This is a genomic window from Pseudomonas sp. EA_15y_Pfl1_P101, from assembly GCF_963970835.1.
In the GTDB taxonomy this organism is placed as follows: Bacteria; Pseudomonadota; Gammaproteobacteria; order Pseudomonadales; family Pseudomonadaceae; genus Aquipseudomonas; species Aquipseudomonas tritici.
Window position 1 is genome coordinate 115,344 of record NZ_CAXAPA010000004.1, and the last position, 115,343, is coordinate 230,686.

The following is a 115,343-nucleotide window of genomic DNA, read 5'->3' on the forward strand; positions in this document are numbered from 1 at the left end:
CGCGTCGGGCACCTTGGGCTCGTCGTCGAACACATCCAGCGCGGCGCCGCCGATGCGGCGTTGCTCCAGGGCGGCGACCAGGTCGGCGGTGACCACCACGCTGCCACGGCCGATGTTGACCAGATAGCCATTCGGCCCCAGGGCGTCCAAGGCAAAGCGATCGATCAGGTGGCGGGTGCTGGCGCCACCGGGCGTGGCCAGGATCAGGAAGTCCGAGGTGCGCGCCAGTTCCACGGCGGTGGCGCAGTAGGTGTAGTCCACGTCGTCGCGCGGTTGGCGGTTGTGATAACTCACCTCCATGCCGAATCCCAGGGCGGCACGCTTGGCGATCTCCAGGCCCACCGCACCGAGTCCGAGAATGCCCAGCTGCTTGCCGCCCAGCGACGGGCGCATCACTTTCGGCCATTCACTGCGGCGCACGGCGGCGTCGGTCTGCGGGATACCGCGCACCAGCGACAGCAGCAACGCGATGGCGTGATCGGCCACCGACGGCGCATTCACTCCGGCGCCATTGGTCACGACAATTCCGCGATTGCTGGCGGCCTGCAGGTCGACATGCTCATAGCCGGCGCCGATCACGCAGATGATTTCCAGCAGCGCCAGGGCGGCGATTTCCTCGGCGTACAAACCCAGCGGGCCACGAGTCAGTACGGCGTTGATCTGGCTGCCGTGGGCTTTGATGGCTTCGGCGCGTTCGGCAGGTGTCGGCGCCAGGATCACGTGAAAGTCATTGCTCTCGATGATGGGCAGGTAGTCGTTGATGGTTTCTACCAGGACCAGAACGGTGGCGGTCATCGGAAGGCTCTTGCTGAAGGGTTTGAGGGCATGAGTATGCAGTATTTGCGTTGTCAGAAGCGGACCTCAGCCGCTCTCGTGCGCTTCACAAACGCCCCAGCCAACGTCGCGTTGTGATGCTCGATAATCGCCTCTGCCTTCAGTGCCGCAGTGTCCATGCAGGTATGGCCGTCTTCCGGCAGCACCACCGAAAAGCCCAGTTCCACCGCTACCCGACAGGTGGTGTCGATGCAGAACTGGGTTTTCATGCCCACGATCACCAATTGACTGACCTGCGCCGCCCTCAGTTGCTGCTGCAAGTCTGTGCCCAGGAAGCAACTGGGGCGGGTTTTGTTGAACACCAGATCGCCGGACTCGTCGACATCCAGGCCATGCCATAGCTGCCAGGGCGCGCTGCCGGCTTCAATCGGCGAGCCTGTCGGACCAGTGTGGCGGGCGACGAAGATCGGGGCACCTACAGGGCGGGCACGCTGAATCAGTTGGTTGATGGTGGCGAGTACACGTTCGCGCTCGAAGGGCTTTTCCGGACCGTCGTATAAGCCAGTTTGCATATCGATGATCAGCAGGGCGTCAGTCATGGTGTTGCTCCTTGCAATGGCCAGGTGGCGGAGCAATAAAAAGGCCCCGTCCATTGCTGGCGGGGCCTTGGGTTGAATCTGTGAGGTGTTTAGCGTGAACACCCACCGCAACCGCACGACCCGCCTGAGGCGGTCGTGGTGGTGGTGCGGGTGAGGTTCAGCTGAATACGGTTCATGGCTGGATCATGCTGAGAGCGGCGCCTAGTTGTCAACGAATGTATTTGAGTTGCGCGCGGCGCGTCGATGTACCACGCCACCGTTCCTCAGCTAAGTCTTTGCTTATTCAACAGAATCCCGGACAATCCGGCCCCTTCTATGGTCGGGGCGCTGCCTGTCAGGTTTTCTGACTCGTCCCGGCCGTGTAAAAGCGGAGATCCGATCGGATGAATGATCAGGCCAGTAGCGTCGACCAACGCTATGAGACGACACCTGCAACCCTCACACGCTGGAGCCGCCAGGACACCACCTGGATGCTGGGCCTGTTCGGCACCGCCATTGGCGCCGGCACGCTGTTCTTGCCGATCAACGCGGGCCTGGGAGGCTTCTGGCCACTGGTGATCCTCGCGGTACTGGCCTTCCCGATGACATTCTTCGCCCACCGTGGCCTGACTCGTTTCGTGCTGTCCGGCCGAGAAGGCTCCGACATCACCGACGTCGTCGAAGAGCACTTCGGCATCAAGGCCGGTGCGCTGATCACCTTGCTTTACTTCTTTGCGATCTTCCCGATCCTGCTGATCTACAGCGTGGCGCTGACCAACACCGTCGCCAGCTTCATGGAACACCAACTGCACATTATGCCGCCACCACGGGCGATTCTGTCGTTGGTGCTGATCCTCGGTCTGCTGGCCGTGGTGCGTTGCGGCGAGCAAGTGATCGTCAAGGCCATGAGCCTGATGGTGTATCCGTTCATCGTCGCGTTGCTGTTCCTGGCGGTGTACCTGGTTCCGCATTGGAATGGCGGCATCCTCAGCACCGCCAGCGTAGTCCCAGCCCCGTCGGCACTGCTCAATACGCTGTGGCTGGCGATCCCGGTGATGGTGTTCTCGTTCAACCATTCGCCGATCATCTCGGCCTTTGCGGTTGACCAGAAGCGCCAGTACGGTGTCCATGCCGATGAGCGCAGTTCGCAGATCCTGTCCCGCGCGCACCTGTTAATGGTCGGGATGGTGCTGTTCTTCGTGTTCAGCTGCGTGCTGACCCTGTCGCCGGCGCAGTTGGCCGAAGCGAAAGCGCAGAACCTGTCGATCCTGTCCTACCTGGCCAACCACTTCGATAACCCGACCATCGCGTTCGCAGCCCCCCTGATCGCGTTCGTGGCGATTGCCAAGTCGTTCCTGGGCCACTACATCGGAGCCAGCGAAGGCCTCAAGGGGCTGGTGCTGAAAACGGGTCGCCGCCCGGGTGCCAAGAGCCTGGACCGCATGACTGCCGCTTTCATGCTGGTGGTGTGCTGGATGGTTGCCACGCTTAACCCAAGTATCCTCCGCATGATCGAGACGCTGGGCGGGCCGATCATCGCGTCGATCCTGTTCCTGATGCCGATGTACGCCATTCGTAAGGTTCCGGCCATGGCCAAGTACCGTGGGCAGGCGTCGAATGTGTTTGTCACCGCCGTAGGCCTGGTGGCGATTACTGCGTTGGTGTATTCGTTTATTGCTTGAGTCTGATGCGGTCTAGCTGACTGCACGGCACTAAAAATGTGAGAGTGGGCTTGCTCGCGAATGCAGTGGATCGGTGAATAAATCACTGACTGACACACCGCATTCGCGAGCAAGCCCACATTTGTTTTGGGGTGTCGCTAATACTGTATTGCAGGCATAAAAAAACGCCGCGTACCTTGCGATACGCGGCGCTTCTTCACATCAACATATTAGGCTTGAATCACCGGGATGTTGGCGCTTGCTGCGATCTTGCGAAACTCAGCGATCTGGTCGAAGTTCAGGTAGCGGTAGACGTCACTGGCCATGGTGTCCAGTTTCGCCGCGTAGCCCATGTACTCTTCGACGCTCGGCAGACGACCCAGGGTAGACGCCACTGCTGCCAGCTCGGCCGAAGCCAGGTAGACGTTAGCGCCATCACCCAGACGGTTCGGGAAGTTACGGGTCGATGTCGACACAACGGTCGAATTCGGCTCTACACGTGCCTGGTTACCCATGCACAGCGAGCAGCCCGGCATTTCCATGCGCGCGCCAGCCTTGCCGTAGATGCCGTAGTAGCCTTCTTCGGTCAGTTGGTGAGCGTCCATCTTGGTCGGCGGCGACAGCCACAGACGGGTTGGCAGCTGGCCCTTGACCTGCTCCAGCAGCTTGCCGGCAGCGCGGAAGTGACCGATGTTGGTCATGCACGAGCCGATGAACACTTCGTCGATCTTCTCGCCGGCAACGCTCGACAGCAGACGGGCATCGTCCGGGTCGTTCGGTGCGCAGAGGATCGGCTCGTTGATGTCGGCCAGGTCGATCTCGATGACTTCGGCGTATTGCGCGTCGGCATCGGCTTCCATCAGCTCCGGGTTGGCAACCCAGGCTTCCATCGCTTGGGCGCGACGTTCCAGGGTACGCGGGTCACCGTAGCCTTCACCGATCATCCAGCGCAGCAGGGTGATGTTGGAGTTCAGGTACTCGGTGATCGACTCTTTCGACAGCTTGATGGTGCAACCGGCAGCCGAGCGTTCGGCCGAGGCGTCGGACAGCTCGAAAGCTTGTTCCAGCGTCAGGTCGTTCAGGCCTTCGATTTCCAGGATGCGGCCGGAGAACGCGTTCTTCTTGCCTTTCTTCTCTACAGTCAGCAGACCCGATTGGATCGCGTAGTAAGGAATGGCATGAACCAGGTCACGCAGGGTGATGCCAGGTTTCATTTTGCCTTTGAAGCGCACCAGGATCGATTCCGGCATGTCCAGTGGCATTACGCCAGTGGCTGCGGCAAACGCGACCAGGCCAGAACCGGCCGGGAACGAGATGCCCATCGGGAAACGGGTGTGGGAGTCACCACCGGTACCGACGGTGTCCGGCAGCAGCATGCGGTTCAGCCAGCTGTGGATGATGCCGTCGCCTGGACGCAGCGATACACCGCCACGGGTCATGATGAAGTCAGGCAGGGTGTGGTGGGTGGTCACGTCGATCGGCTTTGGATAGGCCGCGGTATGGCAGAACGACTGCATTACCAGATCGGTCGAGAAGCCCAGGCACGCCAGGTCTTTCAGTTCGTCGCGGGTCATCGGACCGGTGGTGTCTTGGGAACCCACGGTGGTCATCTTCGGTTCGCAGTAGGTGCCAGGACGAATGCCTTTGCCTTCTGGCAGACCGCACGCCTTGCCGACCATTTTCTGTGCCAGGGTGAAGCCTTTGCCGGTGTCGACAGGCGCTTCAGGCAGCTTGAACAGGTCGGTAGGGCCCAGGCCCAGTTCTGCGCGCGCCTTGTCGGTCAAGCCACGACCGATGATCAGCGGGATACGGCCGCCGGCGCGGACTTCGTCCAACAGCACCGGGGTCTTCATTTCGAAGGTGGTGATGACTTCGTCGGTGCCGTGTTTGCAGACTTTGCCAGCATGCGGGTACAGGTCGATCACGTCGCCCATGTTCATGTTGGTAACGTCGAATTCGATTGGCAGTGCGCCAGCATCTTCCATGGTGTTATAGAAGATGGGAGCGATCTTGCTGCCGAAGCAGAAGCCGCCAGCGCGCTTGTTCGGCACGTAAGGAACGTCGTCACCGAAGAACCACAGTACGGAGTTGGTCGCGGATTTACGCGAGGAACCGGTACCAACCACATCACCGACGTAGGCGATCGGGAAGCCTTGGCCGCGCATCTCTTCGATCTGCTTCATCGGGCCGGTCTTGCCTTGCTCGTCCGGCACGATGCCTTCACGCGCCATTTTCAGCATGGCCAGGGCGTGCAGCGGGATGTCAGGACGGGACCAGGCATCTGGCGCAGGGGACAGGTCGTCGGTGTTGGTTTCGCCGGTGACCTTGAACACGCGCAGGCTGATCTTGTCGGCCAGGGTAGGGCGGTTGCTGAACCACTCGCCATCAGCCCAGGACTGGATCACGGCTTTGGCGTGCTCGTTGCCGTTCTTGGCTTTTTCGGCCACGTCGTGGAACGCATCGAACATCAGCAGGGTGTGCTTGAGTTGGGCCGCGGCGACAGGTGCCAGTTCGGCGTCGTCCAGCAGCTCAACCAGGGTCACGATGTTGTAGCCGCCTTGCATGGTGCCAAGCAGTTCAACGGCGCGTTTCTTGTCGATCAGGGGGGAAGTGGCTTCGCCCTTGGCCAGGGCAGACAGGAAACCGGCCTTGACGTAGGCAGCTTCGTCAACGCCTGGTGGAATGCGGTTGGTGATCAGGTCAACGAGGAATTCTTCTTCGCCAGCCGGAGGATTTTTCAGCAGCTCAACCAGGCCTGCGGTTTGTTCGGCGTTAAGCGGCTGGGGAACAATACCCAGGGCTGCACGCTCTTCGATATGTTTGCGGTAGGCTTCAAGCACAGTTATTACCCTCATCAGTGGTCCCACGGGACGCTCATCCAGCAATGAACGGCACGCATGCGCTCGGGGGCTTTTTGGGCCACAAAGCCAGCGCTGCCGGCATTTCTCACAGAAGCTGCTTTCAAAGTTTTACGCCTGCAGAACGGAGCTGATGAGGGTTGGCGAGGGCGTTGACCTACCGAGTCATTCACCATCGCCAACACCGTTCTGAAGGAACGACTGTGCTCGTGACGCTTTGAAAACAGCTTCCAGCGGATTATTGGCGCCTTACAAGGCCGGATGATTCTACGGCAAAAAAAATCTAAAGGTAAGTTGCCTCGCCAAGTTTGCAGGGTGATAGCCGTTAGACAAAGGGCTAACATGGCGCATTGTTTTGCTTATCTGCGTGTCGTTGCCCATGTCCAACCAAACCATCAAGACCCCCTGCGTCGGCCTGTGCTCCACGGTTTACGGTGATCTCGTGTGCCGTGGCTGCAAACGTTTCCACCACGAAGTGATCCAGTGGAACGGCTATAACGAAGAAGAAAAACGCGCGGTCTGGCTGCGGTTGGAGCAACTGTTGGTGCAGGTAATGGCCGGCAAACTCGAGGTATTTGACCCCAAGACCCTGCGTGGGCAGTTGGAGCAGCGCAAGATTCGCTTCGTGCCACATCAATCCGAGTATTGCTGGGCCTACCAGTTGATCGCCCGTGGTGCGCGGGTGATTTCCAACGTGGAGGCTTACGGCATGGTGCTGTTGCCGGAATTTCGCGATTGGCCCTTGCCAGACCTGCGTGACGCCATTGATCGAGAGTTCTTTATCCTGTCGGAGGCGCACTACCAGCGCTATATCGCGCCAAGCTTTCTCAAAGATGCATTTTCCAGCGGGTGACACAGAACCCAATGTGGGAGCAATCGTCCGAAGGACCCCGTCAGGCCTTGCTGGCCAGTTACTCCAACTGATCCATCAGCGTGTCAGGCTTGAGCACCAACACATCACTTTCCACGGCATCCAGTATCACCTCCGCCGTATTGCCGATCAGCGCCCCGGTAATCCCTGTGCGCGCCACGGTGCCGATGATCGTCACCGCCGCCTGCCACTTATGGGCGGCGAAAGGGATCAGCACATCCGCCGGGCCTTCCTCAATGTGCAAGTGTGAGTCGTCCACATCGAACTCTGCCTGAAACGCCTTACATTGCTCGCGATAACGCGCCTCGATGGTTTCCTTGAGCTGGAAGGTCGGGTCTGCCGCCGACAACATCGGCGACGGGTGGGCGCTGATGACATGCAACTGCGCCTTGGCCAGGCTGGCGATATCAAAACCATGGTCGATGATTGAATTGTGCAGCGCTCGATGGTCTGCATCAATGTTGCCCACATCGATCGCCGCCAGGATCACACCGCTCGTCCACGGCTTAGCCGTCTTGACCAGCAGCACTGCCGACGGGCAATAGCGCAGCAGCTTCCAGTCCGCGGGCGTCAGCAGGGCTTTTTTCAGCGGGCTGTCGGGGAAATGCTGCTTGATCACCAAGCCACAACCCTCGGCTTGCTGCACATCAATAATGGTTTCATGCAGGCTGTCATTCCAGGCCTGCTCGGTGCTGACGCTGTAGCCATCTTCCTGCAAGCCCGACTTCAGCAGCGCCAGCAGCGCCGAGTGCTCATGTTTTTTGTCGCAGACCAGCAAATGCAAGTGCGCGCCAGTGACCCCGGCGATCAGCTTGGCGCGTTTGAGGGCCAGGCTTTCCGAATGCTCGGGTTCGATGACCACCAGGATGCTGCGGATGGCTTGCATGATCGGATCTCCAAAAGAGGCGGGGGCTGGAACAACTATAGTTGCTGGCTGGCGCACGTCATGTTGATGCACATCAAGGCCCGTGACTGGTGGTCTGCGGCGGGGTCGGTATAATCGCCGGCCTTTTGTGATCCTTTTGCCCGTGAGCCCGATGAACCTGCCAGAAATCCACGAATTCCTCGGTTGCCGCACCCCTGACGCTTGGGTCCAGGCCGCGCTTGCCGATCAGGAAACCCTGCTGATCGACCACAAGAACTGCGAATTCAAAGCCGCCAGCACCGCGCTGAGCCTGATGGCCAAGTACCACGGCCATGTTGACCTGATCAACATGATGTCGCGTCTGGCCCGTGAAGAGCTGGTGCACCACGAGCAAGTCATGCGTTTGATCAAAAAGCGCAAGGTCGAGCTGCGACAACTGCACGCCGGGCGCTATGCCTCGGGTTTGCGCAAAGTCGTGCGCAGCCACGAGCCGGTCAAACTGGTCGACACGCTGGTGGTGGGTGCCTTTATCGAAGCGCGCAGTTGCGAGCGTTTCGAAGCATTGGTGCCGCATTTGGACGAAGAACTCGGCAAGTTCTACTTCGGCTTGCTCAAAAGCGAGGCGCGGCACTTCCAGGGTTACCTGAAGCTGGCGTACCAGTATGGCGACGGCAAGGACATCGCCCAGGTGATCGAGCGGGTGAGGGCGGCCGAGCAGGAACTGATCGAGTCACCCGACATCGAGTTCCGCTTTCACAGTGGCGTGCCAGCCTGACGCGACGGCCACGCCGATCAGCGCGGTTATTGCGGTCAGCAGCAGGATCACCGTCTGGGTACTCAAGGGCGCGGCGAGTACGGCAATCGCCAGGCCGGCCAATGGCTGCGCCAGGTTGTTGAGCAAGGTGATCACGCCCACTGTTTTGCCGAAGTCTTGCACCGGAATGACCCGTTGACGGGTGCTGCGCATGTACACGTTGAACATTTTGTCGAAACCGGTGACCAGCAGGAAACCCACGGTGTAAGCCCAAAGCGTGGGGCTGACCGCCATGACCAAGGCCCCGGCCCCGATCATTGAATACGACAGCCCGCCCAGCACTTTCAACGCCAGGGTGGCGCGTGCCAGGTAAAACAGAATAGCGATGGTGACCACTGCGCCGGCAGCCTGTAGCAGCGCATAGGCATCCTTGCCGGCGGCGAATTGCCCGGTCACCATCGCCGCCGACGTGGCCAGCGTCACGCCGATGATCAGGTTCACGCCGACTGCGAGGGCAATGATGCGCTTCAGCTCTGGCAGGTTGCGGATATGCCCGAATGCGATGCGCAGCGGTTGCAGCCAGATGTCCTGATGCTGTTCAAAGCTCTCCAGATTCACCGCAGTGTTGCGCTGCCAGGTCCGCATCGCCAGATCTGCTAGCACAAACAGCCCGGCAACCCCCAGCACCACCCAATGCCAGGCCCACACCTCCAGCATCAATGCCGCTACCAGCGGCCCCAGCACCAGGCCGCTCTGGTCGGCTATTTGTGAGTAGGACAAGGTCTTGGCGTAGGTGTAATGCTTGAAGATGTGCGGCATCACGACTTCGCGGGCCATGATGCCTTGAGTCGTCAGCACGCCGCACAGCGCAGACAGGGCTACCAGCCAATAGATACCGTCAAACACCCCGTAAAGCGCTACGGCCACTACGCACGCCAGTGCGCGGTAAACCTGGCTGATATGCAGGATGCGCACCGGCGAGAATTTATCGCACAGCGCTCCACAGACTGGAAAAGCCAGGTAGCGCGGCAGCGATTCGACGAAAAACGCAAGCCCGGCCAACGCGACGCTGTTGGTGGTCTGGAACACAAGCAGCGGCACGATAAACAGCAGTATCTGGTCCGCCAGCCGTGACAGGAACAGTGAGATAAAAAAAGCCAGGTAATCCTTGCGCATGCAACTCCCTGTGGATGGCGTTAAAGATTGCAGGTTATTTGTTAAAAACTCTTAAAAACATGAAGCTTGGTCGGCCGGTGTGAGCCCGCTGCGTTTGTTGCCCAGCTTGCCACCTATAATCCCCGCTCTTCAATCCGCATCTGCACACTGAGAACTTATGGAAAACCTGGGGTTGGGCAAGGTCTTGCTCGTTGAGGACGACGAGAAGCTGGCAGGGCTGATCGCGCATTTTCTGTCACAGCATGGTTTTGAGGTGCGCGTGGTGCACCGGGGCGATGAGGCCCTGGCGGCGTTCCTGGACTTCAAACCGAAGATCGTCGTGCTCGACCTGATGCTGCCCGGTCAGAGCGGCCTGCATGTGTGTCGCGGGATCCGCGCGGTGTCCGACACGCCCATCGTGATCCTGACCGCCAAGGAAGATGACCTGGACCACATCCTCGGCCTGGAGTCTGGTGCTGACGACTATGTGATCAAACCGATCAAACCCCCGGTGCTCCTCGCACGCCTGCGCGCCCTGCAGCGGCGGCAGGCGCCAGAACCGACGGTGCGCGGCGCCCTCGCTTTCGGGCGGTTGGCCATCGACCGCAGTTGCCGGGGCGTCAGCCTGGGGGATGACAAGATCGACCTCACCACCATGGAGTTCGAGCTGTTGTGGCTGCTGGCGAGCAACTCGGGGACGATCCTGTCCCGTGATGACATTCTCAACCGCATGCGCGGTATCGCGTTCGATGGCCTCAACCGCAGTGTCGATGTGTACATCAGCAAACTGCGCGGCAAACTCAACGACAACCCGCGCGAACCGGTGTGCATCAAGACCATCTGGGGCAAGGGCTACCTGTTCAACCCGTTTGCGTGGGAGGTCTAGATGCTGCGGCTCTACATCCGCCTTTACATCATCCTGGCGCTGGGCCTGGCGGGGGCAATCTGGCTGGTTAACTACACCTTCGATGAGCTGCTCCCTGAGGCCAACGAAACCTATAACCGCGAAGCCCTGCGCGGCCCCGCCTATGGCCTGGTGGAGCAATTGCGTCCCGTGCCGGCCGAGGCCCGCGAGGTGCGCCTGAGCGAATTGCAGCAGCATTACGGTCTGCGTCTGGATTTGGTGCAACGCGATGAGTTGGCGCTGAGCCAACGCGAGCAGCACTTGCTCGCGGCCGGCCAATTAGTGGTACGGGGCGACTTCATGGAGTTCATCGCCAATATCGATGGCGGCCCGCAACTGCTCAATATCAAGCTGCCTGAAGAGCCTAAATGGTTGTACCTGTGGGCCTACGGTTTGCTGGGGTTGTGCTTGGCAATTGTGCTGTATTTCTGGGTTCGTCCGCACTGGCGCGACCTGGAGCATATTCGCCTGGCGGCACAACGTTTCGGTGACAACGACCTCAGTTCCCGCATCCTGCTGCCACGCCGCTCCACCGTGCGCGAGCTGGCGGGGCACTTTAACCAGATGGCCGAGCGCATTGAAAGCCTGATCGCCAACCAGCGCGAGCTGACCAACGCCGTGTCCCACGAGCTGCGCACGCCGATTGCGCGCCTGTCGTTCGAGCTCGACCAGCTCAAGCAACAGACCGACCCGCGCCAGCGCAGCCAATTGATTACCGACATGTACGCCGACCTCGGCGAGCTGGAAGAAATGGTCTCCGAGCTGCTCACTTATGCCAGCCTGGAACGTGGCGCCACTCAGGTCACGCGCGAGCGCATCGAGGCCCACAGCTGGCTCGACAGTGTGATCGGCAGCGTGGCCCTCGAAGCGGAAGCGGCCGGCATTCAGCTGTCGCTGCGTACGTGCGAGGTGGACTTTATCCAGATCGAACCGCGCTTTATGGCGCGAGCGGTGATCAACCTGCTGCGCAATGCGATCCGATACGCCGAGCGCCGTGTGGAGGTGTCGCTGGTCACGTTCGGCAGCGGCTATGAAGTGCGGGTGTGTGACGACGGCCCGGGTGTTCCGGAGGAAGGCCGCTCGAAGATCTTCCAGCCCTTCATGCGCCTCGACGCCAGCCGTGACCGTCGCACCGGCGGCTTCGGCCTTGGCCTGGCGCTGGTACAACGGGTGTCGCAGTGGCACGGCGGCCAGGTGCAAGTGCTGGATTCGGAATGGGGCGGAGCGTCGTTCCGGATGACGTGGGCGTATGCCGATTAACGACCCTGAAATCGATTGTAGTCAGCGGCATCCTGTCGGCGTTGTTTGTGCCTGGTAGCCGGCCGGAGCGATTCTTCAAAGCCTTGACCAGTGGTGCTGATGCAGTGATCGTGGATTTTGAAGAAACGGTTGAAGAACCGCTCAAGCGCCAGGCGCGCGATAACCTCGGGGCGTTTTTGACGGCCAACCCTACTGCCCAGGTATGGGTGCGCATCAATGCGCCGGAGCATGCCGAGCATTTCGAGGATGTGACGTTCTGCAAAGCCCATCCGAATGTGGCGGGCGTGCTACTGCCTAAGGTTGAACGTGCAGCACAGGTCGCCGTGGTGACGGCGACCGGCAAACTCATCTGGCCGATTATCGAGAGCGTGCGCGGCCTGTTGGTCGTGGCCGAAATTGCCCATGCGCCGCTGGTGGAGCGCCTGTCGTTTGGTGGTCTGGACCTGGCGCTGATCGTGCATTCCCGCGCTGCCGGCCTTGTCGCACCGCTGAATGGGGTGCATCCGGCCATCGATGACCCAGAGGGGCTGTGCCGTTCGATTCGGCATGCCTATGAAATGGGGTTTGCCGGTGCGCTGTGTATTCACCCCAGGCAGGTAGCGGTGATTCACCAAGCCCTGGCGCCGAGCGCCGAAGACTTGGCCTGGGCAAAACGGGTGGTGGACGCGGGTGCGCATGGGGCAGGGGCCTACCAGATCGATGGGCAGATGGTGGATGCGCCGGTGTTGTTGCGGGCACAACGGCTATTGGGCTGCACAGTAGTAATTGACGATGCGCGCTCGCACATTGGATCTGTGCTGTGTCTCAGATTTGGGGGCTGCCTGGCTGAACGCAGGTATCTAGAATCCGAAATTCACTACACGCCTGGCATCAGGCAACTTGCCTTGCAACACAACAATAAGAAGCTGATTTCCATGCTCAAGCTCTCTAGGGCGCTGCTGTGAAGCCGCCACCCTGTTTGTCGCGGACTTGGCCCAGGCGGCGGACCCGATTGTCATCGAAATTGGGGATTGTCCCGATTCACCTGAGGATCGTGATGGTGGTGAACATGGAAGTTGGCCTGGTGCACCCACCGGCGGGGTTGAACCTGTTTGGGACATCAGCGGTGACTGGATTGACGCTGGGGCAGACCATTCGTGCGGCGTTGCCGTGGCTGATGATTCTGTTGGTGTTCTTGAGCATGGTTACTTATCTGTCATTCATTGCGCTGCCGCATTGGCTGGGGATGTAGAGGCTAACTCACGAAGCCGTCGACGAGGTGCGGGTCGATGGTTTCCCCTTGGAGGTTCTCGAAGCGAATTTCCCGATAACGCGGCGCTGTCAGGTGCCAGGCAATATTTCCGCGCCACTGGTTGTGCAGGGCTTGCGCACAAATCATCATCTGTTGCACCGATTGCTCGTCATAGCCGTAGCTTGCCAGGCATGCAGGCAACCGTTCCTGGGCATCGGTAAACGCGTGGGCCCATTGATCAATGCGTCGTGATACTTCGCGGGCAGCCGCCTCAGGGGAGTAACCCTGGGTGTGCCGCAGATGGGTCAGCAGGTTATAGATGTCATCATCGGGGTCTTCCATGATTCGAAACGACAGTAAATCGTTGACAGCCTTGAAGAGGTTCAGTGCCAGCAAGCACAACTCTTGCCAAGGCTTGCTGTAGTAGAGGGAGGAGGGCAGGTAAATATTCTGTACCCAGTAGATGAATTCTAGACAGAACTGGAAGCCTCCGGCGTCCCGCCAAAGGCTATCGTAGCCTTCGATTCCTGGCTGGGTGTGATGAACTCGATGCATCAACGCTGTCATGCAGGGGGCAATGTAAGAGGCATACCGCTCGCCAGCCCGTTCTTTCCAGAGAGGCGGTGCCAAGCGTGCGGAGCGCCTGATTATATCCTTGAGCCCTGAGGCAAGCAGCCCTGGTTGGGGGGCGTAGCATGTGAACGCACTGCTGTGAACTCCCCGAAGCAATTGTTCCAACGTGTGAGGGTCCTTGCAGTCTTCGTCTGCGAGATCATCTTGGCAACTGAACCACCCCACCACGTCTGACAAAATCAACAACAGGTCCCGCGGCGCGTCTGGCCACATATAACCGGCATATGTGCCAGGGACGTAAATGTCCAATTGGCGGGCTGCGCGCGGTGTGTCTTCCAGGCCGATGCTCTTGAGCCATTGACGCGTGTGATGTTGTGCCTCTTCGGCATAAGGATTTAGCGGGTAATGCGCTTCAGCCAGCCAGCGAGGGAGTTCAAAAGCCCCGCCGACTATCGGCGTCTGAAGGGCCCTCTGAGCTTTAGGGGCCCATCCTTTGATGCCTGCGGCTCCGGCACCTTTCACGATGGTACGCAACCAGGCCGTGAATATTTTTGGCGTGTGTTGCAGCTCATCCTGTAATTGCTCAGGCTCCACCCAGCGCCATGCTTTGGCTTCATCCGGATTGGCAATGGGGTCAGTCGCGCAGCAGCCTACGAACACGTGATCGTATTCATATTCCGTCATGGTTTTCGACACGCGTTCCCGATAAACCAGCGTGGAGTATTGCTCAAGCTCGCAGGTCAGCCCCATTTCTTCATACAAACGGCGCCGCGCTGCGTCTGGCGTCGTCTCGCCCTGGCGTGGGTGCCCGCAACAGGTATTACTCCACAGCCCAGCAGAGTGGTACTTACTGTCCGCTCTTTGTTGCAGTAACAGTCTGGAGTGAGGGTCAAAAATGAATATTGAAAAAGCTCGATGAAGCAGCCCTTCTTCATGCACCTGTTGTTTGCCAGCGAAACCTGTCGGCTGATCATTCACGTCAACCAGAATGAGGACGTCTTCCATAGCCGCTCTCCTGAGCTTTATATGCAGGACGGTAAGGCGGTCCATTTCAAGGGTGTCTGACACGTTCAGGGTGAGAGCATAGATCGAGTGATCAAGGGGTGAACGCTTATTCGTTATACTTATTCGCACTCAGGGCTATATCAAAGAATCAAAGAAAAAGTATTTCTTTTTTTCAGGCATGCGCTACGGTTAAGGCGCTGTCCTCGTAAAGTGGTGTCCATTGCAGTTCCGGTCTTTTACGTCTAGGTAATCCATGTGCCGCACCGCAGGTAAGCGTTAGAGCCTTGCGGGTCGCTCGCAAACTAGAGGCCGCTACGATGATCACTGCCGACGCGCTGACAGAAAGAACTGACTATAAAGTTGCGCACGCTCAATGGCGCGAAGCGTTTGAATACCAAGCGCGCGCGGGTGGCAAGAAAGTGCGCAGCGCGATTGCTGTGGCGCTGTCAGCTGTCTATAAACTTGCGCCCCATCAGACCCATGTTTTGTGCGAAGCCATAGAACTTCTTAACACCTCCACGTTAATACATGACGATGTGCTTGACGGCGATCATATTCGCCGCGGGCTTCCGTCGGTGTGGGCTAAATTCGGCGTTGAAATCGCTCTGAATTCCGGCATGTGTGGGTACCTTGTCGGTCTGCAACTCCTTGCACAGTCTTTCAATGCTGGCGTCCTGCAGGCCGCGCTCACCAGTCTTGAGCACCTGCACGTGGGGCAGCACTTGGATCTACAGTTCAGCAATGGCGATGTCCTGCCGACCTGGGAAGAATATGAATTAATCGCTCAAGCCAATACGGGTTGTCTGTTCGTTTTTCTACTGGACGCGTGTCAATGCCTGACGCCCATCGATGAAGCGACGTATCTGGAACTCTACGTGTTGCTTCTCGAATTGGCTGTTTATTATCGTTATGTCAACGACTACTCGGATGTAAACCACACTGCGCATTACAAAAAAAAGGGCTTTGCTCCCGACCTTGAAGGCGGACCCAAGTCAATTTTAATGATGCTTGCCAATGATCCATTGAGGAAAGGCAAAAAAACCAACGCACAGAAAAAGAAAATAATCAAAGCCTATGGTCGCGCCGGCGTGTTTGATGCCGCCTTGGTGTTAATAGATGCTACTTACGCAACCATTGAACGACGCCTGGAAACCCTCGCGCGTCTACATCCTGAACATGACCTGCGTCCTTTAATGGGGGTGTTGAGTGACATTCGATTTGAGCATGGCCCTGCTGATAATTACTATCAGCAGTGTCTGGCCGGCGGTCGTCCGCTGCAGCGGACGACCTGAGGTCACGGGCGTCAATGCTTCACGGATTCAGCGCGCTGAAGATTGCATGCGCTACTTTCACCCGTTCCGCATTTGGATAGTTCTTGTTCGCCAGGATCACCACGCCCACATCCTTGCTCGGCACATACGCCACGTAGGCGCCAAAACCACGGGTCGAACCGGTTTTGTTGTAGAGGGCGTTGGTTGGTTGCACCTGAGCGGGATTCAGCCAGTTCACCTTGTGTGGCTCCATCGCCATCGATGTAGAGTTGCCATCAATCAACGCTTGTAACTTGATCGGGTAGGGGTAGTACTCCCAGCCGAGCCCTTGGGTCATGCCATTTACGGTGTAGTAGCCGGTATGCGTGGTGGCGATTGCCTGTTGCAACGGTTTCCCCAGCGTTTGCGGGTGCATGTTCACCCTCACATAGTGCGCCAAGTCCTGGGTGCTGGTTTTGATGCCATAGGCTTCGCTGTCCAGCGCCCCAGGGCCGACGCGCACGGGTTTTTGGTCCTTGTCGTAACCTTGGGCATAGAGATTGGCTTTGTCGGGCGGCACGCTGACATAGGTGTTCTTCAGGCCCAGTTGGGGCAGTAGGGTTTTCTCCATGGCCACGTTGAACGGCTCGCCGAGGCTTTGTGCGCTCAGGTAGCCGAACAGGCCAATGCTAGGGTTGGAATAAAGACGCTGCGCACCGGGCGCGTACGCAGGTTTCCACTGCTGAAAATAGCCGAGCATGGTGCCCGCGCTGTCGGCAGCGTCCGGAAACTGCAGCGGCAGGCCGCCTGGCGTGTAGGTAGCCAGTTGTAGCAGGCTGATGCGGTCGAAGGCGCTGCCCTTGAGTGCTGCAAGGTGCTGGCTGGCGTTGTCCGACAGCTTGAGCTTGCCACTGGCCTGGGCGTAACCCCCCAGTGTGGCGGTGAAGGTTTTGCTCACCGAACCGATCTCAAACAACGTGTCTTGGGTGACGGGTTGCTGGGTGTCTTTATTGGCGATGCCGTAATTAAAGTATTGCACCTTGCCTTTGTTTACCACAGCGACCGATAGGCCAGCGATGCCGTGTTGCTGCATCAGGGGTTCAACGCTATTGTCCACGACCTTGCGCAAATCGGTGTTGGCCATGCAGGTGCCGGAGGCGAACAACAAGGCCGAAAATAAGAAGCTTCGTACGTTTAAGTGAGATCTTTCGCACATAGTAATTGGCGTCCATGTAAGTGATAGGCTAACGATCAGTGCCTGCGCAGGCGCCGCAAATTTAGGCGGATTCTTGCCTCTGGGCAAACAATGATATTTCGCACCAGCCATTAGAAAATTTGGGGTCAAACATGCTGCGTTCCCATCTGCCCCTCAATGCCCTGCGCGCATTCGAGGCTTCAGCTCGGCATTTGAGCTTTACCCGCGCAGCTATCGAGTTATGCGTGACTCAGGCGGCGGTCAGCCATCAGGTCAAGAGCCTGGAAGCGCAACTTAATGTCACATTATTCAAGCGTCTTCCTCGAGGCCTGATGCTCACCCGTGAAGGCGAAACCTTACTGCCGGTAGTGCGTGAGTCGTTCGACCGCATCGCCCAGACGCTCAGCCAGTTCGAAGGCGGGCACTACCGCGAAGTGCTCACCGTGGGCGCAGTGGGCACCTTTGCGGTGGGCTGGTTGCTGCCACGCTTGGCGGATTTTCACGCGCGTTACCCCTTTATCGACCTGCGGTTATCCACCCACAACAACCGCGTCGACGTGGCCGCCGAAGGCCTCGACTACGCGATCCGCTTCGGCGCGGGAGCCTGGCACGGCACCGATGCCTGCGAACTGCTGGAAGCGCCCCTCACCGTGCTTTGCGTGCCGCAACTGGCCGAGCAACTGCACACACCTGTCGACCTGTTGAAACACACCTTGCTGCGCTCCTACCGCGCCGATGAGTGGAGCCTGTGGTTCCAGGCCGCTGGCCTGCCCGCCGACACCCTGGTGCCGCGCAGTATCGTGTTTGATTCCTCGTTGGCAATGATGGAAGCGGCCTTGCAAGGAATGGGGTTGGCATTGGCGCCGGCAATGATGTTTTCGCGCCAACTGGAGAATGATGTGATTCGCCAGCCGTTCGACGTCGGCATCACCACCGGCAGCTATTGGTTGACGCGTTTGCAGTCGCGGGCCGAGACGTCGGCGATGTTGGCGTTCAAGGGGTGGTTGCAGGAAATGAAGATGCAAGGCTGAACGTGCTTATTTTTGAAATATAATGAAACATTTGCTCAGGGCCTTCGCTCTACAGCAACACCTGTACTGAGTTATTCCATGAAAATACCACGCCCCTGCGCCCGTATGCCCCACCTGATCCAATTGCGAAACCTCAAGATGGCGCGCTCTGCTCACGCCTACGTACGTGGCAGCACGGTGCAATTCTACGAGTGGCTGCACAGCCAGACGGGTCGACGTTTGCCCCACGGCCCGGCGATCTGGATCTGCGGCGACTGCCACGCCGGTAACTTGGGCCCTACGGGAGACACGAAGGGCCGCATCGATATGCATATCCGTGACCTTGACCAGGCGGTGATCGGTAACCCGACTCACGACCTGGTGCGCTTGGCCTTGTCCCTGGCCACTGCTGCGCGCGGCTCGGACCTGCCTGGAGTAACCACTGCGCGCATGCTTGAAGAAATGATGGGCGGCTACGAACAGGCGTTCAAGGACAAACCCGACGCCGCGCCGCCGCGCCCGTCCCAGGTCAAGGCGAGCATGCGCACCGCGGTGGAGCGCACTTGGAAAAACCTCGCGCGTGAGCGTATCGAGAACGCTCGGCCGACCATCCCGCTGGGCAAGCACTTCTGGTCGTTGTCACGGGCCGAGAAGGTTGCGCTGGAAACCCTCTGTGCCTCGGATGAAGTCCACCAGTTGGTCACCTCGCTCAAGGGGCGGCCCAAGGACGCCAGGGTTGAACTGCTGGACTCGGCCTACTGGGTCAAGGGTTGTAGCTCCCTCGGGCTGCTCCGTTATGCCGTACTGCTCGGCGTGGGTGACAAGGGCGATGAGGAATATTGCCTGATTGATATCAAGGAAGCCGTCGGCGCTGCTGCACCCCGCGCGGCACGGGCGAAGATGCCCAGGGATAATGGTCGTCGAGTGGTGGAGGGCGCGCGTCAGCTCTCTCCGAGCCTGGGTGAGCGCATGATGGCAACGCGTTTTCTGGATCACGGATTCTTCATCCGCGAACTGCTGCCCCAGGACATGAAGTTGGAGCTGGACGAATTGAACGAAACCGACGCCATGCACGCCGCCGGTTACCTGGCGCGGGTCGTGGGCATTGCCCATGCTCGGCAGATGGACCGCGATACGCGCAAGGACTGGATGGCGGTGCTTCAGGAAAACCGCTCCAAGCAACTCGATGCGCCGTCCTGGCTGTGGACCAGTGTGGTGCAACTGGTGGGTAGCCATGAGCAGGGGTACCTCAACCATTGCCGCAGATATGCCCTCGAACATTGACCCAACAATGTGTCGGCGCTGACACGCTAGCGCCTACACGGTGTTGGAATCAAGCAAGGTACTTGCGAAACCATCCCAACGTCCGCTCCCACGCCAGATTCGCCGCCGCCTCGTCATATCGCGGCGTCGAGTCGTTATGAAAACCATGATTGGCGCCTTTGTAGGTATACGCCTCATAGTTCGTGCCTGCAGCCTTCAGCGCCGTCTCATACGCCGGCCAGCCCTCATTGATCCGCGTGTCCAACTCACCGAAATGCAGCATGATCGGCGCCTTGATCCGTGGCACGTCCTTGGCCTCTGGTTGGCGCCCATAAAACGACACGGCCGCGCCCAGTTCCGGATAAGCCACCGCCGCCGCATTGGCCACGCCGCCGCCATAACAGAACCCAGTGATGCCGACTTTGCCGGTGCTGCTGTCGTGGTGCATCAGCCATTCGATGGCGGCGAAAAAATCGTTCATCAGCTTGGTCGGGTCAACCGTCTGTTGCAGCGCCACGCCTTTTTCGTCGTTACCGGGGTAGCCGCCCACCGAAGTCAGGCCATCCGGCGCCAGGGCGATGAAGCCAGCTTTGCCCAGGCGCCGGGCGACGTCTTCGATATAAGGGTTGAGGCCACGGTTTTCATGCACGACCACCACGGCTGGCAACTTGCCCGCGGCGTTGGCCGGGCGCACTAGGTAGCCGCGCACGGTGCCGTTGCCTTTGGGCGAGGGGTAGGTGATGTAGTCGGCAGCGATGTCCGGGTCGGTGAATTTCACTTGTTCGGCCAGTGCGTAGTTGGGGCTGAGGGCTGCGAGCAGGGCCGAGGCGGTAAGGCCACCCAAGGTGAACAGCGCGGCGCGGTCGAGAAATTCGCGGCGGTTGATCTTGCCGTGGGCGTAGCCGTCGTAGAGTTCCAGCAGTTCGGGGGCAAAGTCTTTCGCGGTGAGACGAGTCATCGGTGCGTCCTCGATTAGCGGTGGCAGTCAATGTAGATCAGGATCAGCCCTCACGCCCATGGGCGGCCGCTGCCAATTGGCCGGTATCGACGCGCACGAAAACCGAGTCGCCCATGGCGGTGAGCACGTCGCCGGCGTACACCTCGCAGATCACGCGGGTCTTGCGCCCCACGTCACCCTCGACCCGTGAGCGCAGGGTGAGGGTGACGCCCATGGGCGTTGGCTTGATGAATTTGATGCCCAGGTTGCCGGTCACGCAGTCAATGCGGGGCAGGTTGCCGGGTTCGCGCCCCTCGGCGCGGTAGTGGTAGGCCATGGCGGTCCAGTTGGAATGGCAGTCCACCAACATGGCGATCAGGCCGCCATAGACCAGGTCGGGCCAGCCGCTGTATTTTGCGTCGGGCCTATGCTCGGCGATCAGGTGGATGCCGTCCGCGTCCCAACGGCTCTTGATATGCAGGCCGTGGGGGTTGCTGCCACCGCAGCCATAGCAGATGCCGTCCGGCGCGGTGAGGTCCTGAAGCGAAGGGGAATGCATGGAGCGTCCTTATTATTCTGGGGCGACTACTCTGTTTAGCAGGACAAACGCCTGATGGGAATAAATCCCTGTTAAAGCGTGTTGGCTCGGTGCCTGTGTCTTTTCCTCTGCGGAGCGTTGCATGAAACGTCGAATGCCCTCGGTTGCCATACTGGTCCTGATCCTCGCGTTCTATTCCAGCGCCCAGGCGGTGGAGTACAACGACGTCAACCGCACCGCCAGCCAGATCAGTTTTACCTATAAACAGTTGGGGCAGCGGGTGTACGGCACCTTCAGCGCGTTCGAAGGCTCCTTGACGTTCGATACGCAAAAGCCGGAAGCCGGGCATGCATTGCTCAAGATCCAGCTGGCCAGCATCGACGCCGGCAGCCCGGACGCGAATGACGAGCTGCAACGTGCGTCGTGGTTTGACACCGCGACTTATCCAGTGGGCGTCTACGAATCCACCGGCGTCGCGGTCCTGGGGGATAACCGCTACAAGATCAGCGGCAACCTCACCATCAAGGGCATCACACGCCCAGTGGATGTCGACGTGGTGCTCAAGGAGCAAAGCGGTATCGGCGTGTTCGACGGCGAATTCATCCTCAAACGCGGCGATTTCAAGATTGGCGAGGGCGAGTGGGCCGGCAACAGCGTGGTGTCGAATGACATCAACATCAAGTTCAAGATGGTTGCCCCGCAGCGTTAACGGGCGAACTTCTTCGCGCCCGCCACGCAGCCGATCACCGCGACCGTCACCAGCACCATGCCCAGGCTGACCTGCTCATGCAGCAAGCCCGCCGCCAATGCCAGGCCGAAAAACGGTTGCAGCAATTGCAACTGGCCGACGGCGGCAATGCCACCCTGGGCCAGGCCGCGGTACCAGAACACAAAGCCAATCAACATGCTGAACAACGCCACATAGCCCAGGCTCAGCCAGGCGGGCAGGCTGATGCCGCGCACGCTTGGCGGTGCCAGGAGTAGGCTCAAGGGCAGCACCACCGGCATCGCCACCACCAACGCCCAGCAGATCACCTGCCAGCCGCCCAGGCTGCGCGACAACGTGGCGCCCTCGGCATAACCCAGGCCGCAGACCAGCACCGCCAGCAGCATCAGCAAATCGCCGGCGGGTGCGGCGTTCAAACCCTGGGCAACGGCATAACCCATCACCAGCACGCTGCCCAGGATCGAGAACAACCAGAACACCGGACGCGGGCGCTCGCCACCGCGCAGTACGCCAAACACCGCGGTCGCGAGGGGGAGCAGGCCGATAAACACGATGGAGTGGGCCGAGGTCACGTACTGCAGCGCCAGTGCGGTCAACAAGGGAAAGCCGATCACCACGCCAAGAGCAACAAGAGCGAGTGGCGCCCATTGGGCGCGCGCGGGGCGTTTTGCCTTGAACCACCACAGCAGGCACAGCCCCAGGCTGGCGGCGATGGCGGCACGGATCATGGTGAGGAACACCGGGTCGAACTCCATCACGGCCAGCCGTGTGGCGGGTAAGGAGCCGCTGAAAATCACCACGCCAATAAAGCCATTGACCCAGCCTTGGGTACGGGTATCCAGGGTGCTGAAGGGGGATGTAAGTTCCATGAGGAGGCGCCCGAATAATGAGGGGGTTGCGTTCAAGCCATCCTAGGGGTGAGCATTAAGACAATCAAAAAATTGTCATGGATACATCCCTATGCCGCGCGCCCGCTATAAAACGTTGGTCGACACGTTTGCCGAGGGCATCCGTTCGGGGAAAATGCCGCCGGGTACGCGTCTGCCGACACACCGGCAACTGGCTGCCGATCATGGCCTGGCGCTGGTGACCGCAAGCCGGGTTTATACCGAACTGGAGGCCATGGGGCTGGTCAGCGGTGAAACCGGACGCGGCACCTTTGTGCGCGAGATCTCGCTGCCGCCAGGGCAGGGCAGTGGGCAGATGACGGTTGCGGCGGGCATGCTCGACCTCAATTTCAACTATCCCTCACTGCCAGGCCAGGCGGACCTGCTGCGCACGGCGTTGCGCCAGTTGGCGCTGTCCGGCGACCTCGAGGCCCTGTTGCGTTACCAGCCTCACGCGGGGCGTTTGCATGAGCGGGCTGCCGTCGCACGGCATTTACTGAGCCGAGGCCTGACGGTAGAGGCCGGCCAGGTGTTGCTGGTCAGCGGCGCCCAGCATGGCTTGGCGGTGACGATGATGGCGTTGCTCAAGCCGGGCGATGTGATCGCGGTCGATGCGTTGACCTATTCCGGGTTCAAGGTGCTGGCCGAGACCCTGCATTTGGAAGTTGTCGCGATCCCGGTTACGCCCACCGGCACGGACCTGAACGCCTTGCAAAACCTGTGTCGCAAACGCCCGGTGCGCGCCGTGTACAGCATGCCAACGCTGCACAATCCCCTTGGCTGGGTGATGGACAGGGACCAGCGCGAGCAATTGGTCTCCATCGCCCGGCAGCACAATCTGATGATCATTGAGGACGCGGCCTACGCGTTCCTGGTCGAAAACGCACCGCCACCCGTGGTCACCCTGGCGCCGGAACGCACGGTGTATGTGGGCGGGCTCTCAAAAAGTGTCGCGACCGGTTTGCGCGTGGGGTTTGTCGCGGTGCCAAGTGACTGGGTTAAGGCACTCGAGCGCACCATCATGGCCACCACCTGGAACGTGCCCGGTGTTATGAGCGCCATTGCCGTGGCGTGGATCGAAGATGGCACGGTGGCGCAACTGGAAGCGCAAAAGCGCCAGGACGCCCAGGCGCGGCAAGCCTTGGCGGCGCAGGTGTTGAAAGGGCTGGCCTACACCAGCCATCCTTCGTCGTATTTCTTGTGGTTACCCCTGCCGGAGGACGCGCGCGCCGACCAGATCGCCATGGCCTTGCAGTGCGACAATATCTCGGTATCCACCGCCGAGCCGTTTGCCGTCACGGCTTATGTGCCCCACGCGCTGCGCCTGGCGCTGGGTTCGGTGGACATGTCGGCGCTGCGCGAGGCATTGCTGACAGTACGCAAGGTGGTGGAGTGGTGAGCCGGCGCACGCGGCTCACCGCTGGTCATCAGTACTTGTAAGCCTGGCGCCCTATCAGCAGCCACTTGCCTTTCTGCTTCTGCCAGACCTGGAAGTTGTCGATATCGGTCGGCACATCAACGCCACTGTTCACGGCCTGCGCGTGGAAGTGGTTGCGCACCAGGGCGGTGTCGCCTTGCAGGGTGACGGTCTGGTTCTGCATTTCCAGGGTCTTGAAGGCGCTGGTGTGGGTTTCCAGGTCGGCGATGAATTGCGCTTTGTTCTGCACCTTGCCGCTGGAGTGGCCGTAGGTGAGTTTGTCGGACGTCAGCGCGTCAAGTTGCTTGAGGTCCAGGTGCAGCATGGCTTGGGTCAGTTGGTCGACCGCTTGGGCCACCTCCTTTTCAGCAGGAGCGGGCGCTGCGGCGACGAAGCCGGTAAACAGGCACAGAAAACCGATCAGTACGTTGACTTTTTGCATGGGTGTTTCCTTATTGTTGTTGGGGTGGCGGACAACACGTTAGCGCTTGTGTCGTCGTACAACATTGCTATATCCACGCTTATTTTGGAAAGTACATTTTCGATTATTTACATATCTTCAGGTTTACCTGTGTTTTGAAATTTCATTGTTCTTGTACGATGTCCCATCACTGGTTAAGAATGGTGTCCCGTCTAACAATAAAATAACGGAGACACACGATGGATCTTCCCCCTTTGCCTGCTCGGACCGACCACAGTCGCCGCGTCTTCCTCAAGCGTTCCTTGGCGGTTTCCGCATCGGTCGCGGTGCTGGGCAACCTGCCTCACCTGGCAGAAGCCGCCGAGCCGTTGAGCCAGCGTTATCCAGACCCACTGATCAAAGTGCTCGATGACAGTTTCCTGGCGTTGCGCCTGTTCAACGCCAGTGTCGAACGGCTGGCTACCGGTTTGCGCTGGGCCGAGGGGCCGGTGTGGGTCGGCGATGGCCGCTACCTGCTGGTCAGCGATATTCCCAACAACCGTATCGTGCGCTGGGACGAAGTGACCGACACCCTGTCGGTGTACCGCGAAAACGCCAATTTCTCCAACGGCATGTGCCGCGATCGCCAGGGCCGCCTGTTGGTGTGCGAAGGTTCGACGACCACCCGCGAGGGCCGGCGAATCACCCGTACCGAACACAACGGCAGCATCACCGTGCTGGCGGACAGCTTTGACGGCAAGCCTTTCAATTCGCCCAATGACATCGTGTGCAAGCGGGATGGGTCGGTGTGGTTCAGTGACCCGCCGTTCCAGACCGGCAACAACTACGAAGGGCACAAGATCACGCCCACCCAACCCCATGGCGTCTATCGCATCGACGGGGAAAGCGGCACGGTCACGCGGGTGATTGACGACCTGAACGGGCCCAATGGCCTGTGTTTTTCACCTGATGAAAAAGTCTTGTACGTGGTGGAAGGTCGGGCCAAACCCAACCGGTTGATCTGGGCCATCGACGTCAGGGACGACGGCACGCTCGGCGCCCGTCGCAAGCACATCGAAGGTTTTGATTACGCAGCGCTGGACGGCATCAAGTGCGACGAGAGCGGCAACCTGTGGTGCGGTTGGGGCGGCAATGGTGACCCCAAGGCTGACCTGGAAAAACTCGATGGCGTGCGCGTGTTCAATCCACAAGGCAAGGCCATCGGGCATATCTCGTTACCCGAACGCTGCCCCAACCTGTGTTTTGGCGGCCGCGAAGGCAACCGCCTGTTCATGGCCGGCAGCCATTCGATCTATGCGCTGTTCGTGAATACGCGAGACGCGGGTTTCGGCGGGTAACTCAAAAAAACCACGCTGAACGCCGGTTGACCGGCGTTCAGCGTGGCCTTTTGACGCTATGCTGTAGGCTCCTGAGGCATCAGAGCGTCAAGCAAATGGACTTCAATTGGCACAGCGATCCCATCACTCGCAGCACCCCCGTGACCTCACGCTATAAAAACACTCAAAACGTACGCCGCTTCATGCTCGAGCACTGCGGTCCGGGGTTCAAGTTCGACCGTCCCTTCATGGCCTGGATTCGCAACGGCCAGCCCAAGACCCTGGGCGACGTGGTGGATGAGTGGCAACGCCGAACCGAGGGTTCACGCCCCTGACACCTGATGAAAAATACCAGGCCGCCCCGCAACGCCTTGGCTATCAGCTGGACGAATTCAAAATCGGCGGCAACTACACGCCGTTGGTTCGCGACGGCAACCACCTGTACATCAGTGGTCAGATCCCCCGCGTCGGCGATGTGATCGTGCTGCCGGGCAAGGTTGGAGCAAGCCTGACCGCGGCGCCAGACTTGTCGCCGCTTATCCTCTGGTCCAAGGGGCATTGCGCGTCAGGCCTTACGGTCGGATCGTCGTCATTTACACTCGCGTCAACGGCGGTGTGCTCGGCGGAATCTGGCGTTTGCTGCCCGTCGCTTCATACGCGTAAGCAAACCGCAGCAGCGCCGAATCATCATAGGCGCGCCCGGCGAATGTCAGCCCTATCGGCATGCCGATATCCGCCATTACGCCCATCGGCACGGTAACGGTCGGCACGCCCAAGTGGCGGATGGCGAGGTTGCCGTTGGCCACCCAGACGCCGTTGCTCCAGGCGATATCGGCCGAGGCTTCGTTCACGTCGGCATCCGCCGGGCCCACGTCGGCCACGGTGGGGAACAGCACCGCGTCGAGGCCGAGCTTGTCCATCCAGGCTTCCAGGTCGATTCTCCGGGTTTGCTCCAATCCGCGCAGGCCATCGGGGACGGTGCTGATCTGGTCCCACGGGGTGATGCCGCGCTCGGCCATGCGCACGTATTCGTCCATGCCGGCGGCCAAGTCGTCCTCACGGTTGGGCAGGGTGCCCGGGTCGTGGGGGAAGATCTTTGGCCCGTCCACATCCGCCAGGCGGTTGAGCGCCGGGTCGTTGTTGGCGCGCAGGAAGTCGTCAAACGCCCAGGCTGACAGTTCCCACAGTTCATCGTGGAGGAATTCCTTGGACACCAGCCCCCGGGTGAACACGGTAGGTGCGCCAGGGCGGTCGCCTTCGCAGTTGGACACCAGCGGGAAATCCACATCAATCACTTCCGCGCCGGCCGCTGTCAGCACCTGGCGTGCGTCTTGCCACAGGTCGATCACGCTGGCGCGGGTGTTGATTTTCTGCCCGGTCGGGCCACCGATTCCGGGTTTTTCGCTGGTGCCTGCGTCGGGGTCGGCGTTGATGTACATGCGCGGCACGCCAAAGCGTTTGCCCGCCAGGGACTCGGCAGGCGCCGCCAATTCAGCGTAGGAAGCAGGGCGCACCGAGGTGACGCTCGGGATCGGCACCCACGGCTGCAGGCGCCACAGGTCGCCACGGGTGTCCGGGTCTTCGGCGACCACCACGTCGAGCACTTCCAGCAGGTCGGCCATGGTGCGGGCGTAGGGCACCACCACGTCCATGGTCGGCGTGAGCGGCCAGTTGCCGCGCACCGAAATCACCCCGCGGGATGGGGTGTAGGCGCACAGGCCATTGTTGGACGCCGGGCCGCGCCCGCTCGACCAGGTTTCTTCTGCCAGGCCAAAGGCCGCAAAACTCGCCGCCGTCGCGGTGCCAGCGCCGTTGGACGAGCCGGAGGCGAACGGCGCGGTCAGGTAATCGGCGTTATACGGGCTTTCTGCGCGGCCATACACGCCACGTTGCATCCCGCCATTGGCCATCGGCGGCATATTGGTCTTGCCCAGGCAGATGGCACCGCCGGCGCGCAGGCGCTCGATGGTGAACGCATCACGCTGCGCGACCAGCTTGGCAAATGCCGGGCTGCCGGATGCCGCAGTCAGGCCCTTGACCAGGTAGCTGTCTTTGGCCGTGTAAGGAATGCCGTCCAAGGGCCCCAAGGTTTCGCCTTTGGCCCGGCGTGCATCGCACGCTTCGGCTTCTTTCAGCGCTTGGGGGTTGCGCACCACCACGGCGTTCAAGGCGGTGGCGGTCTGCGGACCGTCATAGGCATCGATTCGCGCCAGGTACGCCTGGACCAGTTCAACGGCCGTGGTCTGGCCGGACTCAAGCGCCGCGCGCAATTGGGCAATGGAGACTTCGGTAACTTGCATCACGTGTTTTTCGCCGCCTTCAAGTGGGGGTATGGCGGCAGTCTACGTACAGATATTTCACAAGACCAGCGCCGCATAATCCGCATAGGCGCCGCGCATCACCTGCCACGTGGCGTCGTCAGCGGGAATCAGGTGTTCGATACGCAGGGAGGTGAGGATGATGTCCTGGGGCATGCCGAAGGTAGTGAAGGTGGACAAAAAGCTCAGCTCGCCCTGGGTTGAGCGCAGGCGGGTCAGCACCAGCGGTGGCAGGTGCGCGGGCAGTTCAGCGTTCGTCGGGGTTGGCAGGCTCGCCAGCAGCGCGGCCAGGTCCGGGTTGCCCAGCGCCTCGCGAGTGGCACGCTGCCAGGCCAGGGTGCGGATCTCATCGGCATTGAGCAGATGATCGCCGAGGCCGCCGGCTTGGAGGAGCGTGGTCAGCAGGTTCAAACCTTCAGCCGCCTCGGACGGGATACCCACCAATGCAAACAGCACGCCGGTACTGGCATTCGCCGCGAGCACTTGCCACTGGCTGTCCAACAGGATCGCAGGCGCTGGGTTGTTGGCGTGCAATACATGGCTGACCGCTTCGCGAATCGCGGCCATGGCGGGCGAGGCGAGCGGTGTGGCGGTGTAGCGCGGAGCGAATCCGGCCGCGAGGAAGACTCGGTTGCACTGGTCCAACGGTGCCTCCAGCGCCGTCAGCAGGTTATGCAAGGTGGCTGGGCTCGGCTTGGCTCGGCCTGTTTCGAGGCAACTGAGGTGGCGCTGGGAAATACCGGTGATGAGCGCCAGGTCGAGTTGGCTCAGCTTGGCCTGTCGGCGCAATTGGCGCAGTTGTTCGCCCGCAGTAGAAGGGGTGTCCATGGCGTGGTCATGACCTCCGAGGTCATTGCGAAGGGCTGAACCTTATCACTAACTTAAGCCTTCATCATTCCAAGGAAGCGACCATGAGACGACCCTATATTGCCCTGGCGGGCTTGCTGGGATTTTCGCTGTACACCCTGGCGACGATGCTGACGGCGGAGCAGTCGCTGCTGGCATTTGGGCTGCAACTGATGTCGCGGCCGGACACGGCGCAGGTGGTGATAGACCTGTACTTGATGGCGGTGCTGGCGTGCGCATGGATGTACCGGGATGCGCGCCGGCGAGGGCGGTCGGTAGCTTCGGTGGTGCCGTACTGGGTGCTGACGGCGGTGCTTGTGTCGGTGGGGCCGTTGCTCTATCTCGTGATGAATGGGTACCGAGATGAATGAGCTCTCTTAAGGCAAACCTTTACCTCCACACGAAGCGGGTTGAATGTGGGAGCTGTCGAGCTTTAGCGAGGCTGCGATGCAGGCGCCGCGGTTCATCAGGTACACCGAGGTGATCCCTTCGCAGCCTCGCTAAAGCTCGACAGCTCCCACATTTGATCTACGGTTACATCAAGGCGCAAGCAACGGCACCGTTACCCGAAACTCCGTACCCCACTGCGATGTTGACGTGACCTCGATCGAACCCTCATGGGCCGCCACGATCTCAGACGCGATGAAAAGCCCCAGTCCAAGGCCTACCGCAGGGCCATGTTCAATCACCGAGCGCTGCGAAAAACGTCCCATGGGATTGAAAATGAACGGCAGCACATCCTCCGGAATCGGCTCGCCTTGATTGTGAACGGTGAACAGCAGGCGGCCATCTGAAACCGCGAGTCGTATCGTGATCGGCAGGCAAGCATCGCCGTGCTGCACGGCGTTACTGATGATATTGGAGAACACCTGCTGCATGCGCGCGCCGTCGAACGCACCAAGTGCGGGCGCTGTTGTTTCATATTCGAGTTGCGCGTGTGGGTGAAACGAGCGCATTTCTTCGACGATGCGTTCGCAAAAGGGGGCCAGGTCAATGTCCATGCGTTTCACGGGGATGCCGGGGCCCATCTGGCAACGGGTCAAATCCAGCAGGTCGCTGACAATTTGGCTCGCCCGTTGAACACTGGTGTAAATCTGCCCGGCGACTTTGTTGCCGCGCTCCCCGACCTCTTCCGCACGCCGGAGCATGTCGGCGCCTAGCAGAATGGCGCCCAAGGGCGTGCGCAAGTCATGGCCGAGGATACCCAGGAACACATTGCGCGAGGCTTCCACCGCCCGCGAGTAACTGGCAATGGACTCCGTGAGGGCTTGATCGATGGCTTCATGAAAGCGGTTCATGTCATCGATATCCCGTGGCGTACCGTGTTTGGCCTGCCGGAGCCACTGGCTGAGCACGCTGGTGCGCAGCGCGCGGTATTCAGACACCATCTGATCAAACGAAAAACCCGCCATCAAGCGCGTCATGGCATGGGTTTCGGCCGGGCTTTCGTGTTCATCCTGCGGTGCGAGGCCCTGGGCCTTGTCGATTTGCTCCTGCGCGGTCTGTGCGCTGCGCAGATCCTGCGCAATGGCCCGCAGCATCTGTTCGGCATGATCACGCAGGTCTATACGGTTGAGATCGGCCCCGGGGGTCTGAATGGTCCGGGCAAAGTCCTCCCAGGCCTGAAGGATCGGCTCGAGGTTCTCAATAATGAAATCTGCCAGGCGCATACGAGTGTTCCTTGGTGGGGCGGCAAGCGTGAACGCACAGGAAGCCGCCAAACAAGGATTTAAACATGGATTGGTCTGCTCAGCATGCGCAGGCGTTCGTGCCTGCGCATGCCGTAGACGTCAAACGCCTTTGGTTGACGGCAACACTATCGTCAGGATGCCGACCAACGGGAGGAACGAGCAGATTTTGTAGACGTATTCGATACCGTGGCTATCGGCCAGCAACCCCAGCAACGCTGCACCAATCCCGCTGAAGCCGAACATCAGGCCGAAGAATATCCCGGCGATCATGCCCACATTGCCCGGCACCAGTTCCTGGGCAAACACCACGATGGCCGAGAACGCCGAGGCGAGCACAAAACCGATCACCACGCTCAGCACCGCCGTCCAGTACAGGTCAACGTAGGGCAGCGCCAGGGTGAATGGCGCGGCGCCGAGGATGGAGAACCAGATGACCTTCTTGCGGCCGATCTTGTCGCCAATCGGGCCGCCCGCGAAGGTGCCGACGGCAACCGCACCGAGGAACAGGAACAAGTACATCTGCGAGCTGGCGACGGACAGCTGGAATTTTTCAATCAGGTAAAAGGTGAAGTAGCTGGTCAGGCTGGTCATGTAGAAGTACTTGGAAAACACCAGCGCAGCCAGCACCACCAAGGCAAAGGTCACACGGCCTTTGGACAAGCCATGGGTGGCTTGGCCGCCTTGCTTGAGCTTGAACAGGTTGAGGTGGTTACGGTACCAGCGGCTCAAACCGTAGAGCACCAGGATCGCGAACACCGCGAACAGCCCAAACCAGGCGATATGGCCCTGGCCGTAGGGAATGATGATTGCCGCCGCGAGCAATGGACCCAGGGCGCTGCCGGTGTTGCCGCCGACCTGGAACGTCGACTGCGCCAGGCCGTAGCGCCCGCCAGAGGCCAGGCGTGCGACGCGCGAGGTTTCCGGGTGGAAGGTCGACGAGCCGACACCGACCAAGCCGGCGGCGATCAGGATGGCCGGGAAGCTGCCGACAAACGCCAGCATCAGGATGCCCATCAGGGTGCACACCATGCCCGCTGGCAGGAGCCACGGTTTAGGGTGGCGGTCGGTGTGGTAGCCGATCCACGGCTGCAGCAACGAGGCGGTCAGCTGGAAGGTCAGGGTGATCAGGCCCACCTGGGTAAACGACAGGCCGTAGTTGGCCTTGAGCATCGGGTAGATCGACGGCAGCACGGCCTGGATCAGGTCATTGATTAAATGCGCCAGGGCGCAGGCGCCAAGGACGCGCATGACCAACGGGCTGGCCTGGGGCGCAGTGGTTGCAGCGGCGGGTGACGCAGTGAGGGTCGACATGCAGGCATTCCATTCAAGGCGGCGAACACAGGTGGCAACTTCTTAAGGTCGCCATCCAATACAAAATGATTCGGGAGCTATGCTAGATTCGCCGCAAATGCCTGTCTCGCGAAATTCGGGAGGCAACTATCGCAAAAAGGGCGAAATGATCAAGTCACTGGATGTTTTTCTACAGGAGATCGACGAGGGCGATTGGGCTGTCATCAGTTCGGCCACCGATTATCCGGAGAACTGGGTGATCCCCGACCACAGCCATGAGAAGCATCAACTGCTATACGCCACCGAAGGCGTGATGGTGGTGCACTCGGCGCAGAACCAGTGGACGGTGCCGCCCAATCGCGGCTTCTGGATGCCCAGTGGGCACGTCCACTCCTTGCGTTGTGTAGGCCCGTTGAAGATGCGCAGCGTCTTTGTCCGTCCCGACAGCTTTCCCAACTTGCCCACCGATACCAAGGCCGTGAGTATTTCGCCCCTGCTGAGTGAGCTGATCAAGGCGTCGGTGAGCTTGAAACCACCGTATGCCGAGGACTCCCGGGATGCGCGCATCATGCACCTGATTCTGGACGAGCTGGCGTTGTTACCGGCGTTGCCGCTGTTGCTGCCGCTGCCTGCCGACCCGCGCGTACACCGGATCTGCCTGGCGTTGCAGGATGAACCGGGCGACGCCTCGACGGTCGCGGACTGGAGCGAGCGCTTGAACCTTGACCAGAAAACCATCCAGCGCCTGTTCCGCAAGGAAACCGGCATGACGTTCGGCCAGTGGCGCCAACAAGCAAGGCTGCTGCTGGCGCTGGAGCGCATTGCGGTGGGCGAAAAGGTGATCGATATCGCCTTGGAGCTGGGGTATGAAAGCCCGAGCGCGTTCACCAGCATGTTCAAGAAGCAGTTCGGCAAGACGCCCAGCCATTTTTTCAGGTAGCGCCCGGCGTTATCCCTGCACGATGCCGGCGTGCACGCCCAACAGGCGAGTGAAGGTTTCGATATCCAGAGGGTGACTGAGGAAATAGCCTTGGCCCTCTTCACAGGCCACGGCCTTGAGCAATGCCAGGTGTTCAGCCGTTTCCACGCCTTCGGCCGTTACGGTCAGTGCCAGGGCCCGACCCAGGCCGACGATGGCCTGGATAATCGCCTTGTCATCATCACTTTCTTCCAGCCGGGTCAGGAAGCTGCGGTCTATCTTCAAACCGTCGAACGGGAACGTACGCAGGTAGCTCAGGGATGAGTAGCCGGTGCCGAAGTCATCCATGGCGATGCGTATGCCCAATTGCTTGAGCGTGCGCATGACCTCCAGCGCCCCGGTGGCATCTTCGAGCATGACGCTTTCGGTGATTTCCAGTTCCACGCGCGCGGGTTCGATACCTGAGGTCTTCAGGGCCTGCCGTACGCGCTTTACCAGGTTGCCACGCCTGAATTCCATGGGTGACAGGTTCACCGACACAAAAAGATGCTCGGGCCACTGGGCGGCGCATTTACAAGCGGTTTCAAGTACCCAGTCGCTCAGGGCCAGGATCAGCCCGGACTCTTCGGCGATCGGAATAAAGGTGTCCGGCGTGATCAGGCCGCGCAACGGGTGTTGCCAGCGCACCAGGGCTTCCGCGCCGACCATCTGGCCGTCGGCGATGCGATAGCGCGGTTGGAAGTGCAGGCGCAGCTCGGCATGTTTGATTGCAAAGCGCAGGTCGCTCTCCAGGCGTCGGCGTTCAATGATCCGCGCGTTCATATCGCCGGAGTAGAACCGCCAGGTATTACGGCCCGCAGCCTTTGCCTCGTACAGTGCAATATCGGCGTAACGCAGCAGCTCCGTGGCTTCGCGGGCATCGTTGGGGGCGAGGGCGATGCCAATACTGGCGCTGACGAACACCTCTTGCTCGTCGATTCTGATCGTGCGCTCGATCGATTCGATCAAGCGCTTGCACAGCGTTTCGACTTCGTCTTGAGCCCCTGCATCGGTCAGGATCAGTACAAATTCATCACCGCCGACACGGGCGACCAGATCACCATGGCGCACGCAGGCGGCCAGGCGGGCGGACACTTCGTTGAGCACCCGGTCGCCGGCAGCGTGCCCGAGCAGGTCGTTGACCGGTTTGAACCGATCAAGGTCCAGGCTGAGCATTACCAACGGCTGGGTTGAGGTGGACAACTCAGCTGCCGACAGCGCCGTACTCGACAGCGCCTTGAACTTGCCCTCCAGGAACGCTTGCAGCCGCGTGCGATTGGGCAGCCCGGTGAGGGCGTCATGCTGGGACAAGAACTCGATGCGTCGACGGGACTCGACTTCTTCCGTCACGTCGGTGGCCGTCCCGCGAAAGCCGCCACACGGCATCTGCCGCGCTGACAGCCGTGTACTGCGTTCCAGCCCCAGTGCATCGACGTAGCGGCACTGCACACTGATATCCGGGCGGCGTCCGGGGGTGCTGAGCCATTGCGAGAGCAGACCGGTCTCGGTCTCGAGCAAGTCGTTCATCGTCGCACCGATCCACGCATGCCGCGCCAACCCGGTGACGCCTTCGAAGCGCTCCGACAGGTAGGTAAAGCGCCAACTGGCGTCGATTTCCCACACCCAATCGGAACTCGCCTCTACCACATCGCGAAAGCGTGCTTCGCTGGTCGCCAGGGCATTCTGGCTGTTCTGCAGCGACGAATGGCTAGCGTCCAGGGCGAGCGCGGCCGCCGTGGTGCGGCGTGAAATGACCCAGCTCATCACGCATACCAATAACGCTGCCAGGCCAAGCAGGGGCAGGCCTACGCCCATCAAGCGCAAACCGGGTCGGGCCGGCTCCCAATGCAGGCTGCCGGCAGCACCGTTGTCGCCGAGGGGGAACAGCAACGTCTGGCCGATTTCATCAGGGGTAGCGATGTGCAGCTTGCTTACGCCGAATTCATCGCCGATCACGGCCAGCTTGGCACTGTTGAGGATGTCGACGAAGATCAGGACCGAAGCGGGCCGGCCATCCGGCTTCACCGTGGGGTCTGTGCCGGGGGTGATGGCGGCTGCGGCCACCAGCGCGGGGCTGCCCTTGACGTTGATGAAGGCTGTGACGGGTGTTTCGTTGTCAGCGCCTGCACGTGCCTGCTCCACAATCCCGGCAAAGGGCTGGTCGAGCGATTGCGTGAGTTCGACATCTTGCAGCTTGCCATCGACGACCGCATAGACCGTGCGGTTGGCATCGTTGACCACAAACAGGCCTTGAAAACCGAAATCATCGAACAGCGTGGCGCCGATATTGCCCCGGACATACGCCCAATCAGTGTCCACTTTAACGTGCAGGTGCTTGTAGGCATCGCTCCAGAACGCGTAGTCCTTGACCGTCACCCGCAGGGATTTTTCTAGGGATTGCAGGGCTTTACGGGTATAGAAGGCACTTTCCGCCTGTTCGGTGCGGTCCATCTCATAGGCGAGGTAAACCAGCGAATAAGCCGCCGCCGCAAAGACGACGGCCAGCAACGCCATGAACTTGAACAATGAGGTACGTGCCAGCGAAAGGCTGGTGCGATCGGAAAGCGAGCGGACAATAGGGGCGAGAGTATTCGGCATTGTTTCCCGCAGGGCGTCGCTGCAAGTCAAGAGTTATCCCTTGTTATCGGCGAGCCCGGCGAAATATTTAGACCGCCACAGGTGATTACCGCTGGCGCGTGCTGCCAGCCAAGCCAGTAAGGCCGCGGCGCCCAGCACTGCCGCACCCAACTCGAATGTCGCCTGATACCCGCTCAGGCCAAACACCAGGCCTCCCACGATAGCGCCCGAGGCGATCGCCAGTTGAATGATCGCAACCATCAAGCCGCCCCCGGCTTCGGCATCGTCGGGCAGGGTTCTCGACCGTGCAAACAGGCTCAGAGTTTCCGGCAGGTTGGGAGCTCGGACAGCATCGCGCGAATCCAACCCTGGGTGACACTCCGATGGAGGGATTGGCATCTACCTATCTTTTGAGGGCGGGGTGGCCGGGGCCACCCCGCACATTCAGGCTTTAATTGATCCGCGGATGCTGCTGCACCAGGTTCTGGCGCTTGGCTTCCAGAGCCGCAATTTCTGCATCGATGTCTTCGATTTTTTGCTCGATATTGTCGTGATGTTCCTGCAGCAACTCCTTGGCTTCTTCCATGTCCGAAGCGGCCGGCGCTGCGCCGCGCAGTGGCTTGTTGGCGGTTTCCTTCATGGTCAGGCCGGTGATCAGGCCGACCACGGCAAACACCATCAGGTAGTAGGCGGGCATGAACAGGTCGTTGGTGCTTTCTACCAGCCAGGCCACGGCGGTTGGCGTGAGGCCGGCGATCAGTACCGAAACGTTGAACGCGCCGGCCAAGGCGCTGTAGCGCAGGTGGGTGGGGAACATCGCGGGCAGGGTCGAGGCCATCACGCCGATGAAGAAGTTGAGGATCACTGCCAGGATCAGCAAGCCGGCGAAGATCAGCCCGATCTTGCCGCTGGTGATCAGCATAAACGCCGGGATGGACAGGAACAGCAAACCGATGCTGCCAGCGATGATGAAGGGCTTGCGGCCGACCTTGTCGCTGATAAAGCCAATGAACGGCTGCACGAACAGCATGCCGACCATGATCGCGATGATGATCAGCACGCCGCTGTTTTCTTTGTAGTGCAGGTTATGCGACAGGTAGCTCGGCATGTAGGTGAGCAGCATGTAGTACGTCACGTTGGTCGCCGCGACGATACCGATGCAGGTCAGCAGGCTGCCCCAGTGCTTGGTTGCGACTTCCTTGAACGAGACTTTGGGGCCGTGGGTCAGGCCTTCGCGGTCGCCTTGCTCGAGTGTGTCCATGTGCTGTTGGAATGCTGGGGTTTCTTCCAGCGCATGGCGCAGATACAGGCCGATGATGCCCAGGGGCAAGGCGAGGAAGAACGGCAGGCGCCAACCCCATGCTTCGAAGTCCGCTTCGCCCAAGACGCTGGAAATCAGTACGACCACGCCTGCGCCCAGGACGAAACCGGCGATGGAACCAAAGTCCAGCCAACTCCCCAGGAAGCCGCGCTTGCGGTCCGGGGCGTACTCGGCGACGAAGATCGACGCGCCGGTGTATTCACCGCCCACCGAGAAACCCTGGGCCATTTTGCACAGCAACAGCAGAATCGGCGCCCAGATGCCAATCGAGGCATAACCGGGGATGAGGCCAATGGCAAAGGTGCTCAGGGACATGATCACGATGGTCGCGGCGAGTACTTTTTGCCGCCCGTACTTATCGCCCAGCGCACCAAAGAACAGGCCACCCAGGGGGCGGATCAGGAACGGCACGGAGAAGGTGCCGAGTGCAGCGATCATTTGTACGCTGGGCGAGGCGTCGGGGAAGAACACCTTGCCGAGCACATAGGCGACAAATCCGTAGACGCCAAAGTCGAACCATTCCATGGCGTTACCCAGTGCGGCGGCGGTGATTGCCTTGCGCACCTTGGTGTCGTCGACAATGGTGATGTCTTTCAATCCGATCGGTTTGACGCTTTTCTTACGTAATTTCATGCGGGGCACTCTAAAGCAGAACAGGGGAGGTGCCATCGCAGCGATGGCGCCGCTCTGTCAGTTCAGATACAAGCGGACACGAAATAATTCAGCGTTATTTGCTTTTTTTTGCAGGTGCATTGAACTTCTTCGGTTCACAACGGAGCGATCTCTATGCCAACGACTTTCTCCCGCCTGATCTACCGTCAACCACAGCCTGCAGACGTGCAGCGATTGTTCGCGATCTTCGGCGACCCGCAGACCAACCTGTTTAATCCTGCCGGCCCCATTGCCACCCTCGACGAGGCGCAACGCCTGCTGGATCGCTGGCTAGGGCAGTGGGCCGCTGAGGGTTATGGCTGGTGGGCGATTGCGCGAAATGAGGCGCCGGAACACATCATCGGCTTCGGTGGGATAGCGCCACTCAACTACTTGACCGAGCAGCGCGTCAACCTGGGTTATAGGTTTGCAGTGCAAGCCTGGGGGCAGGGCTACGCGACCGAACTTGGCCGCGATGCGCTGGCGCTGGCATTTGACACCCTGGGCGTGCCCGAAGTATTTGGCCTGGTACGACCGGACCACGCAGCGTCGATCCGCGTGCTGGAAAAGATCGGCATGCAGCCTTTCGGCGCGCTTGACGATGTGCCGGGCAAGTCGCCGAGCCTGGTGTTTCGTATTTGTCATCCTACAACTGGTTTTGCCTGACCTATCTCATAGCCGCGCAATACCGTGATAAACGGCAATATTTCAGATTGACACCGTGTGGGCGTCCCGATATAAAAGTCGCAGTTGTACGATGACATATGACGTTACATATGTCCTGCCTAACAAAAATAAAAAGTGATGCCATGAACTTGAACGAGCCCATCCACGCCCACCGCGTTGGCCAAGCGGTAGGCAACTATCGCTGGACCATCTGCGCGATGCTGTTCTTCGCGACCACCGTCAATTACCTCGACCGCCAGGTGCTCAGCCTGCTGGCGCCGCAGCTGTCGACGCAATTTGGCTGGAGCAACACCGACTACGCCAACATTGCTGCAGTTTTCCAGTTTGTCTACGCGATCTCCATGCTGTTCGCCGGGCGCTTTGTCGACAAGATCGGCACCAAGGCAGCCTACGTATTGGCGATTGGTATCTGGTCCACGGGCGCCATCATGCACGCGTTCTCGGTGCCGATGGGCGAGGGCATCGCGGCGATCAGCGGCGCGATTGGATTGGCGGTGATTCCTGTCTCGATTGCAGGGTTCATGCTGTCCCGTGCAGTGTTGGCGATTGGCGAGGCGGGCAACTTCCCAATTGCGATCAAGGCGACTGCCGAATACTTCCCCAAGAAAGAACGCTCGCTCGCCACCGGCCTCTTCAACTCCGGGGCCAACGTCGGTGCCATCCTGGCGCCTATCTGCGTGCCGTTGATTGCCAGTTTATGGGGCTGGGAAGCGGCATTTATTGTGATCGGTGGGTTGGGGTTCGTGTGGGTGGCGGTCTGGGTCGCACTCTATAAGAAGCCGGACGAGCAAAAGCGTCTGTCTCCCGAAGAGCTGGCCTACATCCGCAGCGACCAGACCGTGCAGCCCTTCACGCCTGAACCCGCTGGCGCAGTGGCGAAAAAAGTCTCGTGGTTCAAGTTGCTCACTTACCGCCAGACCTGGGCCTTTGCTTTCGGCAAGTTCATGACTGACGGCGTGTGGTGGTTCTTCCTGTTCTGGCTGCCCACCTACTTGTCGGCGCAATACGGCATGAAGGGCCCCGACATCGTGCTGCCGCTGGCGGTGCTGTACAGCATGACCATGGTGGGCAGTATTGGCGGCGGCTGGTTCCCCAGCTACTTCATGGCGCGCGGCGATGCGCCGTATGACGGCCGCATGAAAGCGATGCTGGTGATTGCGCTGTTCCCGCTGGTGGTGCTGCTGGCGCAGCCGTTGGGTCACATCAGCTTCTGGATCCCGGTATTACTGATCGGCGTGGGCGCGTCGGCGCACCAGGCGTGGTCGTGCAACATCTTCACCACCGTGTCCGACATGTTCCCGCAGAAGACCGTAGCCTCGGTGGTCGGCATTGGCGGCATGGCCGGCGGCCTGGGCGGCGTGGTGATGACCAAGATCGGCGGCTGGGTGTTCGACTACTACAAGTCCATCAACGACATCCACACCGGCTACATGATCATGTTCGCCATTTGCGCACTGGCCTACCTGGTGGCCTGGAGCGTGATGAAGGCGCTGGTGCCGCGTCACAAGGAAATCACTGACCTGTAATTGGCATGGACGAGGCGGTGTCGGGCCTGGCTATCAGGATGATGCGCACCGCCATCACCACGCCGATCAGCACCGCCGCCAGGCCTGCTGCTTCCATGAGCGTCGGGCCCCGGCCTGCGAAGCCCAGGCCGAGCAGGGTGGCGAACAGTGATTCAAGGGCAATCAACTGGGCGCTCAGGACCATGGGTAAGCGACGCGTTGCGGCGTTCCAGGCCCACGCGCCGACCAGGGTGGACATCACGGCGATGACCACGCCCCAGGCATACAACGGCGCGGCCTGTTCAAACCCAGCGCCGAGGACTGGCAGCCTCAGCAACCCCAGTGCCTGCATGATCGGCCACAGGCACAGCGCGGCGATGCCGGCGCCCGCCAGCATCAGCGCGGTCCATAGCCCGGTCGCCTGAGCCGGCAATTGCACTAGGTGCTGTTGGTTGAGCACGCTGAACAGTAGCCATAACGCCACGGCACCCAGTGAACAAAACAACCCCGCCAGCCACGAATCGGCACTCAACGACGGTTGATGAAGGCTGCCGACGTTCGCCAATGCCAGCCCTGTCATCAGGCACGACAAGGGCGTGATCAGTCGGTGCCATTCGACCGTCTTGTGCCGCGCATTGCCCAGCAACGCGAGCAGCACCGGCACCGTCCCGATCACCGCCGGCGTGAGCACCGGTCCGGCAAAGTGCACGCCGGCGGCGATACACACGCCATAACCCAGGCACCCCAACGCGCCCAACCCTGCGGCGAGTAACCGCTGGCCAGGCGTGATCAGGTGCAAATGGGCGCGACTCAGGAGTATCCAACCGCCGCCCAGCCCGCCGACGAACAGGAATCGCACGAGCATCAGGTCGTAGAGGCTGTAGTCGCCGGTCACGTAGGGGGTGATGAAGTTCAGCGCCCAGCCGAGGGTTGCCATCACCGCTAGGAACAGTCCGAGCAGTAGTGAAGCGGGTGCAGAATTCATCCGGGTCATCCATCAGGTAATGGATACGCATGGTGCCCAGCCGCGCGGCCGTGCTACAAACGAGTTCTCGGCCCTGGATACATAACCCAAGATTATGAACGCGCTCGGCAAAACCTTACCGCCCCTTGCCAGCTTGCTGCCCTTCGAAGCGGCGGCACGCCTGGAGAGTTTCTCCAAGGCGGCCGATGAGCTGCACATCACTCAGGCCGCGATCAGCCGGCAGATTCGTGGGCTCGAGGATAACCTCGGGATCAAACTGTTTCAGCGGCGCAATCGTGCCGTGTTCCTCACGCCAGAGGGGCGCGAGCTGGGGCGGGTGATCAGCGAGGCGCTGCGCAGCATTGGTAACAGCGCCGCCCGCCTGCGCGCGGTGCACCGCAGTAACCGTGTGGTGCTGCTCTGCCAGTTGTGTGAAGCGTTTTATTGGCTGATGCCGCGCTTATCGACGTTTCACCAGCAATACCCGCAGATTGAAATCCAGGTGGTGACCACCACTCGACCCTTGACTGAATTCAACGACCCCTTTGACGTTGCGCTGCAAAGCACACGGCGCGCCAGCGGGGCTCATCCGCTGATATTCACAGCCTCGGACGAAGTCTTTCCGGTGTGCAGTCCGCACTATCTAGCCGTAGAGCAAGCGCTGTCACTGAATGCATTGCAGCGTCATACGTTCTTGCACCACAGCGCGCCGCCGCCGCATATGATGGAGTGGAATGAGTGGCTGCAGGTGTTTGGCCAGAGGTTGGCCGTGGACGCGCGCAGTGCCACGTTCGACAGCTACCCACTGATGTTGCAGGCCGCTGTCGAGGGGTACGGGATTGCCATGGGCTGGCGTCGCACCGCGAGCCGCTTGATTGAAAGTGGCGCGCTGGTGAGGCCGTGCGCCGAGAGCGTGCACTTGCCCGAGGCTATTTCGGTTTATCGGCATCAAGCAGCAGGGAAGCGGGATGAGGTGGCGGCGCTGCTCGCCTGGCTTGAGGCGCAATTGCAGGAGGAAGGATGACAGGGGCGTTGTCCGCCCCTGTCGTGCAGGGTTATGGGTTACGTGTCACTCGCCACACGGTATTGGCCAAATCATCCGCGATGATCAGCGCGCCTTTCGGGTCCACCGTCACACCCACCGGCCGGCCGCGGGTTTTGCCGTCGTCACCGCGAAAACCGGTGGCAAAGTCGATGGGTTCACCAGAGGGCTTGCCGTTGCTGAAGGGCACGAAGATCACCTTGTAGCCCACCGGGTTGTCACGGTTCCAACTGCCGTGCTCGCCAACAAATACGCCGTCGGCAAACTTCTCACCCATTTGCGCGATGGAAAAGTCCACGCCCAGTGCCGCCACATGGGAGCCGAGGCTGTAATCCGGCTTGATCGCGGCGGCCACTTTGGCCGGGTTCTGTGGCTGTGCGCGTGGGTCGACGTTCTGGCCCCAATAGCTGTAGGGCCAGCCGTAGAACGCGCCTTCACGCACCGAGGTGAGGTAGTCCGGCACCAGGTCCGGGCCGAGTTCGTCGCGTTCGTTGACCACCGTCCACAGTTGCCCGGTGTCCGGCTGAATAGTCAGCGCCGTCGGGTTGCGCAGGCCTGTTGCGTAAGGTTTGTGCGCGCCGGTGGCAGCATCGATCTGCCAGACCATCGCGCGGTCGATCTCCACTTCCATGCCGCGTTCGGTCACGTTGCTGTTGGAGCCGATACCCACGTAGAGCTGGCGACCGTCAGCGCTCACGGCCAGGGATTTGGTCCAGTGGTGGTTGATCTGCGCCGGCAGGTCGGTGACTTTGGTGGGCGCGCCGCTGGCCTTGGTCTGGCCGTCGGTGTAGTCGAAGCGCACCAGCGCATCCTGGTTGGCCACATACAGCTTGCCGTCGGTGAAGGCCAGGCCGTACGGCGCGTTCAGGTTATCGGCGAACACGGTCTTGAGTTCGTAGGTGCCGTCACCGTCGGCGTCGCGAAGCAGGGTCAGGCGGTTGCCGCCCTTGACCTTGGTGTTGCCTTCGGCCTTGATCAGGCTGGCGATCACATCCTTGGGCTTGAGCTTGGCCGCGCTGCCGCCACGGCCTTCGGCGACCAGGATGTCGCCGTTGGGCAGCACCAGGGTCTGGCGTGGGATGGCCAGGTCAGTGGCGATAGCGGAGATGCTGTAGCCGTCCGGTACCTTGGGTTTCTGCTCGCCCCAAGGCACGGGCTCGGCAATCTTCATGCTGGGTAACAGGCTGCTTTGCTGTTCCGGCAACTTGGGGTCTGGGCCGCGGGCCTGGGTCTTGTCGCCTTCGCCACCGCATGCGGTCAGCAACAGCGCAGCGCTTAATAGGGTCAGCGTGCTGGACGTTTTCATTGGGCAGCTCCCGAGCGCAGGTTAGTCAGGCCGATCCACGTTGCGACGAATGCCAGCAGCGTGACAATCGCCGACAGCACCAAGCCCGTGGGCATCATGGCGTACGCATCCTTGGCATGCTGAAAGGCATTGACCAGGCCCACTACCCAGGCGGCTAACAACAGCAGGAAATACGCGGCTGGTCGCCCGGATTTACGCTCGGCGCGCAATAAATTGATCAGCGCGAACAACAGCGCAAATCCACTGAACACCAGCGCGCCGGCAATCAGCCAGGACGCGAAGTTGGCCCACTGAATCTGGTAGGTCTGGCCGTAGGCAATGTCGCTGAGCAGTGCACCCAGAAACAGCGGCACGCTGCCGGCGAGCAGTATCGAATGCAGCGGGCCAGGTCTTGTCGCGTAGTAGGCGGGGAGGGTAGTCATGGGGGTAGCGGCTCCTTATTGTTCAGCGCTCCTGGCGTCAGGGCGCGGTGACTTCGCATAGCAGAGGAGCTTTTCGTTTATCAGAAAGTTCACTAGGGATTGGTGTCGAGATGTTTTTCGCACCATTCGGCACAGAGCGTGCGGCCTACCCTGCATTACTCCCAGCCCCAAGAAGTCTTGCAGGCGCCCGGTTTCGACGCCGAGCACACGCTGGAAGTGGACGCACTGTTGAAGGTGGCTTACAAGCGCGACCTGTATGCCCACAGCGCACACAAGTGGAACCGCTGGACCAACGACTACGCGCTGCAGTTTTTCGATCGCTTCGACATCATGCTGGAGTCCAAGGACAAGAATGTGGCAGCTTGGGCGTTTTATGGGCATTTCAAGCGACGTTCAGTTTAAAAAAGGGAACCTTTACTCATGCCAACCCTGCATCTGCTATGCGGCAAGATAGCGTCGGGCAAATCAACGCTCGCCAGCACCCTCAGCGCTGAACACGCGGCGATGCGGTTAAGCGAGGACCCGTGGCTTGCACAGTTGTATCCCGGCGAAATTTTGTCGGTGGCGGATTACCTGCGCTGCGCCCAACGCATCCGCGGGGTGTTGGGGCCGCTGGTGGTAGGTTTGCTGGAGTCGGGCGTCAACGTGGTGCTGGATTTTCCGGCTAACACGTTGGCTAACCGCCAGTGGCTGCTGGGACTGGCGCAGGCCGCCGGGGTGCCACACTGCTTGCACTACCTGGAACTGGACGACGACACCTGCCGCGCTCGACTGCATGCGCGTAATGCGCACGGTGAGCACGATTTTGCGGCGACGGATGCCGAGTTTGACCTGATCACACGCCACTTCTGTGTGCCGAGTGAGGAGGAGGGGTTGGTGATTGAGGTGCATCGCTCGTGAGTGCAGCGCATTTTAAAGGGGTCGACGCCGAAGGTTTCATCCTCACCGTCCTCGAAACGTCCGTGCAGAGCGAGTTTCAGCCATTGCTTGAGGAGGCCTGCACCGCTCTGTCGCAGGAAGCGCTGGGAGTGCAGGGTATCTACCTCTACGGCAGTGTGGCGCGCGGAGATGCCATCCCGGGTGTTTCCGATCTTGATCTCACGCTGGTGCTGCGCGAGTCGCCGACTTCACGGGTACTGGAACGGCTGGAAGTGATCCGGCGCGACCTGGAGCGGCGGCATTCGCAAGTCACCAAGGTGGATTTCGATATTGGCAGCCGTGGGGACGTCATGGCGGCGGAAAACCGCAACAGCTGGGGCTTCTGGCTCAAGCACCATTGCCGATGCGTGTGGGGTGAGGACCTTGCGCTGCACATTGAGCGGTTTCGGCCTTCGGTGGACATTGCCTTGGCCATGAACGGTGACTTTGAACCGGTATTGACCGCCTACCTCACACGCATCGCAGACGCCGACTCCGAGCGGGAGCGACTTCGCTGGCAGCGCGAAGCGTCACGCAAGCTGATCAGGGCGACCCATGTATTGCGTTCGCAGGATGCGGCGACGTGGCCGCAGACACTCGAAGAGCACGTTGCGCTGTTCGTCCAGTGGCATCCGACAATGATGGTTAACGTGGCGTTCTTCCTGTTTGAAGCCCGAAACCCGAGTGCCGACGGCGAAAAATTCTCAGCCCGACTTCAGGCCTTTCTGAGCTGGATGGTTTTACAGCGAGCGTAGTTCTGCTGGTGTTCGCCGGTATAGGCGAAATCCAAAGCAGATCTCCTGTGAGAGCTGTCGAGCTTTAGCGAGGCTGCGAAAGCGGTGTGTCAGGCGATCAATAGGTTGGCAATACCGCCGCCTTCGCAGCCTCGCCGGGGCTCGACAGCTCCCACATTTGATCGGCGCCGCTGCTGAAATTGCGTTCGCAGGTACAACCGAAGCACACGGGTCCTAAGACTTGAACCGTCCCACCAACCCATTCAACTCATCCGAAAGGTTGGACAACCGCCCCGAATCGTCCTGCGCCGAGTTGGCCAGGCTTTCCACCAGTCGTGCCTCGTCGTAGATCTGCTGGATATGCCGATTGATCTCTTCGGCCACGCTGTGTTGTTCCTCGGCGGCGGCGGAGATCTGCAGGTTCTGGTCGCGGATTTCGTTCACTGACAGTTGAATGCCTTCGAAGCTGTCCCGCGCGCTTTCGATGGACGACACGCTGTCCCGCGACAGGTCCAGGCAACTGCCCATCTTCTGCGTGACCTCCTGGGTCTTGTTTTCCAGGGTGCCAAGCAGTTGCTCGATTTCGCCGGTGGAGTCTGACGTGCGCTTGGCCAGTGCGCGCACTTCATCGGCCACCACGGCAAAGCCACGGCCTTGATCACCGGCGCGGGCGGCTTCGATGGCAGCGTTGAGCGCCAAGAGGTTGGTCTGTTCGGCAATCGCGCGAATGGTGCCGAGGATCTGGTTGATGCTGCGACTGCCGGCCTCCAGTTCAACCATGGCCTGGGACGATTCGGTGAGACGGCGGCCCAAGCGGTTGACGTTATCGGTAGTGACCTCGATCTGCTGCTTGCCCTCGGCCACGCGACGGTGCCCGTTTTCGGCGGACTCCGCTGCGCCGCTGCATGAGCGCGCGACTTCGTTGGCGGTGGCAACCATTTCGTTGAACGCGGTGGACACCAATTCAACCGCCTCACGTTGCCGGCCCGCCGCCTCGTTCATGTTGTGCGCGACCTCGCTGTTGACCTTGGAGGCGTTCTGCAGATTGGCCGACGCCGCGCCGATATGCTGGATCAGTTGGCGAATCGCTGCGAGAAACTTGTTGAACCAACCGGCCAGTTCGGCGGTTTCATCCTTGCCCTGCACCTGCAGTTCGTGGCGCAAGTCACCTTCACCCTCGGCGATGGACTGCAAGCCCGTGCTGACCTGGCCAATGGGCTTGACGATGACCTTGGAGAACGCGGCTGCAATCAATCCGAAGATCAGTACCAGCACGCCGACGATGATCGCGGTGAGGTAGGTCATGCGGGTGGCTTCAGCCATGACTTCACGCTGCTCGATCAGCCCGATGTAGCGCCAGCCAAGACTGGGGGAGGTCCACACGTTGGCCATGTAGCGCACGCCGTCGATTTCCACTTCGGTGGAGCCTTGCGGTGTGTCGGCGAGTTGCGCATAGGCGGCGCCCAGGTCTTTGAGCGGTTTGAAACTGTGGGCGGCGTCGCGCGGGTCCACCAGCACCACGCCGTCTTCGATCAGCATCACGTAGCCGCTTTCACCCAGTTTGATGCTCTTGACCAGCTCGGTGAGGTTTTTCAATGAGACGCTGACCACAAACACGCCCTTGGCTTTGCCGTTATCCAACAGCGCCCGTGCGGTGCCGACCAACGCCACGTCGTCTTTGTCGTAATAGTAGGCGGGCGTACGGACGGTCTTGCCGGGGCTGGCCATGGCCGCTTTGTACCAGGGGCGCGTGCGCGGGTCGTACTTGGACAGTTGCGGGTCATCCGGCCATTTGGCATAGGTGCCATCTTCCAGGCCGATGGACAGAATCGCGGCCGCTGGGTGCGTGGCGCCAAAGCGTGCGAATCGGTCGATGACGGCTTGTGCCTCGGCTGGCATGGGCTGGCTGGCCGCGTCGGCGGGCTGGTAGTTTTTCAGCGTGTTAACTGATGTGTATACAGGATCGGTGGCCATTTGATCGACGTTCTGCAGGGTGCCGTCGAAGAACTGGCGGATATTGCCATCGATCTGACGGATTTCCCGGGTGCTGCCGTCGATAAACTGATCCACCGCCTGGGTCCGCGTGTTCATGACCGAGATCACAGCCACCAGGCTTACCGGTATAAACGCGACAGAGACGAATGCCAGTACCAACTTATTTTTTATTTTCATCGAGACGACCATCAGCGTAGAGGGCGGCCAAATCATCGTTCTCCATCACGCAAGCACGGCGATTTGCTATCACTGATGTTTCGGCCCTTCTGCGATAAAACTTTAGGGTTTTTTGTACACAATACAAACTGCTTATTGTTCTGTATCCAATCAATACACATCACGCAGATAACGCTTCTGTTCACTCAACTGCCGCCAGTAATCCACGGCGGCTTCCACGCCAAGCCCGCCGTGGGTTTGCGCGACCTGACGCAGCGCCTGGTCGACGTCTTTGGCCATATGGCTGGCGTCGCCGCAGATGTACAGCTTGGCGCCGTCCTGCAGCCATCGCCACAGCTCGGCGCCCTGTTCGCGGATGCGGTCCTGCACGTAGACCTTCTGCGGCTGGTCGCGGGAGAACGCCAAGCTCAAGTGAGTGAGCATGCCGTCGCGTTGCATGCCTTGCAGTTCGTCCTGATAGTAGAAATCGCTGGCCGCGTGCTGTTCGCCAAAAAACAGCCAATTACGGCCCTGATGCCCCAAGGCGCGGCGTTCCTGTAAAAACGCGCGGAACGGCGCGACGCCGGTGCCAGGCCCGATCATGATCATCGGCACGTCGCCATCGCTGGGTGTACGGAAGTGTTTGGACGGCTGCACGAACAACGGCACCTCAGCGTCGCCCGCGCGGTCGGCGAGAAAGGTCGAGGACACGCCTTTGCGCTTGCCATAGCGCACGGCGGCCACTGTGAGGTGTACTTCCTGCGGGTAGGCCTTGGCACTCGAGGCAATCGAATACAAGCGTGGCTGCAGGCGCTTGAGGGTGCCCAGCAGTTCGTCCGCGGCGCAATCGATAGGGTATGCCTGCAGCACGTCCGCCAGCTGCCGGCCCCACAGCCAGTCATTCAGTTCGGCCTTGTGCTCGGGGTTGAGCAAGTGTTTGAGGCCTGGGTTGGCGCTGCGCTCGGCGATGAAGGCCAAGGTGTCGCTGCTCGGCCGGGCGATTTCGAAGTGCTGGGTGAGCGCCTGTTGCAGCGGCACATCACCGAAGGTGTCGATGGTCACGCACGTGCTCGCACTCAGGCGGATCAGGTCGAGCAGTTCGCTGACCAGTTCAGGGCAATTGCGCGGCCGTACTCCGAGGGCATCACCGGCTTCATAGGTGAGCCCGGAGTCAGCCAGGTCCAGGGCAAACTGGCGGGTTTCCTTGTGGGCGCTGTGGGGGTTCAGGTGCCGGTTGAGCAGCAGCCGTGACCCGTACAGCTTGGTTTTACCGGCTGGCGTGGCCGGCGCTATGGGCTTTGCCGGGTTTAGGGTGTGTTGGAACCGCACCAGCCAGGCATCGGCGCGTTCCTCGAATTCGGTGTCGCAGTCGACACGCTCCAGCAGGCGCGTGGCGCCCAATTCCAGCAAGCGCTGGTCGAGTTGCTTGCCGTGGTTGCAGAACTGGTCGTAATTGGGATCGCCCAAGGCCAGCACCGCAAAGCGCAGGGATTCCAGGCGCATCTCGGCGGTGCTGAGGCTGTGCCAGAAACTTTCGCCGTTGTCCGGTGGGTCGCCGTCGCCAAAGGTGCTGCTGATCAGCGCGAGGGTGTGAGTGCTCGCCAGTTTGCTCGCGGGGAAGTCCGCCATCGCGCTCAGTTCCACCGTGATCCCAGCGTCGCGCAGGCGTTTGGCAAAACGCTCGGCCAAGGCTTCGGCGTTGCCGGTTTGCGACGCCCACAGCAGCGTGACTGCCGGGGAGGGCGCTGCGATGGCGTCTGTACGGCTGAACAAACCGCCAAGCAGGCCGTCCAGCCACAGCCTGGATTCCCTTGCCAATGGCGCATTCGCCGGCATCGTCGGTACACCGCCAGCCTGGCGCGCGGCGGATTGCAGGCCACTGAGGAAACCGGCGAGATAGGTGCGCTCACTGTCGCTCAATGGCGGCGGCGCTAGATGACGGATGCCGATGATGTCGGCGAAGGCGGTAAGACGCGACAAGTTGCTGTCCTCTCGTTCGGGAGCGTGGAGGTCCAGAAACGGGTGATTGATCAGTTCGACCCGGGCCAGGGCGACGGCGCAGAACTTGAACGCCGGCTGAAGGGAAATCGGGTCCACGGCGTCATGGGTCACGGCGTTGATCGCCAGGTTTTCGCCAAACACATCGTTCCAATGAAACGGCGCAAAACAGTTGCCCGGCCGCACACGGTCGGTGACTACCGCAGGCAGTACGGCGCGGCCGCGCTGTGAGCGTATTTCAACCCGGTCCTTGTCCTTGATACCCAGGCGGGCGGCGTCCTCGGGGTGTAGTTCCACGAAGGGGCCAGGGTTGAGTTTGTTCAGCGTGGCGACCTTGCCGGTCTTGGTCAGCGTGTGCCATTGGTGCTGCACGCGGCCGGTGTTCAGCACGAAGGGAAACGCTTCATCCGGCATTTCCGCCGGCGGCATATGGGGACGGGCGAGGAACTGGGCTTTGCCGTTTTCAGTGGCGAAAGCGAGCGTGCCGTCCTTCACGTAGCGGATCGGGTTGCGGTCCGCTGCGTCGTCTGACGCGCAGGGCCATTGCAGCGGCTTGTCACGCAGTCGCGGGTAGCTCGCGCCACGAATGTCATAGCCGGTCTTGGGGTTCCAGGCGCGTTTGATCTCTTCAAAGACGTCGGCGGCGCACGCGTAGGTGAAGGCCTCGGCGAAGCCCATCTCACAGGCGACCCTGGCGATGATCTGCCAGTCGGGCAGGGCCTCGCCGGGGGCCTCGACGGCCTTTTGCATCAGGGTCAGGTTGCGCTCGGAGTTGATCATCACCCCTTCGGCCTCGGCCCACAGCGCGCCAGGCAAAAGGATGTCGGCGTAGCGGTTGGTCTCGGTGTCGAGGAAAGCGTCCTGGGTGATCACCAGCTCGGCGGTTTGCAGGCCTTTGATGACCGTTTGCCGGTTGGGCACGCTGGCCACCGGGTTGGTGCAGATAATCCAGCAGGCTTTGATCTGCCCAGCCGCCATCTGCTCGAACATCGCCACGGTGCCGCCGCCAGCCTGGCGCGGCAGGCTGTCGTGGGGGATCTGCCACAGGTCCTCGATAAAGGCGCGGTCGGCCTCGACCAGCACCGAGCGCTGCCCTGGCAGGCCGGGGCCCATGTAGCCCATTTCGCGCCCGCCCATGGCGTTGGGTTGCCCGGTCAGGGAAAACGGTCCGCTGCCGGGGCGGCAGATGGCACCGGTGGCCAGGTGCAGGTTGCACAGGGCGTTGGTGTTCCAGGTGCCATGGGTGCTCTGGTTGAGGCCCATGGTCCAGCAACTCATCCACTCGGCAGCCTGGCCGATCCAGCCGGCGGCTTGTCGGATATCGGCTTCGGCAAGGCCGGTTATGGCGGCGACCCGGTCTGGCGAGTAGTCCTCCAGAAACGCGGGCATGGCTTCCCAGCCCTCGGTGAAGGCCGCGATAAAGGCAGGGTCGGTGTGGCCGTTCTTGACCAGCAGGTGCAACAGGCCATTGAGCAAGGCGAGGTCGGTGCCGGGCTCTATCGGCAGGAACAGGTGGGCCTTGTCCGCCGTGGCACTGCGTCGGGGGTCGACCACGATCAGCTTCGCGCCGGCCTTGACCCGGTCCATCATGCGCAGGAACAGGATCGGGTGACAGTCGGCCATGTTCGCGCCGATCACGAAGAACAACTCGGCGCGGTCGAAGTCCTCGTAGGAACCCGGCGGCCCGTCGGAGCCAAGCGACAGTTTGTAGCCACTGCCGGCGCTGGCCATGCACAGGCGCGAGTTGGATTCGATGTTGGGAGTGCGCACGAAGCCCTTGGCCAATTTGTTGATCAGGTATTGGGATTCCAGCGACATCTGGCCCGACACGTAGAAAGCCAGCGCATCCGGCCCGTGGGTATCGAGGGTGTGGCGCAAGCGGGCGGCGGTTTCGCTGATGGCCTTGTCCATGGCAATGCGCACCGGGTCGTGATCGCGCGCCTGGCGCACGTAGGCACTTTCCATGCGGCCGGACTCGGCGATGGCGTGCCCGCAGGTGGTGCCCTTGGTGCACAGCCGGCCGAAGTTGGTGGGGTGGGCCTTGTCGCCGACCACCTTGACCACTGTGTTGTGCTCGACCTGCATGACGATGCCGCAGCCCACGCCACAATAAGGGCACACGCTGCGCACGTTTTGGTTTGCCATCCGTAACCCCGTAAACAAAAAAGGCGCCTTGTAACCCTCCGTTGAAAACGGGGATTACACGGCGCCTTTGTCGTGAGAGAGCAATCAGCGTTGACTGCCTGGTTGAAGTATTCCTAGCAAGTCACGCGCCAGGTTTTTTATCTGGCTGTAGTGAGCGGGCTTGCCCCGCGCTGAGTGGCGCAGCCGCCCCAAACCAGGCGACCTGGTTCTAGCTGGATACCGGCGGCGTCTCTATTGGGGCGGCTTTGCCACCCAGCGCGGGGCAAGCCCGCTCACTACAAAAGCCGTTGGGGTGCACTTTTATGACGCGGGACGCACCAGTTGGAGGCGCTGAAAGCGCGCGAAAAAAACCGCTGATTACGTTGTGATGCCGTGAATCCGGCCCTTGTCTTCGATTGGCACAGACCCTGCAAGCTCCCTCTCAACCCACCTCGGTCAACGACGATCGACACCATTGGGCAATAGCGGTGAGTCCGGCGCAGTCGCCCGATCAGAACCCGCATAAGAACAGGCAAAGACGCCTGGAACCGCAAGGTTTCAGGCGTTTTTTTTTGCTTTTTAAACCGTGATGAGCTTTGTCGGGTGATTTATATGAACAGTCTCAAAACCCTGATCGTCGTCGGCAATGGCATGGTCGGTCACCACTGTGTGGCGCAACTGATCGAACGCGGCGCGCTGGATCACTACCGCTTGCACGTGTTCAGCGAGGAGCCGATGCGCGCCTATGACCGGGTGCACCTGTCCGAATATTTCACCGGCCGTGATGCCGAGTCGCTGGCATTGTCCGACGCTTCGTTGTACCAGACCCCAGGCGTGACCTTGCACCTGGGCGTGCCGGTGCTGGAGATCGACCGCGCCCGCTGCGAGGTGATCACCGCCGACGGCTGCGTGGCCTATGACAAGCTGGTGTTGGCCACCGGTTCCTATCCATTTGTGCCGCCCATCGAAGGCGCTGAAGGCGATTCGCGGCTGGTGTATCGCACGCTTGAGGATCTGGATGCGATTCGCAAGGCGGCCGCCAATGCGCGACGCGGCGTGGTGGTGGGGGGCGGCCTGCTCGGTCTGGAAGCCGCTAACGCGCTGAAAAGCCTGGGGCTTGAAGCGCATGTAGTGGAGTTCGCGCCGCGCTTGATGCCGGTGCAACTCGACGATTTTGGCGGCCTCGCGCTCAAGGCGCAGATCGAGCGGCTGGGCGTCGGTGTGCATTTGTCCCGTGCAACCCAGTCGATCAGCGCGGGCGCGGAGTATCGCTACCGCATGAACTTCGCCAATGACGAATTCCTGGAAACCGACGTGATCGTGTTCTCCGCTGGCATCCGTGCCCAAGACGCGCTGGCTCGCCAGGCTGGCCTGGAAATCGGCCCGCGCGGCGGCGTGGTGATCAACGATGAGTGCCTGAGCATCGACCCGAATATCTACGCGATTGGTGAGTGCGCGTCCTGGAACGGCAGCCTGTTCGGCCTCGTCGCGCCGGGCTACCAGATGGCCCGAGGCGTTGCCGCGCTGCTCTGCGAGCAAACCGGCGAGCCGTTTGTGGGCGCCGACATGTCGACCAAACTCAAGTTGCTCGGTGTTGACGTGGGCTCCATCGGCGATGCCCATGCCCACACGCCCGGCGCGCGCAGCTACCAGTTTATCGACGAAGCCAGCGCCAGTTACCGGCGCCTGGTGGTGGATGCTTCGGGCAAGCATGTGATTGGTGCTGTACTGGTGGGCGACAACAGCTACTACGACACCTTGCTGCAATACATGCAGAACAGCATCACATTGCCGTCCGAGCCGGCCAGCCTGATCCTGCCATCGTCCAGCGGCGCTCCCACCCTGGGCCCCGGCGCGTTGCCGGAGTCGGCTACCGTGTGCTCCTGCCACAACGTGACCAAAGGTTCGATCTGCTCAGCCATTGACGGCGGCTGCAGCGACCTCGGCCTGCTTAAAGCCCAGACCAAGGCCTGCACCGGTTGCGGCGGCTGCGCCGGGTTGCTCAAGCAGGTGTTCGAGCATGAGCTGATCGCCCGTGGCGTCAGCGTTGACAAAAGCCTGTGCGAACACTTCGCCTACACCCGGCAGGAACTGTACGCCTTGGTGCGTGTGGACGGCATCATCACGTTTGACGAACTGCTGGCCAAACATGGCCGTGGCCACACCGGTTGCGATGTGTGCAAGCCGGCAGTCGGCTCGATCCTGGCATCGTGCTGGAACCAGCCGATCATGGACGCATCCTTGGTGCCGTTGCAGGACACCAACGATACGTTCATGGCCAACATGCAGAAGAACGGCACCTACTCGGTGGTACCACGCATTCCGGGGGGTGAGATCACTGCAGAAAAACTCATTGTGATCGGCGAAGTGGCGAAGAAATACGACCTCTACACCAAGATCACCGGCGGCCAGCGCATCGACCTGTTTGGCGCGCAACTGCATGAACTGCCGGACATCTGGGGCGAACTGATCGCGGCGGGGTTCGAGACCGGGCATGCCTATGGCAAATCCACGCGCACGGTGAAGTCTTGCGTGGGCAGCACCTGGTGCCGCTACGGCGTGCAGGACAGCGTGAAAATGGCGCTGCTGATCGAGGATCGCTACAAAGGCCTGCGCTCGCCGCACAAGCTCAAGTTCGCGGTGTCTGGCTGCACCCGAGAATGCGCTGAAGCCCAGAGCAAGGACGTCGGCGTGATCGCCACCGAGAAGGGCTGGAACCTCTACATCGCTGGCAACGGTGGTATGCGCCCACGCCATGCGGAGCTGTTCGCCACCGACCTGGATGATGCCACGCTGATCCGCTACATCGACCGCTTCCTGATGTTCTACATCCGCACCGCCGACAAGTTGCAGCGTACTTCGGTATGGCGCGAAAGCCTGGAGGGCGGCCTGGATTTCCTCAAGGACGTGATCCTTGAGGACAGCCTGGGGCTGGGCGCCGAGCTCGAAGCGCAGATGCAACGGGTGGTCGACCGCTACGAATGCGAGTGGGCCAACGCGCTCGCGGACCCGGAGAAACTCAAGCGCTTCCGCACCTTCGTCAACGACAAACGCCCGGACCCGGACATCCACTTCGTCCAGGAGCGCGGCCAGCGCCGGCCGATCATGGCCTCTGAACTCAACTTGATTCCGGTCATCGAGGAGATTGCGTGATGAGCCAGCCCATCTGGAAAACCGTGTGCAACAGGCAAGACCTGGTGACCAACTCCGGCGTGGTGGTGTGGTTGGACGGCGCGCAAGTGGCGTTGTTCTACCTGCCGGATGCGCAAGACCAGACGCTGTATGCCATTGATAACCACGACCCGGAATCGGGGGCGAATGTGATCGGTAGGGGGTTGATTGGCAGTATCAAAGGCGAGTTGGTGGTGGCTGCGCCGATCTACAAGCAGCATTACCGCCTGGCTGACGGGCAATGCCTGGAGGCGCCAGACCAGCGCCTGCGCGTCTGGCCGGTGCGTTTGAACGGTGGGGTGGTGGAGGTGGGGGTAGGTTGAGCGACTGTGGGAGCTGTCGAGCCCCAACGACGCGGCCATGGGATGTCCATGTGTTCGGATCAGAGGGCGAGGTCATCGATGAACAAGGGCATTTTCGTCTACCTGTCGCAGGTGACCCTTCAGTCCATCAGGCCGGAATAAGCCCTGCGTCCTGATAGCTCTGAACGAGTTCGTCATACAGGCCGATATCGATGCGCGTACGAGCAATCAACTGCGCGCCCGCGATGGCGGTGTAGATGGCGCGCGCGCGCCGCTCGTGGTCAGTGGCACTGCCATTGCCGATGTCCGTGAGAACTGCTGCGAGCCACGCTACGTTGATATCGGCAAACGCGAGTACCTCTTTCTTCAGCTCTTCGGGCAGGTCCTGGTACTCTCCCGCCTTGAACTGATGCCATGCACCCGGAACCAGCTGTACATCAACCTCTGCGTTTGATTGCTGAGCGGCCTTGTGAAATAGCCGTGTGGTGGGTTCTACGGTTGTCTCGATGGCGCAAAGCACGACGATCTTGCCGCCGTGGCGAACCGCCGTAGCGGCCAAGGCTTCATCCGCTCTCAAAATCGGTACCTGAATATCGGGTGCGATTCTTTCAATGGATGGACCCAAGGTCGAGCAGGTGAGCACCACAACATCGGCATGCCGGGCGAGGGCACACAGCGCGGTGACATTCGCGCCTTTACTCGCCAAATGATAAGCCAGCGACGCGCCAACTATTCATAGCCCGCCCAGGACTACGGAGGCGTCCACAACCTTGGCGTAGTCCATCGCCAGGTTACTCAGCGACAACGCATGCACATCCTCCGCCGGCCACAGCCGTCCGGATAAATCAGTCTGATCAAACGTATAACAAGCATCCGCCACCACGCTCACAGCAAAACCCAGGTTGCCGCCAGAGCGCGCCGTGGCTTCGACGGAATTGTTAGTGATCACGCCAACGATCACCAACTGCCGGATCGAGCGTGCATGCAGCCAGCGCTCCAGGCCGGTGGCGGTGAAGGCATCCGGAACGTTCTTCTCCACCACATGCTCATGCGCCAGTGGTTGCAGCGCGGGCTGGAACTCACAGCCCGGCTTGCCCGGCCAGAATACCGAGACGGGTGAGCGGGATATGTGCCGGATGTGAACGACAGGACGGTTGGATTGGCGCCACGCGCTCAATAAACGCTGTATCTGCACTTCGGCGTCGAGGTTATTGCGACGCCCCAGCTTCGGCTGGTTCATGCCTTGCTGCATATCGATGATCAGCAGTGCCGCGTTGGTTGCTGGCGGTTTCATGACACTTCCCTTTGCTCGTGAGGCTCGAAACATAACAGCCGATGTGGGCATCCAGACAGCGATTTCCTACCTGGGCAGCTTTAACTGAGCCTCGGCGTACGGCACCACTGCGTCGGTACGCCCGCTCGATCCGTCTCATTGTTGAACTGCCCCGCCCTTTAAATCGCCTTGGAAGAGGATCGCATCGGCAAACCCAAAGCGTGTCTTTAGCAAATGCGGCGAGGCGTGCTCACGACGCTATAGTCGACTCTATTGATGGCCGTACTTCCAGGAGCTTTTTCCCGTGCCTACATGCCGACCCATTTCGCTTACACAAAACGTTTCAACGCCGTACTCGCCTACAGAGATGCCAATCTCGAAGGCGACCTGTCGGTGAGGGCGTTAAGCCAGGTGGCGAACTTTTCGACGTTTCACTTCCATCGACAATTCAGTGCGTTCGTAGGCGTGCCGGTTTCACGTTATGTGCAACTTACCGTCGAGATCCTGCACGGACATCGCCGGGTCGCCACCCACCTGTTGCTCGCGCGGCGCCTACAGCACCCAGAGCGAACACATGCCGGCATCGCACAAAGCTCATCGCGACTGGACACCCCAGCGCCTCAAGTCGATTGCAAGTAGTTGGCTGGAAGTGTGCCAAACATGTCGCTGTAGATCTCACCCAGCCAGTCAATGAAAACGCGTACCCGTGGCGACAGGTGCCGATGATGCGGGTACATGGCAGAAACTGTCAGGCCGGGGCTCTTCCAGTCGCTCAAGACTTCCACCAGGCGCCCCGCTTCCAGATACTCTTCAATGTGGTAACGAGGCACCTGAATCAGACCGCAGCCACGCAATGAACATACGACGTAGCTTTCAGCATCGTTCACTGCCATCCAGCCATTGAGTGTGAACTGGCGTATCTGGCCACCGAGGACCAATTCCAAAGGAAGATTCGAGGAGCCATTGCTCGAAAAGAACTTTACTGTTTGATGCACGGCCAAATCTTCAGGTTTTTTAGGGCTGCCGAAACGCGTCAGGTATTCAGGACTCGCGCAAATGATCTGGGGCATCACCGCAAGAGGCCTGGCTACCAGCGTCGAGTCTTGGGGGGTGCCTGCGCGCACGACGCAATCTACCCCCTCCCGAACGAGATCCACCAAGCGATCACCACCACTGGCTGTCAATTCGATTCCTGGATAGCGCGCCCGAAACTCATCAATCCTTGGCAGCACAATCTTGGTCGCATGAGTACCGTGCATATCCACGCGCAGCAATCCTTGCGGATTAGACGCTACGTGGCGCAATGATGACTCGGCATCGTCCAGTTCACTCAGCACGAAAACACATCGCTCGTAGAACGCCTGCCCGTCGACTGTCGGTCGTACATGCCGAGTGGTGCGTTCCAGTAGTCGAATCCCCAGTCGACTTTCCAGCTCTTTGATGGCGTGAGTCGCGGTGGCACGTGGAATGTCGAGCGCTGCCGCTGCGCGGCTGAAGCTGCTCAACTCAACGATACGCGCGAACAGCTGGAGTGAATCGAAGCGATCCATCTATTGTTGTTCCTGGTGGAATTTTGTTGGCCATTTAGCTGTATTTATCCAGTTCTGGCAAACAAGCAACATAGGACTCAAGGGCATCGTCGCCCACTGACTTGCAAATCAGGAGTCCTGTATGACTGACAATAGTTTGAAAACGGCCCTTGTTACCGGAGGCTCCCGTGGCATCGGCCAATGCATCGCCATGCGCCTCGCCGCCGACGGCTTTGCTGTGGTGGTCAACTTCGCTCACAACACCGCAAAGGCAGAAGAAACAGTTGCAGCGATCCAGTCTGTCGGCGGCAGGGCCATCGCAGTCAAGGGTGACGTCGGCAATCCGGAGGACGTGGCTGCCTTGTTCACGGCCGCCAAAGAGGCTTTCGGCAGGATTGATGTCGTGGTCAACAGCGCAGGCATTATGCCGATGGCGACCATCAGAGAAAGCAGTCTGGCTGACTTCGACACAGTCATTGCCACCAACCTGCGCGGTGCGTTTCTGGTACTGGGTCAAGCGGCTGCGCATGTCGATGACGGCGGTCGCATTATCGCGCTGTCCACCAGCGTGATCGCCAAATCGTTCCCCTCCTACGGTCCCTACATCGCGTCAAAGGCAGGCGTTGAAGGACTTGTACACGTGCTTGCCAACGAGCTGCGAGGTCGTCGCATCACAGTCAACGCCGTTGCACCCGGACCCGTCGGTACTGATTTGTTCTTTGAGGGCAAGAGCCCGGAACAAATAGCGCAGATCGCCAACCTTGCGCCGCTGGAACGCTTGGGAACCCCAGAGGACATCGCCAGTGCGGTGGCCTTCCTGGCAGGACCGGACGGCGGCTGGATCAATTCGCAAGTACTTCGCAGCAATGGCGGTTTCGCCTAAGTCAACCAAGGAGTCATGTCATGAGCCAAGTTATTCTGATCACCGGAGCATCCAGTGGGTTCGGCGCGATGCGCGCCATATTGTCTACGCCAGCATGCGCACGACTGACGGTGGTGGCGCCCCGCAGGTATCCGGAGAAGCGAAATGTTGACTGAAACGGGCGAGTCATCGAGCAATACCGCTGTGACTGAAGCGATCAGCATTATTGAAGTCCACGTGCAGACCGAGGCGTCATCGTCGTGCGAGTCGCGTTTGTCATCCTTGGCGACAACCATCCTGGGCTCGCCTGGATGCATCACTTATCAAGCGCTTCAAAGTCATACGAAAAAGGACCTTTGGATTATGACCGGCCTGTGGGAGTCGCCTCAGGCCATGGAGCGCCACTTTTGCCACCCTGCGCTCAGTGAACTGATCAACTTGCTGGGCCCCAGGTCGGTTAAAAAGGTCACTGCAAACGCATTCCCCAACTCAGGGACGTTAAGTGCCTAACCCTAGAACGCCTCGCAACCACCGGGATTTATATCTAGTCGGGGCGGGGCTTGCTTAATGGTTTTAAGGAGTATGGATATGAAAAAATCAATACACGATGTTCAGCTGTCAACTGGGAGTGTAAGCCGCCAGGAGCGTCTGTTGTTCCCAGCGCTAGCGCCCCTGTATGCGCGGGGAGAGGCGGTCATGTATGCCGTCTTGCGCGCGGCCTTCGGTGCTATTTTGTTTACTCACGGCCTGCCGAAAGCGTTAGGAACATCGCATGGCTCCATGGCAAATCCCATGGAAGGCTCCATCAACCTTATGCAGAACGTCCTGGGGCTGCCGTTCGCCAGTGAGCTTGCGTTTCTTGTCATGCTACTGGAGACCCTGGGTGCTTTTATGCTCGCCGTTGGCTTGTGGGTACGACCAGTTGCTCTGATCGTCGCTCTGGAAATGGTAGGGATCAGTTGCGCTCTCGGCCCAACGTGGCCGTGGGTCGACCGGGGAATTGAATACCCGGTACTGATGACGTTTCTCGCCCTGTACATCGCTGTGCGTGGCAGCGGCAGCCTGGCACTGGATCGCAAATTGAAATACACGTTCTGACTGTGCTTTTTAGGCTCCGCTACGTCACCGCGTCAGCTTTTTCCAAACCTTCGGCCGTCCAACGCTCATGCTGAAAAAGTAAGGCCGGTGCCAAAGCTCACATTGGTGTCATTGATGAGTCAGGGCTGGTGCACTGCGTGGTGGGGGAAATGGCTGCTAGGAGGCACTCGCAGCAGCAAAAAAATGAAACAGTCGGCAGATTTGACCGATTTTGAACGGCTGTCGTTTTTTGAAAGCGCCGATGGCTCAGTCGCCGAAAAATAGGCGGCTACTTCAGACCATACTTAGCTTAGTTAGCCTTCGACTTGAGGCTCTGAACTAACAATCATAACATTTAGATACATATTTTTTTTCTTTGAACGCTCGCGTTTATGGACTGTTTTCATGTGGGCGACGAGCGGCGCTTCAGGTCTGTTCAGAAGCGTCGAGAGAGATAAAACGAAGAGAGGTTTTCCTATGTTTCTGCGCAAGCTCAATCTCGCTCCACGCTCGGCCCTGTGCTTCGGGTTATTTTGCCTAGTGATTATTGCGTTGGGGCTCATCGCCCTTAAGCAGATGGCAAGTTTGAACGCTTCTGAAAAGTTCGTAGAAACCAACGTAGTGCCTAGCATCTCTTTGCTGGGAACGATTGACCGGGATTTTATAAGTATTAGAGGCAGCAACGCGCGGTTGCGTAATCCTGTCGAGCCAGAAAATCGTAAAACAGAAGCACTTGAGGACGTAAGGAAAGCCCAAGCAAGCGTCCAAGAAACACTTTCGACGCTTGAGCCGTACATAGTCACCGCTATGGGAAAACAGGTTTTCGGTGAATTGTCTCAACGCTATGCCGCTTACCAAAAAGTACAAGATCAATACCTGTCATTTATTTCTTCTGGCAGTCTTGATGACGCTGTGAAATTGTCTAACGAAGCAATGAAGCAATCGGCAGACACTGTGGAGCGGGATATAAAGAAACTTATTGAACTGAACACCAACAAAGCTAAAAAAGCAGGCGAGGAAGCTACTCTCATCTACGACCAGGCCAAAATTATTGTTGGGTGCTTTATCTTGGTCGGCACATTGGCTGCCATTACTCTCGCTCTGATGTATACCCGCAGCGTGACTAGCCCGGTCAGCCAGTCACTGGCCATCGCTGAGCGTATTGCCAAAAACGATCTCAGCGAGGTCATTGAGGTGCAAGGAAGCGACGAAGTTGCCAGGCTCATGCAGGCTTTGAAGGCCATGCAACAGGGGCTGCGAAATACGCTTTCTTTGATATCTGATTCGTCCAGCCAGTTAGCGTCTACTTCTGAAGAAATGCATGCCGTCACTGAGGATGCTAATAAAGGCATGCTGCGCCAAAATAACGAGGTCGAGATGGCCGCTACTGCCGTCACCGAGATGAGCGCAGCCGTAGAGGAAGTGGCTAGAAATGCCTCAGCAGCCTCCGAAGCAGCCAATCGATCCAACTCCGCCGCATTGGCAGGTCGTGCACGCGTAGATGAAACCGTTCAGGCCATCAGCTTAATGGTCGCAAATGTTGAAGACGCTTCCCAAGAAGTACAAGGGCTCGCCGTGATGGCGACCGACATCAGCAAGGTTCTGGATGTGATACGGGCTATCGCCGAGCAGACCAATCTTCTTGCATTGAATGCTGCTATCGAAGCTGCTCGTGCCGGTGAGGCAGGTCGAGGCTTCGCGGTAGTGGCGGATGAAGTAAGGGCTTTGGCTCATCGTACGCAGCAGTCGACCAGTGAGATTGAACAGATGATCAGCTCGATTCAGAAAGGCACTGGAGCGGCTGTTTCGGCAATGACCCACACCAACGCCCAAGCTCAGAGAACGCTTGACACAGCTCAAGGCGCCGGTACTGCTTTGGTGGAAATCACCGACTCTATCGATAATATCACCGAGCGCAATGTTTTGATCGCAACTGCATCGGAAGAGCAGGCTCAGGTTGCCAGGGAGGTGGATCGCAGCCTGATAAGCATCCGAGATCTATCAAGTCAAGCTTCAGAGGGTTCAAGTCAGACCGCTATTGCAACGTCTGAACTGACCAAACTCGCGGTCGAATTGAATAGGCTCGTGAAGCAGTTTCATATGTAGGGGGGCTAGTGCGCCGCGCGCCCACCGGCACGCACATACTCCAACTCCGCAGCCGTGATCAGCACCACCGGCACCCGTTGTACCGGGGACAGCGGCATGTCGTCGAGGCGGGTAGGGAAGTCTGGAGCTGGGCCGCCGAGCAGTACGCCGGCGGCGTCGTCAGTGGTGACAAACAAGTGGGGCAGTTGATCGCTCATCAAGTGCGATTGGCTGAAACCGGGCAGTTCCAGGGAGAGTACGCCGTGGCTCTCCAGTTGCTGGGTGATGCCGCCAGCGTTGGCGACGTGTTCGAGCAGTTCGAATGCCCAACTGTGGCGCAGTGGGTCGACGTCGCCGAGTGTGCCTTCGGCGTTTTCAGGGATGTCGGCGGTTTCCAGGAACAGCTCCATTTCGAAGCCATTGCCCAGGCCTTCGGCGTCGTCGAAGGGGTCGGACAAACCGTCGGTTGCCAGCACGATGCTGTGGTCTCGGCGCACCACGCGATAGGCCTGACGGGTGGAGGGCCAGTAGGGGCCGCCGGTGAGGCTTGGGCTGATCAGGTAGGCGAGGACGTCTTTTTCGACGGTGCCCACGGACTGCCAGTGCTGGTCCAGGCATTCCGCGCTGGCGAGGCGTGCGTTGAGGTTGGCGGTTTGCGGGCGGCCGGAGAACCCTTTTTCCACCGAGCTGAGCGTGGTCAGGCATCAACTCACGCACGCCCATGCGGGGTGGCAGGCGGCCGGTGAGGGGGAACGTTGACGCCGGCAAAGGTGACCGGTAAACGGGCACCTTTGCCGGCTACAGAGCGGTCAATTGTCGGCCTTGACCCATTTGCAGTTTGTCAGCGTATTTCCACCATTCAAGCGCAAGTAATAGGCATCCGGTGCACCATTACGCTGGTGAACTGTACCTACGGCGCCGTCGTGATAGTTGGTGTACAACTTCCCGTCAACAATCTCCCAGCCTAACGGGTAGGCCGAGGAGCGGTAAACCCACCAGCGAGGGGCCGCTCGGCAGGACAGAGAGTTGCCGTCCTGAGTCTCAAGGACTAAGAAGTTGCCATCGTTGGAGACTTTCTTGAACTTGGCTTTCGGACCGTTGGACGCGGTTGCGCTGATGTAGTCGTAGAAGCTCCACGTCGGATTGGTACCAACAAAGTAAGCATGGCCTTTCCTGACTTTACCGTCGTCGTCGACATATTCCAGCTCTAGGTTGAGCCACTCGTCATCCGGAGGGGATTGGCTGCCGCGGCGAGAGGTCAGGGGGGGACCATCGGGTACGAAGGGTTGATCGTCTGCGGCGGGCACCCGTCGTCGTTTCGATGACGGGTGCTGGATGACTGCTGATCAGCGATTGAACCGCTCAACCAACGCATATTGGGTGGATGCGGTACTCGTGAGCTCCTTGCTCAGGTCAGTGGATTGATGGGCTTGTATCGAGGTCTGGTCAGCCAGTTCGGCGATGGTGGTGATGTTGCGGCTGATCTCCTCGGCGACCGCGCTCTGTTCTTCGGTGGCGGCGGCGATCTGGGTGGTCATGTCGGTGATATGGGACACCGCTTCGCTGATGCCTACCAGAGCCTGGTCAGCTTCGAGCACCCAAGCGACGCCTTCCTGCGCTTGGCGTTGACCGTTTGCCATGCTGTTCACGGCGTTGTTGGAGGACACTTGCAACTGGGTAATCAGCCCGTGGATCTGGGTGGTGGATTGGGAGGTGCGTTGCGCCAGTTGGCGCACTTCGTCGGCGACTACGGCAAAGCCGCGGCCCATTTCACCCGCGCGGGCCGCTTCGATAGCCGCGTTGAGCGCCAGCAGGTTGGTCTGGTCGGCGATGCCTTTGATCACATCCACCACGCTGCCGATTTCGTCGCTGTCCCGGGCCAATTGCGCCACGGTGACGCCAGTCTCGGCGACGACAGTGGACAGGCGCTCGATGGCTTCACGGGTATCCCGCGCCACCTCACGACCGCGTCCGGTCAGCACGTTGGCTTGCTGGGTGGCATCCGCAGTGCGCTGTACGTGGCTGGCGACTTCTTGAGTGGTCGCGGCCATCTGGTTGACGGCGGCGGAGACTTGTTCGGTTTCGACACGCTGGCGGTCCAGGCCCTTGGAACTGGCAGTGGCCAACTGATCGGATTGCCCGGCCAGGGCACTTAGTTGTTCAGCGCTGTCCTGCAGGCGGGTGAGGCAGGTTTTCAGGCGCGCGCTCTGGCTGAGGAACGCTGTTTCCAAGCGTGCCTGTGGCCCCCGGGCGTCGCTGTACATCTGCGCGATCAACGCATCCGAAGTCGAGGGTTCGACACCTTGCAACAGGCGCAAGGTGCTGCCTTGGCGCCAGCGTGAGCAAAGCATACCGACCGGCACGGCGACGGCGACGGCCACCGCAATGGCCAGCGGTGCGCTGAGGAATAATCCAGCGAGGCTGCCAGCCAGTCCGGTTGCCACGTAAGGCACGCAGCTGACGGCGGCCGGCAGCCAGGCATCCTGGCGTGGCACGCCCGGTTTGCCCCGGCTGATACGCTGATACAGGGCCTGGGCCCGGCGGATTTCGTCGTCGCTGGGCTTGACCCGCACTGACTCGAAGCCGACAACCTTATTGTCTTCAAAAATCGCCGTGACATAAGCGTTGACCCAATAGTGGTCACCATTTTTCGAGCGATTCTTGACGATGCCCATCCACGGCTGGCCTTGTTTGAGCGCACTCCACATGTGCGCAAAAACCGCGGGGGGCACATCAGGGTGACGTACGATGTTCTGCGGCGCGCCGATCAGGTCGGCGCGTTCAAAGCCGCTGATCTCGACAAAGGCGTCGTTACAGTAAGTGATGACGCCGCGCACATCCGTGGCGGAGATGAGTTTTTGTTGCGGCGCGAGGGAAATCTCGCGTTGTGTTACAGGCTGGTTATTGCGCATTCAGACTACTCCCTGGTTGCCTTCAGGCCATCGGCGCCAACTGCAAAAAGGTTAATACACGTTGGCTAATTCGCCAGCCACTGGTCAAAAGCCTGAAACTTGCGGATGAAACCCCTCATAATGGCGGCCATTTTTGTTTAGCCGTTATTCTGGTGTGCCCCCATGGAAATCAAGGTCAACTTTCTCGACAACCTCCGGCTTGAAGCCAAGTTCGATGACTTCACGGTGATTGCCGACCAGCCCATTCGCTACAAAGGCGATGGCTCGGCACCGGGGCCGTTCGATTACTTCCTGGCGTCGTCGGCGTTGTGCGCGGCGTACTTCGTCAAGTTGTACTGCGAAACACGCAATATCCCCACGGACAATATTCGCCTGTCGCAGAACAACATCGTCGACCCGGAAAACCGCTACAACCAGATCTTCAAGATCCAGGTCGAGTTGCCGGCGGATATCTCCGACAAGGACCGCCAGGGCATCCTGCGCTCCATCGACCGTTGCACGGTTAAAAAAGTGGTGCAGGCCGGGCCTGAGTTCGTCATCGAAGAAGTCGAGAACCTGGACGCTGATGCCCAGGCGTTGTTAATGCCAGGCTCTAAGGCCGAGGGCGGCACCTACATCGCCGGCAAAGACCTGCCACTGGAGCAGACCATCGCCAACATGTCCGGCATTCTCGCCGGCTTGGGCATGAAGATCGAAATCGCTTCGTGGCGCAATATCGTGCCCAACGTCTGGTCGCTGCACATTCGCGATGCGCATTCGCCGATGTGCTTCACCAACGGCAAGGGGGCGACCAAAGAGGGCGCCTTGGCGTCGGCGTTGGGCGAGTTTATCGAGCGGCTCAACTGCAACTTCTTCTACAACGACCAGTTCTGGGGTGAAGAGCTGGCGAATGCAGCGTTCGTGCATTACCCGGATGAGCGTTGGTTCCAGCCAGGTCCCAAGGACGCGCTGCCAAGCGAAATCCTCGACGCTTACTGCCTCAAGGTTTACAACCGCGATGGCGAACTGCGTGGCTCGCACCTGTTCGATACCAACTCCGGCAACGAAGCGCGCGGGATTGTTTCGCTGCCATTCGTGCGCCAGTCCGACGGTGAGGTGGTGTACTTCCCGTCCAACCTGATCGAAAACCTTTACCTCAGCAACGGTATGAGTGCCGGCAACACCTTGGCCGAAGCCCAGGTGCAATGCTTGTCGGAGATTTTCGAGCGCGCGGTGAAGCGTGAAATCATCGAAGGTGAGTTCGCCTTGCCGGACGTACCGGCCGAGGTGCTGGCCAAGTACCCTGGCATCCTCGCCGGTATCCAGGGACTCGAAGCCCAAGGTTTCCCGGTATTGGTGAAAGATGCGTCACTGGGCGGTGAATTCCCGGTGATGTGCGTGACCCTGATGAACCCACGCACCGGCGGCGTCTTCGCCTCCTTCGGCGCGCACCCGAGCCTGGAAGTGGCACTGGAACGCAGCCTCACCGAACTGCTGCAAGGCCGCAGTTTCGAGGGTCTGAATGATCTGCCGCAGCCGACCTTCGAAGGCCAGGCGGTGACCGAGCCGAACAACTTCGTCGAGCACTTCATCGACTCCAGCGGCGTAGTGTCGTGGCGCTTCTTCAGTGCCCAGTCGGACTACGAGTTCGTTGAGTGGGATTTCTCCGGCGAGGGCGAAGACTCGAATGCCCAGGAAGCCGCGACGCTGTTCGGCATCCTTGAAGGCATGGGTAAAGAAACCTACATGGCGGTGTACGAACACCTCGGCGCCACCGCGTGCCGCATCCTGGTGCCGGACTACTCGGAAATCTACCCGGTGGATGACCTGATCTGGGACAACACCAATAAGGCGCTGTTTTTCCGCGCGGATATCCTCAACCTGCACAGCCTCAATGAGGAAGAGCTGCACGCGTTGGTCGAGCGTCTGATCGAAAGCGAGCTGGACGACTACACCGATATCACCACCCTTATCGGCATCGAGTTCGACGACAACACCGCCTGGGGTCAGTTGACCATTCTGGAGTTGAAACTGCTGATCTTCCTCGCCTTGCAGCAACACGAGGAAGCCAAAGAGTGCGTGGAGATGTTCCTGCAGTACAACGACAACACCGCTGAGCGTGGCCTGTTCTATCAAGCGATGAATGCGGTGCTGGAGATGGAACTGGACGACGACCTGGAACGGGCGGATTACGAAGCCAACTTCCGCCGCATGTTTGGCAACGAGCGGATGGACGCGGTGATTGGTTCGGTGAAGGGCGATGTGCGGTTCTATGGCCTGACGCCGACCAGTATGAAGCTGGAAGGGTTGGAGCGGCATCAGCGCCTAATCGAGAGTTACAAGAAGCTGCATTCGGCGCGGGCCAACATCACCTCAGCCTGACGCAAACGCCTGTGGGAGCCAGCTCCCACATGTGATCGGTTTCTGCTGTTAGATTTTTGCCAGGGCCTGCGCCAAACCCACGCATCTGTTTTCGTGCCAGCTCACGCTGCGGATGGGACGCCAGGCCCGGGTAAGGTCGGTGAGGCTCAGCAGGGGGTTGGGTCTCGACACAGACCCTGCGCGTGTCGTCCTGCAAGCTGGCCTCAAACGCCGAAAAATCACCCAGGTCGACAAAGCTGAAGCGGTGCCCGGCGCTGCGTTGGCGCACCTTGTCGAACCCGCTGACCCGAACCAGCGGCGTGTTGCCGATAAGCTCGAGGACAGCGGGGCGCGGTAGCGCGGGCATGTCGTCACCGGGATACGGAGGGGTTGGACAGCAAGAGGCACAGCCTGCGTTCGACGATAGGCCGGGATCGGTCCGGTCGCAACCGGACGCTCCGCTGGCTGCCTGTTTTTGGCGCATCAGCCGGCCAGGTTCTGCAGCTGCTGCAAGCGTGCTATCACGTCAGCCCCGGCCGCTTGCATCGGCGCCCGCAACTCGCTGCCGATCAAGCCCTGCAAGGCCAGCGCCGCTTTAACCGGTGCCGGGTTGGGCTCCATGAACATCGTGTTGATCAGTGGCAGCAACCCAAAGAACGTCGCCCGCGCCTCGGCCAGTTGGTTGTCCCGCACCTGCTGGCACAAAGCCACAAACTCTTCAGTCCGTCTATGTGCCGAGGCCGCAATCGCCCCGGTCGCGCCGAGGCACAGCGCGTTGAACATCTGCACATCTTCCCCACACAACACATCCACCTCACCGCTGGCCAGCAGCGCCAGGGTATTGCCCAGGTTGCCGCCGCAGTCCTTGATCGCGACGATCCGCGGGTGGGTGACGATAGTCAGCAAGGTGGCCTGCTCGAAGGTTGCGCCGGTGCGATAGGGAATGTCATAGAGAATGATCGGCACGCTGGACGCATCGGCCACTGAGTGGAAGAAGGCCACCAGGCCGGCCTGGGACGGGCGGATGTAACTCGGCGCCGGCACCAGCAAACCGGCGATCGGCCGTTGCAGGATTTCACGCTGGAATTGCAGTAACTCGATCTGGTTATTGCCTGCCAAGCCCATGACTACGCGGTGCGCCGGCACCAACTGCAACACCGCATCCAGCACTGCGAGTTGTTCCTGGCGGCTCAGCGATGCGGCTTCCCCGGTGGTGGTGCATACCATGATCCCGGCCACGTGCTTTTCCAGCAGGTGGCTGACCAGCCGGCGCAGGCCGATAAAGTCGATGGCACCGTCATGGAACGGCGTGACCACGGGGACCCAGATACCTTGAAACGATGACATGCACTTTCTCCTGATGATTGACCGCTTGAGTCACCGTCAGAAGGGCAGAGGGAATTGTGCAAGGGAGGAAGACCGTCGCGCTCAATGCCCTGTCAGCTCATCTGACGGGACAGCGCGCCCCGGTCACATGAGCGACTGTTTCTTCGATTTGAGGGCGTGCGCAACGCAACCTTGCGCCTTGGCAATGGAGCCAGTGTCGGAAAGGTTAACGGAGGACATTGCGGACATTGGCTGACACACCCTGAATAAGGCCTCCATCTTTATGGAATATTGCAGAGTGTGTCAACGACGTTTATTCGAATTTATCGATACGCGTGTCGGAATAGTAGAACGCGTTTTTGTCCGTGCTCGACTCGTAGAAGTAGGCGTAGTCGGTCAGGTAGTACAGGTGGTTCACCCGGTTGTATTCATCGTTATCGAAGCTGCACTTAAGTGCCTTGGCCGCCCCGAGCAGGCCAGGGTTGAGCTCGCTGGCCTGCAGTTCGCGTTCAACTACGCAGCGGGTAATCTGGACTTTGGTGCGGCTGCCAATGAGGCTATTGAGGCTGGAGCGCGTTGTTTGATAAATCACGGTGTCGCCCACCGGCAGGGATTTCCAGTTGCCGGTGAAGCTCAACTGCGTCAGCGTTTCGCTTTCTGCCATGCCCGAGGAACTGTAGGTGTTTTTCGCCACCAGCGGGATGAGGTTGCGCCAGCTCACCGTGTGGCTTTCATAGCCTTGCCCGCGGGTGGCGATGGCCAGTTGTCCGCTTGCCGCATCCTGGCTGATGAAGTCCGTACTCTGGCTGTTGGTGGTCTTGCCCTTAAAGGTCGACGTGCCGGTCATGTGCACGTATTTGAAGGCACGGGCGGGCTTGTCCAGGTTCAACGGCGTGATTGCGGCCAGCACTTGAGGTTGTACCGAGGTCAGTGCGATGGTCACCGGCGCCTTCAGGCGTGGTTTGAACGCCGGCAGCGCGGCAATCTTCTGCGGGTTGACGCACACCTTATTGAACAACTGCACATAGTCGGCATTGCTGCCGGCGATTTTCTGTGGCGTTGGGAAACTGTCGACGCGGCCATCACTGACGCGGTTGTCGGCGTCCATGTCGTAGCCGGCCAGCGCCTTATAGGTACCGTCCGTGCACGACACCGCGAAGTGCTCGCGTTTCTGCGCATAGGGGGCGTTGTAGGGCATATCGTTGAGCACCGCTGGCTCGTCGAAAGCAGCCCAGAAGCGTGTTTCGCCATTCACGGTCTTGATGCTGTTGGCGTCGATCAATACCTGGTTGCCACGCTCGTTGCTCTGCATCAGGCGCCAGTCCGGCTTAGGCGTTTCGGCACAGGCGCGCACGAATGTCTGGTTGGCGGCCAAGGTCGCGCGCAATTGCGGCGATAATTTGCGCGCCGCGCTGTAGCGGCCTGCACTGGCGGGGTAGACCCGTTGCGAGCCGTCCAGGTACAGCAAATGCAGTTGCGGCGATGAACAGGCCGCCTCGAATTGCATGGTGCGTCGCAGACCACTCAGGCCGTCCGGCATCAGCAGCTCGAAGCTGAGCAGGTCACCTTCGCGCACGATGCTGTTTTCAACCAGGGGCTGGGCGAGAGTGTCGGCGAGCATGCGGTCGACTTGGGTTTTCTGGTTGGCACAGCCGGCCAGGGTGGCGATGCCACCGATCAGCAAAAGAGGAGTGATAAAGCGCACGAGAGCCTCGTTGAGTCCATTCGGGTTTAAGGGTAACGGCGGGAAGCGCTGCATCTGTAGCCGGATGTTACAGCGCGAAAGCCTAACGAGCCAAACGGCATCTGTACAGCGCTTGCATGGCCGCAGCCGGATAGGTGCGGGTCGCAATCGTTTTACTGCATTTGCAGCGGGCCGCTAGTCTATCCAAACATTCTGGGAGAACTTCGATGATACGACGCGCGTGCCTGGCTGCTCTGCTGACCCTATCTGCCTTGATCGCCTTGGGCGCCACGAGCTACGATCATCTGTATGCCTTTGGCGACAGCTATTCCGACAATGGCGCGGGCGAAGCGCTCACCACTCGACTCGCAACGCAAAAGGTCAAGGATGCCCAAGCGCTGCCAGGCCCGCTGTATTGGAAGGGACGCTGGAGCAATGGCCCGACCGCCGTCGAAGGCTTGGCCGACGCACTGAACATACCCCTGACCGACTACGCGGTAGGGGGGGCCAAAAGTGGCCACGGCAACTACTACACGTGGATGATGCCGTCCCAGGATACGGGGGTCCTGGGCCAGGTCGCCGAGCACTTGCAGGCCGCCAAGTCGCACAAAGCCGACCCCAAGGCGCTGTATTTCATCTTCATCTCGGCCAACGATTTTTTCGAATGGGCCGATTTCTCCCATCCTGAAACCATTGAAGCGCTGAGTGAATCCAGCCTGGCCAACATTCGCAGTGCCACCGAGCAATTGGTAGCGGCGGGCGCCAGGCACGTGATGGTAGTTGGGACTACCGACCTCAGCCATGTACCCGCCGTGGTGCAGGGCAACCAGGTCGACAATGCGAAGAAATACCAGCAGTTGCTGGCGCAAAAACTCCCGGCGGCGCTGGCGCAGATCGGCGCGGCAAAGGTCAGCTATTTCGACCACTTGGCCTTCAGCGACAAACTGCGCGCCAATCCCGCCGCCAACGGCTTCAAGGACATGGACACGCCGTGCCAAGCCACCTACCCAGAAGTGAAACCGCTGTGCACCAACCCCGACGCCCACTATTACTGGGACGAATGGCACCCCACCCGCACAGTCCATGTGCTGGCGGCCAAGGCGATGCTTGAGGTGCTGCCTTAACCTGCGGCCACCGCCGCTTCAATCGCGGCGATGAAGGGCGGTGCCGTTGTACCAGAGACAAAGGGTATTTTTGCGGTTCATGGTCGGACGCCACGGAAAATTTAAGGTGATTTAAGCCCTGCGCGCCATCAACAACACCGTCGCCGCCGCTGACAGCAACCCCGCGCAGCCCCGATTAAACATCCGCTTGCCCCGAGGCTCGGCAAACCAGCGCCGCATATGCAGGCCCATATAGGCGTAGGCACTGATGGCTATCCATTCCAGCACCAGGAACATCACCCCCAGGAGGGCGAATTGCGGAGTGATCGGCTCGCCGCGCACGACGAATTGCGGCAGGAACGCGGTGAAGATCAAGATGGCTTTCGGATTGCCCGCCGCCACCAAAAACTCCTGACGCGCCAACGCCCACAATCCCACACTAGCCGTAGTCGACTCAGCCTCTGCCTCGGGATTCGCCCGCCACAACTGATACGCCAGATAAAACAGATACGCCGCCCCCAGAATCTTGATCCCATAAAACAACAACTCCGACGTTTGCAGCACCACCGCCAAACCCGCCGAGGCGAGGGCGATCATCCCAGCAAAGGCCAGCAGCCGACCGATACCCGCCAGGCACGAAGTGCGGTAGCCGTAGCGCGTGGCGTTGCTCACAGACAGCAAGTTGTTCGGGCCGGGCGCCATGTTCAAGGCGAAGCAGGCGGGGAGGAAAAAGGCGAGGGTGGCGAGGTCCATGGCAGCTCCGGGATCGCGTGGGCGGGGAGGTGTGAGGATAAGGGGGGAGAAAGCGGTTGGACAATGCGCGCGTTGAGTCTGCGATGACGCCAACGCGCGCGGATCAACTTAGCTATGGCTTGCCGGTGTCTCTTCGGTAGTTGAAACCTCGGCACGCAGACGTTGACCGATGCCATCCATCAGGTCAGGTGGGTCTGGCTCAGATCTCGGCCGCCGAGTTGCCTTGGGCAGGGTGACGAACATAGTAGTTGTCGAATTCGGTACTTTCGACAAACTGGAAGCCATGACGCGTGTAAAAACGATTTGACTCGCTTTCTCTGAGAGCTCCTACCCGCAATGCCATTCCTGCGGCATCCGCTTCCACGAAGATTTGACTAAGGACAACCGAACCTATGCCCGCGCCTTGTGCGCTCGGCTTGATGTACAGATGATCAAGCAATAATCCGTCGATAAGCGGCTTGATGACGACGAAACCTACTCGCTCGCCGGAAACTTCAATGCAGCGAGTGGACTCGGAAGAAAAACCTTCGCGAAAACGTTCGCGTGCCCGCACAGGATCGAAGCGACCAATGCGCTCAAGGCTTTCACGCATGGCTTCAATCCGAATAGCGACAAGTGTTTCGAAATCACCGGGTTCAGTTCCAACAAGAGTAACTAAAGGGATATCCGTAGTTGCAGGCTGAAATTGCATACCGAGTGCTCCAGTTTCTATTCAATAGAATCAGCTCTCATAGAAAGCTTGCTTGAAAAGTCCCAACGGTGGATGGGGCAATGTGGGTTAACGGATTCAGAGCGTCAAGCTATCGCGATATGCGCGACACCGCCTGCACGACATCCTCCGCCATCTGTTCTGCACTGCTCATCCCGTCAACCCGTAACACCGAGACCGCCTGCCGGGATAACCACGCCTCGTGCCACGCTCGGTTGCGTCCTGAAAAGTTCGGATCATCATACTGCGAAGCCCATTCCCGAAAAGCCTCATGTATCTGATACATGTCACCACCTGGCGCTATCCGACCGCCAAAGTGCTCCTTCTCACGTGCGGCCAGCCGTTCAAGGCGAACGGGTGTAGGTGTGACAACGAAGACAATCAGCTCCGCATCAGCGATGAGCGCATCTCCCCAGCCCATGCATGAACCGCTCAACACCCAATCGTCTTTACCGAGTGCTTGCTGCATCAATGACACGCGATCAGCGGGAGGCCGCTTGGTCGTGAAGGGAGGGTCTGTGGGCAGCCAGTAATAATCATCGACATCGACCTGCCTTACATCAAGCCGCGTGGCGAGGTTCTGACCCAAAGTCGTCACGCCCGCACACGAAGCACCTGTGATGTAAATCCGCATTTTTTCCTCCATGAATACACGCTGGTTTCGAGCTCAGGGAGCTACCCGATAAGCAGGCCGACTATGCCGTCCTGCTCTGGTATTTCAGGGCAAAGGTGCTGGGCGGACGGTGTACCATCCCGACGGCATCTGGGCACACACCTGCGGTCTCAGCGGCGTTTCAACGGTGGTATCGCCCTGCGCCGAGAGTTGGCGCACGGCAATCACGCAACCGGCCTTGAACGTGCTGATTTTCAACATTTGAAGTTCCATTTCATCGTCCTTGCCAGGCTCGGGGATGAGCGTGACAGGTGCGGGAAAGCAGGACATTTGCGAGCCGCCCATGGCGAACCCGGCAATGAAGGGTTTACCTGCCGGGATGACATGCTCGTCAAACACCTTGGGCGATTGGTTGATGGCTTTGTTCGCCTTGCTGGCGGGCATGCCGATGATGGTTGGTGGCCGCCACCCTACTATGAAGGGTGCTTATTCGCCCACCTGGCATGTGCGGCTGAGCGGACGCTCGCCTGTGCCTGCTTCAAGCTGAACCCGCCGGCCGTTCACCCAAACGTTCGACCAACCTTACAAGATAGCCATCGGGATCCTGGACGATGAATTCGCGCTGGCCGACTTCTACGTTGTTCGCCCGATACCAGGTGTCTTTGCATGCTCGAAAGAGTGGAAATCCAGCCTGCAAAAGGCCAGGCTGCTTTCCAGGTCAGTGACCATTAACTCTGGAACCAGTTTGCTACGTTCGAACATCAGGTGACTTCCATTTCATTAGGCTTATTCAGCGGTGAGGTTGAACACTCCAGACAGCCAATTCATAACCATCAGGATCGGTGAAATGGAACCGGCTTCCACCGGGGAACGAAAATGTCGCGCGGGTAATTACAGCGCCCAGGGCCTTGAGCCGCTGCTGCGCGGCATCGAGGTCGTCGGTGTACAAAATGATTAAAGGACCACCCGGTCGAACCGGTTCGCCGGTGGTGAAGCCACCGGTAAGGCGGCCATCGCTGAATTCAGTGTAGGTAGGGCCGTAGTCGACGAATGTCCAGCCAAACGCGCTGGCGTAGAACGCTTTGCTGCGGGCAATGTCGCCCACATTGAACTCGATGTTGTCGATTTGCCGATCTTGACCGCGAACACTCATGCTTGCCTCCATGGCTGCTGTTTAAGCCAGCGAGTGTAACGTACTCGCACACCTTCATGAGTGTCGCTTGAGCTTTTACACTGGGCGAAACCGGGTTCGCCAAATGTGCCTATGATGCTTCGAACCTGCGCCATTATCGGCTTGAAATAAGGGAGAAAACACAGTGCTGAAGCTTGGAATCCTGGGTGTGGGTGAGCTGACGGAGAAGGTTGTGATCGGGCTGCGCCGTGGCGGGTTTAACGGGCGAGTGCTGCTTTCTCCGCGCAATCACGAACGTGCACAGCAACTCAGCCGTCAGTGCGCGTGTGAGGTGATGGCCGACAATCAACAGGTCGTTGATGAGGCGGACCTGTTATTCCTTGGTGTGCGCCCGGAGGTGGTCGAGCAGCTGTCCAATGAAATACAGCTCAAACCCCAGCAAACGCTGGTGTCGTTGGTGGCCGGTTTGAAGCGCAGCGAGTTACAACGCTGCTTCCCACAGACGTATTCCGTGCGCGCAATGCTCTCCTATGCGGCCCAGATCAATCAGTCCACGGTGGTGGTCACGCCAGGCGGTGAGCCTCATGAAACGCTGCTGGGCACGCTGGGTTCGTTGATAGTGCTCGACGACGAAGCTGCGTTCGAACTGGCCACCGTTGCGGCTTGCATGAATGGTTGGTTCTACTTCTTCCTGAGCGATCTGCAGCAATGGTTTAACGATAAGGGCTTGTCGAAAGAGCAGGCTGCCCAGCTTGTGATGGGCAACATGCAAGACTGCCTGGCCAGCGCCCGGCACACGCCGCAGGCCAGCCTGCAAGCGTTGGGTGGCGCCATTGCTACGCCAGGGACTTTTACTGCGGCTGGGTTGGAGGTACTCAGGAATAACGGCGCGACGCCGGCATGGAGAGAGGCGTTTGAAGAAGTGCTCAACCGTCTGCATAAAGGTTCGTAGTGGGGCGCTCAAGAAATCGAGTATCTTTAGCCGCCTCAGCCGCGCACGATTAATTGTTCAGGGAAGAATGGAATGGCACTCAGGGTGATGGTGATCGGTGGCTACGGTAACTTCGGCAGCATTGTATGCCGGCATTTGGCCGTAGCGCCGGGCATTGAACTGGTGCTCTCGGGGCGTGATCCCCATAAGTTGCAACGCAAACTTGATGAGTTGAACGCACAGTCGGGCAATGTGTGCGAAGGCTGGTGCGGCGATGCCATGGGGGCCGGTTTCGCTGGCGTCCTGCAGTCTCAGAACATCGGGTTGGTGGTCCATACCGGTGGCCCGTTTCAGGGGCAGTCCTATGCCGTCGCCCTGAGTTGCATCGAGGCGGGCGTGAACTACTGTGACCTGTCTGACTGCCGCACGTTCGTCAATGGCGTGGACGTGCTGGATGCACAGGCCAAGCAGGCGGGCGTCGCCATTCTCACGGGTTGCAGTTCAGTGCCGACGCTCTCGTCGGCGATCATCGATCAGTACCGGTATCGCTTCACGCGCATCGACTCGATCGAGCATGGCATTTCCTCTTCGGCCAAGATGCCGGGCTTGTCGACAGTCGAAGGTGTGCTCGCCTATGCGGGCAAGCCGATCAAGCAGCTCAGGAACGGCCAGGTGCATGAAGTGTTGGGCTGGCAAGACCTGACGCTGCGCAGGCTGCCACAGCTAGGCACACGGGTGCTGGCTAATGTGGACGTGCCCGACATGGATATTTTCGCCAGCCGCTATGGTGCCCATACCTTGAGCTTCAAGGCGGGCGCGGGACTCAAACTGGGAGGCGTCGCCAACTACTTGCTGGCCCAGGCACGGCGGCTGGGGATTGTGCGTGACCCTGCCACCTGGGCCGCACGGCTGCATCGGCTGGGTACCTGGTTCGAACGTTTGGGTGATGGCAAAAGTGCAATGTACATCGATGTGCGGGGCCTGGGTGCCGAGGGTCAACCGTTGTCACTGGCGGTGCAACTGACAGCCTTGAACGACAAAGGCCCGGAAATTCCCAGCTGCGCCGCCGTTGCGCTGGCTATCAAACTCGCCCAGGGCTATGTACCCGAACCCGGCGCGCGGCCGTGCGTCGGTGAGATAAGCGTCGACGAATACATGGCGGCCATCAACGATCCGGCGAACCTGAGCCTGGCTGTGCGTTTTTCAGACGGATATTCCAAGCCACTGCACACAGCGCCAGCCCGGCCACGTTAAGTGACATAGGGTTAAACGCCTCCCTTAGCAGCGCGGGGCTGACCACCGCCACATCCACCAGCAACCCAATCAGTGCCGTCGCCGCCACCGCGATCGGCCAGGGATTGCGTGGTGAAAGCACGATCCATAACGCCAGCGCAATCTCGCCAACCCCCGCCAGCGTTGCGAATAACTGCACCTGCTCGATCCCGTGCGCCTGAAACATCGTCCGCTCGCCGTCGCTCAGCCACAACAGCTTCGGCACCAGCCCATGATAGGCGAACATAAACGCCAGGCCGCCTCGGGCGATCCAGTTGATGCGCACCAGGGCGTTCATAACGGTCTCTTCAAAAAACGCTGCTCATGATCGGAATCCGGTAACAGGCAGGTGTTGTACTTGCCGAAGAGCCGATAGCGATTGCGTGCGATGCGATCGTAAGCCCAATCCCGGAGCCCCCGCGGGATGCCGCGCAACAGCAGAATTGGACGCCACACGGCAGGCAGTTGCGCGATGATTTCGAACACCGCGTCCGAACGCACCCAATAGTGGTGGTCGCGAATCACCGCCAGGGTGTCGAACTGATCCAGTGGCAATCCCGCCCAGGCCAGCAACGCCTGCCCCTCGGGGGATTGCACTGCCGCCAATCGAATACGGCGCGGGTGGTCATGACGAATCAGGAACCTGGCCCAACCGTTGCACAGCTTGCACACACCGTCGAACAACACGACTGTTTCGCCAGGGTTCAGCAAAGGTGCTGGAGAAGGGCGAGTTTGGGATGCGGGCATGAGCGAGGGTCCAATCGGGCGGGCTTAGGCTGGATCATACCCGTGTTCAGCGCGAATCGTGTTGGTTGGATTTCGGTTGTAGCGGCTAGCGAAATTTTAGCTGCGACGCCGATCAAGGGTGGGAGCCGTCGAGCCCCGGCGGAGCTGCGAAGGCGGCGGTAGTGCCAACCTCTTCGTCGCCTGACACACCGCTTTCGCAGCTCCGCACCGTTGTTCTTGAACCTAACGCGAAAGCAAAGGCGCCGCGTCCTTCTCCTCCGACCCCACGTCATGCAACGAAATCCTCGATGTCTCCGGCAGCGCCAACCCGCCCGCCAGTGCCAGCAACGCCACGGCAATCAGATAAAACGCCGGTGACAGATTGCTCCCCGTAGTGCTGATCAGCCATGTCGCCATCAGCGGCGCGGTTCCGCCGAAGATCGTATAAGCCACGTTGTAAGTGATCGCCGAGGCGGTGTACCGCGTGCGCGTCGGAAAAGTCTCCGACAGCAACGCCGCCGTGACCACGCCACACAAAACTGCGCCCACCGCCAGCAACATCACCCCGACAATAGACGCCGCAAACGAACCCGAACTGGCCATCAGGAACGACGGAAACACCACCACGATCAGCAAGGCACACGCCGTCATCACCGTGACCCGGCGCCCGACTCGATCTGAATACAACCCCGCCAGCGGGCAGATCGCCGCCGCGAAGATCAACGCAATCAGCGACACCAGCAAAGCCGCCGCCCGAGTCAGTCCACCCGCCACTTGCAGGTACGTCGCGAAGTAGGTGGTGAACATATAAAACGACAGCGCCGTCAGCGACACAAACGCGCCCAGGCAGCAGATCGCCGCACCATGGTTGCGCAAGGTTTCCTTGAGCGGGGAGTGGGCGACTGCGTGCTCTTGCTTAACGGCCTGGAAGGCTGGCGTCTCATCCAGCTTCCAGCGCAAGTAAAGCCCTACCAGGCCCAGCGGTGCGGCTATCAGGAACGGCAGGCGCCAGCCCCAACTGCCCATCGCCTCGACGGATAATGACGTCTCAAGGGCGTAAGCCACCACAGCTGCGGCGGCGAAGGCGGAAAACGTCGAGACCGGTACGAAGCTGCCGTACCAGGCGCGTTTGTCACTGGGCGCGTGCTCCATCAGGTAGGCACAGGCTCCGGCGTATTCGCCCCCGGCTGAGAAACCTTGGGCGCAACGGATCAGCGACAAAAGAATCGGCGCCGCGACGCCGATGGCCGCGTACGTAGGGAGCAGGCCGATCAAGGTGGTGGCGCCTGCCATCAGCAGGATTGTCATGGCCAGCGTGCGTTTGCGGCCAATCCGATCACCGAGCATGCCGAAGAAAATTCCGCCCAAGGGCCGGAAAGCGAAGGCAACGGCGAATACGGCGAAGGTTTTCAGCAGCGCGGCGCTGGCGTTGCCGCTGGGGAAAAATTGTTGGGCGATGGTGGTGGCGAGGAAGCCGTAGACGGCAAAGTCAAACCACTCGACGAAGTTACCAATGCCGGCGGCGATGATGACCTTTCGCAGGGTTTGGGGGCTGACCTGTTCGGTGGATGGGCTCGTCATGGGGGAGGGCCTCGGAATGATCGGGGATGATCGATTATCGGGGGAGGCGGTTGGGCCGCGGGGCCCAAAAGAGTCGTCCGCGTAGTCAGTAGCGACTCTATGGGCTTATGGAGGCAGGAATTGGGCCAGGTGAGGCGACGGGCTATCGATGGGCGGGGCTGGATGAGTGTGGCTCGCGCGCAGGCCGAGGTGATCGGCGATAAGTCAGCAGCACAATCCCCGTCACCACGATGACACCGCCGGCCAACTGCCCGGCGCTGAGCATTTGATCGAGCACGATCCAGCCCATCAGCAGCGTCGCCAGCGGCTCGATGTTCATCACTGGCGCATTGCGCGGCATATCCAGTCGGGGGACGGAAATGAACAGCACGATAAAACCGGTGCCATAGAGCACGACCAGCGTCGCGAGTGCCAGCCAACCGGTACCCGTTGCCGGCAAGTTCAGGCCGCCTGGAAGGGCACCGCTCAGGCCGGCCAGGTTGACGCTGCTGAACACGATAAAGATCGTCAGCAGGCTGCGCACGGAACCACGTACCTGGGACAACTTGTGATCGGTGATCCACAGCGCGCAGGCGAATACAAACGCGGCGCAGAAGGCGAGGGTTATGCCGAGTAGCCAGTGCGGGCCGATGTCTGTATTGCTTGAGAGGCGGCCTGGTACGTCGAGGACAAACACCAGCCCCACCAGAATCAAGCCCATCAGCAAGGCGGTGCGAGCAGTGGGTCTTGGGCCGCCAAATGCCCAGGTGAGCAGCGCCAGCAAAATAGGGAAAACATTGCCCACCAACAGCGCCACCGCTACGGGTACGCGGGCTACGGCGGAATACAGGCACAGGCTTTGCGCCGCAATAAGTAGGCCCAGCAGTACTTGCCAACGCCATGCACCGGGCGGCAGGCGCAGGCTTTGACGCTGCCACAGCACTAACGCGGCCAGTACCAACAAAGTGCCGCCCGAGCGCAGCACAATGGCCAGCAACACCCCGGCGCCGTCATCAAAAGCTACGCGAGCGGCGATGTGGTTGCCTGCGAAGGCGCAACCCATGCAGAGCAGAATCAACACGGCGATGGGGCGGGAGAATAGGGCGGGTGTGGCTTGGGCAGGGGCAGTCATGGGGAACTCGAGCAATGGACGCCATCGTCGTGGATGGCTATTTATTTTTAGGTTGTCGTACAACTTGGTGGTGGGAGTTGTAGCCTGTTTGACGCGAAGGGGCAAGGAGGCCGTTTAAATAGTGAGTTCAGGCTTTGGCTTTGCCGTCGAATCGCTGTCACCAAGTGGGCGCACATCTGCGCCCGCACGGCTCATTGATGAAACCGCCTCCCCAACGCATCCAACCTCACCGCAATCGGCGGTAACCGTTCACTGCTCCTCGCCAACATCTCCACATCATCCGCTGTGCTCTGCGCAATGGTTTGCACAGACTGCAACCGCCCGACGATCTCCAGGTTCGCCGAGGTTTGTTCGCGGGTGGTGGTCACGATCTGCCCATTCAGGTCGTCGATGTGTGCGATGTCATTGCCTACCGCGCGCAGCATATCGACCGCCACCTGGCTGTCTTCCACGCAACGTTCGACGCCTTGGCGGCTGTCGTGCATGGCTTCTACGGCTTGGCGACTGCCGTGTTGAAGGCCTTCGATGATGGTTTTTATTTCCTGGGTGGACACCGCCGTGCGCTGCGCCAGGCTGCGGACTTCGTCGGCGACCACGGCGAAGCCACGACCTTGCTCGCCGGCGCGGGCGGCTTCGATGGCGGCGTTGAGGGCGAGGAGGTTGGTTTGGTTGGCGATGCTACTGATGACTTCCAGTACGGTGCCGATGTGTTCGGCTTGTGTGGCCAGGCCTTGCACGGTCTCGTGCGTGCCGTTGATGCGTGAGGCCAATTGGGTGATTTCCTGCTGGGCGCGACTCACGCTTTCCTGGCCGCGCAGGACTTGTTGGCTGGCCTTGCCCGCGTGATCCACGGCGTGTTCGACGTGTACGGCGATGTGGCCCATGGCGACTTCCATGCGCTGCATCGAGCCGGTCATCTGGATGATTTCTGCCAACTGATGCCGCGCGCCTTTTTCCAGAGTGCCGCTGGCGTCTGCCAGTTCCTGGCCGAGTTGGCCGAGCCCGTGGGAGTCGCGGGCGACGCCGTCGATCAGGTGGGTGATCTGTTGCAGGAAGTGGTCGAAACGCTTGGCCAGGGAGACGTGCACAGTGCCTTTGTCAGCATTGTCGGCTTCAACGGTGAGCTGGGAGGTGACCGCGAGCATTTTCTCAAGCATTTCCTGGCTTTCGACTGCTTCGGCCTGGCTGTGCACGGCCAGGTAGAGCAGGGCAACGGTTTCCATCACCACGTAGAAGGCGTGAACGAACACCATGGTCCAGCCACCGTGGTGTTCCATCACGAACACCGGGAAACCTTGATGTTGCAGCGCATGGAACACGACGTGGTGCACGGCAATTGTCGCTGCTGCGATCAGGATCGGCAGCCAGTCGCGATAAAACGTCAGCACGGCCAGCAGCGCGAAGATCCCGAAGTGCGCTTCGATCACCCCCTGCGCCTGGTTGATGTGCAGTGCAGCCATCACCATCAGGCCCGCGCCTAATGCGCAGCGCATCACGCGGGTTCCGCCAAGGGCTCGATAAAGCGCAGTGAGCACCACGCCGGTGCCGCCGCCCACGATCACGGCCTGCATCAATGTGTCGTGCCAGAACGCCAGGCCCAGCGAGAACAAAAACATCAGCCAGATCAACGCCAGCATGATGCGGTCGGCTTTACGGTAGTGCTCGAAAAAACGCGCGCGGGTGTGCATTCACACTGACTCCATAGGGTTTGGTTGGAACAAAACGGGGGCAGGGTGGAGCAAGTGGGGTGTTTTTGTTTTTTATTGGATTGAGTTTTGCCAAACGCATATCGGCATCATCGAGAGGAACTTTAGAGACGGCTACCCAGTCGGGTAGCCGAAGATGCGTCGATGATTAGAAGCTGTACTTGGCCGTCAGCGTCATGTTGCGCGGGTTGCCGTAGGCGTCACCGCCGTAGCTCACCGAGTTGGCAATGGTTGTGTAGTGGCGTCGGTCGAAGATGTTGTTGGCGTTGAGTTGCAGGTCAAGGTGATCGTTGACCTTGTAGCCGGCCATCAGGTCGGTGACGGCGTAAGCACCTTGTTCGAGGCGGTAGTAGCTGCCATCAGCCAGCTCAAGGTCGTTGTACATGCGGCTCTGCCAAGAGATGTTGCCACCCACGCGGAGTTTTTCCAGTGGGCCCTGGAAGTTGTAGCGGGTGGTCAGCTTGAACAGATGCTCCGGCGTATCAGTGTCGAACTGCTTGTTGACCTTCTGCGGGTTCGCTTCGTCCTTGATGGTGTGTGTACGCGCGTAGGTGTAGCCACCGCCGACCTGCCAATTCTCGGTCAACGCGCCCTGCAGTTCGACGTCGATACCCTGGCTGCGAATCTCGGCGGAGGCTTCAGAGCAGGAGGCTTGTGGGCAGTTTGCCACGGTCACACCCACTGCTCGGTTTTCCTGGTCGACGCGAAACAGCGCCAGGCTCGCATTCAGCGCGCCACCCAGGTATTCGCCCTTGATCCCCACCTCATAGTTCTTGCCGACGATCGGCTTGAGTGGGTTGCCTGAAGTATCTTTGTCGCTCTGTGGCGTGAAGATGTCGCTGTAGCTGACGTAGACCGAGTGGTGATCGTCCAGGTCGTAGATCAGGCCTGCATAACGGGTGAGGTTACGGGTCACCTTGTAGTCGCCGGTATCGCTGCCATGGGCATCGTAGTCATACCAATCCAAACGTCCGCCGAGGATCAGCTTCAATGGGTCGGCCAGGCTCAGGCGTGTGGTGACGTAGAGACCGTCCTGGGTGGTGACGGTGCGGTCATTGGTCGTGTGCACAAAGTCCGGCTTGCCTGCCGTGAGCGGCCAGTTGGAGTTGTACGGACTGTAATTGTGGGTGGTCATGTCGTAGATGCGGCGGCTGGCGCCTACCACCAGTTCATGGGTGCGCCCAAATGCCTGAAACGGGCCGCTGGCAAAGGCGTCAACGCCGGCCTGGTTTTCATCGTAGGCGGCCTGGTAGACCGTGCGGGCCAGCGTGTTGTTGACCCAGCGTGACTGGTAGGAGCCAGAAAACAACGCGTTCTGCTCGGCGTAGTTGGCGTTGACCTGAAGCTTCCAGTCGTTGGCCAGGCGCTGACGCAGCTCGGCGAACACTGTGTTGATCTCCTGGTCCTTGTTCTCCCAGTCGGTGCCGGGGTTGTACGAGCGCGGCAGGTCCAGGTGATGGCCATCCTGGCTGACCATCGAAGAGCCCCAGAAGTAATTGGTCTTGTCCTTCTGGTTTGAGAAACCGAGGGTAAGGGTGGTGTCTTCGCTCAAGTCGGCTTCGGTGACGGCATAGAACAGGCCGTGAGTGTCCTCGGCTTTATCGATGAAACTGTTGGCGTCGCGGTATGAGGTCACCACCCGCCCGCGCCAAGTGCCACTGTCATTGAGCGGGCTGGAAGCGTCGAGCTCGCCGCGGTAGTCATCCCAACTGCCGGCGGCGCCGGTCAGGGTGACTTTCTGCTCGTCCAGTGGGCGCTTGCGGACCAGGTTGATCGCGGCCGAAGGGTTGCCCGCGCCAGTTACCAAGCCGGTGGCACCGCGCACAACCTCGACACGATCAAACATCGCCAGGTTCGGCTGAGCGCCCACCGTTGAGCCGTTATAGCCGCTGGGGATGCCGTCATACATGAGGTTGTCGATGTCAAACCCGCGCGAGGTGTAGGACTGCCGCCCAGGCCCGCTGGAGTAGTTCAGGAACAACCCGGGAGTGGCATTGACCACGTCGTTGATGCTGGTCATCGCCTGGTCGTCCATACGTTGACGCGTGATAACGGTGACAGCCTGCGGGGTCTCACGCATGGTCAATGGCAGCTTGGTCGCCGTTTTCATCGCGCCGGTGGTGTAGGACTGCGTGCCTTCGGTGGTTTCGCCAAGCTGCTGCTCCCCGGAGATTTGCGTGGCGCCCAGCTCAAGCGTGGCTGCCGGCGCTTCGGCGTCTGCGGCAAAGGCCGCTTGGGTGCTCGCAAGACAGACAGCCAACGCCATCAAACTGGGTGAAAAACCTTTGCCGCCGTGTTGTTGCACAGACATGGAACTGACTCTCCCCGAACGCCGTCCCTGGCGAATAATAAAGATGTTGATAATTATTCGCATAAGTTTGGCAGATTGAGTCTGGGGGAAAAAGCCTTCACAGAGAATTAGTTAACGAATTTTTCACATGTAGTGTGTGGGGCGTTTAGCCGTCAATCTCCAAACGCACGGCAGGTAGGGGCCGCTCAGTCGCGCTTGGGAATGGCCACCCGGCTTGTCGCTTTCACCTCTCGCAACGCCAGGCTCGACTGGATCGACGCAATCCCCAACTGGCGCCTCAGCACGCTCTCGACAAACTCGCTGTAGCTGTCCAGATCTTCCGCCAGCACTTGCAACAGGTAATCCGCATCACCTGTGATCTTGTGGCACGACAACACCTGCGGCAGCTCTTTCACCACGGCCTCGAAGGCGTCAGGCGCATGGTCGGTGTGGATGGCAAAACGCACATGCACAAAGGCCATGATGTCCAGCCCGAGCATCTTGCGATCGAGGTTGGCCTGGTAGTCCTTGATCACGCCTTCTTCTTCCAGGCGTTTGCGTCGCCGCCAGCAGGGCGTGAGGCTCAGGGATAAACGCTCGCTGAGTTGAGCGTTGGAAATACTGGCGTCTTTTTGCAGCAGGGCGAGGATGGCGAGATCAGTGTCATCAAGAGCGACCTGTTTGGTTTTATTTTTCATAAGTGTGAGCCCGTGAGGTAAATATTCCCGATAAAGCTAACAGTGCCGTAAGTAAAAGCAAAGAAAGCCCGGCGTAGCCAGAACAAAATAGACCCTGTCTTTTACTGGCGGATGACCCTCATGCTGACTGTTTTTAGCGAAGCCCACCGTTTGCACCATGGCACCGAACTGAAGGACGGCGTGCTCAAACCCTCGTTCGAACAACCGAGCCGCGCCGACACCGTGCGTGACCGCGTCAGGCAGGTTGGGCTGGGCGATATCATCGTACCGCGGCGCTTTGACCGGGCCTGTTATGTCAACGCCCACAGCGAACGCTACGTGACCTTCCTCGAAACTGCCTGGGCCGAATGGACCGCCATCGGCCGCAGCCATGACGCGCTGCCCCTGGTGTGGCCGGTCCGGGATTTGGCCAACCAACAGGTGCCGGATTTCATCGACGGCAAGTTGGGTTTCTTCGCTATGGACGCCGGCTCGCCTATTACGCGCACCACGTGGGATGCGGTAAAAACCAGCGCCGATATCGCCTTGACCGGCCTGGCACTGTTGGATGAAGGCCATTACAGCGCCTTCGCCCTGTGCCGCCCTCCGGGCCATCACGCGGCGCGTGAATACATGGGCGGCTATTGCTACCTCAACAACGCCGCGATTGCCGCGCAGCAAGCCATCACGAAAGGCGCCAAGCGCGTGGCGGTGCTGGATGTGGATTTTCACCACGGCAACGGCACGCAGAATATTTTCTACGACCGTCCGGACGTGATGTTCATTTCCCTGCATGGCGACCCGGCGGTGTCCTATCCGTATTTCTCCGGTGCCGGCAGTGAGCGCGGCGCAGGTGCGGGGGAGGGCTTCAACCTCAATTATCCGTTGCCCAAAAACACCACCTGGGACCACTACCAAACCGCCCTTGTCGACGCCTGCCAACAACTGCGCCGTTTTGCACCCGACGTGCTAGTGATCTCCCTCGGTGTCGACACCTTCAAGGATGACCCCATCAGCCACTTCCTCCTCGACAGCCAGGACTTCCTCGGCATGGGCGAAATCATCGCCAGCGTTGGCGTGCCCACGCTGTTCGTGATGGAAGGCGGCTACATGGTCGATGAAATCGGCATCAATGCCGTCAACGTGCTGCACGGTTTCGAAAGCAAAACCCAATAACAACAACCGTCGACTTTTTTCTGCCAAAACTCAAAAACATAAAAAGAGGTTTTGTGATGAAAACAACCACGCCTGGGCTTTGTGAAAAGCCTGCGTTGCAACGTACCCTGAGCAACCGCCATATCCAGTTGATGGCCATGGGCGGTGCGATCGGCACCGGCCTGTTCATGGGCTCCGGCAAAATCATTGCGCTGTCCGGCACCTCGATCATCCTGATCTATATGATCATTGGGCTGTTCGTGTATTTCGTGATGCGCGCCATGGGCGAGCTGCTGCTGTCCAACCTCAACTTCAAGAGCTTCGCCGACTTTGCCGGGGCGTACTTGGGGCCGCGCGCGGCGTTCTTTCTCGGCTGGTCGTACTGGTTGAGCTGGAGCGTAGCGGTGGTGGGGGATGCGGTCGTGGTCGGCGGCTTTTTTCAGTACTGGTTTCCGGATGTGCCGGCGTGGATCCCAGCGGTGGGCATGTTGCTCACGCTGTTCGCGCTCAACGTGCTGACGGTCAAGCTGTTTGGCGAAGTGGAGTTCTGGTTCGCGATCATCAAAATCATCGCCGTGGTGACCTTGATTGGCGTGAGTGTGGTACTGATCGCCAGCTCGTTTGTCTCGCCGACCGGCGTCACAGCTTCGCTGACCCATTTGCTGGACAAACAGGCAGCGTTTCCCAATGGCCTGTTTGGCTTTTTTGCCGGCTTCCAGATGGCGATTTTTTCTTTCGCCGGCACCGAACTGATCGGCACGGCCGCCGCCGAAACCCGCTCGCCAGAGCGCACGTTGCCCAAGGCAATCAACTCGATCCCGCTGCGCATCATCCTGTTCTACGTGCTGGCCCTGGCATGCATCATCGCCGTGACTTCGTGGCAGCAAGTCTCGCCGAGCAAAAGCCCGTTTGTTGAGTTGTTCCTGGTCGCAGGCTTTCCGGCCGCTGCGGGCATTGTGAATTTCGTGGTACTCACTTCGGCAGCTTCATCTGCCAACAGTGGCGTTTTTTCCGCCAGCCGTATGTTGTTCGGGTTGGCCGACCTGGGTGATGCACCGGGCATTTTTGGGCGGTTGTCGAACAGCAGCGTGCCGTTTATCAGCCTGGCGTTTACCACCGTGCTGATGCTATTAGGGCTGGTATTGCTGTTTGTGGTGCCGGAGGTGATGACCGCTTTCACCATCGTGTCGACGGTGTCAGCGATCCTGGTGATTTTCACCTGGTCGACCATCCTCGCGTCCTACATCGCCTACCGTAAAAAACGCCCGGACCTGCACGCGAAATCCATCTACAAGATGCCTGGTGGTGTGCCGATGGCCTGGTTTTCCTTGGCGTTTCTCGCGTTTGTACTGGGCCTGTTGGCGTTGCGGCCGGATACACGCCTGGCGCTGTACGTGATGCCAGCCTGGTTTATCTGGCTGGGGATCGCTTACCAGTTTTCGCGATTCAAGGGTGCTAGTTGGATGAAGGGGACACACTCGGTCGCAGGTGATCCGCATCAATGATGGCCTTGGCAAACGCCTCGGGCGCCTCCTGCGGCAGGTTGTGACCCACGCCGTCATTGATCAGGCGGAACGCATACTTGCCGGTACAGCGCTTGGCGCAGTCGCCGGGCGCGGAGCGCCGTTGGCGTCACGGTCGAACATGGCGTAGCAGCCTGCAATCCCACCCTCACACCCATCAAGCACACTAGGACAGGTGAGGTTTTACGACAGCACGATCTCGTAAGGCTCGCGCATACGCTCCAGCAGCACCTGGGCCATCATGGGGGCCAGGCCGATTTCCGGATCGCCGGCCAGTTGGCTGGCGTAGGCGTGGGCGGCATGGAGTTTGCGCGCCACGCTCCAGCTGTCCAGACGCACTTTGCGCGCCCGTTGCCAGGGGATGATCGCCCCTTCTCGGGCGGGCCAGTGCCAGGCCCAGATCGGCAATTCATGCAACTGCGCGCCTACCAGGCTGCACGCCTTGGCGCTGGCACGGCCGACTGCGTCATGGTCGGCATTGCCGTCATTGCGCCAGGTGCTGAACACCACGTCGCCCGGTTGCAGGTAACGCGCGATGAACTGGCTCAGCTGTGCTTCCCGGGCGGCGAGGGCGGTATCGCAGAACCCGCCACGTATCCACTTCAGGCTGTGCAACGGCATACCCAGGCGGCGTAGGGCTTCGACACTTTCCTGCGGGCGCACCACGCTCAAGCGGCTCGCCGGCCATATGTTGGACCCCGGGTGGCTGGCACTGCCGTCGGTGAGGGAGATCAGTTGCAGCGGGTGTTCCAGGGTGCTGAGCAACTGCAGCAAGCCGCCACAGGCCAGCACTTCGTCGCCGGGATGCGGGGCGATGATGACCACGCGCGCGCCAGCGGGTACCAGTGAGGACGCGGTGATCGGGAGGATTTGCGCCAGCTGCGGGGCACTGTTCCAGATTTGCGCCGTGCCGCGACGGCCGTCGCTTAAAGAGGCAAGCTTCATGGGGGGTACATCCTTGTCGATTGATGCTGTGGGTCGTGCCCGTTGACGGGACGACTCTCTTCTATCCACCACAGGCTCCGCCGCAGTGGCTGCATGGCACTCCAACCGTGGAATACCAGCAAGGCGTCCTCAGCATAGACAAGGATTGGTCGCTTTTACATTCAGTAACGCCGTTTTTTAAGTGGCGTGCATCAAACTCTTCAAATAATCGCCAAACCCGCCTTGTGCGCGGGCGTCCAGGCGCGCACTGGTGATCACTTGCGGCGTATGGCTCCAGGCGATGGAGGCGCCGCACCGCTCAAGGTTGCGCACCAATTGGACATCTTCATGGCACGCCAGCGGTTCGAAACCGCCGGCGCGCACATAAGCGCCAGCGCTTACGCCCAGGTTGGCACCGTGGATGTGCCGATGACCGTCACGGGCCTCATAACCTTGCAGATAACGAATGTGTGCAGCGGGATCGTAATCTTCGCTCCAGGCGTCCACCGTGACAGTGCCGCACACCGCATCCACCCCCAGTGCCAGCTGCGCCACCAGCCAGTCCGGGGCAACCCGGCTGTCGGCGTCCGTGCAGGAGATCCAGCGCGCGCCCTGATTGAGCAGGTGGCGCGCGCCAATCCCGCGCACATGCCCCACATTGCGCGCCTGGGCTTCGAGGTAATGCACCGGGTAGGCCTGGGCAATGGCGGCACTGCCATCGCTGCAACTGTCGAGCACGACCAAGATAGTGACTGTTTCGCCCATCAATCCGGGGTGGCCAGCCGCGATCAGCGCCGCTTCAAGGCAGTCGCCCAGCAACGCCTCTTCGTTGTGTACCGGGATCAGAATACCGATCATCGCAAGCCCTCAAGGGTGGCGACCGAGGTGCCATCGCGGCTCCATAGATCAAGAAGAAAGTCGTGTTCGTGATGGCTTGCGATCCGCGGCATATCCAGGCGCTGCTGGAGCAGCGCGTGCACCTGCTCGGCAGTCTGCGGGCTACCTTCGATAGGCGGGCGCCAATGGCAAGCCAGCACTTGGCCGTCATCGGTAAGCGAAGCGCGGGCGCGATCAATCAACTCGCTCAGGTCGTTTGCGTCGAGGTAGTAGCACAGCTCGCTCAATACGATCAGATCGAAATGACCGGTGGGCCAATGGCCCGGCAAACGGCTTTGCTGCACCTGCGCATGCGGGAAACCCAACAGCCGGCTACTCGCCAACGCCACGGCGGCGGCGGCGGTGTCGCAACACAGCAGGCGGTCGCAACGTGGCGCCAGCTCGAAGCTCAGCTCGCCATTCGCGCAACCGGGCTCGAACACCGAGGCATAGCGCGGCCGCGTGAGTATCGCCAGGGTCAGTGCGCGTTTGCGTCGCTCGTACCAGCGCTCGCGAAAGGCCCAGGGATCGTCGTTCTCGGCGAACAATTGGTCGAAGTAAGGCGTGGCCACACTCATACGAACACCACTTCAAAGGGCTGCAACAAGCGCTCCACCACATAGGGCGCGAGCACTGGCGCGAGGCCGACCAGCGGGTCACCTTCCAGCTGGCTGGCGAAGGCATGGATGGCATGGCGCTTGCGGGCGACGGCTTCGCAGCTCAGCGCAATCTTGCGCGCGCGGTGCCAGGGCACCAGGCTGTTTTCGGGGGTTGCCCAGTGCCAGGTCCACACCGGTACCTCATACAGGGTTGCGCCCACGGCCTCGGATGCCTTGGCGCTGGCACGGCCAACGGCCTCATGGTCGCAATGGCCGTCTTCACGCCACGTGGTGAACACTACATCGTTGGGTTTGAGATAACGCTGGATAAACGCAGCGAGTTCATCCTCGCGCGCCGCGACCTTGCTGTCGCTAAAGCCCGCGCGCAGCCATTTCAAGCTGTGGGCAGGCAGGCCGAGACGATGCAGGGCCTGTGCTGACTCCTGGGGGCGCACCACGCTCAAGCGCTCGACCGGCCAGCGTTGCGAACCGGGATGACTGGCGCTGCCATCGGTGACTGAAATCAACTGTATTGGCCGGCCCAGCGCCGCCAACCCCTGCATCAGCCCGCCGCAACCCAGCACTTCGTCATCCGGATGCGGGGCAATGATCACTGCACGATGGCCTTCAGGCACCAACTGCTCGACGCTGATCTGTGGCAACTTGGCCATTTTCGGCGACGCCTGCCAGTGATGCAGCGGCGTACCCTGGCCCACAATCGGATTGGCTTTCATAGCTGCCACCTTCCTGTGGGGGCGCCCGCGGCCAGTTCGCCAAGACCGGCCAAGTCGCGCTCGGCATGGCTTTGGCGCACATACACCGGCAGGTCCGCCATCAACTGGGCGAAGTGCGGGTCCTTGCAATACGGACCCGCACCGACGGCGCGGCCAACGTGGCGAATCACTTGCTCAACGGTGTCTTCGATGCAGGCACGCGTCTGCTGGGCCAACGCCCTGGCGTCAGCCTGCGGTTCTCGGTCGAGGTGTTTGGCACTGGCGCGCAGCACGCAGGCGGCACTGTTCAATGCACTGTCGACGGCGCCGAGATGGGCGAGGGCATGCGGTTCGGGTCGCTTGCTGCAGTGTTCGAGCAAGACTTGCGCCAGGCGTTGCGCCGCGCCGTACCAGCAGGCTGCGATGCCGATGCCGCCTTGCCAGAAACCGGGGCGGGTGAGGTAATCACCGGGGCTGCCCACGGCAAGCCCCCACGCCCCATCAAACACGACTTCCACACTGCCGGTGGCCGCCATGCCCACGGCATTCCAGCCCTGGTCAGTCACGGTGATGCCGGGTTGGTCCATGTCCACCGCCACCAACTGCTGGCGATCTTCTTCGTCCCAGGCCGTCAACAACCCATGACTGACCACCGCCGCGCCAGAGCACCAGGCTTTACGCCCTTGCACCAGCAGGCGATGGCCCTCTTTGCGCACATGCAGCTTGGCCGTGGGGGGTTCGGCTGCCCACATACCCCACGTACTGCCCAAGGGCGGCAAGGGGCTGTTGAGCTCGGCGATGATTGCCAGGGCATCGGTATGGCCTTCAAACAGCTTGCACAGGCGCAGGTCATGACCTGCCACCTGCGCCAAGCGGCTGAACCGTTCCAACGTCTGGCCGCTGCCCGGCAACGGCAGTTGGTCCAGGCCTTCCTCCTGAAGCGCCTTCAGGGCCGCGCCCAGGGCTTGCGTGTCCGCATAGCCCCGGTAGCCTTGAAGGAGTCCATGCAACGCCATCTCACACCTCGTCTTCGTGCTGCAGCTCAAACAGTAGCAACGAGCGGCCGGTCACCGCGTATTCATGTTCAAAGTCGAAACGTTCCTGACCACGCACCGCGGGCTCGTTGGTGTCGAGCATGCAGGACCAGAACTCACCCTCTGGCACAGGCGGCAGGCGGAAATTGACCATGTCGTGGTGGGCGTTGACCACCAGCAGCAAGGTCGCATCGGCGCCGGCACGGCGAATCCCGGTTTCCTGGGCGCGGCCATCCATCAACATCCCCAGGCAACGGCCGTGGCTGTCGTGCCACTGTTCGGTGGTCATCTCGGTGCCATCTGGCGATAGCCAGGTCACGTCCTTCACGCCGATATCTTCGTTGTAATCGCCCACCAGGAAGCGTCCACGACGCAGGATCGGGTAGGTCAGGCGCAGCTTGATCAGGCGCTTCACAAATTTGAGCAGCGCCTTGCCGTCGTCGTCCAAATCCCAGTTGACCCAGCCGATCTCGCTGTCTTGGCAGTAGGCATTATTGTTGCCGTGTTGGGTGCGGGCAAATTCGTCACCGGCCACGAGCATCGGCGTGCCTTGGGACAACAGCAGCGTTGCGAAGAAGTTACGCATCTGGCGCAGGCGCAGTGCGTTGATCTCCGGATCTTCGGTCGGGCCTTCTACGCCGTGGTTCCACGAAAGGTTATTGTTGCTACCGTCCTGATTGTTCTCGTCGTTGGCTTCGTTGTGTTTGTCGTTGTAGGACACCAGGTCGTGCAAGGTGAAACCATCGTGCGCGGTGATGAAGTTCACCGAGCTGTAAGGGCGGCGGCCACGATGATTGAACATCTCACCCGAGGCGGTCATGCGCGCAGCGAAATCCGCCAACTGGCCGTCATCACCTTTCCAGAACGCGCGCACGGTGTCGCGGAAGCGGTCATTCCATTCCACCCAGCCCGGCGGGAAATTGCCCACTTGGTAGCCACCAGGGCCGCAGTCCCAAGGCTCGGCGATCATTTTCAGCTGGCGCAGCACCGGGTCCTGGCGGCAGGCCACGAGAAAGCTATGGCGCTCGTCGAAACCGTCGCGATAGCGCCCGAGGATGGTCGCCAGGTCGAAGCGGAAACCGTCGACGTGCATTTCCGTCGCCCAATAACGTAGCGAGTCAGTGACCATCTGCAGCACGCAAGGGTGGCTCAGGTCCAAGGTGTTACCGGTGCCGGAATCGTTGATGTAGAAACGTTTGTCATCCGGCATCAGGCGGTAGTACGAGGCGTTGTCGATACCACGCATGGACAGGGTCGGGCCGCGTTCGTTGCCTTCGGCGGTGTGGTTGTAGACCACATCGAGGATCACCTCGAGCTTCTGTTCATGCAGGTGCGCGACCATCTCCTTGAACTCGGCGATCTTGCCGCTGGCCAGGTAGCGCGGGTCCGGGGCGAAAAACGCGATGCTGTTGTAGCCCCAGTAATTGGTCATGCCTTTTTCCAGCAGATGCTGGTCGTTGACGAATGCGTGTACCGGCAGCAATTCGACGGAGGAAATGCCCAACTGGCGGATGTGCTTGAGTACATCATCTTCCATGAGACCGGCGCAGGTGCCGCGCACGGATTCGCCCACGGAAGGGTGGCGCATGCTGATGCCGCGCAAATGGGTTTCATAAATGATCGTACGGTCCCACGGCACACGCACCGGCTGGTCGTTGCCCCAGGTGTGCGCCGGGTCGATGACCTTGCATTTGGGCACGAAGGGCGCGCTGTCGCGTTCGTCGAAGCTAAGGTCGTCGTCGGGGTGGCCGATGGTATAGCCGAACAGCGCCTCCGACCATTTGAGTTCGCCCACCAACTGTTTGGCATAGGGGTCGATCAGTAATTTGTTGTGGTTGAAGCGGTGGCCGTTGGCCGGGTCGTATGCACCGTAGACACGGTAGCCGTAAATCAGCCCAGGGTGGGCGTCGGGCAGGTAACCGTGGAAGATTTCGTCGGTGTATTCCGGCAGTTCAATACGCTCCAGCTCAACCTCACCGGTGTCATCGAACAGGCACAGCTCAACCTTGGTGGCATTTGCTGAGAACAGTGCAAAGTTGACGCCCAGACCATCCCAGGTCGCGCCAAGCGGGAAGGGCAAACCTTCACGAATCCGCGACGGTTCGCTGTCCGGCGTCGGTGAGGTTTTATCGGGTTTGCTCATTGTGTTGCTCCTGCAGGGTCTTTTTTCAGGCCGAACGCGGCCGTGCTGACGAGATTTCAGCTGACAATTTGGAATAAGAAATCACCGCTTGCCGACGGCGTCGGCAAGCGGTGTGAGGTCAAGACTTGGGCTTCTTCGGCGCCGGCGGCTTTTTAGCGGCCGCTGGTGCTGGCTTGCTGGCCGCAGGTGCCGAAGGCTTGGCCTTTGGCGACGGTTTAGGCGCGCTTGCCTTGGGTTTAGCCGCCGCCTTTGGCTTGCTTGGCGTCAAGGCCTCGGCTTCCGCCAGCTTGCGCGCCATTTCCCAGTGCCGCGCATCTTCACCGTGGGGTTTGCCTTCGGACTCCCAGATCTGATGCGCCAGCTCGCGTATGCGTTTGTCTTCAGTACTCATCACAATGCTCCTCGCAGAAAATTTTCAGCTTTCTTGATCATCAGGATTGATAAAGACATTGACCGGGAAATCCCCCAGGGCAGTGCTAACCAACAGCTCCTTGTCTGGTGTGACTGCGCCTGTCTGAAAAAGTCCCTTCCAGTTTTGGGTTGTCGCGGCGAACGGTAATTTCACCCGCGTATCGCCCCAAACCTGCGCATTGATCTGGGGATGCACACCGTTTTCAAGCAAGCGATGCGGCCAGCGTGGCACCACCACCAGAAGGCGTTTTCCCTGGTGTTCACGACAGAACGCGACCACCCGTTCAGCGTGCTTGCCCACCACGTCCAGCGGTGTGTAGGTGGCGCTGCTGAACAGCTCGGGATGGGCCTTGCGCACGGCCAGCACCTGAGCAATCAGCGCCTGTTTGATACGCCCGTCGCGCCAGTTGAACAGCAGTTCGCCAATGTCCGGTGGTGTATCCAAGGCGTGTTGCCGTGCATTGAAATCCACTGGGCGGCGGTTGTCCGGGTCTACCAGGCTGAAGTCCCAGAACTCATCGCCCTGGTACAGGTCCGGCACACCCGGCACAGTGATGCGAAGCAAGGATTGCGCCAGGGCATTCAAGGCGCCGGCCGGGGCAATCGCCTGGGCGGCGTTACCGATAGCGGTGCGCAATGGGTGGCCTTCATCGCTGAGCAACAGCCGCGACAGGAATGCCTCGACGCCTTGTTCATAGGCCTCGTTGGGCGCGCTCCAACTGCTCTGCAACTTGGCTTCGCGCAGGGCTTTTTGTTGCCACTGCCACAGGCGCTGCTGGTAACCCTCGAAGTCGCGGGCAAGGTCCAGCGGCCAACTGCCCAGCAATGCCTGATAGAGGATCAATTCATCGCCGGCTGACGGCGTGTTTGCATCGGTACGCAACGGGGCGGCGAGGCTGCGCCAGTGCTCAACTTGCTCGACGTACCACGGCGCGCATTCGCTGAGCACCGCCAGGCGCGCGCGCGTGTCTTCGCCGCGCTTGTGGTCGTGGGTGGCGGTGGCCAGCAGGTTGTCGGGGAAGCGCTGCAAGCGTTGCCCGTTTACCGCATGGAAGTCGGCCAACGGCGCGCTGAACTGCTCGGTGCTGAAGCCCACGTCATTGCGCGATAGCAATACCGCCGAACGATAGAACGCAGTGTCTTCCACCGCCTTGGCGGCCGCGGGCGAGGTCAGTTGCTGGAAGCGCACGCAGGCATGTTTGAGGATCTTGCGTTCACGGCCTACCGGGCGATTGCGCCACGGCTGGCCACCCAGCCATTTCTCCAAGTGCTCGAGTACCGGCCAGTCGCCTTCGCCCAAGGTCGTGCGAGCGCCCTCCATGGCTTGCTGGAACACCTTGTCGTCGGCGGCGCTGCGCCCACGGGCACTGATGTAGGTGCGGTACACCGGGAAGTGCACGATCAGTTCCTGCAAGGCGCGGCGGATCGCGCCCAGGGTCATGTCGCGGGTCATCACGTCGTCGCGCGCCACTTGCAGCAGCGCGCGGGCCACGCTTTCAAAGTCGCCGCCGAGTGAACCATTGAGGATTTGCTGGCGTGCCAGTCGGGCTTCCTCGATGAAGGCCGACGGCCGTTCGCTGTGGCGAGTCCACAAGTCGGCCAGCGGCTCAAAGCCGTCCGGGTGATGTTGCAGCAGCGAGAGCTGGTTCATGAATTCGTAGCCGGTGGTGCCGTCCACTTGCCAGTCTTCGCGCAGGGTTTCGCCTTCTCCGAGGATTTTTTCCACAAAGATCGGCAGATGCCGCTCTGGCGACAGCGAATCGACGCGGCGGCGCAGCTTGCGGCAGTAACCACGCGGGTCGGCCAGGCCGTCGATATGGTCGATGCGCAGGCCATCTACCAGGCCTTCGCTGATCAGGTCAAAGATTTTACCGTGGGTGGCTTCGAACACCGCCGTGCGTTCTACGCGCAGGCCGCCGAGTTCGTTGACATCGAAGAAGCGCCGCCAGTTGATATCGTCCGCTGCGGTGCGCCAACTGGCCAGGCGGTAGCCCTGTTGTTCGAGCAACTGATGCAGGCGGTTGAAGCCCTCGGGTTGGCGCCCGTCGAACTCGGCCAGTCTTTGTTCAATGGCTGGCAACACCTCGGTGGCACGCTCGGCCAAGGCCTGCTTCAGCCACTGAGCCTCATGGTAGGCGTCATCCTGATAGGCCAGGGCGGTGAAGCGCTCCGCCAGGGGCTTGAGCAGTTCACCGGTGCCCAGGATCGATGCGTATTCCTTTGGGCAGATCGGGAAGCGGTGTTCGTAATGCTCGACGTAGAACGCGCCGTGGGCGGCGTCGAACCGCAAGGTCAGCGCGCCGGTCTGCAGGGCTTCGCCATAATCGCTGCCTAGGAATGGCATCAGCAGTTGGCCCTTGAGCAACGGGTCGGGCGAATGCCACTGAATATCGAAGAACTCGCTGTAGGGGCTCAGGCGACCCCACTCCAGCAGGTCCAACCACCAAGGGTTATCCGCGCCGCCCACCGCCATGTGGTTGGAGACGATATCGAGGATAAGCCCCATATTGTGCTCACGCAGCGCCGCGACCAGGCGGCGCAAGGCCGCTTCGCCGCCCAGTTCCGGGTTGACGCTGGTGGGGTCGACGACGTCGTAGCCATGCATGGACCCGGCGCGGGCGCTTAGCAGTGGCGAGGCATACAGATGACTGATGCCCAATTGGGCGAAGTACGGCACCAAGGGCACCGCATCATCGAGGGTAAAACCTTTATGGAATTGCAGGCGCTGGGTGGCGCGCAGGGGCAGTGCTTTCATCGGTCACGCTCATAGGCTTGGTTGCGCGCGACGGCCAATAGTTCGAGGCGGCGGGCGGCTCCGGCATTGTCGAGCAGGCTGGAGGCTTCACCCGGCAGGCGGCGGCGCCAGTTGGGGTGGGTGTCGGTGGTGCCGGGCAGGTTGGGCTGTTCTTCGACGCCCAGGGCGTCCTCCAACGGCAGCAGGACCAGCGGCGCGCGGGTGTGGCCGAGGTAGCGCACGCTGGCGTCGATCATATGGTCGGTTTCATTGCGAATTTCGTCGACGAAATTCTGCGGGTCCTGGCTCAAGGCCTGGCGCAGAGCCTGGCGTTCGCGCAGGCGGTGCTCGCTCCATTGCTCCACAGTCGGCGCATCGATCAGGCCGAGTTGGATATTCCAGTCGATATCACGGCTGTGCCACCAGCCGTTGAGCGTAGGCAAATCGTGGGTGCTGGTGGTGGCCAGCGCGTTGTCGGGCCAGTCGAGGATCGGCCTGAACTGGCCTTCGTGGTTTTGCTCGAACAGCAACACGCGCATGCCCAGGATCGAGCGGGCGATGAGTTTTTCGCGCAGGCCATCCGGCACCGTGCCGAGGTCTTCACCGAGCACAATCGCCTGGTGGCGCTGGGATTCCAACGCCAGCAAGCGCAGCAGGTCGTCCACCGGGTAATACAGGTAGGCGCCGTCCGTGGGCGAGGCGTCCATGGGGATTACCCACAGGCGTTGCAGGCCCATCACATGGTCAATACGCAAGCCGCCAGCATGGGCGAAGTTGGCACGCAGCATTTCGATGAAGGCGCGAAAACCATGGCGCTTGAGGCCTTCAGGCGAGAACGCGGATATGCCCCAGCCCTGGCCGGCACGGTTGAGGATGTCGGGCGGCGCGCCGACGGTCAGGTTGGCGAGCAACTCATCCTGGCGGCTCCAGGCCTGACTGCCGCCGCCGTCGGCGCCCACGGCCAGGTCGGCGATCAAACCGACGCCCATGCCGCTGCCTCGGGCGGCCTGCTGCGCGCGCTCAAGGCAACGGGCGATCAGCCATTGGCTGAAAGCGAAGTAGCCGATTTCATCGCGGTTTTCTTCGGCGAACTGCGCCAGAGCCGGGCTCTGGGGCGTGCGCCAATCCTGCGGCCAGTGGCGCCAGTCGAGCTCTTCACCCTTCGCGGCACGAGCAGCTTGCACGGCTTCGAAGCGGCAGTGGTTTTCCAGCGCCTCGCCACCGGCCTGGCGGAAACTCAGGAAATCGGCGTGTTGTGGATGGTTGCCGTGGCGGAAGTCTTCATACAGTGCACGCAGTAGTCGCTGCTTGGCCTTGGCGGCCGTGGGCCAGTCGATCAGGGTGTGCTGCTCCAGATCGTGCAATTGATCCGTCAGGCCGATGGCCTCGATGGCGTTGCGCACTTCGCGTTCACCCAGGATGCAGCCAGGCGAAGCGTACAAACCGTTGAGGAACAAGCGACTCGATGGCGAGTAGGGGCTGTAGCGCCCGGTGTCGGCGCTGAACATCGCGTGCATCGGGCTGATCGCCAGGGCGTCGGCGCCGCGTTCGGCGGCCGATCGGGCCAGTTGCTCCAGCGCCAGGGTGTCGCCAAAGCCGCCATCACCCAGGCGCCGCAAGGAATACAATTGCGCGCTCACGCCCCAGGCGCGGGCGGGTTGTGTGTCGACGGCTTCGGCCACGCTGTAGCAATGGGTGGGTGCGACGGCCAGGGTGAACGTTTGGCCGGCGATCTGCACGTGGTGGTAGCCGAGTGCAATGATGCCCGGCAGCACTGCGTCGGCATCAAGCCGCAGTTCCAGGGTTTCGCCGTCTTCAAGGCTGACCCGGCACAGGGTGTCTGGTTCAAAGTAGCGCGCCAGGTCCAGCCCTTCGCCGCTGTCGATGGTCAGCAACGGTGGCAGGTGTTTGTTCTGTTGCACCTGTTCCAGTTCGTACAGGCTGGCGTCGATCTCGGCATCGCTATCGGCCGGGTGGCCCAGGCCTTTGAGAACGGCGCGCAGGGCGTCGGCTTTCACACGTTGCGGGCGACCGTTTGCGTCGATCCAATCGACGGCCAGGCCCGCTCGGCTGGCGAGGATTTCCAGGTTCGCTTCGCTCAAGGGTGCTCTCCAGCAGGGGATAAGGTGGCGCGTGCGCTATACGGCGGCAGGTGAGTGCTCGCCTCGGCATGCGTTTCAAAAAGGACGGGGGCTGTCGCCGGATGATCCAGGGCCGTGGCGCTCAGGTTGAGGTCAATCTGCAGCACGCTGCCGTTACCCAGGCGCCAACGGGCAGTGACCGCGCCCTCGGCCAACACCTCGGCGCCCAGTGTCACGCTGCCCGGCAAGTGCGGCACGATGTGGCGGTGGCGCAGGCCCAGCAGTTGGCGGTAGAGCTGGGCGTGGGGGTTGCCGGTAAACAACGGTGCCGATTGTTGAAAGGTGGACGCGTTGTTGGGGTCGGGAATGCGTTCACGTCGTTCCGGATCCTTGAACGCCGCGAAGTCAGCGAACTCATTGCGCCGACCTTCACGTACCGCTTCGGCCAACTCGCCGTGGTGGTCGGTGAAGAACAGGAATGGCGCGCTGGCATTCACCTCGTCACCCATGAACATCAGCGGAATCATCGGCGACAGCAACAGCAGGGCGGTAGCGGCCTCCAGCGCCCGGGGCGAGCAGAGTTGGTGCAGGCGTTCGCCCATAGCGCGGTTGCCGATCTGGTCGTGGTTCTGCAAGAACGCCACAAATGCACTCGGTGGCAGATGCCCGCTGGGTTCACCGCGCGCATGGCCATGCCGTGTGGTGTGGCCCTGATAGATAAAACCTTCGCTCAGGCAACGGGCCAATTTGGCCGTAGGTTCGTGGGCAAAGTCGCTGTAATAAGCGTCCGTCTCGCCCGTCAGCAGGACGTGCATGACGTTGTGGAAGTCATCGTTCCATTGCGCGTCGAAATCGTGCTCGTACTCCAGGAGGCCGGCCTGGTTCAGCTCGTTCTCCAGGGTCAGCCAGACGTGCCGACCCGTGTCCACTTCCTCGCGAACCCGGTGCGCCAACTCCTTGAGAAACTCCGGATTGTCGATGGCATGCACCGCGTCCAGGCGCAGCCCATCGAAGCGGTATTCGAGCAGCCACATCAAGGCGTTATCCAGGAAGAAGTCGCGCACTTCACGTCGATCGAAGTCGATACCCGCGCCCCATGGGGTGTGCACGTCTTCCTGGAAGAAACCCTTGGCGTACTGCCCCAGGTAGTTGCCGTCTGGCCCGAAGTGGTTGTAGACCACGTCAAGGATTACCGCCAGGCCATGCCCGTGGGCGCTGTCGATCAGGTGCTTGAGCTGTTCGGGGGTGCCGTAGGAAGATTGGGGCGCGTAGGGCAGGACCCCGTCGTAGCCCCAATTGCGTTCGCCGGGAAATTGCGCCAAAGGCATCAGTTCAATCGCCGTGACACCCAGCTCAGCCAGGCGTGGCAGGTGTTTCTCGACTTCTGCGTAACCGCCCAGCGCACCGACATGCAGTTCGTAGATCACTGCTTCGTGCCACGGGCGGCCTTGCCAATCGCTGTGCCGCCACTGATAGGCGAGCGGGTCGACTACCAGGCTCCAACCATGTACGTCCTCGGCTTGAGCCCTGGACGCCGGGTCGGGTACATCCATTTCTCCATCGATGTTGTAGCGGTAGCGCGTGCCCGCAGGGCACTTGATTTCTGTTTCGAACCAGCCATCTGCCTGAGGCAGCATGGCGACGGACTTGCCATCTTCCAATTCAACGCTGACATAAAACGCGTCTGGCGCCCACAAGGCAAAACGCGTGTGTTGCGCGTCCAGCATGATTGCGCCGTGGGGCCAGGTTTCCAGAGTCCGTAACGGCATCTATAGAGACCTTCCTTCGATTATTTAGCGGATTTCCCCAGTGCCTTAGCCACCAGTTGTTCGTAGAGCTCGGCGTAGGGTTCCACCGCCTGGCTCCAGTTGAATGGCTGCGTCATTGCCCGGCTGCGCATGGCGTTGAGCAGGCCTGGGAAGGCAAACACCTTGAACGCGCGGTTCAAGGCTTCTTTGTAGCTGTCGACGGTGGATTCATTGAACAGGAACCCGGTCACGCCATTTTCGATGGTGTCGGCCAAGCCACCGGTGTTACGGGCGACGGGCAGCGAACCGAAGCGCTGGGCATACATTTGGCTGAGACCGCAGGGCTCGTAGCGCGACGGCATCAACAGGAAATCGCTGCCGGCGAACATGCGTCGGGCATCCGTCTCGTTGAAACCGATGCGCACGCCGATTTGGCCAGGGAAGCGCAGCGCCAGTTCACGCATGGCATTCTCTTCTTCCGGCTCGCCGCGACCGATGATCGCGATCTGCCCACCTTGCTCGACGATAAAGCTGGCAACGGCCTCGGTGAGGTCGAGGCCTTTCTGGAACACCAGGCGCGACACGACGGCGAACAGCGGGCCGGTCGATTCATTCAAACCGAACAGGTTGCGCACTTGAGCGGCGTTGATTGCCTTGCCTTCCCAGTCGCCGATATTGAAGTTGTGCGTCAGGTGCGGATCAGTGGAGGTTTCCCAACTGTCTTCGATCCCGTTGGGAATGCCGCTGAGCAGACCTTGCTGGGTCTTGCTGGCCAAAAAGCCATCAAGGCCGCAGCCGAATTCCGGGGTGGTGATTTCCCGGGCGTAGGTCGCGCTCACAGTGGTGATATGGCTGGAATACGCCATGCCGGCCTTGAGGAACGACATCTTGCCGTAGAACTCCATGCCTTCCTGTTGCAAGGCGTGGGGGGGAATACCCAACTCTGGCGTGGAGGCCAAGCTGATCACGCCCTGGTAGGCCAGGTTGTGGATGGTGAACAGCGTCGGGGTGCGTGACCCACGCCAGTGCATATAGGCCGGCGCCAGGCCAGCGGGCCAGTCGTGGGCGTGCACCAGGTCCGGGCACCAGTGAATCTGCGCCAGGTTGGCGGCCATGTCAGCGGCGGCCAGGCCCAGGCGGGCGAAGCGAATATGGTTGTCCGGCCAGTCACGGCCGTTGTTGGCGCCGTAGGGCGTGCCTTCCCGTTCGTAAAGCTCGGGGCAGATCAATACATAGACGACCAGACCGTCCTTGAGGTCCATGCGCCCGATCTTGCACGGCGGCAACGCGGCGTGCCCACCCAGCTCACCAATGATGTGGATCGGGTTATCGCTTTCCATCACCTGCGGGTAACCGGGGATCAGCACCCGGACATCGTGCAGATGGGCCATGGCGCGGGGCAGCGCCGCAGACACATCACCCAGGCCGCCGGTTTTGACAAGGTCGGCAAATTCGGACGTGACGAACAGCACCTTTTTACGATTTGGATTGTGGCTTGGGACGGGCCGCGCCGTGTTGAGGTCGACTAAAGAGGTCGACCCGCCAACTGGCTGACTAACACGCTCTCCCTGAATACTTGCAGCGGCACTGTTCATAGTTATCTCCAAGTGTTGGTCGGCTAATGGCACGCTGCCACTAGCTTCGATGACCGCATCCTGCGGCCAAGCGCATAAGTGCATGACAAAACTGGCAAAGCGTATGCCAGTTGCACGGTTAGCTTAAAAAGATTGGATAGACGGCATCTGGTATGAACCGCTTTTGCGCGCCTTACCCTCAACCTGACCTACGGCTGAGTTGGAAAGTTTCGATTATTTTCGCGGGGTTTTTGTTTTGAAACGGACCCATCGGTCATCAGTCTAGGACAGATCCTAGCGTCTGTAGGGTTTATACGAGAATTTTGTAGGACAAAATACTTGTAACGATATGCTTTGCGCGAAGGGAGGGGGTTGTAGTGAGCGGGCTTGTCCTGCGCTGGAGTGCGCAGCGCTCCTAATCTAGTTTGCGCGGTGCTGCAGTGAAACCCCAGTGTGACGGTTTTGGGGCCGCTTCGCGCCCCAGCGCGGGGCAAGACCGCTCACTGCAAGAGGGTTGCCCTTGAATGGTGCGTTAGCCCAGCACGCGAATGGGCAGACCGTTTGTCCAAGCGTGGATATCTTCGATCATCTGAGAATAGAACTGCCGGTAATTCTGCTGGCTTACATACCCCACGTGTGGCGTGGCCAGCACATTTGCCAAACGGCGGAACGGGTGCTCCACCGGCAACGGTTCCTCGGCGTATACATCCAGCGCCGCCCCCGCCAGGCGCCCGGTTTCCAGTGCATGCACCAGCGCTTGCTCATCCACAATCGGCCCACGTGCGGTATTGACCAAGTGGGCAGTGGGCTTCATCCAACCCAGCGCCTCGGCATCCACTAAACCACGACTGCGGTCGCTGAGTACCAGGTGCACCGTGAGGACGTCGGCCTGCTCAAACAGCTCTCTCTTGCTGACCCACGTAACGCCGGACTGTGCAGCACGCTCAAGCGTAAGGTTTTCGCTCCAGGCAATCACGCGCATGCCGAACACCTGGGCGAACTGCGCGACCTTCTGGCCAATGCTACCGAGCCCGAGAATGCCCAGGGTCTTGCCATACAGGTCGCCGCCGAGGCCAACCTGCCAGTGGCCAGCACGCAACGAATTGGCTTCGGCCACCACGTTACGGGTGGAGGCCATGATCAACGCCCAGGTCAGTTCCGGCGCCGCGTGTTTATAGCTGTCGGTGCCGCATACCGTGATGCCCAGGGCCTTGGCAGCACGAATGTCGATCGCCGCGTTGCGCATGCCGCCGGTCACCAGCAATTTGAGCGCAGGCAGGCCTTGCAGCAGGGCTTTGTCGAAGGTCGAGCGTTCGCGCATTACGCAAATCACCTCAAAGCCCTTCAAACGCTCGATCATGGTGGCAGTATCTGCCGGGTAATCGTGCAGAAAGTGCACATTGCCCACGGCCTGCAGGACCGACCAATCCACCACGCCACTGGCCACATTCTGCCAATCATCAATGACTGCGATCTGTACCGACATTCACGAGCACCTCGAAAAAGGTAGGATTAAAGCGCGTTCAGACCCTGCAACAGGGCGTTGTGAAACTGGGCCGGTTCCTCCATCTGCGGTGCATGCCCCAAGCCTGGGAATTCCACCAGGGTTGCATGGGGGATCAACTTGGCGACTTGCTTGCCCAGCACCGCATAGTTGCCGAGCTTGGCCTTGACCGCTGGCGGTGCGACGTCTTTGCCAAGGGCGGTGTTGTCGGACGTGCCCATCAGCAGCAGCGTGGGCATTTGCAGGTTCTTGAACTCGTAGTACACCGGCTGGGTAAAGATCATGTCGTAAATCAACGCCGAATTCCACGCGACCAGCGTATGCCCCGGGCCGTTGCTCAGGCCGGCGTACATGTCCACCCAGCGCTCGTACTCCGGCTTCCAGCGCCCGACGTAATAGGTGGTGAGTTGGTAGTTGCGAATGCCTTCGGCGCTGACTTTCAGCTCGCGCTCATACCATTGGTCGACGGTGAGGGAAGGCACGCCCAAGGCCTTCCAATCTTCCAGGCCAATCGGATTGACTAGCCCAAGTTGTTCGGTCTGCGCGGGGTACATCAGTGCATAGCGCGTGGCAAGCATGCCGCCGGTGGAGTGACCGATGAGGGTGGCTTTTTGAATCCCGAGCTTTTCCAGCAACTGGTGGGTGTTGGTTGCCAGCTGCTGGAAGCTGTATTGATAGTGATCGGGCTTGCTGGCGCTACAGAAGCCGATCTGGTCCGGCGCGATCACCCGGTAACCGGCGTCGCTCAGGGCTTTGATCGAGCCTTCCCATGTGGCGCCGCAGAAATTCTTGCCGTGCATCAGCACCACGCTGCGGCCGTTGGCCTGCCCTTTGGCGGGCACGTCCATATAGCCCATTTGCAAGGCCTTGCCCTGGGATTCAAATTCGAAATGCTGAAGCGGGTAGGGGTATTCGAAGCCTTGCAGCTCGGGGCCGTAGGTAGCGGCGAACGCCGGGGCGGTACTGGCCGCGAGCAGGCCGGCGATGCAAAAAGTACGGGGCAGAGGCATTGGCGGGGCTCCGAAAAAAGGGTGCTCGGATGCTGTTGCGAGGGGATTAAGTGGGGATTAACACCCACTGTAAGGTGATTGCCGCGAGCACGCCATAACGCACGCTTTTGGCCAGGGTCACCAGCAGCAGGAATCGCCACAGAGGCTCACGCATCACCCCGGCGACCAACGTCAGCGGGTCGCCAATGATCGGCACCCAACTGAGCAACAGGGTCCAATGCCCCCATCGCGCGTAATGTTGACGGGCTTTGTCCAACTGCCTGTCGCTGACCGGAAACCAGCGCCGTTCCTTAAAGTGCTCAACCCAGCGTCCGAGCCACCAGTTAACCACCGACCCCAGCACGTTGCCCAACGTGGCAGCCCCCAGCAACAGCCCTAGGCTGTAATGCCCGCTGAGCAGCAGGCCGACCATCACGGCTTCCGATTGCAGTGGCAGTAAGGTCGCGGCGCCAAACGCCGCGAAGAATAATCCCAGGTAGCCCGCGATCATTGCGCCGGGTATTCAGCCACCACGACATCTTTACCCTCACGGGTCAGCCCGATGACTTGATAGGCCTCGCTGCGGCCTCCCACTTCCATGCCCGGTGAGCCCATGGGCATACCCGGTGCAGCAATGCCCAGCAGGTCGTTGCGTTTGCGCAGGGCCAGCACTTGATCGGCGTGCACATGGCCTTCAACGAATTTGCCGTCGATCACGGCGGTATGGCACGAGCCCAGGCGCGGTGCCACGCCCAGGCGTTGTTTGACGGCGCTCATATCGGCTTCCACGTGGTCGTTGACCTTGAAACCGTTACTTTCCAGATGGGTGATCCACTTTTTGCAGCAGCCGCAGTTGGCGTCACGGTGCACGTCGATGGGAATCAGGTCGGCGGCCTGGGCGAGGGTGGTGGTGAACAGGGCAGACAGCAGGGCCAAGCGTAATGTGCTTTTCATAGAGGAGACTCGCGTGCAGGCGTTAGGCTTTGGGATGGCGGCGATCATGACGACGTCATTGCAAGCAGGCCAGCTTCCACAGCTCTGCAGGCAGGGCGGGAATGTTTCAAAATTATACGACGGGGGGATTTTCCATCCGAAGCTTGAGCTGGCCGAGGGCAATCGCCGAGAGTTCGATCATGCGTTCACGCAACGTGGTCAGCTGCAATTCGGTTTCATACGTCAATACACGCTTGAACAGCGTGCCGCCTTGATGGGGCAGCAGGAAATAGTGGATGGAGCCATCAACCGCCAGGGAGGTGAACACCGTCTTGAATTCGCCGGGGCGCCGGGCGATCTGTACGCGGTAACTCATCGGCACACGCACACCCAGCAAGTCGATGAACTCGGTGAAACGTGCGCCGGCGGGCAGTGAGCCGGTGGTGCCAGTGTCGGCGCTGAGGGAGGTGGGGTGCCATTCGTGCCAGCGATCCGGTTGGGTCACATAGTCGTAAACGGCTTCGATGGGAGCCTGGATAAAGCGTTCCTGACTGATCCGCTCCAAGCGGAACGACTGCTCGGCTGCGCGCATGGCACACCTCCTGTGTGGCGTCTTCGAGCTGTCAGAATAGTCCCACTCCCGCGCTTTGGCACGGGAGTGTTTCAGCCATTTATCACCGCACTTTGAAGCGACTCATCAACGCAATCACCCGGCCATTCGCATCCAGCAGGCTCTGGGTATTGGTTTCAGTGGCGTGGCCGCTCTCTACCAGCTCTTCGACCATTTGTCGGATCTGCACCATGCTGCGGTTGATCTCCTCGGTCACTGCGCTTTGCTGCTCGGCGGCCGTGGCGATCTGGGTGCTGAGGTTGTTGATATGGCTGACGGAACCTGCCATTTCGTCCAGGCCGGTGTTCACCCGCGCCGTGGCATCCGCCGCCGACTGACAGCTGGCCTGGGTGTTTTCCATGGCGGCTACCGAGGAACTGACGCCCGCGGTCAGGCGGGTGAGCATTTCGTTGATCTGCGAGGTGCTGGCCTGAGTGCGTGCGGCGAGGGCGCGGACTTCATCGGCGACCACCGCAAAACCACGGCCTTGTTCCCCGGCCCGCGCCGCTTCAATCGCGGCGTTGAGGGCGAGCAGGTTGGTCTGGCCGGCAATTGCACCGATCACGCCGAGGGTTTCGGTGATGCGTGCGGCGTCCTGGCGCATGTTTTCCACGCTGTGGGTGGCGCTGGAGACTTCGCCGATCAAGGCGCTGACGCTGTTGGAGGCCTCACCCACAACCACACGGGAACGGTCAGCGTGCTCATTGGCGCGCTGGGTGAACGCAGCGGTTTCGGCGGCGTTTTGCGCGACGGTGTCGGCGGTGGAGCTCATTTCGGTGATGGCGGTTACCGTCTGGTCGGTTTCCGAGGCGTGCCGCACCAGAATCTGGTTGGTGTGCGCCGAGGTCCGCTGCAGTTGCTCAAGGCTCGACGACATGGCGCCGGTGGCTTGGGTGACTTCGCCGATCATGTTCTGCAAGTAGACAATAAAGTGGTTCACCGAGTGACCAATGGCACCCAGTTCGTCTTCGGCGCGGATGGTGATGCGCCGCGTCAGGTCGGCATCGCCGGCGGACAGTGCGTCGATATTGGTTTTCAGCGACTTCATGCGCTGCACCAGTTGGCGGATCGCATACACCGCGAGCAGCACCAGCAGCAATACCATGGGGATTTGCAGCAGGGCCAGGGTGCCGAGTACGTCATCGCGCTGAGCGGTAATCAGCGAGGTGGGCAGGGCGGTGGCAAGGAACCACGGCGTGCCGGCGATCGGGCGCATATAAAAGGTGCTGGCCACGCCCTGGTTGTCGAACTCGCTGCGTTGTAGCGCCTGGTCGCGCTGGGCCAGGGCCTTGCTGACCTGGGCGGCGAACGCCGAGGAGCCGCTGAGTTCGCTGATGTTTTTCAACACCACGGGACTGCTGATGCGCGTGCTGTTGCTGATGATCTTGCCGTCGCCTTCGACGATCAGCATTTGCCCGCCGATGTCTTTTTCTTTGCTGGCCACCAGGTCGTTGAAGAAACCCAGGGTCACGTCGATGGTGGCGACGCCATACGGCACGCCGTCGCGCTGGATCGCCATGGCGCAGTTGGTACGCGGCTCCTGGCTGGCGTCATCCTTGTAGGCGGCGGCCCAGGCGCATTGGCCGCGCGGCGAGGCCAGGCCACCTTTGTACCAGCTCTGGTCGTAGTAGTTAGGTGCGGGGTCGCTGTTCCAGAACGTATTCACCGCCAGCTTGCCCGAGGCATCGCGGTGCCAGAACGTGCTGTGCTTGTTGCGTCCAGGCGTGCGTTGATTGGGTAACGGCCAGATCCCGCCGCCGAAGACTTTCAGCTCGCCGTATTGGTCGACCAGGCCTGGGAGGACTTTGTCGATGGCATCGCTGTCGAGCAAAGGGATGGTCTGAGTGATGGTGCGTTGCTGGGACTGAACCTTGTTCAGCTCGCCCTGGATTTGCTCGGCGACCTCAGCGATGCGGTTGAGCACCACCTGTTCTTCGGTGTGACGCAGCGTAGGCGCGACCAACTGGCCGATTCCCACCACGGTCAATACAAATAAGACCAGGACGAACAGCACCAGGAACAGGGTATAGCGGGCTTGGATGGAGCGCAGTGTGGGCATGAGGTCGTCCTTACGAAGCGTTTATTGTCGACGCGGCTTTATTAGAGCTTCGTAGGGCTATCGGCTTGGACATGAGGAGCTTTAGGTGCCCTCGTGCAAGAAAAAAAGAGCGCCTTTTGAGGGCGCTCCTTTGATCAGATATTCAGCATGGCCATTACCGCCTCGGGGTAGCGCAAGCCGGCGGGTGCCTCGGAGGGGAAGATCGCCTCCAGTGCCGCCAATTCTGCCTGGCTGAGGTTGATCGAAACGGCCGCCGCATTTTCTTCCAGGTACTTGCGCTGCTTGGTGCCGGGAATCGGAATGAGGTAATCGCCCTGCGCCAGCACCCAGGCCAGCGCAAGTTGCCCGGCGCTGACACCTTTATCGGCTGCCAGCGCCTGCACTTGCTGCACCAGTTGCAGGTTCTTGACGAAGTTTTCGCCTTGGAAGCGCGGGTTGAAGCGACGATAATCATCGACGCCAACGTCATCCGGACTCTTCAGTGCGCCCGTGAGGAAGCCACGGCCGAGCGGGCTATAAGGCACAAATGCGATACCCAGGCGCTGGCAGGTGGCGAGGCAACCGTTGTATTCCTGGTCGCGGCTCCACAACGAGTACTCGCTTTGCAGGGCACTGATCGGATGCACGTTGTGAGCGCGTTCCAGGGTGGCGGCGCAGGCTTCGCTCAGGCCCAAGTAACGCACCTTGCCTTGTTGCACGAGCTCGGCCATCGCGCCGATGGTTTCTTCGATGGCGACCTCCGGGTCGATACGGTGCTGGTAGTACAGGTCCAGGGTTTCTACACCCAGGCGCTGCAGTGTGCCGTTGATGGCTTCGCGGATGTACTCGGGGCGGCCATTGACGCCGCGCAACGCGGGGTTGGCCGGGTCGCGAAGGATGCCGAACTTGCTGGCCAGGAACACCTGCTCGCGCTTGCCAGCGATGGCTTTGCCGATCAGTTGTTCATTGGTGTGCGGGCCGTACATGTCAGCTGTGTCCAGGAAATTGATGCCCAGCTCCAACGCGCGATGCAGGGTGGCGGTGGCTTCCCGAGTGTCGTTGCCAGGCGTGTAGAAATCGCTCATGCCCATACAGCCGAGGCCGATGGCGGAGACGAGTGGGCCGTTTGTACCTAGAGGACGGGTGTGCATGGGGTCAGCTCCTTGATGGGGAAGGACTCCATTGTCACGCTCGACAAAAACTGGATAAACCGGCTAAAAGTGCTATCACTGTTCGTATTATCTAAATAATCCAATGGGGAGCCTGCACTTGGACCGTTTTAACGCGATGCGCGTGTTCACACGGATCGTCGAACTGCGCGGCTTTGCCAAGGCGGCCGACAGCCTGCAATTGCCACGCGCTTCGGTGACCATCCTGATCAAGCAATTGGAAGCACACCTGGGCGTGCAACTGTTGCAACGCACCACGCGTCAAGTCAGCCCTACATTGGATGGCGCCGCGTATTACCAGCGCTGCGTACAACTGCTGACAGACCTGGAAGAAACCGAAGCGGTGTTTTCCACCCAGCGCCACAACCCGCGCGGCACCCTGAGCGTGGATATGCCGTCGGGCATTGGCCGCTTGATCGTGATCCCCGCATTGCCGTCATTCACTGCGCGCTACCCGCAGATCGAACTGGAGATCCGCCTTAACGACCGCCCGGTGGACCTGATCCGCGAGGGCGTGGATTGCGTGCTGCGCGGCGGCATGGCCCTGGACGAATCGCTGGTGGCGCGGCCTTTGGCGATGATGGATCAACTCACCCTGGCGAGTCCGGAGTACCTGGCGCGCAGAGGGGTTCCCACTTCATTCGAAGACCTGGTCGATCACCAGATGGTCGAGTACGTCTCCAGCGCCAGCGGCAAACGGTTCGGCCTGGAGTTTGAGGTGGGCGGCGAATTACAGACGGTCAACCTGCCCAAAGGGTTGGCGGTGAACAGTTCCGACGGCTACTTTGCCGCATGCGAAGCCGGGTTCGGCCTGATACAGGCGCCGAATTATCACGCAATGCGCCAATTGGCCGAAGGCACGCTGGTTGAGGTGCTACCAAGGTTGGCGGTGCCGAAGATGGCCCTGACGGCTCTGTATCCGCCGCATCGCCAGCTGTCCCAGCGCGTGCGCGTCTTCGTGGATTGGTTGGTTGAACTATGCGCCCAACCTGGCACCGGGTTGCAACGCTAGGCGTGCGCCTTGCGATAAGCGCCGGGTGGGGTATTAAATCCTCGCCGCCCCGGCGTGAGTCCGCGCAGTGTGAGCACTAAACAACTTTCCTGAAGATTTGAAAATCACCCGCCATGTCACCCTTTTGCAGTGATTGATTGGGATTAGGGATGCGGTAGGTACTTTTCGAGGCGATGGTCTGCGAGCCTTCATAAATGCCGATGCCGATGCCATTGGTGAGTTCCGCGATGCCCGGCACACCCTCACACGTCATCATGTGTGAACGGCCGACCAACACCACAGATTTTCCGCCGTTGGCATGTTGCTCGATAGTTCGTGTAGCAAAATAGTTGAATTCTTCCAGGCGCTGTTTGGATAACGCCGTATCAGGCCGGATGTTGTGGTAGGTACCCGACACGTCCTTACGTTTCGTCAGCCAGTAGTGTTCGAGCGGGATGACCTTGATGCCATTGAGCTCGGCTTTTTTCAACAAGTCGGCCAAGGTCGGAAACTTGCCCGGTGTCCGCGCATCAAGGGCGACAGTGCCCAGGCCGGCGTCGCGCCAGCCACCGTTGCTTTTGGGCAGCAGTCCTTCGCAAAAAAAAGATCTGACCCCCTTTGCCTGAAATGTGTCCATCGCATCGTAGAGCGTTTGAAAGCTCGACATGCCTTGATGGGACTCACCAAATACCAGCGTATTATTTTGGTCCAGCGCTTTCTCGATAAGGTCATTCGGGGCAGTCGAACCGTTAAGGACCGGCAGCGGTGGGCGCGTTGCTGGGACGGTGGCCGTGATATAGAACGTACTCATGTCATTAAGAAATTTTTGCCGGGTCGCCCCCAGTCGCGATGGGGTGAAATGGGCATGCACCTCTTTGGCTTGGGTATTTTTCAGGTATTCACCCGGCGTTAAATGGTCGGTTTTCTGCGGCAGGGTGGGCGCAATCGTTGGCGGGAAAGGAGGGTACGAATTCAGAGCTACCGGGTTATAGCGATGGTTGCCTACGACGGACGAGGTTCGGCTGGCCGGCATCAACATATTGGACTGCGCCCAGCTTGCAGGGGTGAAGTAGTCGAGTGGCGGGCCATAGGGTTTCTGAGTCACGGGGTCGTAGTGATACCAACGATCTTCGTGGAAAACGGCGATGGTTTCGACACGTGCGTCGCCGACCAGCAGTTCACCGCTGGCGGCGATGCCATGTTTCTTACTGGCGGCCAACAAGTCAGCTCCATCGGCGGCTCGGAACAGGGAACGATAGCGCTCCACGGCGAAGTTGGCTCCTTTGCCAATGACGTTTGCGGTACCTCTGATCACATCCGTTACGCCACTCACTGGATTAAGTTCACTTATCGCCGTGACCCCCAGTATCCTGGCCACCTTGAGGGCTTTTTGCACCCCAGAAACCGCGGCGGAGCTCGCCTTCACGACCTTCGCACCGGCACCGAGTCCGGCGGTAACGAAGCCGAAGATATCGATGGCCAGGTCCGTGAGGCCTGCGCCGTAGTTGCCGTCCTGGAAGTTATTGATAGCCGAGCGCAGGGGGATGAGGTCGAGCAGGAATTGTTTCAATCCTTCCTGTTGTCCGCGTTCTTTATCAAAGGAGGTCAGTCCCCTGGACTGCGCGTCAAGGCCAAGTGCTTCGACGTAGGCGTCGGCGATGTGGCGAGTGCGCTCACTGGAAAAACTCTGGGGCGATCGATAGCTGTCACCCACCCGTGCCTCACGCAGATGCGCGGTGTTGTTGTCCTTAGGTGTAAAGCGCTCAACTTTGTGGATCATGTTGTAGAAACGCCGACTACTTGGGATCTTCCCCTCCAGCAAGGGTCGTTCCCGGATCAGGCCATGCTCCGGGTCAAGCTCGTAGACAAAGTCTTTTTTATTGTGTTGGATTTTTACCAGCAGGCTGTTTTTTCGACGTTCAAGGGTGTCTGAAAGCAGACCCGGCGCGTAGGTGTTTTCCTTGAAGAACTCGAGCTTCCCATTAGCAAAACGTGTGCGGTCTTCAAGTGGCAGTCGAGCCACTAATTGCTTGACCAGCGTGGCGTGAAGGTCTTTTTGCCTGTTCAATGCAGGCTCGAATTCAACTGCGATGTCGGCAGCTGCGGTTTTGCTCCACGTGTTGAATGCGTCAATCGGAATACGCCTGTCGCGGGTCTCCCAGAGATCGGAGGGACCCAGGGTATTCCCTTCCATGACGATGTCGAGCATCGAGCGCGAACCTGGGTTGAACTCTCGATCCTTGATCGACAAGCCCCTGATTTCAAACACACATTCATCAATATCCGGAAATGCTTGCTTGAGTACGGCCAGGGCCATCGCTTTGCGGCTCGGTAGCTTGATGTCCAGCTGCTCCGAGGCCGCTTTCATTTGGTCCAGTTGCTCATTGAATGCAGTTCGCGCCAGATCAAGTTCGTCCTTGCCGTAATGCTCGTCGTTTCTGATGCGCAGATAACCGTTGCATACACCCCAGTCGATCAACGCTGCTCGCTGCGCCGCTTCGGAGGCGGGCGGCGCCAGGTTCTCCGCGTTTTCCAAGAGCTGAGCGTACGTCATCTCTTTTGCCGAGCCCGGCACGTGGGCTTCTTGCCTGGCGACCAGAATGCTCATCGTCGCCCAGGCGTGGCTGCCATAGACCACATGGTCAGGGATGTCCTTTAGCAAAAACTGCGGTGCCACCCGAGCCAGCAATAGCCGGGCCGCCAAGTCACCGGCTTCGCTACGCCGCTCACTCTCCAGGTGGCGGCTCAAACCGTCGATCACTGCTGAGGCCGGTTTACCCCAATGATCGTTTTGGGCAAGGTTGTAGCCAGCAACGGTGCTCCTGCCCGGAGCCGTCATTGACTCGGGATCCAGGCCTATCTGGATAGCCGCCAGTACATAATCCTCTCGACGGGTGGCATTTGGAAAACCCGCCAATGCTGACTCTATTGCCTTGCCCAGCGCTCGTGCGCGCGGGGTATCGAGCAGCAGTTCCAACGCCTTGGCAGGATCGCGCAGTTCCAGTGGGGACAGGCGCTGCCCTTGGAGCAGGTAGCCCAACGCACCGTGACGCCGCATGATCAGCGGTAATCCTTCCAATTGCGCGGTGTTACGGTCGACGAGGTTTTCGATTATTCGCTGTTGTTCCGCGCTCAATGGCACGGGCCAGCCCAGGGCTCCACTGATAGGGCCCGGTCTAGGCGCAGGGGAGGATGGCACAGCCTTTATCGGTTGCGTTGCAGTGACAGTGTCTGGCTGCATTGGCGATGTATAGGGGGGAGGCGAAATTGAGTGGAGCCTGGCGGCACTGCTGTTGGCGGTCATAGCGAATACCTGTGAATTCAGAGGTTCTGCGCGTGCTTTCAGACTTTCTGTCGAAAAGGCACAATTCTGATTGGCAGTGCTCGCCGTCGCCGTTCCCGTTCACAGTGTGATCGGGTGTTAATGGGATACCGCTGGTCAATGGCTAAATCCAGCCGGACATGCCAAAGTTTTTCATCACCTGTAACATGAGCGCCTGTCGGCCCGTTCACAGCGGCTATATTTTTCAGGTTCAGGAACCCGTCATGACACAAAAGCAACGTTTGAAATATTCGATTCTGATTGCCCTGGCCGTACTGGCGACGATGTTTGGCCTGTCCTACCTGCAGAACACTGGGGTTATCAGTGAGAAAACATTCCAGACCATCGCCATTGCCGTCGCAGTGGTCGTCGTGGTGATCAACGGTGTCATGCGCCGCAAGGTCAAGCTCTAAGCGCTAGATCGCGCCTCAGGTGCGACCTTCGATCACCTTGGCAGCCTCTTCGTGGAGGCTGTAGCTTTTATCTGCATTGAGGGTGATCACGCCTTCGCTGCACAGACGCTTGAGCACCTCGCGCACGCTGAGAAATGACAGCGGAATGCCCAGTTCCAGCAAATGGCTGTGCACGCCGCGCACGCCGAGGCTGCGTCGGTTGTCGGCGGCGGTGAGCAGGGCGTCAATGACCTTCAGCCGGATCAGGCTGGTGCGCAAGCCAAAACACTTGAGCAGGTGGCGAATACGCTGGTTGCCTTGCTGTTCCGGCGTTTTGCCGAACACGTGTGTACCGCTGCCGAAATGGGTGTCGGCAGCCGGTGAATGTCCATCCGTGGGCACTTGCGGGTTGTACATGCTAAAACTCCCTACCAGAGCCTGATCAGGAAAAAAATGAGCGCTCTTGGTTAATAAGACGAACGAGCGAGCGAAATCATGAAGTGCCGGATGTAGAAAATTTGTCGGTATCGGTTTTGTTACGTTCGCGCTGTCTTCAATAAACCTCGCCCCTTGCTAAATTATTCCCGGTGGTTTGCGTTCTTACGGTGGGGTTATTGCCCCGCGTGAGGCGGTTAAATCTGACTGTGGAGTCTGCGTGATTATTTCCAATGGGGTGTCCAGGGTATGTATGGCCGGGGTGTTGCTGGGATTGAGCCTGGCTGCTTTGGCGCGGGAGCAGGTGACGCAAGCGTCGGCGGATATCCGGCGTACCAGCTACGGCGTGCCGCACATCCGCGCCAATGACGAGCGTGGCCTGGGCTTCGGCATTGGCTACGCCTACGCCCAGGACAACCTGTGCTTGCTGGCAAATGAAGTGGTCACGGTGAATGGCCAGCGCGCCAACTTCTTTGGCCCGGAGCAGACGACCCTGGAAGAGCGCACCAACCTGGCCAGCGATGTGTTCTTTACCTGGCTGAATACGCCGGACGCCGTCGCCGCGTTCTGGAAAGCGCAGAGTCCACAGATCCAGCAGCGTATTGAAGGTTATGTGGCCGGCTACAACCGCTACCTGAAAGAGCAGGGCGCGCCGGCTCAGTGCCAGGCGGCGTGGGTACGGCCACTGGTGGCTGAAGACTTGGTCAAACTGACCCGTAGGCTGCTGGTGGAAGGTGGTGTAGGCCAATTCGCCGAAGCGCTGGTCGGTGCGACACCTCCACACGCGACGGCCAGTGCGCCGACCAGCGCCAAGGCGTTTGAACTGGCCGCCGCCAACCAACAGCGCTTCGCCTTCGATCGCGGCAGTAACGCGGTGGCGGTGGGGCGGGATCGCTCATTCAATGGGCGCGGTATGCTGCTGGCCAATCCGCACTTCCCGTGGGTGGGTGGCATGCGGTTTTATGAGATGCACCTGACCATCCCCGGCCAGTTGGATGTGATGGGGGCAGCGCTGCCGGGCTTGCCGGTGATCAATATCGGCTTCAATCAGCATGTGGCGTGGACCCATACGGTGGATACGTCCAAGCACTTCACCCTGTACCGCCTGACCCTGGACCCCAAGGATTCCACGCGCTACATGCTCGATGGCAAATCTGTTGCCCTGGATAAAACCACGGTGAAGGTGCGGGTCAAACAAGCCGATGGCAGCCTCAAGAACCAGTCGCACACGGTCTATAGCTCGCAGTTCGGCCCGGTGGTGCAGTGGCCGGGCAAGCTCGATTGGGATAGGCATCACGCCTACAGCCTGCGCGACGCCAACCTGGGC

96 protein-coding genes and 11 pseudogenes (2 of these 107 cut by a window edge) are annotated in these 115,343 nt (G+C 60.2%); 39 read left to right on the forward strand and 68 right to left on the reverse strand.

Annotated elements, in window-relative coordinates; genetic code table 11:
- On the reverse strand, positions 1-795 hold the 5' portion of the coding sequence (locus AACY36_RS07315) for a 2-hydroxyacid dehydrogenase (RefSeq protein WP_339415941.1). Its footprint begins 159 nt before the window's first position; the window shows 795 of its 954 coding nt (coding positions 1-795); the start codon lies at positions 793-795; its stop codon lies beyond the left edge, outside the window.
- A gap of 53 nt (positions 796-848) precedes the next feature.
- Positions 849-1,373: a cysteine hydrolase family protein gene (locus AACY36_RS07320; protein ID WP_339415943.1), complete on the reverse strand. Its 525-nt coding sequence runs from the start codon at positions 1,371-1,373 to the stop codon at positions 849-851.
- A 383-nt stretch (positions 1,374-1,756) separates the two neighbouring features.
- Between AACY36_RS07320 and AACY36_RS07325 the strand changes: the two genes are divergently transcribed.
- The gene (locus tag AACY36_RS07325; RefSeq protein ID WP_339415944.1) at positions 1,757-3,034 is read left to right on the forward strand and encodes a serine/threonine transporter; all 1,278 of its coding nucleotides are present in this window, start codon (positions 1,757-1,759) and stop codon (positions 3,032-3,034) included.
- 209 nt (positions 3,035-3,243) lie between these two features.
- On the opposite strand, the gene acnB is transcribed toward AACY36_RS07325, so the two are convergent.
- A complete protein-coding gene (acnB, locus tag AACY36_RS07330) occupies positions 3,244-5,853 on the reverse strand; it encodes a bifunctional aconitate hydratase 2/2-methylisocitrate dehydratase (protein WP_339427612.1) in 2,610 nt (869 codons plus the stop codon).
- 397 nt (positions 5,854-6,250) lie between these two features.
- Between acnB and AACY36_RS07335 the strand changes: the two genes are divergently transcribed.
- Positions 6,251-6,724 carry a DUF1289 domain-containing protein gene (locus tag AACY36_RS07335; RefSeq protein WP_339415945.1) on the forward strand — a complete coding sequence of 158 codons (474 nt, stop codon included), beginning with the start codon at positions 6,251-6,253 and terminating at the stop codon, positions 6,722-6,724.
- Between the two features lie 58 nt (positions 6,725-6,782).
- Here the strand turns inward: AACY36_RS07335 and AACY36_RS07340 are convergent, their stop codons facing one another.
- Positions 6,783-7,628: a universal stress protein gene (locus AACY36_RS07340; protein ID WP_339415946.1), complete on the reverse strand. Its 846-nt coding sequence runs from the start codon at positions 7,626-7,628 to the stop codon at positions 6,783-6,785.
- 151 nt (positions 7,629-7,779) lie between these two features.
- Between AACY36_RS07340 and AACY36_RS07345 the strand changes: the two genes are divergently transcribed.
- The gene (locus tag AACY36_RS07345) at positions 7,780-8,382 is read left to right on the forward strand and encodes a tRNA-(ms[2]io[6]A)-hydroxylase (RefSeq protein WP_339415947.1); all 603 of its coding nucleotides are present in this window, start codon (positions 7,780-7,782) and stop codon (positions 8,380-8,382) included.
- Here the strand turns inward: AACY36_RS07345 and AACY36_RS07350 are convergent.
- Positions 8,338-9,537, reverse strand: a complete 1,200-nt coding sequence (locus tag AACY36_RS07350) for an MFS transporter (protein ID WP_339427581.1) — start codon at positions 9,535-9,537, stop codon at positions 8,338-8,340. The two genes, AACY36_RS07345 and AACY36_RS07350, sit on opposite strands and share 45 nt — an antisense overlap.
- A 157-nt stretch (positions 9,538-9,694) precedes the next feature.
- Between AACY36_RS07350 and AACY36_RS07355 the strand changes: the two genes are divergently transcribed.
- The 4 genes and pseudogenes from AACY36_RS07355 to AACY36_RS07370 form a co-directional block, all read left to right on the forward strand.
- Positions 9,695-10,402 (forward strand): winged helix-turn-helix domain-containing protein, encoded by a 708-nt coding sequence (locus AACY36_RS07355; protein ID WP_339427580.1) that lies wholly within the window; start codon positions 9,695-9,697, stop codon positions 10,400-10,402.
- Positions 10,403-11,680 (forward strand): ATP-binding protein, encoded by a 1,278-nt coding sequence (locus AACY36_RS07360; RefSeq protein ID WP_339415952.1) that lies wholly within the window; start codon positions 10,403-10,405, stop codon positions 11,678-11,680. It abuts the gene before it with no gap.
- Between the two features lie 14 nt (positions 11,681-11,694).
- Positions 11,695-12,429 (forward strand): annotated as a pseudogene (locus AACY36_RS07365) (HpcH/HpaI aldolase/citrate lyase family protein); the annotation flags it as partial.
- 242 nt (positions 12,430-12,671) lie between these two features.
- Positions 12,672-12,911 (forward strand): annotated as a pseudogene (locus AACY36_RS07370) (TRAP transporter large permease subunit); the annotation flags it as partial.
- A gap of 3 nt (positions 12,912-12,914) precedes the next feature.
- Here the strand turns inward: AACY36_RS07370 and idi are convergent.
- Positions 12,915-14,489, reverse strand: a complete 1,575-nt coding sequence (gene idi / locus AACY36_RS07375) for an isopentenyl-diphosphate Delta-isomerase (protein ID WP_339427579.1) — start codon at positions 14,487-14,489, stop codon at positions 12,915-12,917.
- A 317-nt stretch (positions 14,490-14,806) separates the two neighbouring features.
- On the opposite strand from idi, the gene AACY36_RS07380 reads away from it, so the two are divergent.
- Positions 14,807-15,781 (forward strand): polyprenyl synthetase family protein, encoded by a 975-nt coding sequence (locus tag AACY36_RS07380; protein ID WP_339427578.1) that lies wholly within the window; start codon positions 14,807-14,809, stop codon positions 15,779-15,781.
- Positions 15,782-15,800: 19 nt separating this feature from the next.
- On the opposite strand, the gene ampC is transcribed toward AACY36_RS07380, so the two are convergent.
- Positions 15,801-16,955 carry a class C beta-lactamase gene (gene ampC / locus AACY36_RS07385; RefSeq protein ID WP_339415956.1) on the reverse strand — a complete coding sequence of 385 codons (1,155 nt, stop codon included), beginning with the start codon at positions 16,953-16,955 and terminating at the stop codon, positions 15,801-15,803.
- Positions 16,956-17,086: 131 nt separating this feature from the next.
- On the opposite strand from ampC, the gene AACY36_RS07390 reads away from it, so the two are divergent.
- Positions 17,087-17,965, forward strand: a complete 879-nt coding sequence (locus AACY36_RS07390) for a LysR family transcriptional regulator (RefSeq protein WP_339415957.1) — start codon at positions 17,087-17,089, stop codon at positions 17,963-17,965.
- Positions 17,966-18,043: 78 nt separating this feature from the next.
- The gene (locus AACY36_RS07395) at positions 18,044-19,228 is read left to right on the forward strand and encodes a DUF2252 domain-containing protein (RefSeq protein WP_339415959.1); all 1,185 of its coding nucleotides are present in this window, start codon (positions 18,044-18,046) and stop codon (positions 19,226-19,228) included.
- 49 nt (positions 19,229-19,277) lie between these two features.
- On the opposite strand, the gene yghX is transcribed toward AACY36_RS07395, so the two are convergent.
- Together yghX and AACY36_RS07405 are read right to left on the reverse strand one after the other, a co-directional pair.
- Positions 19,278-20,165, reverse strand: a complete 888-nt coding sequence (yghX, locus tag AACY36_RS07400) for a YghX family hydrolase (RefSeq protein ID WP_339415960.1) — start codon at positions 20,163-20,165, stop codon at positions 19,278-19,280.
- A gap of 43 nt (positions 20,166-20,208) precedes the next feature.
- Positions 20,209-20,703, reverse strand: a complete 495-nt coding sequence (locus AACY36_RS07405) for a PaaI family thioesterase (RefSeq protein WP_339415962.1) — start codon at positions 20,701-20,703, stop codon at positions 20,209-20,211.
- A gap of 121 nt (positions 20,704-20,824) precedes the next feature.
- Here AACY36_RS07405 and AACY36_RS07410 point away from each other — a divergent pair, with 121 nt between their 5' ends.
- Positions 20,825-21,391, forward strand: coding sequence for a YceI family protein (locus AACY36_RS07410; protein WP_339415963.1), 567 nt, complete (start codon positions 20,825-20,827; stop codon positions 21,389-21,391).
- Here the strand turns inward: AACY36_RS07410 and AACY36_RS07415 are convergent.
- A complete protein-coding gene (locus AACY36_RS07415; protein WP_339427576.1) occupies positions 21,388-22,278 on the reverse strand; it encodes a DMT family transporter in 891 nt (296 codons plus the stop codon). The genes AACY36_RS07410 and AACY36_RS07415 overlap by 4 nt on opposite strands.
- Positions 22,279-22,369: 91 nt before the next feature.
- On the opposite strand from AACY36_RS07415, the gene AACY36_RS07420 reads away from it, so the two are divergent.
- Positions 22,370-23,695 carry an aminotransferase-like domain-containing protein gene (locus AACY36_RS07420; protein ID WP_339415965.1) on the forward strand — a complete coding sequence of 442 codons (1,326 nt, stop codon included), beginning with the start codon at positions 22,370-22,372 and terminating at the stop codon, positions 23,693-23,695.
- Positions 23,696-23,723: 28 nt separating this feature from the next.
- On the opposite strand, the gene AACY36_RS07425 is transcribed toward AACY36_RS07420, so the two are convergent.
- Complete coding sequence (locus AACY36_RS07425) at positions 23,724-24,155, reverse strand: nuclear transport factor 2 family protein (RefSeq protein WP_339415967.1); 432 nt, start codon at positions 24,153-24,155, stop codon at positions 23,724-23,726.
- 218 nt (positions 24,156-24,373) lie between these two features.
- On the opposite strand from AACY36_RS07425, the gene AACY36_RS07430 reads away from it, so the two are divergent.
- Complete coding sequence (locus AACY36_RS07430; protein ID WP_339415969.1) at positions 24,374-25,471, forward strand: SMP-30/gluconolactonase/LRE family protein; 1,098 nt, start codon at positions 24,374-24,376, stop codon at positions 25,469-25,471.
- 95 nt (positions 25,472-25,566) lie between these two features.
- Positions 25,567-25,785, forward strand: coding sequence for a DUF6434 domain-containing protein (locus AACY36_RS07435; RefSeq protein WP_339415970.1), 219 nt, complete (start codon positions 25,567-25,569; stop codon positions 25,783-25,785).
- A 258-nt stretch (positions 25,786-26,043) separates the two neighbouring features.
- Here the strand turns inward: AACY36_RS07435 and AACY36_RS07440 are convergent, their stop codons facing one another.
- Together AACY36_RS07440 and AACY36_RS07445 are read right to left on the reverse strand one after the other, a co-directional pair.
- Positions 26,044-27,753, reverse strand: coding sequence for an amidase (locus AACY36_RS07440; RefSeq protein WP_339415972.1), 1,710 nt, complete (start codon positions 27,751-27,753; stop codon positions 26,044-26,046).
- 54 nt (positions 27,754-27,807) lie between these two features.
- Entirely contained in the window at positions 27,808-28,596 is a 789-nt protein-coding gene (locus AACY36_RS07445; RefSeq protein WP_339496852.1) for a helix-turn-helix domain-containing protein, read from the reverse strand.
- An 83-nt stretch (positions 28,597-28,679) separates the two neighbouring features.
- Here AACY36_RS07445 and AACY36_RS07450 point away from each other — a divergent pair, with 83 nt between their 5' ends.
- Positions 28,680-28,985, forward strand: coding sequence for a DUF2834 domain-containing protein (locus AACY36_RS07450; RefSeq protein WP_339415976.1), 306 nt, complete (start codon positions 28,680-28,682; stop codon positions 28,983-28,985).
- Between the two features lie 168 nt (positions 28,986-29,153).
- Here the strand turns inward: AACY36_RS07450 and AACY36_RS07455 are convergent, their stop codons facing one another.
- Both AACY36_RS07455 and AACY36_RS07460 read right to left on the reverse strand, forming a co-directional pair.
- Positions 29,154-30,284 (reverse strand): sensor histidine kinase, encoded by a 1,131-nt coding sequence (locus AACY36_RS07455; RefSeq protein WP_339427573.1) that lies wholly within the window; start codon positions 30,282-30,284, stop codon positions 29,154-29,156.
- A gap of 120 nt (positions 30,285-30,404) precedes the next feature.
- Positions 30,405-31,616, reverse strand: coding sequence for an MFS transporter (locus AACY36_RS07460; RefSeq protein ID WP_339427572.1), 1,212 nt, complete (start codon positions 31,614-31,616; stop codon positions 30,405-30,407).
- A 97-nt stretch (positions 31,617-31,713) separates the two neighbouring features.
- On the opposite strand from AACY36_RS07460, the gene AACY36_RS07465 reads away from it, so the two are divergent.
- Complete coding sequence (locus AACY36_RS07465; protein ID WP_339415979.1) at positions 31,714-32,535, forward strand: AraC family transcriptional regulator; 822 nt, start codon at positions 31,714-31,716, stop codon at positions 32,533-32,535.
- 9 nt (positions 32,536-32,544) lie between these two features.
- Here the strand turns inward: AACY36_RS07465 and AACY36_RS07470 are convergent, their stop codons facing one another.
- The 3 genes and pseudogenes from AACY36_RS07470 to proP all read right to left on the reverse strand — a co-directional run bounded on the left by AACY36_RS07470 (position 32,545) and on the right by proP (position 37,084).
- Positions 32,545-35,151 carry a bifunctional diguanylate cyclase/phosphodiesterase gene (locus AACY36_RS07470; RefSeq protein WP_339496853.1) on the reverse strand — a complete coding sequence of 869 codons (2,607 nt, stop codon included), beginning with the start codon at positions 35,149-35,151 and terminating at the stop codon, positions 32,545-32,547.
- 33 nt (positions 35,152-35,184) lie between these two features.
- Positions 35,185-35,433: pseudogene (locus AACY36_RS07475) on the reverse strand (MFS transporter); the annotation flags it as partial.
- A gap of 148 nt (positions 35,434-35,581) precedes the next feature.
- Positions 35,582-37,084 carry a glycine betaine/L-proline transporter ProP gene (proP, locus tag AACY36_RS07480; RefSeq protein ID WP_339415981.1) on the reverse strand — a complete coding sequence of 501 codons (1,503 nt, stop codon included), beginning with the start codon at positions 37,082-37,084 and terminating at the stop codon, positions 35,582-35,584.
- A 153-nt stretch (positions 37,085-37,237) separates the two neighbouring features.
- Between proP and AACY36_RS07485 the strand changes: the two genes are divergently transcribed.
- Both AACY36_RS07485 and AACY36_RS07490 read left to right on the forward strand, forming a co-directional pair.
- Complete coding sequence (locus AACY36_RS07485) at positions 37,238-37,768, forward strand: GNAT family N-acetyltransferase (RefSeq protein ID WP_339427570.1); 531 nt, start codon at positions 37,238-37,240, stop codon at positions 37,766-37,768.
- 143 nt (positions 37,769-37,911) lie between these two features.
- On the forward strand, positions 37,912-39,315 hold the full coding sequence (locus AACY36_RS07490) for an MFS transporter (RefSeq protein WP_339496855.1): 1,404 nt from the start codon (positions 37,912-37,914) through the stop codon (positions 39,313-39,315).
- Here the strand turns inward: AACY36_RS07490 and AACY36_RS07495 are convergent.
- Positions 39,302-40,279: a DMT family transporter gene (locus AACY36_RS07495; protein WP_339427569.1), complete on the reverse strand. Its 978-nt coding sequence runs from the start codon at positions 40,277-40,279 to the stop codon at positions 39,302-39,304. The two genes, AACY36_RS07490 and AACY36_RS07495, sit on opposite strands and share 14 nt — an antisense overlap.
- Positions 40,280-40,373: 94 nt before the next feature.
- Between AACY36_RS07495 and AACY36_RS07500 the strand changes: the two genes are divergently transcribed.
- Positions 40,374-41,282 carry a LysR substrate-binding domain-containing protein gene (locus AACY36_RS07500; RefSeq protein WP_339496856.1) on the forward strand — a complete coding sequence of 303 codons (909 nt, stop codon included), beginning with the start codon at positions 40,374-40,376 and terminating at the stop codon, positions 41,280-41,282.
- Between the two features lie 31 nt (positions 41,283-41,313).
- Here the strand turns inward: AACY36_RS07500 and AACY36_RS07505 are convergent, their stop codons facing one another.
- Positions 41,314-42,606 (reverse strand): PQQ-dependent sugar dehydrogenase, encoded by a 1,293-nt coding sequence (locus AACY36_RS07505; protein WP_339496858.1) that lies wholly within the window; start codon positions 42,604-42,606, stop codon positions 41,314-41,316.
- Positions 42,603-43,028, reverse strand: coding sequence for a DUF2231 domain-containing protein (locus AACY36_RS07510; RefSeq protein WP_339415991.1), 426 nt, complete (start codon positions 43,026-43,028; stop codon positions 42,603-42,605). Before AACY36_RS07510 ends, AACY36_RS07505 begins: the two co-directional genes overlap by 4 nt.
- 126 nt (positions 43,029-43,154) lie before the next feature.
- Here AACY36_RS07510 and AACY36_RS07515 point away from each other — a divergent pair.
- The 3 genes and pseudogenes from AACY36_RS07515 to AACY36_RS07525 form a co-directional block, all read left to right on the forward strand.
- Positions 43,155-43,430 (forward strand): annotated as a pseudogene (locus AACY36_RS07515) (UV damage endonuclease UvsE); the annotation flags it as partial.
- 18 nt (positions 43,431-43,448) lie between these two features.
- A complete protein-coding gene (locus AACY36_RS07520; protein ID WP_339427567.1) occupies positions 43,449-43,928 on the forward strand; it encodes an AAA family ATPase in 480 nt (159 codons plus the stop codon).
- Positions 43,925-44,701: a nucleotidyltransferase domain-containing protein gene (locus tag AACY36_RS07525; protein ID WP_339415994.1), complete on the forward strand. Its 777-nt coding sequence runs from the start codon at positions 43,925-43,927 to the stop codon at positions 44,699-44,701. Before AACY36_RS07520 ends, AACY36_RS07525 begins: the two co-directional genes overlap by 4 nt.
- Positions 44,702-44,914: 213 nt before the next feature.
- On the opposite strand, the gene AACY36_RS28225 is transcribed toward AACY36_RS07525, so the two are convergent.
- From AACY36_RS28225 to AACY36_RS07535, 3 genes and pseudogenes are all read right to left on the reverse strand, one after another.
- Positions 44,915-45,682: a methyl-accepting chemotaxis protein gene (locus AACY36_RS28225; RefSeq protein WP_370468006.1), complete on the reverse strand. Its 768-nt coding sequence runs from the start codon at positions 45,680-45,682 to the stop codon at positions 44,915-44,917.
- An 87-nt stretch (positions 45,683-45,769) separates the two neighbouring features.
- A pseudogene (locus AACY36_RS28230) lies at positions 45,770-46,888 on the reverse strand (cache domain-containing protein); the annotation flags it as partial.
- 114 nt (positions 46,889-47,002) lie between these two features.
- Positions 47,003-50,974 carry a bifunctional nitrate reductase/sulfite reductase flavoprotein subunit alpha gene (locus AACY36_RS07535; RefSeq protein WP_339496860.1) on the reverse strand — a complete coding sequence of 1,324 codons (3,972 nt, stop codon included), beginning with the start codon at positions 50,972-50,974 and terminating at the stop codon, positions 47,003-47,005.
- 591 nt (positions 50,975-51,565) lie between these two features.
- On the opposite strand from AACY36_RS07535, the gene nirB reads away from it, so the two are divergent.
- Both nirB and nirD read left to right on the forward strand, forming a co-directional pair.
- Positions 51,566-54,106: a nitrite reductase large subunit NirB gene (gene nirB / locus AACY36_RS07540; protein WP_339427564.1), complete on the forward strand. Its 2,541-nt coding sequence runs from the start codon at positions 51,566-51,568 to the stop codon at positions 54,104-54,106.
- A complete protein-coding gene (gene nirD / locus AACY36_RS07545; protein WP_339427563.1) occupies positions 54,106-54,447 on the forward strand; it encodes a nitrite reductase small subunit NirD in 342 nt (113 codons plus the stop codon). Before nirB ends, nirD begins: the two co-directional genes overlap by 1 nt.
- Positions 54,448-54,574: 127 nt before the next feature.
- Here the strand turns inward: nirD and AACY36_RS07550 are convergent, their stop codons facing one another.
- Together AACY36_RS07550 and AACY36_RS07555 are read right to left on the reverse strand one after the other, a co-directional pair.
- Entirely contained in the window at positions 54,575-55,132 is a 558-nt protein-coding gene (locus tag AACY36_RS07550) for a hypothetical protein (protein ID WP_339416004.1), read from the reverse strand.
- A gap of 27 nt (positions 55,133-55,159) precedes the next feature.
- Positions 55,160-55,720: a cysteine hydrolase family protein gene (locus tag AACY36_RS07555; protein ID WP_339427562.1), complete on the reverse strand. Its 561-nt coding sequence runs from the start codon at positions 55,718-55,720 to the stop codon at positions 55,160-55,162.
- A 291-nt stretch (positions 55,721-56,011) separates the two neighbouring features.
- Here AACY36_RS07555 and AACY36_RS07560 point away from each other — a divergent pair.
- Positions 56,012-56,191: pseudogene (locus AACY36_RS07560) on the forward strand (AraC family transcriptional regulator); the annotation flags it as partial.
- A gap of 128 nt (positions 56,192-56,319) precedes the next feature.
- Here AACY36_RS07560 and AACY36_RS07565 read toward each other — a convergent pair.
- Positions 56,320-57,249: a LysR family transcriptional regulator gene (locus AACY36_RS07565; RefSeq protein WP_339427561.1), complete on the reverse strand. Its 930-nt coding sequence runs from the start codon at positions 57,247-57,249 to the stop codon at positions 56,320-56,322.
- A gap of 121 nt (positions 57,250-57,370) precedes the next feature.
- On the opposite strand from AACY36_RS07565, the gene AACY36_RS07570 reads away from it, so the two are divergent.
- From AACY36_RS07570 to AACY36_RS28240, 5 genes and pseudogenes are all read left to right on the forward strand, one after another.
- Positions 57,371-58,111 carry an SDR family oxidoreductase gene (locus tag AACY36_RS07570; RefSeq protein WP_339427560.1) on the forward strand — a complete coding sequence of 247 codons (741 nt, stop codon included), beginning with the start codon at positions 57,371-57,373 and terminating at the stop codon, positions 58,109-58,111.
- A 144-nt stretch (positions 58,112-58,255) separates the two neighbouring features.
- Positions 58,256-58,600 (forward strand): antibiotic biosynthesis monooxygenase, encoded by a 345-nt coding sequence (locus AACY36_RS07575; protein WP_339416011.1) that lies wholly within the window; start codon positions 58,256-58,258, stop codon positions 58,598-58,600.
- 186 nt (positions 58,601-58,786) lie between these two features.
- The gene (locus tag AACY36_RS07580; RefSeq protein ID WP_339416013.1) at positions 58,787-59,188 is read left to right on the forward strand and encodes a DoxX family protein; all 402 of its coding nucleotides are present in this window, start codon (positions 58,787-58,789) and stop codon (positions 59,186-59,188) included.
- A 456-nt stretch (positions 59,189-59,644) separates the two neighbouring features.
- A pseudogene (locus AACY36_RS28235) lies at positions 59,645-60,415 on the forward strand (MCP four helix bundle domain-containing protein); the annotation flags it as partial.
- A gap of 129 nt (positions 60,416-60,544) precedes the next feature.
- The gene (locus tag AACY36_RS28240; RefSeq protein WP_445262852.1) at positions 60,545-61,273 is read left to right on the forward strand and encodes a methyl-accepting chemotaxis protein; all 729 of its coding nucleotides are present in this window, start codon (positions 60,545-60,547) and stop codon (positions 61,271-61,273) included.
- Between the two features lie 5 nt (positions 61,274-61,278).
- Here AACY36_RS28240 and AACY36_RS07590 read toward each other — a convergent pair whose 3' ends face one another.
- From AACY36_RS07590 to AACY36_RS28245, 4 genes and pseudogenes are all read right to left on the reverse strand, one after another.
- The gene (locus tag AACY36_RS07590) at positions 61,279-61,935 is read right to left on the reverse strand and encodes a Suppressor of fused protein (SUFU) (RefSeq protein ID WP_339416014.1); all 657 of its coding nucleotides are present in this window, start codon (positions 61,933-61,935) and stop codon (positions 61,279-61,281) included.
- A gap of 126 nt (positions 61,936-62,061) precedes the next feature.
- Complete coding sequence (locus AACY36_RS07595) at positions 62,062-62,559, reverse strand: hypothetical protein (protein ID WP_339416015.1); 498 nt, start codon at positions 62,557-62,559, stop codon at positions 62,062-62,064.
- Positions 62,560-62,598: 39 nt separating this feature from the next.
- Positions 62,599-63,633: a methyl-accepting chemotaxis protein gene (locus AACY36_RS07600; protein WP_445261129.1), complete on the reverse strand. Its 1,035-nt coding sequence runs from the start codon at positions 63,631-63,633 to the stop codon at positions 62,599-62,601.
- Between the two features lie 249 nt (positions 63,634-63,882).
- Positions 63,883-64,164: pseudogene (locus tag AACY36_RS28245) on the reverse strand (PAS domain-containing protein); the annotation flags it as partial.
- A gap of 162 nt (positions 64,165-64,326) precedes the next feature.
- On the opposite strand from AACY36_RS28245, the gene AACY36_RS07605 reads away from it, so the two are divergent.
- A complete protein-coding gene (locus tag AACY36_RS07605) occupies positions 64,327-66,525 on the forward strand; it encodes an OsmC domain/YcaO domain-containing protein (protein ID WP_339416017.1) in 2,199 nt (732 codons plus the stop codon).
- Positions 66,526-66,642: 117 nt separating this feature from the next.
- On the opposite strand, the pseudogene AACY36_RS07610 reads toward AACY36_RS07605, so the two are convergent.
- The 3 genes and pseudogenes from AACY36_RS07610 to AACY36_RS07620 form a co-directional block, all read right to left on the reverse strand.
- A pseudogene (locus AACY36_RS07610) lies at positions 66,643-66,802 on the reverse strand (cystathionine beta-lyase); the annotation flags it as partial.
- Between the two features lie 185 nt (positions 66,803-66,987).
- Positions 66,988-67,851: a 4-hydroxy-tetrahydrodipicolinate synthase gene (dapA, locus tag AACY36_RS07615; protein ID WP_339416018.1), complete on the reverse strand. Its 864-nt coding sequence runs from the start codon at positions 67,849-67,851 to the stop codon at positions 66,988-66,990.
- A 292-nt stretch (positions 67,852-68,143) separates the two neighbouring features.
- On the reverse strand, positions 68,144-69,535 hold the full coding sequence (locus tag AACY36_RS07620) for a hypothetical protein (RefSeq protein WP_339416020.1): 1,392 nt from the start codon (positions 69,533-69,535) through the stop codon (positions 68,144-68,146).
- 206 nt (positions 69,536-69,741) lie between these two features.
- Between AACY36_RS07620 and AACY36_RS07625 the strand changes: the two genes are divergently transcribed.
- Entirely contained in the window at positions 69,742-70,638 is an 897-nt protein-coding gene (locus tag AACY36_RS07625) for an SGNH/GDSL hydrolase family protein (protein WP_339427559.1), read from the forward strand.
- Positions 70,639-70,749: 111 nt separating this feature from the next.
- On the opposite strand, the gene AACY36_RS07630 is transcribed toward AACY36_RS07625, so the two are convergent.
- The 6 genes and pseudogenes from AACY36_RS07630 to AACY36_RS07655 form a co-directional block, all read right to left on the reverse strand.
- Entirely contained in the window at positions 70,750-71,370 is a 621-nt protein-coding gene (locus AACY36_RS07630; protein ID WP_339416022.1) for a LysE family translocator, read from the reverse strand.
- A 199-nt stretch (positions 71,371-71,569) separates the two neighbouring features.
- Entirely contained in the window at positions 71,570-72,061 is a 492-nt protein-coding gene (locus AACY36_RS07635) for a GNAT family N-acetyltransferase (RefSeq protein ID WP_339416023.1), read from the reverse strand.
- A gap of 109 nt (positions 72,062-72,170) precedes the next feature.
- Positions 72,171-72,713 carry an ATP-binding protein gene (locus AACY36_RS07640; RefSeq protein WP_339416025.1) on the reverse strand — a complete coding sequence of 181 codons (543 nt, stop codon included), beginning with the start codon at positions 72,711-72,713 and terminating at the stop codon, positions 72,171-72,173.
- Between the two features lie 84 nt (positions 72,714-72,797).
- A complete protein-coding gene (locus AACY36_RS07645; RefSeq protein WP_339416026.1) occupies positions 72,798-73,136 on the reverse strand; it encodes a hypothetical protein in 339 nt (112 codons plus the stop codon).
- 94 nt (positions 73,137-73,230) lie between these two features.
- Positions 73,231-73,386: pseudogene (locus tag AACY36_RS07650) on the reverse strand (VOC family protein); the annotation flags it as partial.
- Between the two features lie 96 nt (positions 73,387-73,482).
- Positions 73,483-73,845, reverse strand: coding sequence for a VOC family protein (locus AACY36_RS07655; RefSeq protein ID WP_339416027.1), 363 nt, complete (start codon positions 73,843-73,845; stop codon positions 73,483-73,485).
- A 163-nt stretch (positions 73,846-74,008) separates the two neighbouring features.
- Here AACY36_RS07655 and AACY36_RS07660 point away from each other — a divergent pair, with 163 nt between their 5' ends.
- Both AACY36_RS07660 and AACY36_RS07665 read left to right on the forward strand, forming a co-directional pair.
- On the forward strand, positions 74,009-74,776 hold the full coding sequence (locus AACY36_RS07660) for an NAD(P)-binding domain-containing protein (RefSeq protein ID WP_339416029.1): 768 nt from the start codon (positions 74,009-74,011) through the stop codon (positions 74,774-74,776).
- A 72-nt stretch (positions 74,777-74,848) separates the two neighbouring features.
- Positions 74,849-76,009, forward strand: coding sequence for a saccharopine dehydrogenase family protein (locus AACY36_RS07665; protein ID WP_339439119.1), 1,161 nt, complete (start codon positions 74,849-74,851; stop codon positions 76,007-76,009).
- On the opposite strand, the gene AACY36_RS07670 is transcribed toward AACY36_RS07665, so the two are convergent.
- The 7 genes from AACY36_RS07670 to AACY36_RS07700 all read right to left on the reverse strand — a co-directional run bounded on the left by AACY36_RS07670 (position 75,921) and on the right by AACY36_RS07700 (position 84,139).
- Positions 75,921-76,325, reverse strand: a complete 405-nt coding sequence (locus AACY36_RS07670) for a DoxX-like family protein (RefSeq protein WP_339416031.1) — start codon at positions 76,323-76,325, stop codon at positions 75,921-75,923. The genes AACY36_RS07665 and AACY36_RS07670 overlap by 89 nt on opposite strands.
- Positions 76,322-76,774 (reverse strand): thiol-disulfide oxidoreductase DCC family protein, encoded by a 453-nt coding sequence (locus AACY36_RS07675; RefSeq protein WP_339416033.1) that lies wholly within the window; start codon positions 76,772-76,774, stop codon positions 76,322-76,324. The genes AACY36_RS07670 and AACY36_RS07675 overlap by 4 nt, the downstream gene beginning before the upstream one ends.
- 222 nt (positions 76,775-76,996) lie before the next feature.
- Positions 76,997-78,334, reverse strand: a complete 1,338-nt coding sequence (locus AACY36_RS07680) for an MFS transporter (RefSeq protein WP_339416035.1) — start codon at positions 78,332-78,334, stop codon at positions 76,997-76,999.
- A gap of 142 nt (positions 78,335-78,476) precedes the next feature.
- Entirely contained in the window at positions 78,477-79,445 is a 969-nt protein-coding gene (locus tag AACY36_RS07685; RefSeq protein WP_339416037.1) for a DMT family transporter, read from the reverse strand.
- 191 nt (positions 79,446-79,636) lie between these two features.
- On the reverse strand, positions 79,637-81,133 hold the full coding sequence (locus AACY36_RS07690; RefSeq protein WP_339416039.1) for a methyl-accepting chemotaxis protein: 1,497 nt from the start codon (positions 81,131-81,133) through the stop codon (positions 79,637-79,639).
- A gap of 166 nt (positions 81,134-81,299) precedes the next feature.
- Positions 81,300-83,462, reverse strand: coding sequence for a TonB-dependent siderophore receptor (locus AACY36_RS07695; RefSeq protein ID WP_339496861.1), 2,163 nt, complete (start codon positions 83,460-83,462; stop codon positions 81,300-81,302).
- A 185-nt stretch (positions 83,463-83,647) separates the two neighbouring features.
- Positions 83,648-84,139 (reverse strand): Lrp/AsnC family transcriptional regulator, encoded by a 492-nt coding sequence (locus tag AACY36_RS07700; protein WP_339496862.1) that lies wholly within the window; start codon positions 84,137-84,139, stop codon positions 83,648-83,650.
- A 120-nt stretch (positions 84,140-84,259) separates the two neighbouring features.
- On the opposite strand from AACY36_RS07700, the gene AACY36_RS07705 reads away from it, so the two are divergent.
- Both AACY36_RS07705 and AACY36_RS07710 read left to right on the forward strand, forming a co-directional pair.
- The gene (locus AACY36_RS07705) at positions 84,260-85,294 is read left to right on the forward strand and encodes a histone deacetylase family protein (protein ID WP_339416042.1); all 1,035 of its coding nucleotides are present in this window, start codon (positions 84,260-84,262) and stop codon (positions 85,292-85,294) included.
- 56 nt (positions 85,295-85,350) lie between these two features.
- Positions 85,351-86,778 (forward strand): amino acid permease, encoded by a 1,428-nt coding sequence (locus AACY36_RS07710; RefSeq protein WP_339416045.1) that lies wholly within the window; start codon positions 85,351-85,353, stop codon positions 86,776-86,778.
- A gap of 201 nt (positions 86,779-86,979) precedes the next feature.
- On the opposite strand, the gene AACY36_RS07715 is transcribed toward AACY36_RS07710, so the two are convergent.
- The 19 genes and pseudogenes from AACY36_RS07715 to AACY36_RS07800 form a co-directional block, all read right to left on the reverse strand.
- Entirely contained in the window at positions 86,980-87,741 is a 762-nt protein-coding gene (locus AACY36_RS07715; protein WP_339416047.1) for a PIG-L deacetylase family protein, read from the reverse strand.
- Positions 87,742-87,918: 177 nt separating this feature from the next.
- A complete protein-coding gene (locus tag AACY36_RS07720; protein ID WP_339416048.1) occupies positions 87,919-88,578 on the reverse strand; it encodes a glycosyltransferase in 660 nt (219 codons plus the stop codon).
- On the reverse strand, positions 88,575-89,174 hold the full coding sequence (locus AACY36_RS07725) for an SAM-dependent methyltransferase (protein WP_339416049.1): 600 nt from the start codon (positions 89,172-89,174) through the stop codon (positions 88,575-88,577). The genes AACY36_RS07720 and AACY36_RS07725 overlap by 4 nt, the downstream gene beginning before the upstream one ends.
- Positions 89,171-89,929, reverse strand: coding sequence for a PIG-L deacetylase family protein (locus AACY36_RS07730; protein ID WP_339416050.1), 759 nt, complete (start codon positions 89,927-89,929; stop codon positions 89,171-89,173). Before AACY36_RS07730 ends, AACY36_RS07725 begins: the two co-directional genes overlap by 4 nt.
- Positions 89,926-90,924, reverse strand: coding sequence for an acyl-CoA dehydrogenase family protein (locus AACY36_RS07735; RefSeq protein WP_339416051.1), 999 nt, complete (start codon positions 90,922-90,924; stop codon positions 89,926-89,928). The genes AACY36_RS07730 and AACY36_RS07735 overlap by 4 nt, the downstream gene beginning before the upstream one ends.
- A 1-nt stretch (position 90,925) precedes the next feature.
- Complete coding sequence (gene glgX / locus AACY36_RS07740; RefSeq protein ID WP_339416053.1) at positions 90,926-93,085, reverse strand: glycogen debranching protein GlgX; 2,160 nt, start codon at positions 93,083-93,085, stop codon at positions 90,926-90,928.
- 118 nt (positions 93,086-93,203) lie between these two features.
- A complete protein-coding gene (locus AACY36_RS07745; RefSeq protein ID WP_339416055.1) occupies positions 93,204-93,476 on the reverse strand; it encodes a DUF2934 domain-containing protein in 273 nt (90 codons plus the stop codon).
- 24 nt (positions 93,477-93,500) lie between these two features.
- Positions 93,501-96,251, reverse strand: coding sequence for a malto-oligosyltrehalose synthase (locus tag AACY36_RS07750; protein ID WP_339427549.1), 2,751 nt, complete (start codon positions 96,249-96,251; stop codon positions 93,501-93,503).
- Positions 96,248-98,332, reverse strand: a complete 2,085-nt coding sequence (gene malQ, locus AACY36_RS07755) for a 4-alpha-glucanotransferase (RefSeq protein ID WP_339416057.1) — start codon at positions 98,330-98,332, stop codon at positions 96,248-96,250. The genes AACY36_RS07750 and malQ overlap by 4 nt, the downstream gene beginning before the upstream one ends.
- Positions 98,329-100,080, reverse strand: coding sequence for a malto-oligosyltrehalose trehalohydrolase (treZ, locus tag AACY36_RS07760; RefSeq protein WP_339496864.1), 1,752 nt, complete (start codon positions 100,078-100,080; stop codon positions 98,329-98,331). Before treZ ends, malQ begins: the two co-directional genes overlap by 4 nt.
- A gap of 20 nt (positions 100,081-100,100) precedes the next feature.
- A complete protein-coding gene (gene glgA / locus AACY36_RS07765; protein WP_339416060.1) occupies positions 100,101-101,654 on the reverse strand; it encodes a glycogen synthase GlgA in 1,554 nt (517 codons plus the stop codon).
- 511 nt (positions 101,655-102,165) lie between these two features.
- On the reverse strand, positions 102,166-103,119 hold the full coding sequence (locus tag AACY36_RS07770) for a D-2-hydroxyacid dehydrogenase family protein (RefSeq protein ID WP_339496866.1): 954 nt from the start codon (positions 103,117-103,119) through the stop codon (positions 102,166-102,168).
- Positions 103,120-103,145: 26 nt separating this feature from the next.
- Positions 103,146-104,147 (reverse strand): alpha/beta fold hydrolase, encoded by a 1,002-nt coding sequence (locus tag AACY36_RS07775; protein ID WP_339416062.1) that lies wholly within the window; start codon positions 104,145-104,147, stop codon positions 103,146-103,148.
- A 46-nt stretch (positions 104,148-104,193) separates the two neighbouring features.
- A complete protein-coding gene (locus AACY36_RS07780) occupies positions 104,194-104,637 on the reverse strand; it encodes a YqaA family protein (RefSeq protein ID WP_339416063.1) in 444 nt (147 codons plus the stop codon).
- Positions 104,634-105,080: a DUF411 domain-containing protein gene (locus tag AACY36_RS07785; protein ID WP_339416064.1), complete on the reverse strand. Its 447-nt coding sequence runs from the start codon at positions 105,078-105,080 to the stop codon at positions 104,634-104,636. Before AACY36_RS07785 ends, AACY36_RS07780 begins: the two co-directional genes overlap by 4 nt.
- 112 nt (positions 105,081-105,192) lie before the next feature.
- A complete protein-coding gene (locus AACY36_RS07790) occupies positions 105,193-105,651 on the reverse strand; it encodes an SRPBCC family protein (protein ID WP_339416065.1) in 459 nt (152 codons plus the stop codon).
- An 82-nt stretch (positions 105,652-105,733) separates the two neighbouring features.
- A complete protein-coding gene (locus AACY36_RS28250) occupies positions 105,734-106,579 on the reverse strand; it encodes a methyl-accepting chemotaxis protein (RefSeq protein WP_370468008.1) in 846 nt (281 codons plus the stop codon).
- A 15-nt stretch (positions 106,580-106,594) separates the two neighbouring features.
- Positions 106,595-107,728: pseudogene (locus AACY36_RS28255) on the reverse strand (HAMP domain-containing protein); the annotation flags it as partial.
- 134 nt (positions 107,729-107,862) lie between these two features.
- Positions 107,863-108,858: an aldo/keto reductase gene (locus tag AACY36_RS07800; RefSeq protein WP_339416068.1), complete on the reverse strand. Its 996-nt coding sequence runs from the start codon at positions 108,856-108,858 to the stop codon at positions 107,863-107,865.
- 118 nt (positions 108,859-108,976) lie between these two features.
- Here AACY36_RS07800 and AACY36_RS07805 point away from each other — a divergent pair, with 118 nt between their 5' ends.
- Positions 108,977-109,888 (forward strand): LysR family transcriptional regulator, encoded by a 912-nt coding sequence (locus AACY36_RS07805; protein WP_339416070.1) that lies wholly within the window; start codon positions 108,977-108,979, stop codon positions 109,886-109,888.
- A gap of 76 nt (positions 109,889-109,964) precedes the next feature.
- Here AACY36_RS07805 and AACY36_RS07810 read toward each other — a convergent pair whose 3' ends face one another.
- Complete coding sequence (locus tag AACY36_RS07810; protein ID WP_339416072.1) at positions 109,965-113,003, reverse strand: membrane-targeted effector domain-containing toxin; 3,039 nt, start codon at positions 113,001-113,003, stop codon at positions 109,965-109,967.
- A gap of 410 nt (positions 113,004-113,413) precedes the next feature.
- Between AACY36_RS07810 and AACY36_RS07815 the strand changes: the two genes are divergently transcribed.
- Positions 113,414-113,602: a hypothetical protein gene (locus AACY36_RS07815; protein WP_049713137.1), complete on the forward strand. Its 189-nt coding sequence runs from the start codon at positions 113,414-113,416 to the stop codon at positions 113,600-113,602.
- Positions 113,603-113,617: 15 nt separating this feature from the next.
- Here the strand turns inward: AACY36_RS07815 and AACY36_RS07820 are convergent, their stop codons facing one another.
- Positions 113,618-113,998 carry a fe2+ zn2+ uptake regulation protein gene (locus AACY36_RS07820; RefSeq protein WP_339416075.1) on the reverse strand — a complete coding sequence of 127 codons (381 nt, stop codon included), beginning with the start codon at positions 113,996-113,998 and terminating at the stop codon, positions 113,618-113,620.
- Between the two features lie 238 nt (positions 113,999-114,236).
- Between AACY36_RS07820 and pvdQ the strand changes: the two genes are divergently transcribed.
- On the forward strand, positions 114,237-115,343 hold the beginning of the coding sequence (gene pvdQ, locus AACY36_RS07825) for a bifunctional acylase PvdQ (protein WP_339416076.1). The gene runs 1,200 nt beyond the window's last position; only the first 1,107 of its 2,307 coding nucleotides appear in the window; the start codon lies at positions 114,237-114,239; the stop codon falls past the right edge of the window.

Bases quoted from the DNA above. Each gene is read 5' to 3' on its own strand.
- AACY36_RS07320 (WP_339415943.1), bottom strand. From the start codon at position 1,373: ATGACTGACGCCCTGCTGATCATCGATATGCAAACTGGCTTATACGAC.
- AACY36_RS07325 (WP_339415944.1), top strand. From the start codon at position 1,757: ATGAATGATCAGGCCAGTAGCGTCGACCAACGCTATGAGACGACACCT.
- AACY36_RS07335 (WP_339415945.1), top strand. From the start codon at position 6,251: ATGTCCAACCAAACCATCAAGACCCCCTGCGTCGGCCTGTGCTCCACG.
- AACY36_RS07340 (WP_339415946.1), bottom strand. From the start codon at position 7,628: ATGCAAGCCATCCGCAGCATCCTGGTGGTCATCGAACCCGAGCATTCG.
- AACY36_RS07345 (WP_339415947.1), top strand. From the start codon at position 7,780: ATGAACCTGCCAGAAATCCACGAATTCCTCGGTTGCCGCACCCCTGAC.
- AACY36_RS07350 (WP_339427581.1), bottom strand. From the start codon at position 9,537: ATGCGCAAGGATTACCTGGCTTTTTTTATCTCACTGTTCCTGTCACGG.
- AACY36_RS07355 (WP_339427580.1), top strand. From the start codon at position 9,695: ATGGAAAACCTGGGGTTGGGCAAGGTCTTGCTCGTTGAGGACGACGAG.
- AACY36_RS07360 (WP_339415952.1), top strand. From the start codon at position 10,403: ATGCTGCGGCTCTACATCCGCCTTTACATCATCCTGGCGCTGGGCCTG.
- idi (WP_339427579.1), bottom strand. From the start codon at position 14,489: ATGGAAGACGTCCTCATTCTGGTTGACGTGAATGATCAGCCGACAGGT.
- AACY36_RS07380 (WP_339427578.1), top strand. From the start codon at position 14,807: ATGATCACTGCCGACGCGCTGACAGAAAGAACTGACTATAAAGTTGCG.
- ampC (WP_339415956.1), bottom strand. From the start codon at position 16,955: ATGTGCGAAAGATCTCACTTAAACGTACGAAGCTTCTTATTTTCGGCC.
- AACY36_RS07390 (WP_339415957.1), top strand. From the start codon at position 17,087: ATGCTGCGTTCCCATCTGCCCCTCAATGCCCTGCGCGCATTCGAGGCT.
- AACY36_RS07395 (WP_339415959.1), top strand. From the start codon at position 18,044: ATGAAAATACCACGCCCCTGCGCCCGTATGCCCCACCTGATCCAATTG.
- yghX (WP_339415960.1), bottom strand. From the start codon at position 20,165: ATGACTCGTCTCACCGCGAAAGACTTTGCCCCCGAACTGCTGGAACTC.
- AACY36_RS07405 (WP_339415962.1), bottom strand. From the start codon at position 20,703: ATGCATTCCCCTTCGCTTCAGGACCTCACCGCGCCGGACGGCATCTGC.
- AACY36_RS07410 (WP_339415963.1), top strand. From the start codon at position 20,825: ATGAAACGTCGAATGCCCTCGGTTGCCATACTGGTCCTGATCCTCGCG.
- AACY36_RS07415 (WP_339427576.1), bottom strand. From the start codon at position 22,278: ATGGAACTTACATCCCCCTTCAGCACCCTGGATACCCGTACCCAAGGC.
- AACY36_RS07420 (WP_339415965.1), top strand. From the start codon at position 22,370: ATGCCGCGCGCCCGCTATAAAACGTTGGTCGACACGTTTGCCGAGGGC.
- AACY36_RS07425 (WP_339415967.1), bottom strand. From the start codon at position 24,155: ATGCAAAAAGTCAACGTACTGATCGGTTTTCTGTGCCTGTTTACCGGC.
- AACY36_RS07430 (WP_339415969.1), top strand. From the start codon at position 24,374: ATGGATCTTCCCCCTTTGCCTGCTCGGACCGACCACAGTCGCCGCGTC.
- AACY36_RS07435 (WP_339415970.1), top strand. From the start codon at position 25,567: ATGGACTTCAATTGGCACAGCGATCCCATCACTCGCAGCACCCCCGTG.
- AACY36_RS07445 (WP_339496852.1), bottom strand. From the start codon at position 28,596: ATGGACACCCCTTCTACTGCGGGCGAACAACTGCGCCAATTGCGCCGA.
- AACY36_RS07450 (WP_339415976.1), top strand. From the start codon at position 28,680: ATGAGACGACCCTATATTGCCCTGGCGGGCTTGCTGGGATTTTCGCTG.
- AACY36_RS07455 (WP_339427573.1), bottom strand. From the start codon at position 30,284: ATGCGCCTGGCAGATTTCATTATTGAGAACCTCGAGCCGATCCTTCAG.
- AACY36_RS07460 (WP_339427572.1), bottom strand. From the start codon at position 31,616: ATGTCGACCCTCACTGCGTCACCCGCCGCTGCAACCACTGCGCCCCAG.
- AACY36_RS07465 (WP_339415979.1), top strand. From the start codon at position 31,714: ATGCCTGTCTCGCGAAATTCGGGAGGCAACTATCGCAAAAAGGGCGAA.
- AACY36_RS07470 (WP_339496853.1), bottom strand. From the start codon at position 35,151: ATGCCGAATACTCTCGCCCCTATTGTCCGCTCGCTTTCCGATCGCACC.
- proP (WP_339415981.1), bottom strand. From the start codon at position 37,084: ATGAAATTACGTAAGAAAAGCGTCAAACCGATCGGATTGAAAGACATC.
- AACY36_RS07485 (WP_339427570.1), top strand. From the start codon at position 37,238: ATGCCAACGACTTTCTCCCGCCTGATCTACCGTCAACCACAGCCTGCA.
- AACY36_RS07490 (WP_339496855.1), top strand. From the start codon at position 37,912: ATGAACTTGAACGAGCCCATCCACGCCCACCGCGTTGGCCAAGCGGTA.
- AACY36_RS07495 (WP_339427569.1), bottom strand. From the start codon at position 40,279: ATGAATTCTGCACCCGCTTCACTACTGCTCGGACTGTTCCTAGCGGTG.
- AACY36_RS07500 (WP_339496856.1), top strand. From the start codon at position 40,374: ATGAACGCGCTCGGCAAAACCTTACCGCCCCTTGCCAGCTTGCTGCCC.
- AACY36_RS07505 (WP_339496858.1), bottom strand. From the start codon at position 42,606: ATGAAAACGTCCAGCACGCTGACCCTATTAAGCGCTGCGCTGTTGCTG.
- AACY36_RS07510 (WP_339415991.1), bottom strand. From the start codon at position 43,028: ATGACTACCCTCCCCGCCTACTACGCGACAAGACCTGGCCCGCTGCAT.
- AACY36_RS07520 (WP_339427567.1), top strand. From the start codon at position 43,449: ATGCCAACCCTGCATCTGCTATGCGGCAAGATAGCGTCGGGCAAATCA.
- AACY36_RS28225 (WP_370468006.1), bottom strand. From the start codon at position 45,682: ATGAACGAGGCGGCGGGCCGGCAACGTGAGGCGGTTGAATTGGTGTCC.
- AACY36_RS07535 (WP_339496860.1), bottom strand. From the start codon at position 50,974: ATGGCAAACCAAAACGTGCGCAGCGTGTGCCCTTATTGTGGCGTGGGC.
- nirB (WP_339427564.1), top strand. From the start codon at position 51,566: ATGAACAGTCTCAAAACCCTGATCGTCGTCGGCAATGGCATGGTCGGT.
- nirD (WP_339427563.1), top strand. From the start codon at position 54,106: ATGAGCCAGCCCATCTGGAAAACCGTGTGCAACAGGCAAGACCTGGTG.
- AACY36_RS07555 (WP_339427562.1), bottom strand. From the start codon at position 55,720: ATGAAACCGCCAGCAACCAACGCGGCACTGCTGATCATCGATATGCAG.
- AACY36_RS07565 (WP_339427561.1), bottom strand. From the start codon at position 57,249: ATGGATCGCTTCGATTCACTCCAGCTGTTCGCGCGTATCGTTGAGTTG.
- AACY36_RS07570 (WP_339427560.1), top strand. From the start codon at position 57,371: ATGACTGACAATAGTTTGAAAACGGCCCTTGTTACCGGAGGCTCCCGT.
- AACY36_RS07575 (WP_339416011.1), top strand. From the start codon at position 58,256: ATGTTGACTGAAACGGGCGAGTCATCGAGCAATACCGCTGTGACTGAA.
- AACY36_RS07580 (WP_339416013.1), top strand. From the start codon at position 58,787: ATGTATGCCGTCTTGCGCGCGGCCTTCGGTGCTATTTTGTTTACTCAC.
- AACY36_RS28240 (WP_445262852.1), top strand. From the start codon at position 60,545: ATGGCCGCTACTGCCGTCACCGAGATGAGCGCAGCCGTAGAGGAAGTG.
- AACY36_RS07605 (WP_339416017.1), top strand. From the start codon at position 64,327: ATGGAAATCAAGGTCAACTTTCTCGACAACCTCCGGCTTGAAGCCAAG.
- dapA (WP_339416018.1), bottom strand. From the start codon at position 67,851: ATGTCATCGTTTCAAGGTATCTGGGTCCCCGTGGTCACGCCGTTCCAT.
- AACY36_RS07625 (WP_339427559.1), top strand. From the start codon at position 69,742: ATGATACGACGCGCGTGCCTGGCTGCTCTGCTGACCCTATCTGCCTTG.
- AACY36_RS07630 (WP_339416022.1), bottom strand. From the start codon at position 71,370: ATGGACCTCGCCACCCTCGCCTTTTTCCTCCCCGCCTGCTTCGCCTTG.
- AACY36_RS07635 (WP_339416023.1), bottom strand. From the start codon at position 72,061: ATGCAATTTCAGCCTGCAACTACGGATATCCCTTTAGTTACTCTTGTT.
- AACY36_RS07640 (WP_339416025.1), bottom strand. From the start codon at position 72,713: ATGCGGATTTACATCACAGGTGCTTCGTGTGCGGGCGTGACGACTTTG.
- AACY36_RS07645 (WP_339416026.1), bottom strand. From the start codon at position 73,136: ATGCCCGCCAGCAAGGCGAACAAAGCCATCAACCAATCGCCCAAGGTG.
- AACY36_RS07655 (WP_339416027.1), bottom strand. From the start codon at position 73,845: ATGAGTGTTCGCGGTCAAGATCGGCAAATCGACAACATCGAGTTCAAT.
- AACY36_RS07665 (WP_339439119.1), top strand. From the start codon at position 74,849: ATGGCACTCAGGGTGATGGTGATCGGTGGCTACGGTAACTTCGGCAGC.
- AACY36_RS07670 (WP_339416031.1), bottom strand. From the start codon at position 76,325: ATGAACGCCCTGGTGCGCATCAACTGGATCGCCCGAGGCGGCCTGGCG.
- AACY36_RS07675 (WP_339416033.1), bottom strand. From the start codon at position 76,774: ATGCCCGCATCCCAAACTCGCCCTTCTCCAGCACCTTTGCTGAACCCT.
- AACY36_RS07680 (WP_339416035.1), bottom strand. From the start codon at position 78,334: ATGACGAGCCCATCCACCGAACAGGTCAGCCCCCAAACCCTGCGAAAG.
- AACY36_RS07685 (WP_339416037.1), bottom strand. From the start codon at position 79,445: ATGACTGCCCCTGCCCAAGCCACACCCGCCCTATTCTCCCGCCCCATC.
- AACY36_RS07690 (WP_339416039.1), bottom strand. From the start codon at position 81,133: ATGCACACCCGCGCGCGTTTTTTCGAGCACTACCGTAAAGCCGACCGC.
- AACY36_RS07695 (WP_339496861.1), bottom strand. From the start codon at position 83,462: ATGTCTGTGCAACAACACGGCGGCAAAGGTTTTTCACCCAGTTTGATG.
- AACY36_RS07700 (WP_339496862.1), bottom strand. From the start codon at position 84,139: ATGAAAAATAAAACCAAACAGGTCGCTCTTGATGACACTGATCTCGCC.
- AACY36_RS07705 (WP_339416042.1), top strand. From the start codon at position 84,260: ATGCTGACTGTTTTTAGCGAAGCCCACCGTTTGCACCATGGCACCGAA.
- AACY36_RS07710 (WP_339416045.1), top strand. From the start codon at position 85,351: ATGAAAACAACCACGCCTGGGCTTTGTGAAAAGCCTGCGTTGCAACGT.
- AACY36_RS07715 (WP_339416047.1), bottom strand. From the start codon at position 87,741: ATGAAGCTTGCCTCTTTAAGCGACGGCCGTCGCGGCACGGCGCAAATC.
- AACY36_RS07720 (WP_339416048.1), bottom strand. From the start codon at position 88,578: ATGATCGGTATTCTGATCCCGGTACACAACGAAGAGGCGTTGCTGGGC.
- AACY36_RS07725 (WP_339416049.1), bottom strand. From the start codon at position 89,174: ATGAGTGTGGCCACGCCTTACTTCGACCAATTGTTCGCCGAGAACGAC.
- AACY36_RS07730 (WP_339416050.1), bottom strand. From the start codon at position 89,929: ATGAAAGCCAATCCGATTGTGGGCCAGGGTACGCCGCTGCATCACTGG.
- AACY36_RS07735 (WP_339416051.1), bottom strand. From the start codon at position 90,924: ATGGCGTTGCATGGACTCCTTCAAGGCTACCGGGGCTATGCGGACACG.
- glgX (WP_339416053.1), bottom strand. From the start codon at position 93,085: ATGAGCAAACCCGATAAAACCTCACCGACGCCGGACAGCGAACCGTCG.
- AACY36_RS07745 (WP_339416055.1), bottom strand. From the start codon at position 93,476: ATGAGTACTGAAGACAAACGCATACGCGAGCTGGCGCATCAGATCTGG.
- AACY36_RS07750 (WP_339427549.1), bottom strand. From the start codon at position 96,251: ATGAAAGCACTGCCCCTGCGCGCCACCCAGCGCCTGCAATTCCATAAA.
- treZ (WP_339496864.1), bottom strand. From the start codon at position 100,080: ATGCCGTTACGGACTCTGGAAACCTGGCCCCACGGCGCAATCATGCTG.
- glgA (WP_339416060.1), bottom strand. From the start codon at position 101,654: ATGAACAGTGCCGCTGCAAGTATTCAGGGAGAGCGTGTTAGTCAGCCA.
- AACY36_RS07770 (WP_339496866.1), bottom strand. From the start codon at position 103,119: ATGTCGGTACAGATCGCAGTCATTGATGATTGGCAGAATGTGGCCAGT.
- AACY36_RS07775 (WP_339416062.1), bottom strand. From the start codon at position 104,147: ATGCCTCTGCCCCGTACTTTTTGCATCGCCGGCCTGCTCGCGGCCAGT.
- AACY36_RS07780 (WP_339416063.1), bottom strand. From the start codon at position 104,637: ATGATCGCGGGCTACCTGGGATTATTCTTCGCGGCGTTTGGCGCCGCG.
- AACY36_RS07785 (WP_339416064.1), bottom strand. From the start codon at position 105,080: ATGAAAAGCACATTACGCTTGGCCCTGCTGTCTGCCCTGTTCACCACC.
- AACY36_RS07790 (WP_339416065.1), bottom strand. From the start codon at position 105,651: ATGCGCGCAGCCGAGCAGTCGTTCCGCTTGGAGCGGATCAGTCAGGAA.
- AACY36_RS28250 (WP_370468008.1), bottom strand. From the start codon at position 106,579: ATGATCGGCGAAGTCACCCAAGCCACCGGCGCCATGTCGTCGAGCCTT.
- AACY36_RS07800 (WP_339416068.1), bottom strand. From the start codon at position 108,858: ATGCACACCCGTCCTCTAGGTACAAACGGCCCACTCGTCTCCGCCATC.
- AACY36_RS07815 (WP_049713137.1), top strand. From the start codon at position 113,414: ATGACACAAAAGCAACGTTTGAAATATTCGATTCTGATTGCCCTGGCC.
- AACY36_RS07820 (WP_339416075.1), bottom strand. From the start codon at position 113,998: ATGTACAACCCGCAAGTGCCCACGGATGGACATTCACCGGCTGCCGAC.